The following is a 95046-nucleotide window of genomic DNA, read 5'->3' as shown; positions in this document are numbered from 1 at the left end:
ATCTACCGCCGATCACACCGGTGCTGACGCAGTATTTGCGCCTGCGCGGTGTCTGTAGTGGTTGCGGCCACAAACATCACGCGGCGTTGCCCACGGGTGTGCCCAACGGCCAACTCGGTACGCGCGCCCTGGCACGGGTGGGCACGCTGTCGGGCCAGTTTCACCTCACGCAAGGCAAGATCCAGCGCCTGCTGGAGCAGGTCATGGGACTGAAGTTCAGCATCGGCACGATCTCGATGGCGCACGGCCACGTCGCGCAGGCGCTGGCCGAGCCGGTGCAGCAGTTGCAGATGCACCTGAGTCAGGAGCCGGTACGCCATGCCGAGGAGACCAGCCACAAGAACCACAACCACATGATGTGGGCGTGGACGCAGGTCTGCGACTGGGGCGCGCATTGCGCCGAGCGGGTGTTGCGTGGCTTCGTGATCAAGCGCAAGCTCTCGTTCTTCACCCGCTCGGGACGGGGGCTGAGATTCCTGGAGCGGATTTTCTCGACGGTGCAGACCTGTGCACTGCAGGGAAGACAGACCTTTGGCTTCCTGCAGGCGGCCATCGACAGCTGGCTGGCCGGCAAGACCGCCCCGTCACTGGTGCCCGACCATGTCTTGGCTCGTCAGGCCTGCGCCTGACGGCTGTGTTCCCCTGTGGGGGGCTGAATGGTTACTGCAGATGTTCGTCCTGCGCCGCCTGGGCTGCCTGCTGGAGCCCGCGAAGAAAGCGGTGCTCGAAGAGGTGCGCTTGCAACGTGAAAACACGCAGCCATAGTTCCGCTATGGCGCGGATTTGCAACGACATCAGGGGCGAAAAGACGCGGTTTTATGTTCCATCAAGCGCGCAACACCACACTAGCGCTCTGCCAAATCAGCCATGGCGGCAATGGCCTCTTGCCGTTTCAGCCCGGCTCTTGCCGCCTGATCGGTGCCGACGAGGGCGTCTAACGCGGACTTTTTGGGCCCGCAATCGTTGCCGAGGGACGCGATCTGGTCCACCACAGCCAGCGCTTCCAGGTCGATCTGCCCGAATAGAGCAGGCAGCACCGGCGCATCGCCCACCGAGTTGGGAGTGACCTCGATGGCCCGGATATCCAGCGTCTGCGCGTCAATGCCCAGGTGCAACTCGCGCCACTGGCGCCGGTACTCGGCACCGTGCTGCTTGCGCTGCGCCAGACGATGAGAGCGCCTCGTGATTGCAGGGCTTGGTTGTAGCGCCTCTCAGTGGGTCGCCTTGTGCTTGGCGGGTTCTGGCCTGACTCTGTCGCTCATGCCGGCAGCTTACGGAGGTTGCGCCGACGAGCGCACGGGCGATATGCGCAACAAAAGCCTCTGCGGCAGATAAAAAAAGCCAGCGCGGGGCTGACTGCTTAAAACTGGTGGTGATAGGTGGACTTGAACCACCGACATCAGCATTATGAATGCTGCGCTCTAACCAACTGAGCTATATCACCAACGAAGGCATCATTATAGCCAAACTTCGGCCCGATCAGGCGTGCTTGAAGTTGGCCTTGCGCTTGTTGACAAAGGCGTCCATGCCTTCTTTCTGGTCTGCGGTGGCAAACAGGGCGTGGAACAGGCGGCGCTCGAACATGACGCCGTCCGACAGGTTGCCCTCAAAAGCACGGTTGACCGATTCTTTGGCCGCCATCACGCTGGGCAGCGAGTATTCGCAGATTGTCAGCGCCGCACCCAGCGCCTCGGTCATCAAGGAAGCCAGCGGTACCACGCGGCTGACCAGACCGGCGCGCTCGGCCTCGGCGGCGTCCATCAGGCGAGCGGTCAGCACCAGATCCATCGCCTTGGCCTTGCCGACCGCGCGCGGCAGGCGCTGCGTGCCGCCAGCGCCGGGAATGATGCCGAGTTTGATCTCGGGCTGGCCAAACTTGGCGTTGTCGGCGGCGATGATGAAGTCGCACATCATCGCCAGTTCGCAGCCGCCGCCCAGAGCAAAACCGCTGACGGCGGCGATGACGGGCTTGCGGATGCTGCGTAAGGCTTCCCAGTTGCGGGTGATGTAGTCGCCCTTGTAGACGTCGGAAAAACTGTAGCTCGCCATGGCGCCAATGTCGGCGCCGGCGGCAAAGGCTTTTTCGCTGCCGGTGACGATCATGCAGCCGATGGTGTCGTCGGCGTCGAAGGCTTTGAGCGCCGCACCCAGCTCGTTCATGAGCTGGTCGTTCAAGGCGTTGAGCTGTTTGGGCCGGTTCAGTGTGACGATGCCAACGCGCCCTTCGGTGCGCACGTTGATCAGTTCAGGGGCTGTGGTCTCGGTCATGGGAACTCCTGGGTTAAACCTCGATTGTCCATGAGACGGCCCGGATCGTGCCAGGCCTTAGCGCGAGCGGCGCACGCGCAGGATTTCGTCCAGGATCAGCGTGAACGCGCCGATGGTGATGCCGACGTCGGCAACGTTGAACGACGGGAAATGCCCGCCGTGGAAGATGCCGGCCAGAAAACGAAAGTGAAAGTCCAGAAAATCGACCACGTGGCCGTAGATCAGGCGGTCGAGCACATTGCCGATGGCGCCGCCCAAAATGCAGGCCAGGGCGAAGGAAAACAGCTTTTGTCCGGGGTGCGAACGCAGCATCCAGACGATGAAAACCGCCGCGCCGACGCCGATGGCGGTGAAAAACCAGCGCTGCCAGCCGCCCGCATCGGCCAGCAGCGAGAACGCCGCGCCATAGTTGTGCGCGCGCACGATGTTGAAAAAGCCGGTCACGGGCGTGCTGTCGCCCAGTTCATAAAAGCCCACAATCAGGGTTTTGGTGAACTGGTCGAGCAAGATGATGGCCAGCGCCAGACCGAGCCAGGGCCAGCAGGTGGGGGAGGTGCGGGTTTTTGCCATTTGGGTTTCGTTCGGGATTCAGGCGAAGCGGCGGCTCTCGCCGGCGCCAAACAGGTTGCTGGTGCAGCGCCCGCACAGCAAGGGGTGCGCCGGGTCGTGGCCAAGGTCGTCGCGGTAGTGCCAGCAGCGCTCGCACTTTTGCGCCGCACGGGGCTGCACCAGAACGCGCAGCTCGGGGCCGTCTTGCACGCGGGCGGCCGAGGTGATGGTGACGAACTTGAGCTCGTCGCCGAGCGAGCGCAACAGCGCCGCGTCGTCGCCGCCGGCCTCAAACACCACTTCGGCCTGGAGCGAAGAGCCGAGCTGGCCGCTGGCGCGAACGGTCTCGATTTCCTTGTTGGCCAGATCGCGCAGGGCACGCAGGCGCGCCCACTTGGCCAGCAGTGCGGCGTGCGGTGTGGGCAGCGGCACATAGGTCTCGAAGAAGATCGAGCCGCGATTGTTCGCCCCCGCCAGCAGCGGCCAGGCTTCTTCGGCGGTAAAACTCAGGAACGGCGCCATCCAGCGCAGCATGGCCTGGGTGATCTGGTGCAGCGCGGTCTGGGCGCTGCGGCGTGCCGGGCTGTTGGCCGCGCTGGTGTAGAGCCGGTCTTTCAGTATGTCGAGGTAAAAGCCGCCCAGGTCTTCCGAGCAATAGAGTTGCAGCTTGGCCACCACCGGGTGGAATTCGTAGACCTCAAAGTGCTGCAAAATTTCGGCTTGCAGTGCGCTGGCGCGCGCCAGCGCGTAGCGGTCTATCTCCAGCAACTTCTCGGGCGGCACGCTGTCGTGCGCGGGCTCGAAGTCGGACACGTTGGCGAGCAAAAAGCGCAGCGTGTTGCGGATGCGGCGGTAGGCGTCGACCACGCGAGCCAGAATTTTGTCGTCGATGTTGAGGTCGCCCGAGTAGTCGGTCGAAGCCACCCACAGGCGCACAATCTCGGCGCCGAGCTTGTCATTCAAGCTTTGCGGCTCAACTGTGTTGCCCAGGCTCTTGCTCATTTTGCGGCCCTGGCCGTCGGTGGCAAAACCGTGCGTCAGCAGGCCCTTGTAGGGCGCGCGGTCAAACAGCGCGCAGCCCAGCAGCAGCGAGCTGTGAAACCAGCCGCGGTGCTGGTCGTGGCCTTCCAGGTAGAGGTCGGCCTCGGGGCCTTGCGCGTGGCAGGCGCCGTTCGGGTAGGCTTGGGCGTGGCTGCCATGCTGGCGGTTGAGTACGTGCCAGAAGGTCGATCCGGAGTCGAACCAAACCTCCAGAATGTCGCTGCTCTTGCTGTAGTGTGCGGCGTCGGCCGCGCCGAGCATGTCCTGGGTTGTGACGCGGCTCCAGGCCTCGATGCCGCCTTGCTCGACGATGCGGGCCGCCTGATCGAGTATCTCCATCGTGCGCGGGTGCAGTTCGCCCGAGTCTTGGTGCAAAAAGAACGGCAGCGGCACGCCCCAACTGCGCTGACGGCTGATGCACCAGTCGGGCCGGTTGGCGATCATGTCGCGCAACCTGGACTTGCCGTTTTCCGGGTAGAACTGCGTGTGGTCGATCGCGTTCAGCGCCAGCTCACGCAGGGTTTTGGCGGCCTTGTCGGTGCTGAACACGCCCTCGCCCTGGTCCATGCGAATGAACCACTGCGCGGCGGCACGGTAGATCACCGGCGTTTTGTGGCGCCAACAGTGCGGGTAGCTGTGCGTGATCTTGGCTGTTGCCAGCAGGCGGCCGGCGTCGCGCAGCGCTTGCAAAATGACCGGCACCGCCGCCCAGATGTGCAGGCCACCAAACAGCGCAAAATCGGCCGCATAGCAGCCGTTGCCCTGTACCGGGTTCAGTATGTCGGCGTAGGCCATGCCGTGGGCCACGCAGGTGTTGAAGTCGTCCACGCCGTAGGCGGGCGCCGCGTGCACGATGCCCGTGCCGTCGGCGTCGCTCACGTAGTCGGCCAGGTAGAGCGGTGAGCGGCGCTGGTAGCCCGGGTGCACGTCGTGCAGCGGGTGGCGGAAATTCAGGCCGCCGAGTTGATTGCCGCAGGCGCTGGCCAGCACGTTGCCGCTCAGGCCAAAGCGCTCCAGGCAGGTGGCGACCAGGGTCTCGGCCAGCACCAGGCAGCCGATCGGCGTGTCCACCAGCGCGTAGCCCAGTGCCGGGTGGGCGTTGAGCGCTTGGTTGGCCGGAATGGTCCAGGCGGTGGTGGTCCAGATGACGACAAATGCGCGCTTGCCCGCTGGCAACTGGCCCAGGCCGAAAGCGGCGGCCAGTCGGGCCGGGTCGTCGGCTTCAAACGCCACGTCCAGCGTATCGCTTTGCTTGTCGGCGTATTCGATCTCGAACTCGGCCAGCGACGAAGCGCAGTCGAAGCACCAGTAGACCGGCTTCAAGCCGCGGTAGACGAAGCCGCGTTCGATCACGCGCTTGAAGGCGCGGATCTGGCTGGCCTCGTTGGACGGGTCCATGGTGCGGTAGGGGCGCTCCCAGTCGCCCAGCACGCCCAGGCGTTGGAAGTCTTGGCGCTGCTGCTCGATCTGTTCGCTGGCGTAGGCGCGGCTCCTGGCCTGCATCTCGTCACGGCCGAGTTTGCGGCCGTGCAGCTTTTCAATCGCGTTCTCGATCGGCAGGCCATGACAGTCCCAGCCGGGGATGTACTGGGCGTCAAAGCCGGCCAGTTGGCGGCTTTTGACAATCATGTCCTTGAGCACCTTGTTGAGCGCGTGGCCGATGTGCAGTTTGCCGTTGGCGTAGGGCGGGCCGTCGTGCAGCACGAACAGCGGCGCGCCCTGGCGGGCCGTGCGCAGGCGCTGGTAGAGTCCGTTGCCGTTCCAGTCGGCCACCCAGGCCGGTTCGCGTTTGGGCAGCTCGCCGCGCATCGGAAACGGCGTCTCGGGCATGTTCAGCGTGGCGCGGTAAGCGCCGCCCGAGCTGTCGTTTTTCGCGGCGGGCTTGGCAGCAAGGGCTGCGGAGGGTTTGTGGTCGGACATGGAGGTGGCGCGGTGGCGGCTTCGATCCTTCGACAGGCTCAGGATGCGCGGATTTCAGCCCGAACGGGGTGAGGGTGCGAGGGAGGGAAATCCGTTCGCCCTGAGCTTGTTGAAGGGTGACGACCCCGGTGAGGTCAGAAGGTCTCGGTTAAATGCGGTCGCGGGTGGTCTGACGTTGCGTCTGGGCCTGCAGCGACGCAAAGAAAGCACGCGCGGTGTCACAGTCTTGGGCAATGCCCCGCGTCAAGGCGTCCAGGCTGTCGTACTTCAGTTCGTCGTGCAGTTTGTGCAGCAGCTCCACGCGAATGATTTTACCGTAGGCCTCTGCGCCGGGCAGCGCGGCGGCCAGTGCGGCGGGCCAGTCCAGGCAATGGGTTTCCAGCAGCACGCGCCCGCCGTTGACATCATCTGGGTCGAGCGAAGGGCGCACGCCCAGGTTGGCCACGCCGCGCAGCGCTGCGGCGTCGGCGCTTGGCCCAAGCCCGTGCACGTGTACGGCAAAAATGCCGCTGGCAGCGGGTTTCCAGTGCGCAAAACGCAGGTTGAGGGTGCGAAAACCGTTGCCCAGGCCGGGCGCGCTGGCACCGAGTTCGCGCCCGAGCTTGCGCCCGTGCAGCACGTGGCCGCTGATGCTGTAGGGCCGGCCCAGCAGGGTCGCCACTTCTTCCATGCGGCCAGCGCTCAGGGCCTCGCGCACGGCGGTGCTGGAGACGCGCAGGCCGGGGCCATTGGCCTGCTCAATTTCGTAGCTCGGCATGCGCGCCAGCGCAAAGCCCTGGCTTTGGCTGGCGGCTTGCAGCAGCGCGTAGTCGCCCGCGCGCCGCCGGCCGAAGCGAAAATCATCGCCCACCAGCAAATACCGCACGCCCAGCGCGCGCACCAGCGTGTCGTCTATGAAGGACTGCGGCGACTGCGCCGCCAAGCGGGCGTTGAAGGGCAGAATGACACAGCGATCGACGCCGGCGCGCGCCAGTTGGTCTAGCTTATCGCGCAGCGTGGCGATGCGCGCTGGCGCCAGTTCGGGTTGCCGGTAGTGGGCGGCAAAGTAGTCGCGCGGGTGCGGCTCGAAGCTCAGCACGCAACTCGGCACGCCCAGCCGGCGCGCCTGCTCGATCAACAGCGCCAGCATGGCCTGGTGGCCACGGTGTACGCCGTCGAAGTTGCCGATGGTCAGAGCGCAGCCGGCCGCTGCTTGCTGTTGTAGCGCGTGGTGCAGATTCCACAGGCCGCGAATGATTTGCATGGGTATCAAGGCCAGGTCGCGCAGGCTGGCTCGGGTCGGCGGTATTCGTCACAGAAGCGCGGTATATTGACACACAACACGTTGGCCCGAACTCGGGTGGCTGGCGCTGCAGACGAATGTTCCGGTTGTGCTTGCGCATGGAGGTTGGTCTTGAAGGTCTTGAAGCTCTCCGCCCAGGGGCTGCCACAGTCGTGGATCAGCCTGGAAGAAGCGGTGCTGCATTACGCAGCGCAGGAGGTGCGCTGGGAGATAGGGGCCGAGGTGGCGGTGTTCCACGGGGGGCACAACGCGATCACCGGGCGCCAATCCGTCATCACCGTCAACTCCATCATCGGCACCCAGGGCGTGCCGCGCATCAACCCGTTCGAATTGCGGCCCACGCTCACCAACAGCAAGCTGTTTGCGCGCGATCGCTGCCTGTGCGGCTACTGCGGGCAGCGCTTTCACGAAGAAGCACTGACCCGCGAGCACATTGTGCCGCTGGCGCAAAACGGGCGCGATCTGTGGATGAACGTGGTCACCGCCTGCCGCTCGTGCAACCACCGCAAAGGCAACCGCACGCCCGAGCAGGCCCACATGCCGCTGATGTATGCGCCCTACGTGCCCAGCCTGTGGGAAGACTTCATTTTGCGCAACCGCCGCATCCTGGCCGACCAGATGGAGTTTTTGGTGGCGCACCTGCCCCGGTCGTCGCGGCTGCACGCCTGAGCTGTTCAGCCCTGTCCGGGCGGCGACAGGCCAAGCTGCTCGTGCAGGTGTTGCAACTGATCCTGCAGCCGCGCGACCTTGCTTTCCAGCTCGGCGACGCGGCGCGTGAGCGCCGTCGGCTCGTCTTCGCTCGCACCGGCTGCGCACGCGCTGTCGGCTCGGTCGCTCAGCAGGGCGGCGTCGAGCGGCCCGCACAGCAAATGCGCCCAGCGCTGCTCGCGCGCACCGGGCGCACGCGGCAGTTTGAGCGTCAAGGCGCCGCCCTTGTCGGCCGGGCGGTCTTGCAGTTCTTCCAGAAAAGCGTCGACCGAGGCAATGTCCAGAAACTTGTGCCAGCGCTCGCTGTTTAGGCGCAGCTCAGCCGCGGTCTGCGGGCCGCGCAGCATCAGCAGCCCCAGCAGCGCGGCCGATTGGGTCGGCACGCCGACCGTGCGCACAAAATTGTGCGTGTAGCGTGTGACGCGAGCACCGCTGGACTCGAGAACCAGGTGCAGCGCACGCAAACCCTCCAGTGCTTGCAGCACCTGCTCGTCGCTGAGCTGCAGCACCGGTTCGCGGCTGGATTTCTGGTTGCAGCCGGCCACCAGCGCGTTCAGCGTGAGCGGGTAGCTGTCGGGCACGGTGCGGGCCTTTTCCATCAAAGTGGCGAGCACGCGGGCCTCGGCAAACGAGAGCGGGCGCTGCTGGAAATCGTGCGGGTGGGTGGCGGGGCTGTGGTCTGGGGTCATTACACTTCTCTGCATGTCCGGCGTGAACAAAAACATCGTTATTCTCATCTCTGGCGGCGGCTCGAACATGGCTGCTCTTGTGAAAGCCGCGCAGCAAGGCCGTTGGAGCGAACGCTTCGGCGCGCGCGTGGCGTGCGTCATCAGCAACCGGGCCGAAGCGGCGGGCCTGTTGCTGGCGCGTCGGCAGGGCATAGACACTGCTGTGCTCGAACACAAGAACTTTGCCACGCGCGCGGCGTTTGACGCTGCCTTGATGAGCGAGATCGATCGCCACGCCCCGGTGCTGGTGCTGCTGGCCGGTTTTATGCGCATCCTCACGCCCGGCCTGGTCGCTCATTACGACGGCCGCTTGCTCAATATCCATCCCAGCTTGCTGCCCGCTTTTCCCGGCCTGCACACGCACCGGCGCGCCATCGACATGGGCTGCAAGTTCGCCGGTGCCAGCGTGCACCGCGTCACGGCTGAAGTGGATCAGGGCGAATTGCTGGATCAGGCGGTCGTGCCGGTGCTGCCCGACGACACGCCAGACGCACTGGCCGCGCGCGTGCTGACGCAGGAACACCTGATGTACCCGCGCGTGGTCGAAGGTTTGCTGGCCCGGATGGACTGAGAGCCGTGGCTTCGTACAGACTGAACGGTATTGGGCCTGGGCGCTTGCCTTACAAGCCCTGGTGAAACACCAGTCCGGCGTGTTCGCGCAGCGCATGGAACGTGATCCTGGGCCAGTTGGCTTGCACCGCGCGCAGCGTGGCGGCGTGGTCTACCAGCAGCGTCGGCGCGTCCACCGCGTCCAGCGCCACCCGGTGGCTGTTGGCGTCAATGAAGCGTTTGAGCTCCGCTTCGCCGCCGTCTTCGGGTGCGCACGTGACCCAGCGCGCCACCTGGTAGGGGCTGTTCACGATGCGCGCCTTGACACCGTATTCGTGCTCCAGCCGGTGCGCCACCACCTCGAACTGCAACTGGCCGACAGCGCCCAGCAGCAGCACCGAGCCCGCCACCGGACGAAAGACCTGAATCGCGCCTTCTTCTCCCAATTGCGTCAAACCGGCGCGCAATTGCTTGCTGCGCAGCGGATCGGCCACCTCCACGCTGCGGATGATTTCCGGCGCGAAGAAGGGCAAGCCGGTGAACTGCAGGCTCTCGCCTTCGGTCAGTGTGTCGCCCAGTTGCAACACGCCGTGGTTCGGAATGCCGATGATGTCGCCGGCAAAAGCCTCATCGAGCAGCTCGCGCCGCTGCGACAGAAAGCTCACCACCGTGTTGGGCCGCAGGTCTTTGCCGCTGCGTACCACACGCAGCTTCATGCCGCGCTCGAAGTGGCCGCTGGCCACGCGCACGAAGGCAATGCGGTCGCGGTGCGCCGGGTCCATATTGGCCTGGATCTTGAACACCACGCCGGTGAACTTGGTCTCTTGCGGGTGCACCACGCGCTGGATGGCTGGCCGGTCGCCCGGCGGTGGTGCCAGGTCCACCAGCGCGTCCAGCACCTCGCGCACGCCAAAGTTGTTGACCGCCGAGCCGAACAGCATGGGGGTCTGTTTGCCGGCCAGGAACAGCGCTTCGTCGAACGCGGGTGATGCGCCTTCAACCAGCTCCAGCTCGCCTTTGGCCTGCTCGAACTCGGCGCCAAAGCGCTGCAGGCTCTCGGGGTTGTCCAGTCCGGCCAGCACGGCTTCGTCGCCACCGCGGCGGTCTTCACCGGCGGCAAACACGCGCATCTGGTCGGTGCGGCGGTCGTAGACGCCGCGAAAGGTCTTGCCCATGCCCACCGGCCAGGTGAACGGCACCACCGTCATGCCGAGCTCGCGCTCGATCTCGTCCATCAGGTCCAGCGGGGCCTGCACCTCGCGGTCCATCTTGTTGACGAAGGTCAGGATGGGCGTGTTGCGCGCGCGGCAGACCTGCAGCAGGCGCCGCGTCTGCGGCTCCACACCGTTGCCGGCGTCGATCACCATCAGCGCGGCGTCCACGGCGGTGAGCACGCGGTAGGTGTCTTCGCTGAAGTCCTGGTGGCCGGGTGTGTCGAGCAAGTTGATCACGCAGTCGCGGTACTCCATCTGCATCACCGAGCTGGCGACGGAAATGCCGCGCTGCTTCTCGATCTCCATCCAGTCCGACGTGGCGTGGCGCGCCGCCTTGCGCGCCTTCACCGAACCGGCGATGTTGATGGCGCCCGAGAACAGCAGCAGCTTCTCGGTCAGGGTGGTTTTACCGGCGTCGGGGTGGGAAATGATGGCAAACGTGCGCCGCCTTTTGACCTCATTGACGATTTTATCGTTCGACATCAATCAGTAATCCCGTTATGTACACAGCTCGGTACGCATTTCTCATGGTGCCCACAGCGATGTGCATATCGGCCTTTGACCCTGGCGCCAGACTTGGTCGGGCGCCGCGCCATTTTATCTTGCGAGGGAGCCCCGGGCACTTCCCGGCGCGCACATGCTGTGCAAGCGCTTGGTCTGGGCCAAAGGCATAAAGGCATCGCCGCCGCAGGCGCACAGATGCAGGGGCGTGACAATACGGCCATGCACCCCAAAGCCTTGCTGGACGAATGTTCCCACCTGATCGAACAGGTTTTCAAATTTGACCACCCCGCCGACGCCGTGTTGGCGCGGCATTTTCGCGCCAAGCGCTCGCTGGGCCCGCGTGAGCGCGCCACGCTGTCCGACACGGTGTTTGCCGTGCTGCGCCAGCGGCTGCGGCTGGAATGGCTGGCGCGCTCGGGCAGCGGCTCCAAATGGCGCCGGCTGGCCATACTGGCGTTTGCGGGTCCGCGTGAATTTCTCTTGAGCGCACTCTGCGACACCGAAAAAATCTGGCTGGCCCACTGCGACGCCGTCAGCGACGCCGATGTGCTGGCCCCGCACCGGCATAACCTGCCGCAGTGGCTGGAGGCGGCGTTGCGCGAGCAGGTGGGCGACGCCTTCGACGCCCTCGCAGCCAGCCTGTTGCTGCCCGCGCCGCTTGATTTGCGCGTCAACTCGCTGAAGAAAAAGCGCGACGCTGTGCTGGCCGAACTGCGCCAGGCCGGACTGACTTGCGAGCCCACGCCCTACTCGCCGCTGGGCATTCGGCTGCAGGGCAAACCGGCGCTGCACAAACTGCCCGCCTTTGTGCAGGGCGAGGTGGAAGTACAGGACGAAGGCTCGCAACTGCTGGCACTGCTGCTGGACGCCAAGCGCGGCGAAATGGTGGTCGATTTCTGTGCCGGCGCCGGTGGCAAGACGCTGGCCATTGGCGCGGCCATGCGCAACAGCGGCCGCCTGTACGCCTTTGACACCTCGGCGCACCGGCTCGACGCGCTCAAGCCCCGGCTGGCGCGCAGCGGTCTGTCCAACGTACACCCGGTGGCGATTGCCCACGAGCGCGACGAGCGCATCAAACGGCTGGCCGGAAAAATCGACCGCGTGCTGGTCGACGCACCCTGTTCGGGGCTGGGCACGCTGCGCCGCAACCCCGACCTGAAGTGGCGCCAAACCCCATCAACCGTGGCCACGCAGGTGCAGGTGCAGGCGGCCATTTTGCACAGCGCGGCGCGCCTGCTCAAACCCGGTGGGCGGCTGGTGTACGCCACCTGCAGCCTGCTGAGAGAAGAGAACGAACAGCAGGTGCTGGCCTTTGGTGCTGCGCAGCCGGATTTTGAAGCGCTGTCGGTGTCTGAGCTGCTGGCGGCTGCATCCGTGTTGCAGGCCGATACGCTGTGCAGCGGCCCACAAGGCCAGTGGCTGCGTCTGTGGCCGCACCAGCACGCCACAGACGGTTTTTTTGCTGCCGTCTGGCACAAGCGGAGTTGAACCTAAATCCGGCTTTGACCGCTCATCTCCCGCTGGCGGATGAGGGCAGGGGTGAGGGATGCGGACCTGGCACATGGCCGTTTCATGCTCCGGGGCGGCCGGGCGCCATGTCCGTTCGCTGCAGAAGCGGCTGTGTTTGCGCCAACAAAAAAGCCGCCGTTTTCACGGCGGCTTTTTGGCTGGAGGAATCCGGCTGAATCACTTCAGCTTGATTTCCTTGTAGTCCACGTGTTTGCGCGCCTTCGGATCAAACTTTTTGATCAGCATCTTCTCTGGCGTGGTTTTTTTGTTCTTGGTCGTGGTGTAAAAATGACCGGTACCCGCGGTGGATTCCAGCTTGATTTTTTCGCGTCCGCCTTTGCTTGCCATGGTGCGTGCTCCTTAAGCTTGGCCGCGTGCGCGCAGGTCTGCGAGCACGGCGTCGATGCCGTTTTTGTCGATCAGGCGCAGGGCAGCGCCCGAGACGCGCAGGCGTATCCAGCGGTTTTCGCTCTCGACCCAGAAACGGCGGTATTGCAGGTTCGGCAGGAACCGGCGCTTGGTTTTGTTGTTGGCGTGGGAAACGTTGTTCCCGACCATGGGCTTTTTTCCCGTGACTTCGCAGACGCGTGCCATGTGGACACTCCGATCTCATCAAACAGCCGCCACCTGAGCGGTGGGGGCCTCACCTCGCCAGAAAAAAGGGTGGCGGTAACCCGAGATTTGCAGACCAGGTCTCAAGTGAAACCTGGCAACAAAGCCCGCGATTATAGCCAACCAGAAGTGTCTCGGTCGGTGTTAGGCGTTTTCCAGAAATCGCTGCGCGTCCAGCGCCGCCATGCAGCCGGTGCCGGCGCTGGTGATGGCTTGGCGGTAGACATGGTCTTGCACGTCGCCGGCGGCAAAAATGCCGGGCACGCTGGTCATGGTGGCCATGCCTTGGCGGCCCGATTGGGTCAGCAAGTAGCCGTCTTTCATCTCCAGTTGGCCCTTGAAGATGTCGGTGTTCGGACTGTGGCCGATGGCGATGAAACAACCCTGAACCGCCACGTCTTCGGTTGCGCCGGTTTGACCGTTTTTCAAGCGCACGCCGCTCACGCCGCTGGCGTCGCCCAGCACCTCCTCCAGCGTGCAGTGCAGTTTGAGCTCGATCTTGCCGCTGGCGACGCGCTCCATCAGCTTGTCAACCATGATCGGCTCGGCCTTGAAGCTGTCGCGCCGGTGAATCAGCGTGACTTTGCGGGCGATGTTGGAGAGGTAGAGTGCCTCTTCCACCGCGGTATTGCCGCCGCCGACCACGCCTACGTCTTGCCCGCGGTAGAAAAAACCGTCGCAGGTGGCGCAGCCGGAAACGCCTTTGCCCATGAAGGCTTGTTCAGACGGCAGGCCCAGGTATTTGGCCGAGGCGCCGGTGGCGATGATGAGCGCGTCGCAGCTGTATTCGTCACTGTCGCCCTTGAGAACAAAAGGGCGTTGGGAAAAATCGACCGCGTTGATGTGGTCGAACACGATCTCGGTCTTGAAACGTTCGGCGTGCGCCAGAAAGCGCTGCATCAGGTCTGGCCCCTGCACGCCATGCGCGTCGGCCGGCCAGTTGTCCACCTCGGTGGTGGTCATGAGTTGGCCGCCCTGGGCGATGCCTGTAATCAGCACCGGGTTGAGGTTGGCGCGTGCGGCGTACACGGCAGCGGTGTAGCCGGCGGGGCCGGAGCCCAAAATCAGAACTTTGGCGTGCTTCATGGTGCAAAATCCCAGCAAACTCTGGGCTGTGTGGTTCAACGGACGAAATCAGCGGGTTCGAGACGCAGCGCCGCAAGGCCGATTGGAACATTGCCAACGGTTGGCGGTCCAGCCATTATAGTCCATGGGGTATACGAACGGTGGCTGTGCGCGCGCCGGCCAAGCAAAGGAATTGACCCGTGACTCTGTTGCCCAGCCTCGATTGGATTCGCCGCGTGCCCTTGTTTGCGGCCTTGACCCAGGCTCAGGCCGAGGTGCTGGCCGCTGACTTGGCACAGGACGGCAGCATCGTCATCAAGGAACGCATCAATACCCTGAGCTGAACTTGGCCAGCCGAGCTCTTGTTGGTCGAGACATACAAACGTGCTGCTGCACGTACACATCGTCATGACTTATTCACTCAATACGCTCAATGCCGACCGCCTGTCGCCCCAAGCGCAGGGCGCAGCGCGCTTCACACGAGAAATCGGGCTGCTGTTGGGCGCGGTGGCGCTGCTGTTTTGGCTGCTGGCCATGCTGAGCCATTCGCTGGCCGATCCGGCCTGGAGCACCAGCGGCACCCAGCCTGTCGTTGGCAACTGGGGCGGCCAAATCGGCGCCGTGTTGGCCGATGCAAGCTATTTTCTGTTCGGTTTTTCGGTCTGGTGGATTTTCTTCGTCGGCCTGCGGCTGTGGCTGGCGACGCTGGCTCGCGGGCTGCGCGGCCAGCCGCAGCAGCCGCCACAGGGGTTGGCTGCGCCTGGCCGCTGGCAACGCTTTTGCGCCGGGCGCGCCTCCTTCTGGCTGGCGCTGGCATGGCTGCTGCTGGCCAGCGCAGCGCTCGAATGGAGTCGCCTGTATCGGTTTGAGCCGCTGCTGCCCGGTCATTCGGGTGGCGTGCCGGGCTATCTGCTGGGGCCGCTGGCGCTTCGCTGGCTGGGCAACACGGGTTCGGTCGTGATTTTGCTGGGGCTGCTGCTGGTCTGCCTGCCGCGGGTGTTTCATTTTTCCTGGGCGCACTGGGCCGAGGCGCTGGGCCGCACATTGGAGCGCTGGTTCCAGGCCCGGCGCGAGCAACGCGAGGCAGTGCAGGATCAGCGCATCGGCGCGCAAGCGGTGCGCGAGCGCGAGGAAGTGGTGGTCGAGCGCAGCGAGCCGGTCGAGCCGCTGCTCAAGCCGGTGCAGATCGTACCCACACCGGTCGAGCCGCCAAAAAGCGAGCGCATCGCCAAAGAGCGGCAAAAACCCCTGTTCACCGAACTGCCCGACAGCAAGCTGCCGCAGGTCGATCTGCTCGACGGTGCACCGGCGCAGCAAGCCGGCGTGGACAGCCAGACGCTGGAGATGACCAGCCGCCTGATCGAGAAAAAACTGAAAGACTTTGGCGTTGACGTGCGGGTGGTGGCCGCTGCGCCGGGGCCGGTGATTACGCGCTACGAGATCGAGCCGGCCACCGGCGTCAAGGGATCGCAGATCGTTGGCCTGGGGCGCGATCTGGCGCGTTCGCTCTCGCTGGTGTCGATCCGCGTCATCGAGACCATTCCGGGTAAGAACCTGATGGCGCTGGAGCTGCCCAACGCCAAGCGCCAAACCATCAAACTGAGTGAAATTCTGGGCTCGAAGGTCTACAACGACGCCAAGAGTCTGCTGACCATGGGGCTGGGCAAAGACATTGCCGGTCTGCCAGTGGTGGCCGATCTGGCCAAAATGCCGCACTGCCTGGTGGCCGGCACCACCGGTTCGGGCAAGTCGGTGGGCATCAACGCCATGATCTTGTCGCTGCTCTACAAAGCCGACGCGAAAGACGTGCGGCTGCTGCTGATAGATCCCAAAATGCTGGAGTTGAGCGTTTACGAAGGCATACCGCACCTGCTGGCGCCGGTGGTGACCGACATGAAGCACGCCGCCAACGGCCTGAACTGGTGCGTGGCCGAGATGGACAAGCGCTACCAGCTCATGAGCAAGCTCGGCGTGCGCAACCTGGCCGGCTACAACGTCAAGATCGACGAAGCCCATGCGCGCGGCGAGACCATAGGCAACCCGTTCAGCCTCACGCCCGAGCAGCCCGAACCGCTGGCGCGGCTGCCACACATCGTGGTGGTGATCGACGAGCTGGCCGACCTGATGATGGTGGTGGGCAAGAAAATCGAAGAACTGATCGCGCGCCTGGCGCAAAAGGCGCGCGCAGCCGGCATCCACCTCATCTTGGCCACGCAGCGCCCCAGCGTGGACGTGATCACCGGGCTCATCAAGGCCAATATTCCCACCCGCCTGAGTTTTCAGGTCAGCAGCAAGATCGACAGCCGCACCATTTTGGATCAGATGGGCGCAGAAAGCCTGCTCGGCATGGGCGACATGCTCTACTTGCCCTCGGGCACCGGTTTTCCGGTCCGGGTGCACGGCGCCTTTGTCAGCGACGACGAGGTGCACCGCGTGGTGGCCTACCTCAAAGCCCAGGGCGGCGAGCCCAACTACATCGAAGGCGTGCTCGAGAGCCCGGCGACCGACGGCGACGCGCTGGATCCGCTGGGCGAAGCAGGCGCTGAGGGCGGAGAAAAAGACGTTTTGTACGACCAAGCGGTCGAGATTGTGCTGAAAGACCGCAAGGCCAGCATCTCTTACGTGCAGCGCAAGCTCAAAATCGGCTACAACCGCGCCGCGCGCCTGCTCGAAGAGATGGAAAAAGCCGGTCTGGTCAGCGCACTCACCTCCAGCGGTCAGCGCGACATTTTGCTGCCGGCGCGCGGCGAATGAGGGCGGCATGCAACCTTGTGCGCGCCAACGGGTCAACCGCAGACGGGTTTCGTTTTTAGTCACAGACCAGCATGGGCCATGATCAAATTTCTTCTTGTTTGCGCCGCACTGGCGCTCAGCGCCGCTGCGGCGCGCGCCGACGGTCTGCAGGATTTGGAGCGCTTTTTGCGTGAGGTGCACAGCGGGCAGGCCAGCTTCACCCAGGTCGTGACCCTGCCGCGCCGCGCCGGCGACACTGCCGCGCGCAGCAGAACATCGAGCGGAAGCTTTGAATTCTTGCGCCCGAACCGGTTTCGCTTCGAATACAGCCGGCCGTTCGAGCAGATCATCGTGGCCGACGGGCAAACGCTGTGGTTGCACGACGTCGATCTGGATCAGGTGACGGCGCGCCGCCAGCAAGACGTGCTGGGCAGCACGCCGGCGGCGCTGATCGCCGCCGGCACCGATATACGCACTTTGTCTGATCTGTTTTACCTGCAGGCGGCACCGGCGCAAGACGGTCTGCAATGGCTGCTGGCGCGTCCCAAGCTGCAAGACGGACAGTTGCAAAGCGTGCGCATCGGTTTTCGTCAGGGCCAACTCGCCGTGCTGGAAATCGCCGACAGCCTGGGTCAGCGCTCGGTGCTGAGCTTTGGTCCCTGGCAGGAAACGACGGCACTCAAAGCCGAGCACTTTCGCTTTCAGCCACCGCCCGGCGTGAGCGTGATTCGCCCTTGAGTTCCGCCGTGCGCCAGGCCGCTGCCAGGCACGAGCCGCTGGCCGAGCGCCTGCGCCCGCACACGTTGGCCGAGGTGGTCGGCCAGCAGCAGGTGCTGGGCCCGGGCACGGCGCTGCGCCTGTCATTTGAATCGGGCCAGCCGCACAGTTGCATCCTCTGGGGCCCGCCCGGCGTGGGCAAAACCACCATCGCACGCCTGATGGCCCACGCCTTTGACGCCCAGTTCATCAGCATCAGCGCGGTGCTTGGCGGCATGAAAGACATTCGCGAGGCGGTCGAGCAGGCGCTGGCCGCGCGCGACGGCTTGCCGGCCCGGCGCACCCTGGTGTTCGTCGACGAGGTGCACCGCTTCAACAAAAGCCAGCAAGATGCGTTTTTGCCACACGTCGAATCCGGCCTGTTCACCTTCATCGGCGCCACGACCGAAAACCCGTCGTTCGAGGTCAATTCAGCCTTGCTCTCGCGCGCCACCGTCTACGTGCTGCTGCCTTTGTCTGAAGACGACCTGCGCCAGATCGTCGACAAAGCGCAGGCCCAGGCCGCCGTGCCGCACATCGAGCCCGAAGCGCTCGCGCTCTTGATCGCCCACGCCGACGGCGACGCGCGGCGGCTGCTCAACACACTGGAGACGCTGACGCTGGCCGCCCGCCAAGAGCAGCGCACCAGCGTCAGCGCAGCCTGGGTGCAGCAGGTATTGGGTGAGCGGATGCGGCGCTACGACAAGGGCGGCGATCAGTTCTACGACACCATCAGCGCGCTGCACAAAAGCCTGCGCGGCTCCGACCCGGACGCCGCGCTGTACTGGTTTGCGCGCATGTTGGACGGCGGGGCCGATCCGCGCTACCTGGCGCGGCGCCTGATCCGCACCGCCAGCGAAGACATTGGCCTGGCCGACCCGCGCGCGCTGCGCCTGGCGCTGGATGCGGCCGAGGTGTACGAACGCCTGGGCAGCCCCGAAGGCGAACTGGCGCTGGCCCAGTGTGTGCTGTACCTGGCTGTGGCGCCGAAGTCGAATGCGGCCTACCAGGCTTTCAATGAGGCGCGCGCCTGGGTCAAGAAAGACGGCACGCGAGCGGTTCCCAAGCACCTGCGCAACGCACCGACTGATCTCATGAAGGCGCTGGACTGCGGCAAAGGCTACCGCTACGCGCACGATGAGCAAGATGGCTTTGCCGCCGGTGAGCGCTATTTGCCCGTCGGCATGGCCGAGCCGGGTTTTTACCGTCCGGTCGAGCGCGGGCTGGAGATTCGTATTGCCGAGCGCCTGCGCGAGCTGAAAAGGCGCAACCAGCAGAAAAATTCAACCTGAACCCGGCCGTTGGACGCGACCCAGGGCGGCTCCAGCGGGAATTGCGCGGCCAAGTACCTGATTCAGGTTCACGAGCCCGCATCCAAAAACGCCTGTCGAGTTCCGTGTGATTATGTCCCGCGTCAATGATGGAGCTTTTCGGATTCAGCAAGGGTGAAAGCCGGTTTTGGGACGATAGCAATTCCCTGCAAACCGTTCGCCCTGCAAACCGTTCGCCCTGCAAACCGTTCGCCCTGAGCCTGTCGAAGGGCCTGTCCTGAGCTTGTCGAAGGAAGCCTGTCGAAGGGCCGCAACGCAGCACCGGCACCGACGTGCCGCCGATCCCCGTTCGCCCTGAGCTTGTCGAAGGGCTTCCTTCGACAAGCTCAGGCCAGTCGGAAATACAGGCTCAGCCCGAACGGGGGTCTGGGTGTTTCAACAATGCCCGCGGGCTTCATCATGCGATCGTTTTTCGACAGACTTCTGCGGGCCGGATCAATAGCTTTCAGCCGGATTCGATAGCCTGAACTGCCGGATTTAGGTTTAATCCACCCGAAGCGGCGCGCGCGCAACCGCCGCGCGCTTGTGAAAGCCGTCACATCAGGCGGCCCATGGCCTCGCCCATGCGCACGCTGCGACCTGCAGCCCAGTCGGGGTGCAAAGCCATACAGCCTTTGGGCCACAGCAGCACCACGGTCGAGCCGAGCAAAAAGCGCCCCATTTCCGCGCCTTGCTCCAGCGTGATCGCCGGTTCGTCGTAATGCCACTGGCGCAGGTGGCCCGGGCGCGGCGGGTTGACCACGCCGTGCCAGACGGTGGCCATGCTGCCGACCACCGTTGCGCCCACCAGCACCAGCGCAAAAGGGCGGGTCTGGCCGCCGGCTGGCAGCGGCAGATCGAACACGCAGACCACGCGCTCGTTGCGCGCAAACAGCCCCGGCACGCCGCGCGCCGTCGCCGGGTTGACAGAAAACAGCTCGCCCGGCACGTGCAGCATGCGCCGCAGCCGTGCGCGCGCCGGCATGTGGATGCGGTGGTAGTCGCGCGGGCTGAGGTAAATGGTGGCAAACACGCCGTCGTCGAACTGTGCTGCCAGCGCCGCGTCGCCGCCCAGCAGCGCTTGCGTGCTGTAGCGGTGGCCTTTGGCCTGGAAAATCTGGTCGCGCTCGATCGGGCCACATTGGCTGATGGCGCCGTCGACCGGGCAAACCCAGTCGGCCGGCGCCAGCGCCCGAGCGCCTGGGCGCAGCGCGCGGCTGAAAAAGTCGTTGAAACTGGCGTAGCTGCGCAAATCGGGATTGGCCGCTTCGCTCATGTTGACCTGGTAGCGGCGCACAAACCAGCGCAAGACAGCCTGCGTCAAGCGCCCGCCCTGGGCAGCGGCCAGGCGTCCGGCGAGTTCGGTCAGGGCGCGCTTGGGCAGCAGGTGCTGGAGGGCAAGGTGCAAAGTGCTGGACACGGCGGGCAATCCTGGGGCGAAAGGGCCTGATTATCCGCACTTTGCCGCCCACACCGCGCACGGCTCAGACGGCAGCCGCCGTCAGCGGCTGTCCAATCCCGTGCGCCGCCGTCAATCGGTCCAGGGGAACTCTTCGGATTCGGCATCGGCTTCATCGTCACCCGGCAAATACAGGGTCAGAGTGAAGCCGACCTGACCCATGTGGACGTCAACCCGGCTGCCGTGCCCGTCGCTAAGCTGCAAGACGCCTGCCACGGGGTAGAACGCGCCCATCTGCAAGGGTTGCGGGGTGTTCACGCCGTACCAACTGTCGTCGAGGGCGATGTGGCCGCTGAAGGTTGCGGTGCGGGGCGAAACATCATGCCGCATCACGGTGGGTGTAGTCGAGCGTCATGGTGCCGACCGCGGAGCTGACCAGCAGGCGATCGTAGTCAAGGGTAATGCTGCCGGTGTCGGCCACCATTCGGACTGAACCAGCCCCTACCTCGCCAGCGCTGCTGAAGTTGTCGAACGTCAACTTCAGCGTGACAGCGTCCCATTCGTCCAATCGATTTGCAACAAAGCTGATGTGTTCCAAATCAAAGCGCAGACGTCCGCTGACCGGCGCAAGGCCGGCTTCAAGCACACATGCCTCTGCATGCACGGTCATCGAGTCACCACTGGACGGTGCCTGGTTGTTGTCGGCGTCGTTAAGGGTGGTTTCTAATGTGCCGCTAATCGGACAATCAACCACCTCGGTGTAAATAGACATGGGCCGTTCCAGCGGCGTTTGCCGCTGCTTCAAACGGTCAATGGCAAAGCGGGCCATGTCCGCCACCCGACCCGTGGCCAGCGCGTGTACGCCGGATGGCGCAGGGCTGGCGGCGCTGCTGGCCGTCTGCAAGGGAATGAATGAATAAACGATGCCGCTGTGGATCAGCGGATTGACCACGTTGCGCGAGATGTCGCTGTAGTTGGCAGCCGTCAGAGGAGTTGACGCGGTGAGCGCTGCACCGCCAGTGCCACCGCCGCCGCCGCCACAGGCGACCAACAGCAAACTGGAGCCGAATGCGAGTGCGACAATGCAAGTCCTGATCATTTTTTCCTCCCGGGATGAGTGGTGTGTCAATTTACATCATTGTGCATCGTAACGCAAGCATAATCGCAGCCTTTAGCCGCACAATTCCCAGCCGTGACCAAAGCACTGTTCGACTGCCAGCACCTCGTCAAGCGCTACGGCGCTGCCACCGTGGTGGATGACCTGAGTTTTGTGATCGAGCCCGGCGAATGTCTGGGCGTCATTGGCCCCAACGGCGCGGGCAAGACCACCACCATTCGCCTGTGCCTGGGGCTGACCGTTCCCGACAGCGGACACATTTCGGCCTTTGGACTGCAGATGCCGCGCGATGCGCTGGCGATCAAGGCGCAACTGGGCGTGGTCAGCCAGCTCGACACCTTGGACCCGGATTTTTCCTGCGCTGAAAACCTGCTGGTCTACGGCCGTTATTTCGGGCTGACGGCAGCGCAGATGCGCCCGCGCATTGCCCCGTTGCTGGAGTTTGCCGCGCTGGCGCATCGTGCCGATGCCAAGCCAGGTGAGCTCTCGGGCGGCATGAAGCGGCGCTTGTCGCTGGCGCGCGCGCTGGTCAACGACCCGCGGCTGCTGTTGCTCGATGAGCCCACCACTGGGCTGGACCCGCAGGCGCGCCACCTGCTGTGGGAGCGGCTGCAGCGCTTGCTGCAACAGGGCAAGAGCATTTTGCTCACCACCCATTTCATGGACGAGGCCGAGCGCCTGTGTTCGCGCTTGCTGGTGCTGGACCACGGCCGCAAAATTGCCGAAGGCAGGCCGCGCGAGCTGATCGCCCAGCACCTGGAGCCCGACGTGGTCGAGGTCTACGGCGGCGGTGCGCTGACGCTGGCGCGCGCGCCGCAGCATGCCGCGTTGCGCGCTTTGGCCGCACGCGTCGAGGTCAGCGGTGAGACGGTGTTTTTTTACACCGCACAGGCGCGTCCGCTGCTGGCCGCGCTGGCAGAGCACGCGGCCTTGCGCACCTTGCACCGACCGGCCAACCTGGAAGACCTCTTTTTGAAACTGACCGGACGCCAGATACGGGTTGACTCATGACGCCTACCGCAACGCCACGCCAAGCTTCACCCTGGGCCGCGCCGCGCTTGTCGATGCGTTGGTGGCCGGTTTTCTTGCGCAACCTGCTGGTCTGGCGCAAGCTGGCCGTGCCCAGCTTGGTGGGCAATATTGCCGAGCCGCTGATGTGGTTGGTGGCGTTTGGTTACGGCATGGGCATGCTGGTCGGCCAGGTTGAGCTGAGCACGCCGCAGGGGCAGGTGCTGCTGCCCTATATTTTGTTTCTGGCCAGCGGCAGCATCTGCCTGAGCGCCATGAACGCGGCCAGCTTCGAGGCGCTGTATTCGGCTTTTTCACGCATGCACGTGCAAAAGACCTGGGACGGTATTTTGAACGCCCCGGTCAGCCTGGACGACGTGCTGCTGGCCGAGATGCTGTGGGCTGCCTTCAAAGCCTTGTTTGCAGTCAGCGCGATTTTGCTGGTGATGCTGGCGCTGGGCATCAGCCACGCCCCCAAGCTGTTGCTGGCTTTGCCGGTGCTGCTGGGCGTGGGCATTGTGTTTTCCTGTCTGGCCCTGGTATTCAATGCGCTGGCCAAGGGTTATGACTTTTTCACCTATTACTTCACGCTGTTTCTGACGCCGATGATGTTTTTGTCTGGGGTGTTTTTCCCGCGTGAGCAGTTGCCGGACTTGGTGCAAGACGTTTCAGACTGGCTGCCGCTGACGCACGCGGTTGAACTGGTGCGCCCGCTGTTTCTGAACCAGTGGCCAGCACAGGCCTGGCTGCATGGCGGGGCGCTGCTGGGCTACGGCGTGGCGGCGTTCTGGCTGGCGCTGGCGCTCACGCGCAAGCGCTTTGCGCGCTGAAGCAATATCCGCGCTGCGTCCTCAGTGCAAGGCTTGCAGCGCGGGCTGCGCCCGCAGATAAGGATTGCTGCCGCTGTCCATGAAGTCTTGGCTGTCCAGGGTGGCATCGAAAGCCTGTGCCACCCCGTGCGTCTTGGGAATCAGTGGCTTGTCGAGCGGGCGGCAGATGTGCTGGCGCAGGCTGTTCAGTTTGCTGCTGTTTTCGATCACCCGCAGCACGGCCTCGGGGTCAAGCATGAGAACAAAAGGGTTGACAGGGCTTGGGCTGTGTTTCATGGCGTGTTCCGGTTCGATGCAGGGCGGGCAAACAAGGCGTTTGTTCATGTCTGCAACTGTATTCAAGCGCAAGCAGATTGTTGAGTCGGCAGCCATCCATTCCACGTGTAGGAAATAGCCAGACAAACGCAGAAATGCCGGGTCTTGGCCGGCCAGTTCTGCGCTGCGCCGGCGCGGGTCCGTGCCGCAGCAGCCATCAGGCCGCAAAGCGCGGCCCGAGCGCTTGCAGATCGAAGGTTTGCAGCAACTGTTGCAAGCGTGTGCGTGCCTGCGCGCGCTGATCGGGCTGATCGGGTTGCACGCGGCGCGCCAGAATCAGCTCGTTTTTCATTGAATGCTCCCAACCCACCAGCTCGGTCACGGTGACGCTGTAGCCCTGCGCCTGCAACAGCAGGCAGCGCAACACATTGGTGATCTGGCTGCCCAACTCGCGCGTGTGCAAGGGGTGGCGCCAGAGTTCTGCCAGCGGCGTGCGGCGCAGATTCAAGGCCTTGTGTTGACGCAGCACGCCCGCCACCTCGGCCTGACAACAGGGCACCAGCACCATGAAGCGTGCCTGGCGCGCCAGCCCGAAAGCAATGGCGTCGTCGGTGGCAGTGTCGCAGGCGTGCAGGGCAGTCACCACGTCTATGCGCGCAGGCAGTTGCGGGTGCGTCAGCGCCTGTTGCACCGTGCCGGCCAGAAAACTCATGCGGGTAAACCCCAGACGCTGCGCCAGCGCACGGGAGTGTTGCACCAATTCGGCGCGCGACTCCACCCCCAGCACCGCGCCAGCCGGTTTGTCCTTGAAAAACAAGTCGTACAGCATGAAGCCCAGATAAGACTTGCCGGCGCCATGGTCGGCCAGCGTCACCTCAGCCTGAGCCGCCAGCACCTCGGCCAGCAGCGGCTCGATGAATTGCAGCAGGTGGTTGACTTGCTTGAGCTTGCGCCGCGAATCTTGGTTGATACGGCCGTCACGGGTCAGAATGTGCAGCTCTTTGAGCAACTCGACGGACTGCCCGGCGCGCAAGTCGGGCAGATGGTGTTGCAATGTGACTGCCGGGGCAGGGGGGGCGGATTTGGACATGCGCCGATGATAGGGGGCCCGGTCAGATGAATTCCCCCTTCGGCCGGCCCTTCAACCGGCTCAGGGCCGGCTTGGCGAAGGGCGGCGCGTTCGGGCTGGGCTTCGACAGGCTCAGCCCGAACGGCAGTGGAGATTCCATCGAGACGGCAGTGGAGATTTCATCGAGACGGCAGTGGAGATTCCATCGAGACGGCAGTGGAGATTACTGAAGTGTCAAGTGTTCACCCTGAGCCCCTGAACCGTTCGCCCTGAGCCTGTCGAAGGGCTTAAGAAGTGATCCGTAAAGAGAAAACCAGCGCCCTGAGCCGTACTTCATACGGTGTCCGGGCGTGCAGCGCTCGCACCAGCAAGGTGATCGACCTGAATGTCAAAAAACTTTTGCATATCAAACCCTTGTGCGCACAATCAAGCGCTCATCTGCCGGTGCCAGATTCAATAGCTGCGCCCGCCCTTGTAAGCCGCGTGGGTGCGCGCTTGCAAGTTGCCGACTTGGCCAATGGCTTGCAGCGTGCGGCTGACCTGGGCGTGCGTGATCGCCAGCCCGAGCGCATCGGCGGCGTCCGGGCCGGGTAGGCCGGGCAGCAGCAGAAGGCGTTTGACCATTTCCTGCACCTGGGGCTTGCTGGCCCGGCCGTAGCCGACCACCGCTTTCTTGAGTTGCAGCGCGGTGTATTCGGCCACGGGCAGTTGGTTGGCCACCAGCGCGGTCAGGCAGGCGCCGCGTGCCTGACCCAGCAGCAGCGTGGCTTGCGGGTTGATGTTGACAAACACGATCTCGCAGGCCGAGGCCTCGGGCTGGTAGCGTTGCACCACCTCGCCGATGCCGTCAAACAGCAGCTTCAGGCGCGCCGGCAGCAAGGCGCCGTCGCTTGGCCGCGTTCGGATGGTGCCGCTGGCGACGTAGCGCAGGCTGGCGCCGTCGGCGTCAATGACGCCAAATCCGGTGCACTGCAGGCCCGGGTCTATGCCGAGGATGCGCATGTGGGGGGATGTGGGGGGTTTTGGTCAGGGCAGGCTGACGTCGCCCATGCGCGCGACGATGGTGGCAGCGCGGCGCGCCAGAAAAGCCGAATTTTGGCGGGTTTCGAAAAACTTGGGCCGCGGCAGCATCACTGCCAGCCGCGCCGCTTCATGCGCGCTGAGTTGGTGCGCCGATTTTCTGAAATAACGCTGGGCGGCGGCTTCGGCGCCGAACACGCCTTCGCCCCATTCGACGCTGTTGAGGTAGAGCTCCAGAATCCGGTCTTTGCTGAGCAAGGTCTCCAGCGCCAGCGCCAGCACCAGCTCCTGGCCTTTGCGCAGCAGGGTGCGCTCGCCCGAGAGCAGCAGGTTTTTTGCCAGTTGCTGCGTGATGGTCGATCCGCCGATGATTCTGACCGGGCGCTGCGGCGCCGCGCTGGCGCTGGGGTTTCGGGCCTGCTGGCGCTGCAGCCGCTCGGCGCGTTGTTCGGCCAGTTGCTGGCGGTGTTCGTTTTTCTCCCAGGCCGCTTCGATGGCCTCCCAGTCGACGCCTGCGTGTTCGATGAAGCCGGCGTCTTCAGAGGCAATCACGGCTCGCTTGAGGTTGGGGCTGATTTGCTCGGCGTCTACCCACTGGTGCGACCAGCGCCAGTTTTCTGTACCAACCAGGCTTTGGCTGGCCAGCCGCCAGGCTTCCGATCGCATGAAAGCCGTGCTGTGCGGGTCCAGCACAAGCAGCAGCGCAATGCGCAGCACAAAAAAGAGTTGCAGCGCCACCCCGGCCAGCAACAGCCACATCAGCCAACGGCCAAGCGATTTCAGGCGGGGGCGGGTTTCGGTCATGGGTTGGAGAGTTGAGCTTGCAGGGTTTCGTCGCGCGTGAAGCGAAAGCGCGACACCACCACCAGTTGATCGGCCTGGCGGCGCATGGCTGGCGTGAACCGATCAAAGCGCAGGCTGTGCACGATTGCCTGCGCGCGCCGGTCCAGCAGGGGAATGTCCGACGCCTGCACCACTTCGGTGTGCAGCACCTCACCCGTGTGGTTGACCGTGATCAACATGGTGAGTTCACCGTGGAGTTTGCGTCCACCGGCGCTTGGAAAGTTGCGCGTGCCGTGGTCCTCGATACGGCGGCGCAGTTCGTCATGGTAGATGGCGTACACCGCCTCGCGTGTGGCCGGGCTGATGAAGCGTTTTCTGGGGCGCTGGTTTTCTTCCTGGATGCGCTGCTCGATCGCGGCCAGCATGTTCACCAGCGCCAAGCGCTGCTGTTCGCGCTCGCTGGCTTGCGGGTTTTGGCGCTCGGCGGGCAGCTCGGGCAGCGCCAGCATGGCCAGTTGTTGCCTGACCTGCACCAATAACTGGTGTTGCTGTTCTTTGAGCGCGTCTATGCGCTGCTGGTCTTCCTGCGCTGACTCACCCAGGCGTGCCTGCGCCGCCGGTGGCAGCGGTGAGCTGGCGCGGCCGCGGTCGGCCGCGCCGCCGCCGGCCAGCGCGACCTGGGCAATCGCCTGCGCCTGTTCGGGCGCTTGCTCGCTGGCGGCGTTGACCAAAATCACCTCCAGCGGCGTATCCTTGAACACGCGGTCAAAACTTTGCGGGTCGATAAAGCGCACCGTCAGCAGCGCAGCGTGCACCGCCAGCGACAGGCCCAGCGCCAGGTGCAGGGCACTGAGCTTGCCGAGTCCAGACAGCAGGGTTTTCACGCCAGCCTCAGGGTTCGGCCGTGGGGCTCAGGGCGGGCTGCTGGGTTGGGGCCGCCGCCGGGTCTTCGCCCTCGTTCTCGTTGACGTCGATGGCCAGCGCCAGCGGCGCCGCCAGCAAGGCATCGTCGCCGTCTTCGTCGGCCGCATCGCCGTTGTCGGGCAGCTCGGCCAGCGGCAGGTCTAGCCGCTCTTGCACGCTGGCGTTGAGCTCCAGCGTCATGAGGTCGATCTGGCCCAGCCGCACCCGCAGGTGCGCACCGCGCGGCAGGCCTTCTGCGCCCAGCACCGGCAGCACCAGCGGCAGCGTATCGGCGCGCACCAGATTGTCCTTGATCAAGGTGGCGCTCAGTTCGGTAATGCCGTTTTGCCGCAGGTACTGCAGCGTCCAGTAGCGCTCCATGCCGGACTGGAACGCGTGGTAAGCGGTGTAGGCGGCGTCAAATGCGCTGATGACCGCAAACAGGTTGACGTCTTTGGGTTTGAATGGTGCGGCCAACGCAGCCGCTTTGCCGTGGCGTGCGCAGGCAATGATTTGCCACTGGTTGACCAGATCGACGTAGCGGCGCAGCGGCGAGCTGCTCCAGGCGTAGCTTTTGACGCCCAGGCCGGCGTGCGGCAGCGCTTTGCTGCCCATGCGCACCTTGACGCCGGGCGCCAGACTGGCCTGGCTGCGGTAGATGCCGGGCACGCCGCACTCGGCCAGCCACTGGCCCCAGTGGCTGTTGGCCAGAATCATGGTCTCGGCCACCATCAAGTCCAGCGGCGCGCCGCGCTGGCGGGTGCTGATGACGACGGTTTCGTCTCCGGTGGGTGCGTGGCCACTGAGGCCTTCAAGGCGGAAGTTGTAGTCCGGGCGGGTAAAGGTTTCGGGTTTGCCGCGCTGCAGCTCGCGCTCGGCTTTGAGTTGCAGCGCCAGCCGGTGGATGAAGGCCAGCGTGGGTTGCAGCGTGGCAACATCAGGCGCTGCCGTGCTGGCGCTGACTTGGCCGAGCAGCCAGTCTGGGGTGATGACGGTGTCGAGTTGGTCGTGGCGCAGGTTGTGTGCTATCGGCACCCGCTCGACGGCGGTGCGGCTATCTTGCAGCGCCAGCGTGCCCTCGTCAAACGTCAGGTAGAGTGAGACGGCCGGGCAATCGCGTCCGGCCTCCAGTGTGTAGGCTTGCACCACGGCGTCGGGCAGCATGGTGATTTTGTGGCCTGGCATGTAGACCGTGGACAGGCGCGCGCGCGCTATCTGGTCGAGCGCGCCGTTCGGGCTGATGCCCAAAGCGGGGGCGGCAATGTGTATGCCCAGCGTCACCGTGCCCGTGCCCAGGCCTTGCAGCGAGAGCGCGTCGTCGATCTCGGTGGTGTGCGAGTCGTCGATGGAAAACGCCTGCACCGCTGCCAGCGGCAGCTCCTCGCCGTTGCCTGGCAGCGGCACTGGAACGGACGCAAAACCCGCTCCCTTGGGAAACTGCTCGTGCAGAAAACGCTGCCAGTGGAACTGGTAGGCGCTTTCAATCGCGCCGGCGTTTTGCAGCAGGGCCAGCGGCGCGCTGTGGCTGTGGCGCGCGGCATGCACCACGGCCTTGTACGCGGGTGCGTTTTTGTCCGGCTGGAACAGGATTTTGTAGAGCTGATCGCGCACCGGCGCCGGACACTGCCCGCTGAGCAACTCGGCGGCCCAGGCGTCGATTTGCTCTTGCAGGACGCGCTTTTTCTCTATGGCCGCCAGCGCCTGCGCCAGAATGTCGGCCGGCGCCTTCTTGAAGCGGCCTTTGCCGGCGCGGCGAAAGTAGTGCGGCGCACCGTGCATGCACAGCAGCGCGGCCACCTGGTGTTCGGCGTCGGCCGGGCGGCTGAAGTATTCATGCGCCAGATCGACAAAACCAAACTCGTCTGGCGGCGCAAACTCGTACGCCAGCTCCAGCTCCATGGCTGCCGCCAGCGCGCTCGCGGCAGCCATGAGCTGGGCCGGCGCGGGTTTATCGAAACGCAGCAAGGCGTTGGTGGTTTTTACTTTCAAGCGCTTGCCCGAGTCCAATTCCACCTGGAGTGAATGGTCTGTTTCGGACAGCAAGCGTCCGGTCAGCAGTTTGCCGGCTTCGTCGAACAAGATGTGCATGGGCGGAATTGTCCCATGCATGCGCCCCGCCGGCGCGCCCGCCAGTAGCACAGGCGGGCAATCCGGGACAATCTCGGATAATCCATGACCGTGCCCCTCGTCCTCAACAAGCTCCCCTTGCGCCAGCGTATCGCCCCGGTTTTCCGGGGTTTTGACGCGCCGCTGCTGCTGGCCATGGCACTGCTGGCCGGCCTGGGTTTGCTGACCATGTATTCGGTGGGTTTTGACCACGGCGCGCGTTTTTCCCAGCACGGCCGCAACATGCTGATTGCGCTGCTGGTGCTGCTGCTGGTGGCGCAGATCCCGCCGCAGCGGCTGATGGCGCTGGCGCTGCCCATCTACGTCGCCGGGGTATTGCTGCTGCTCGGGGTCGAGCTGTTTGGCATCGAGCGCAAGGGCTCGCAGCGCTGGATCGATCTGGGCGTCGTCATTCAGCCCAGCGAGCTGCTGAAAATCGCCATGCCGCTGATGCTGGCCTGGTGGTTTCACCGCCGCGAAGGGCGTTTGATGCCGCTTGACTTCGTCGTCGCGCTGCTGGTGCTGGCGCTGCCGACCGCACTCATCATCAACCAGCCCGATCTGGGCACCGCCTTGCTGGTGCTGGCGACTGGCTTGTTTGTAATTTTCTTCGCCGGCCTGAGCTGGAAATTCATCCTGCCACCGTTGCTGCTGGCGGCGCTTGGCGTGGTTGCGCTGATCGTGATGGAGCCGCAGTGGTGCGCGCCCGGGGTTGACTGGCAGGTGCTGCACGAATACCAGCGCCGCCGGGTCTGTACCTTGCTCGACCCGCTGGAAGACCCGCTCGGCCAGGGTTTTCACGTCATCCAGAGCACGATCGCCATCGGCTCGGGCGGCATCTGGGGCAAGGGTTTCATGCAGGGCACCCAGACCCACCTGGAATTCATTCCCGAGCGCACCACCGACTTTGTCTACGCCGCCTTTGCCGAAGAATTCGGTCTTGTCGGCGTGTTGATTCTGTTCGGTGGTTTCCTTTTTCTCATCGTGCGCGGCTTGCAAATCGCGCTGGAGGCGCCGACGCTGTTTGCCCGCTTGCTCGCCGCAGCCTTGTCGCTGAGTATTTTCGTGCATGTGTTCGTCAATATCGGCATGGTCAGTGGCATCTTGCCGGTGGTGGGTCTGCCGCTGCCCTTTATCAGCTACGGCGGCACCGCCATGGTCACACTGGGCGTGGGGCTGGGCATGTTGCTGTCGATTGCCAGAGCCCGGCGGCTGATGCCGTCCTGAGCGCGCGGCCAGCGGCCAGCGCCCGGTCTGCCTACAATGTGCGGCATGATTGCACGCGAACCCACCTTGGCCCGACTGGCCAGCGCCCAGAGCCTGCTGCTCGAACCCTATGGCCTGAACATCGCCAAGCTGCGCCGCGCGCTGAGCGAGATCATGGCGCACGGCGCGCACGACGCCGACCTGTATTTCCAGTCCACCCGCAGCGAAGGCTGGAGCCTGGAAGAGGGCATCGTCAAGACCGGCAGCTTCAGCATCGATCAAGGCGTGGGGGTGCGCGCCGTCAGCGGTGAGAAAACCGCTTTTGCCTACTCGGACGACTTGTCCTGGAGTGCGCTGCTCGACGCCGCCCACACCGTGCGCTCGATCAGCGCGCAGGGGCAGTCGGGCCAGGTGCGACTGCCGCGCAGCAAAGTGGCCCGGTCGCGCTCGCTCTACCCCGGCCTGGACCCGATCGGCACGCTAGACAGCAGCGCCAAGGTGGCACTGCTCGAACAAGTCGAGCGGCTGGCCAAGGCCAAAGACCCGCGCGTGGTGCAGGTCATGGCCGGCTTGGCCAGTGAGCACGACGTGGTGCTGGTGGCGCGCGCCGACGGCACCCTGGCGGCCGACGTGCGGCCGCTGGTTCGCTTGTCGGTCAGCGTGATTGCCGAGTACAACGGCCGCCGCGAAGTGGGCAGCTCGGGCGGCGGCGGCCGCTTTGGTCTGGCGTACTTTGACGCCGCCATGCTGCAGTCCTATGTCGACGAGGCGGTATCTGCGGCGCTGACCAATCTGGATGCCCGGCCCGCGCCGGCCGGTGAAATGGTGGTGGTGCTGGGGCCAGGTTGGCCCGGTGTGCTGCTGCACGAAGCGGTGGGGCACGGACTCGAGGGCGATTTCAACCGCAAGGGATCGAGCGCCTTTGCCGGGCGCATCGGCCAGCGCGTGGCGGCCAAGGGCGTGACCGTTCTCGACGACGGCACCTTGCCCGATCGGCGCGGCTCGCTCAACATCGACGACGAAGGTTGTCCGACGCAAAAAAACGTGCTGATCGAAGACGGTATTTTGCGCGGCTATTTGCAAGACGCACAAAATGCGCGCCTGCTCGGCGTCTCGCCGACCGGCAACGCGCGGCGCGAGAGCTACGCGCACGTGCCGATGCCGCGCATGACCAACACCTATATGCTGAGCGGCGACCGGGCACCGGAGGAAATCATCGCCAGCATCGAGCGCGGCTTGTACGCCACCCACTTCGGTGGCGGTCAAGTCGACATCACCAGCGGCAAATTCGTCTTCTCTGCCAGCCTGGCGTACTGGGTTGAAAACGGTCGCATTCAGTACCCGGTCAAGGGGGCCACCCTGGTCGGCAGCGGCCCGGACACACTGACCCGCGTCTGTATGATAGGCAACGACATGCGGCTCGACAGCGGCGTGGGCGTTTGCGGAAAAGAAGGCCAGAGTGTTCCGGTCGGCGTGGGCCAGCCGACGCTGCGCATCGACGGCCTGACGGTCGGCGGCACCGCCTGAGCGCCAGACCCTTGGGTTGCGCCTGGGCGCGCCAGCGCAACCGGCGCAGCGTCCACTCGATACCTGCTGGCGCTGTGCTGTTCAATGCCGGTTTCAGCGCATGGGCCAAGTTTGCGCTGTCCCGAGGCAGCCACCCGGGCGGCGCCGGCTTGATAGCCCTTATTGCGCAGCGGCACCTGCGCCGGGGTAGACCGTCAGGCGCTGGCCTGGGCACTGGCCTCTCGTACCCGTGCTTGCAGGTGGGAAATTCCACGCCGGATGAGTTCGACCTGCAACGCAATCGGCGCTGCAAGCGGCAACGCCCCCGTCAGCACGATTCGGATGTCATCTGCGGTGCGCGCGGCATCGACCGTTCTGGGCAGCGCAGGCAGATCGGACAAGGGGCCGCTTTGTGCCGCCTGGGTGGCAATTCGTTGTCCGCCACGAAACAGCTCCATCTGCGGTATGCGGCGCGCATCGGCCACCGGTTCGCCCTCTGTGCCGCGCAGCAGCATGGCGTTTGCACCCATCAGCGCGAAAGTCGCGGCCATGGAGACCGCGTATTCGGGGTGGGTGTAACTGCCGACAAGGAAGGCGCGTCCGGCACAAGGGCGTCTGCTCAGGTGATGGTGGCCTCGTCGGTGCGGGTTGCACCGCGGTTGTCGACCCAGCGGATGCTGACCTTGTCACCCCTGGCCGCACCGCGAAATTTGAACAAGATGAACGGGTTTTGCGATACCGCGGTGCTGAATGCCGCCCTGAGCACCGTGCGGCCGTTGTGCGTGGCCTGCACATCCCTGATGTAGTGGGCCGGCACGAGGGCCCCGGCCGCGTCTCTGCGAAGCCCGGTCTCCATGGGGTGGGACATCAACACGCGCACGGTGGTTTCCTCACCGGCAAGGGCGGCGCGAATGCGCATCGGATCAGCCATGAGGGACTCCTGAAAAGTTCAATGAAGGTGTGCTTGCCGTAAGGTCTGAGATTTGCAGCCGCACTCAGCCACCGCAGCCGCCCAGCGTCACCCGGGTTGCCTTGACGGCTGAAAACAGCCGCCCACCTGCACGCACCACCACCACCACGTTGCTGCTCTCGCTCATTTTCAGTCGCGTTTGAACGTCGGCTGCGGTGCCGGCAGGTAAGAAGAAGGCGGCCGCCAGCGGCAGCGGATTCTTCTCGACCAGAAAATAAATCTCTGTGGTGTTGAGCAGCCTGCTGATCGCGCTCACCGGTACCACGGCACCGTTTTCCGCAACGTCGGGCGAGACGACGCTGACCTGATCGCTGGTGGCGGGGGTGCTTCCCAGGGCACGCAGGGCATCGCTGAGGGTTTTTGCTTGAAAACCGGCGCGGTTCATGGCGCTCTGGGCCTGACTTGGGGTGGCGATGCCCAACGAAACCAGCACAGCAAAGGCCCCGCTGGCTTTGAGTGCAACGCGGCGTGATGGGTTCATATCGTGTTCCGGCAATGAGAAGAGACTGGACGTAGTTTATAGATTCGTTGCAGCGGCATTAATTCAATTGTCCGGCAAGCCCGGATCGGTGGCGCGGCGTTTGACGGGTGCTGCCATGGTCGCGCTGGAATGTGTAAACTGACCCGCACCGGGATTCGAGGAGGCCTGCTGGCTTGAGTCAGACCGTGCTGGTCTGACGGTCAAGTTGGCTGTTTGTGTCTTTGGATTTTCTGTCATTGAGCCCCAGCAGGGGCCGCATCAGTGAGCTTGTCCAGTAAACCCGGTTCGCATCGGCCGCTCGGCCTCGATGCGACTTTGAACAACTACATGTTTACGTACAACCACCACATCCCGCAGCGCTCGCTTGGACATCTTTCACCGGTCGATGCCCTCAAGTCCTGGCGCGAGAAAAAACCGGAACTCTTCATCCAGCGCGTCTATAAACAGGCGGAACTTGACAAATAGGCAATGTTCAAGGTCAACCCAGAGAATCGGCCCAGATGTTGCGCGCCCAACCGATGGCGTAGAAGGCTTCGAGTTCATTGGCGGCGCTTGAGACGCCGCCTGAGCCCGGCACGGTGAGCATGGTTCTTTGTGCGGCGTCAAAACGGTGCACGCTGGCGACGTGAATCGCCTCCTCGGCCGTCACAAAGCTGTAGCAGGTGTTGGCGTAAAGCGGCAGACTCGGGGGCTCTTTGCCTTGCAACAAGGACAGCACCGCCGCCGCGCAGACCTTGGCGTGCTGGTTCGCCATGTGGCCCGATTTGGGCATGCCTGGTGCGATCTGAATCGCGTCGCCCAGCACGTGGATATGCTTCGCAGCCTTGGATTCGAAGCTCAGGAAATCGACCTCGCACCAGCGCTGGTTGGCGGTGGCCAGTCCGGACTGGACGGCGATGGCGCCAGCGCGCTGGCTGGGAACCACATTGGCCACGCTGGCGGTGAAGGGGTCATTGAATTCGAACTGCAGCGTGTTGGTGGCGGCATCGACGTCGATGACGCGGTGCTTGGGCCGGTATTCGATGATGTCTTTGTAGTGATCGGCCCAGGCCCTGAGGAACAGACCGCGTTTGGAGGTGACGTCGTCGTTGGCGTCGAAAATGATGACCTTGCTGCGGGGTTTGGCTTGCTTGAAATAGCTGGCCACCATACAGGCGCGCTCGTAAGGGCCGGGCGGGCAGCGATACGGAACCATGGGAATCGAAAGGGCGTAGACGCCGCCATCCGGCATGGCTTGCAGTTGTTGGCGCAGCGCCGCCGTTTGCGGGCCGGCCTTCCAGGCGTGCAACACCTTGTCTTTGGCAGCCTGGCTGGCCATGCCGGGCAGGGTTTCCCACATGAAGTCGATGCCAGGAGAGAGAATCAGGCGGTCGTAAGGCAGTTCGCCACCGCCAGCCAGGCGGACGCGGCGCTGCTCGGCGTCGATCCGGGTCACGCTATCGCGCACCAACTTGACGCCGTGGCGGCGTTGCAGGTTCTCGTAGGAGTGGGTGATGAAAGCCATGTTTTTGTGGCCACCCAGCACCAGATTGGAGATCGGGCAAGAAATGAAGCTGGCGTTGGGTTCGACCAGGGTCACGTCTATGCCCTGGTTGGAAAACAAGCGCAGGTATTTGGCCGCCGTGGCACCACCATAGCCGGCACCGACCACGACCACTTTGGGCGCACCGGGCCCAGGGGTGGCGCAACCGCCGAGCAAGCCCAGACCGGCAATGGCAGAAGTCGCTGTAGCGGCATGTACAAATTGACGTCTTTTCATGGCGGCTTTCTTATTTCGGTTGGGCGGCAAAATAAGCCGAGATCTGCTGGATCTGTTCGTCCGAAAAACCCTTGGCGAGTTGGTGCATGACGGTGGCGGGTTTGCGGTCGGCTTTGAAGTCCATCATCAGACGGGTCAGCTCTGCCGCACTTCTGCCGGCCAGCGATGCCATGCCAGGCTGGGCGCGGCCTGCCGTGCCATGACAGGCTGCACAAGACGCCGCCCAGACCCGCACTTGCAGCGGGTCTATCGGGGTGCTCTGGGCGTGCGCCCCAGCGGCTGCGACACACAACGCGGCTGCCATCAGCCGCTTGGTCGATTTCACCATCGTCACCTCCAAAAATGTGATTGAACAGGAATCAGAAAACGGTACGCCTGGCACATTATTCAAGCCGGCTGCAGAAAAACGCGCGCCTTTTTCGGTGCCAGCACCACGGTGTCGCCGTCCTTGAGGGCGAGCGCTCGAAAGTGTTCGGCTGAAATCTGCGCCTCGATCAGCGCGTCGGCGCCGGCGCGGCCCTGCGCGTCGACTGGCAGCAACTCCAGCCGCGCCAGCGGCCCGACTACGATGGCGCGCTCGAGCGTGGCGACGATGCCGACCAAGCCGGCGCGGTAGTGCTGCACGTCCAGGTCGTGCGGCCGCACGTAGGCAAAGGCTTTGGCGTCTTGTGCCTGGGCGTGCTCGGGCGATTCTATCGAGACGCCGTCCAGGTGCAGCAAGCCTTCGTGCGCGCGGCCATGAAACAGGTTCACGTCGCCCAGAAAACCATACACAAAGGGGTTGGCCGGGTGCTCCCACACCTCTTGTGGCGTTCCGACCTGCTCGATCTGGCCCTTGTTCATCAGCACCACGCGGTCGGCCACTTCCAGCGCCTCCTCCTGGTCGTGGGTGACGAAGATGCTGGTCACGTGCAGTTCGTCGTGCAGACGGCGCAGCCAACGCCGCAGTTCCTTGCGCACTTTGGCGTCGAGCGCGCCAAAGGGCTCGTCCAGCAGCAGCACCTTGGGCTCGACCGCCAGCGCGCGCGCCAGCGCGATGCGCTGACGCTGCCCGCCCGAGAGCTGCGCCGGGAAGCGGTCGGCCAGCCAGTCGAGCTGCACCAGTGCCAGCAGGTCGTGCACTTTTTTCTTGATCTGTGCCTCGCTCGGGCGCAGTGCGCGCGGCTTGACGCGCAGACCAAAGGCCACGTTCTCGAACACCGTCATGTGGCGAAACAGCGCGTAGTGCTGAAAGACAAAACCCACGTTGCGATCGCGCACGTGCTTGTCGGTTGCGTCTTCACCGGCAAACAAAATGCTGCCCCGATCGGCCGTTTCCAGTCCGGCAATAATGCGCAGCAGCGTGGTCTTGCCGCAACCCGACGGTCCGAGCAAAGCCAGCAGCTCGCCCGAAGCAATGTCCAGGTTGACCTGTTTGAGGGCTTGAAAGTCGCCGAATTGCTTGTCGACTTTGCGAATTTCTATGCTCATGTGCTTGCTTTCATAATCACGGGTGCGCGCTCGGGCGCCAGCTCGACGCTGGCCCTGAGTTCGTTTTCGTGCCGCCATTCGACCACCGATTTGATCACCAGCGTGACGATCGCCAGCAGCGCCAACAGCGAGGCCACCGCAAACGCCGCCACCGCCTGGTATTCGTTGTAGAGCACCTCGACGTGCAGCGGCATGGTGTTGGTCTGGCCGCGAATGTGGCCCGAAACCACCGAGACGGCGCCGAACTCGCCCATGGCGCGTGCGTTGCACAGAATCACGCCGTAGATCAGCCCCCATTTGATGTTGGGCACGGTGACGCGCCAAAAGGTCTGCCAGCCGCTGGCACCCAGCACCAGTGCGGCCTGTTCTTCTTCGTTGCCCTGCGCTTGCATGAGCGGAATCAGTTCGCGGGCGATGAAAGGAAAAGTGACGAACAGCGTGACCAAAATGATTCCGGGCACGGCGAAGATGATCTGGATGTCATGCTCCAGCAGCCAAGGCCCCAGCCATCCGTGGGCGCCAAATACCAGCACGTAAATCAGGCCGGCGACCACCGGTGAGACCGAAAACGGCAGGTCGATCAGCGTGGTCAGGAACGACTTGCCCCAGAACTCGTGCTTGGCCACCGCCCAGGCGGCCGCCACGCCAAACAGCAGGTTCAGCGGCACGGCCACGGCGGCGGTCAGCAGTGTCAGGCGAATCGCGGCCTGCGCGTCGGGCTCTTGAATCGCGCTCAGGTAGGCAAACCAACCCAGTCGCAGGGCTTCGGTAAAGACAGCCGCCAGCGGCAGCACCAGGAACAAAAACATAAAGCCCAGCGCCACCCCGATCAGGGTGCGGCGCACCCATGCCGACTCCGTCGTGCGCGGCAGCCTCAACTGAGCCACACTTTGCTGGCTGCGGCTCATATGCTGCCTCCCGAACGCTTGCGCTGCCAGCTCTGCAGGCCATTGATGAGCAGCAGCAGCAGGAATGAGGCGAGCAGCATGACCGATGCGACGGCGGTGGCGCCGGCGTAATCAAACTGCTCCAGGCGGCTGATGATGATCAGCGGCGTAATCTCCGACACCAGCGGAATATTGCCCGCAATGAATATCACCGAGCCGTATTCGCCCACGGCGCGCGCAAAAGCCATGGCAAAACCGGTCAGCAAGGCCGGGCCAATGGCGGGAAAAATGATGCGGGCAAAAGTCTGCCAGCGCGTTGCACCCAGGCACATCGCGGCCTCTTCCAGCTCCTTTTCCAAGTCTTGCAGCACCGGCTGCACCGTGCGCACGACGAAGGGCAGTCCAATGAAGATCAGCGCCACCACCACCCCGGCCGGGGTAAAGGCAATCTGAATCCCGTGCGGCTCCAGAAAGCGGCCGATCCAGCCATTGCCAGCCAACAACGCCGCCAGCGAAATACCGGCCACCGCGGTGGGCAAGGCAAACGGCAGATCAACCAGGGCATCGACGATTTTCTTGCCTGGAAATCGGTAGCGCACCAGCACCCAGGCCACCAACAAGCCAAAGAACGCATTCACCAGTGCGGCCAGCAAAGACGCGCCAAAGGTCAGGCGGTACGAGGCGAGCGCGCGCGGCGTCGTCACGGCGTCCCAAAATTCGGCCCAACTCAGGGTGAACGTTTTGAGCACCAGCGCCGACAGCGGAATCAGCACGATCAGGCTGAGGTAAAAAACGGTGAAACCCAAGGTCAGGTTCAGCCCCGGCAGCACGCGCCGATTGGGGCGCCGTTTGCCGGCGGCAGGCAGCAGGTCTGGCCGCGCTGCTGCCAAAGTGGCAGACGAACTCATTTAGCGCCCCTGGGTAAAAATCTGGTCGAAGGTGCCACCGTCGTTGAAATGCACCCGCTGCGCCTGTGCGGGCGAGCCAAAGTACTCGGAAATGGTGAATAGCCTGATCGGCCTAAAGGTATTGGCGTGCCGCTGCAGCACCGCCTGCGAGCGCGGGCGCAGACCGTGGCGGGCGGCGATTTCCTGCGCTGGCTCGCTGTAGAGAAAGTCCAGGTAGGCGCGGGCCAGCGCCTGCGTGCCCTTGCGCTCTATGGTGCGCTGCACCAGCGCCACCGGGTTTTCCGCTTTGATGCTGACCGACGGGTGCACCACATCGACCCGGCCCAGGCCGAATTCACGCTCGACCAGCACCACCTCGGATTCAAAAGTAAGCAGCACGTCGCCTATGTTGCGCTGCAAAAAGGCCCCGGTGGCGTCGCGTCCGGCACGTGCCAGCAAGGGCACGTTGCGGTAGAGCTGGCGCACAAACTCTGCCGCCTGCGCGTCGCTGCCGCCTTGGCTGCGCACAAAGCCCCAGGCTGCCAGATAAGCCATGCGGCCGTTGCCGCTGGTTTTCGGATTCGCCACCACCACCTGCACGCCGGGACGAATCAGGTCGTTCCAGTCTTTGATGCCTTTGGGGTTGCCGTTGCGCACCAGAAACAAGATGGTCGAAGTGGTGGGTGCGGCGTTGTGTGGAAATTGGCGCGCCCAGTCGGCGGCAATCACGCCGCGGCCGGCCAGAAATTCCAAGTCGGTAACGGTGTTCATGGTCACCACGTCGGCCGCCAAGCCGTCGGAGACGGCGCGCGCCTGCGCGCTGGAGCCACCGTGCGACTGGTTGATGGTGATGGTCTGGCCGCTGCTGGCCAGTTGCTGGGCAATGAAAGCGGCGTTGATGTCGCGGAAGTATTCGCGCGACAGGTCGTAAGAGACATTTAGCAGCGTGGTCTGGGCTCCCGCCAGGGCCGAAGCGCTCAAAGTGAGTGCGACAAGCGCAGCGCGCAGAAAATGTTTCATCAAAACTCCAAAACAAACAGGGGAATGGCGTCGATTCTGAGTGGATGATTTTGAATCGCAAACGACTTTATTTTTGTTTCTTTATAACTTTCGGTGATAAACGCCTGGAGAAAAAGTGTCGCAAGCGGTTTTTCTCATGAAAAAACCCGCTTTGAGCGGGTTTTTTCATGAGTGGCCAGAAAACCGGCCGACGGAGCTGGCAGCGCTGCTGCGCTGTCGATCAGATGCGAAATTCATCCAGCGACCGGCCGGCCGCCAGCGCATCGCGCACCCATTCGGGTTTGCGGCCCGGGCCACCGGCCCAAAGTTCGCCGCTCGGGCCACGGAATTTCGCTGGCAGAACTGCTTTTGACTTGGCACCTTTGCGCACTCCTGCGCTTGCATTGGCACTGCCTAGGTCGGCGACCTTGATGCCGTACTCTTTCATTTTGGCTTTGATGTCTGCAATGACGGCGGAGAGTTCATCTTTGCGCGCCTGTTCGGCTTGGGCAATAAGTGCCTGCGCCTGTGCCATGAGTTCGGAATAAGTGGACATTTTATGAATCCTGGAGGGGTCGGTAGGTTGTGATGCGGATGACGTGGGCAGCACAAGTCTGCTGCGCGGCATTGTAACTCGCTAGGCCACGGTTTGCAGCCAGATATGCAAAGCGGCAGGCAATTCGGAATGTAACTCGAGGGCATCAGCCGTGATGGGGTGCGTCAGCCGCAGCCGCCAGGCATGCAGGAACATGCGTTTGCAGCCGCACTGGCTCCATTGGCGGTTGAATTCGAAATCGCCGTATTTGTCGTCGCCCGCTATTGGGTGGCCAGCACTCGCCAGATGCACCCGAATCTGATGTGTGCGTCCGGTTTTGATGTTGACTTCGAGCAAACTCAAGCCAATCGTCGGCGCCGCCGCCAGTCCCGCCGCTGCCGTCAGGCGCTTGAGCACCCGAACCTGGGTCAGCGCGTATTGACCGTCGGGGTCGGCGGCGGTGGTGACTTTGACCCGCCGTTCGCCGTCGGCCAGCACATATTTGTGCAGCGGTTGATCCAGTTGTTTCAGTTGTGCAGGCCAATGGCCTTTGACCAGCGCCAAATAGGTTTTGCCAGTGGCACGGGAACGAAACTGGTCTTGCAAGGATTTGAGCGCGTTTTTTTTCTTGGCAATCAAGAGCAGACCGCTGGTATCACGGTCGAGTCTGTGCACCAGTTCGAGCATCGGCGCCTGCGGTCGGGCTTGGCGCATTTGCTCGATCACGCCAAAACTGACGCCACTGCCACCGTGCACGGCGACCCCAGCCGGCTTGTCAATGGCCAAAAAGAAATCGTCCTCGTACAGCACGGGGAAGTCTCGCGCGGGTGCGGGATGGTCAATTTTCTCTTGGGCGCGCTCGGACACGCGCAAGGGTGGAATGCGCAGCGCGTCACCGGCGGCGACGCGCTCGTCGGCGCGCACGCGGCCCTTGTTGCGGCGCACCTCGCCGGAGCGGATGATGCGGTAGATGTGCGACTTGGGAACGCCCTTGAGCTCGCGCAGCAAAAAATTGTCCAGCCGCTGGCCGTCCGATTCGACATCGACCGTGAGGTGCCGCACGGCAACAGGGGAGGGGGCGTGGGACATGGGCAGAGGGCGGCAATCGTTGAGCAAAAGCAGGACTATAATGCGTCACGCCAGTCATACGCCGTAAGTGTTTGATTCGCCAGAAGTTTAAGGTTAGCCCTGGAGTCTGGCAAGGGACCGCACGTGACTGGTTGAAGTTGCCACCCGCGCCAGCGGGGCTCTGCGTCCGTTTCCTGCTGCATTCCGAGGTGAATCCAGGTGTGGCGCCAGCCCTGGTTTAGGCGGCGGGCGAACCCGCCAAGAAAACTGCGAACCTGAATACGGAATACCCCAATCGGCCAGCCGGCGCAAAACGGCTGTCCGAGGACAAAGTGAAACCAGAGACACTGCGAGCCGGTTCATGTCACTGACAAGCCACTGGCCAATTCCCTGCTCACCCGACTCCACGCGCCTACGCCCTGACCCGGTGGTTCGACGCGGCATGCTTGGCGCTTCCATGCGCTGGCCGCCGCCCCGAATCGCGGGTCATCGGCTCTCCGGCAATTCCTCCCCCCGTTCGTGCTTTTCCGCTGGTTCATGGCCGGTCGACGCCTGGGTTCTTCCCGGTGTCTTGTTTGAGTTTGAACGAAGGAAAACGTCTCATGAAACGCATGTTGATCAACGCCACGCAGGCCGAAGAGCGCCGCCTGGCGATTGTGGACGGGCAAAAACTGCTCGACTACGAAATCGAAATCGAGGGACGCGAGCAGCGCAAGGGAAATATCTACAAGGCCATCGTCACGCGCGTCGAGCCCGCGCTGGAAGCGTGTTTCGTCGATTACGGTGAAGACCGGCACGGTTTCTTGCCGTTCAAAGAAATTTCACGCCAGTACTTCCAGGGCAATGCGGCGCCGGCGCAGGCACGCATCAACGACGTCATCCGCGAAGGTCAGGGTCTGCTGATTCAGGTTGAAAAGGAAGAGCGCGGCAGCAAGGGCGCAGCCCTGACTACGTTCATCAGCCTGGCCGGGCGCTACGTGGTGCTGATGCCCAACAACCCGCGCGGTGGCGGCGTCTCGCGGCGCATTGAAGGCGAGGACCGGCAAGATCTCAAGGCTGCGCTCGACCAACTGGAGTACCCCGGCGGCATGAGCATCATCGCGCGCACCGCCGGCATTGGCCGCGACGCACCCGAGTTGCAATGGGATCTGAATTACCTGCTCAAATTGTGGAGCGCGATCGACGGCGCAGCGCAAAGCGGCAAGGGCGCGTTTTTGATCTACCAGGAGTCAAGCCTGGTGATTCGAGCCATTCGCGACTATTTCAACAGCGACATTGGTGAGATTTTGATCGACACCGATGACATATTTGAGCAGGCGCACCAGTTCATGAGCCACGTGATGCCCGAGCAGAGGCATCGCGTCAAGCGCTACCGCGACGACGCGCCGCTGTTTTCGCGTTTTCAGATCGAACACCAGATCGAGACCGCCTACAGCCGAACGGTCAACCTGCCTTCGGGTGGCGCCATCGTGATCGACCAGACCGAAGCGCTGGTGGCGGTGGATGTCAACTCGGCGCGCGCCATCAAAGGCTCGGACATCGAGGAGACCGCCACCCGCACCAATCTGGAAGCGGCCGACGAAGTGGCGCGCCAGGCCCGTCTGCGCGACCTCGGCGGCCTGATCGTGATCGACTTCATCGACATGGATGAGAGCAAGAACCGCCGCGAGGTGGAAAACCGCCTGCGCGACGCGCTGCGCCAGGATCGCGCGCGCGTCCAGTTCAGCGCCATCAGCAAGTTCGGTCTGCTCGAGATGAGCCGCCAGCGCCTGAAGCCCGCGCTCAACGAAGGCGCGTCCATACCCTGCCCGCGCTGCGGGGGCTCGGGCCATATCCGCGATACCGAAAGTTCGGCGCTGCAAATCCTGCGCATCATCCAGGAAGAGTCGCTCAAAGACAGCACGGCGGCGGTGCTGGTGCAGGTGCCGGTCGAAGTGGCCAGTTTCTTGCTCAATGAAAAGCGCACCGAAATCACCAAGATCGAACTCAAGCAGCGCATCAACGTGCTGTTGGTGCCGAACAAGTCGTTCGAGACGCCAAACTACAAGCTCGAACGCCTCAAACACGACGACCTGCGCCTGGAGAGCCTGGACGCCAGCTACAAGCTGGCCGAGGAAGTCGACGCCATCGCCACCTTCACGCGCCGCAGTCAAGAACGCAGCAACAAGCAAGAGCCGGTCATCAAGGGTGTGCTGCCCGATGGACCGGCCCCGCTGTCCGCCGCGCGCACCACACCCCCCCCTGAGGCGCTGGCCCAGCCAGCAGCTACAGCAGTGGCCCAGCCCACGGTGACATCCGAAAAAGGCTTTTTCGGCTGGATCAAAAGCCTGTTCGGCGGCGGTGGCGCGTCAGTGCCCGCTCCAGCGGCGGCACCGACAGCAGCCGCAAGCCCGCGCGCTACCCTGGCGCCCGTGCGGCGCGAGGGCAGCGGCCACACGACGGCCGAGGCGCGAGAGCCACGCGCGGCGCGGCCCGAGAGCCGCAACGGCCGCGGCGAACGGCGCGAGGGCGACAGCCGCCCGCCCATCCGCAATGAACCCAGGCGTGGCGAGGCGCGCACAGAAGCCCGGGATGCAGGTCGCCCCGAAGCGCGCAGCAGCGGTCGGCGCGAACAGCGGCGCGACACCCCAATCGCCCCCGAAGCCTTGGGCGCAGACCAGGCTGCACCGGCCAGCAGCGCCCCGTTGGCCGCACCAGCCGACGCTGGCGCCCCTGTGCGCCGCGAGCGCGCGCCGCGCAATGACAGCCGAAGACGCCAGCCCGAGGCAGATAGCCCGCAGGCAGAGCTTGCGCCGCTGCAAGATGCCGCCACAACCCGTTCAGTTGCCGTGCAGCCTGACGCTGCAGCAGCCAGCGAGGCGCCGCGTGAGCCACGCGAGCGCCGCAGCCGCGACCGCTACGGACGCGAGCGGCGTGAACGCACCGCCGGCGATGCCACTGCTGTGACCGCTCCAACTGACAGCACGGCGGCTGCCGCCGAGTCCAAGCCGACCGGAAACGTTGTCCCGCTCGAGGCGCCGCTGCGCAGCTACTTCAACCAGTCGCAGAGCAGCGCACCCGTCCATGCGGCCCATGCTGCGCTGCAGGACGAGCCGCTGGCGCCGCCGCCACCCACCCTTGTGGCGCCGCCGCTGCCTGCTGCTGCACCTGTGGCCGCTGCGCCCCTGGCCGCCAGCAGCCGCAGCTTGCCCCAGGTGCAGCCATTTGCCTTGGCACTCGATGAACTCAAACAAGTGGCGCAAGCCGGCGGGTTGGAATGGGTGAATTCAGACGCCGGCAAAGTGGCGCAGGCACAAGCCAGCATCGCCGCCGAACTGCCGTCGATCCACACGCCGCGCCAGCCCCGGCAGGTCGCCGTGGTCGACGACGCTGCGCTGGTGTTGGTAGAAACCCGCAAAGACCTGAGCAAGCTGACGCTCCCGTTTGAGACGCGCTGAACGCTGGCGCAGGCGGGTCGGGCAGAACGTGCCGGCCTGCCTTGGCCGGGCGGGATCGAGACCGGCTTGACGTGCCCAGGGGCGTTTGGACCTGAGGCTGAGCCGCTTCTTGCGGCGAGGCTGCGTCCTTCATCGCTGCACTCGCGCAGAAGCGGGTGGCGCGAGCAGGAAAAAAAACCGGACTCAGACACGTCACAACACTTGACGGTAGCACGGCGCACCACTAGACTGACATGTCAGTTCAGCGGGTGTTCGTCTTGGAGCCCGGCTGCCTGTTCCATCTAAATCACAGGAGAAGCTCTTGCTGCCCAAAGCCACAGGTGAAGACCGCCGCGAACAACTGCTGCGCTGCGCCAAGATGGTGTTCGCGCAGCGCGGCTACCACGCCGCCAGCGTGGCCGACATCATCGACGCCGCCGACGTGGCACGCGGCACTTTCTACCTGTACTTCGACGGCAAGCGCCAGATCTTCGACGTCATTCTGGACGATCTGCTGGCCAGCATCGGCCAGCAGATCGAGGTGATCGAAATCAGCCCGCTCATGCCGGCGCCGCTGGAGCAATTGCGCGCCAACCTGGAACGGGTGCTGGCCCTGGTTTTGAGCGACCGCGACCTGGTGGTGATTCTGTTGCACCAGGCGCAGGGACTCGATGGCGATTGCCAGGACAAGCTTGAACAGTTCTATCAGAGCATTCTGGTTTTGATCGAGTCGGCGCTGCGCATGGGCATGAGCATGGGTCTGGTGCGCACTTGCGATCCACGGCTGGCTGCCGCCGCCATTTTGGGCGCAGGCCAGGGCATTGTGGCGCTGGCTACGCGCATGCAACCCACGCCGGCGGTCAAGTCCATCGCCGACCAGATGCTCGACATTGCCCTGTACGGCTTGCTCAAGCCCTTGCCGCGTTCATAGACCTTTCTAAACCTTTCGAAGGATTCCAGCATGCAAACCATTCAGCCCGGCAGCGGCGCCGAAATCGGGCAAGCAATCGTCATCGGCATCGACGTCGGCTCGACCACCGTGAAGGCGACCGTGGTGGATGCACACAGCAAGGCGATCTTGTGGTCCGACTACCGGCGCCACCAGACCCGCCAGCCTGAGCTGGTGCTGGAGTTTCTGGGCGAAATCGAAGCCGCTTTTTCCACGGTCGCGCGGCAAGACATGCGCATTTTCATCACCGGCTCGGGCGGCTCGCCGCTGGCGCCGCAACTCGGCGCCAAGTTCGTACAAGAGGTCAACGCCGTCACGCTGGCGGTCGAGACGCTGCACCCGGATGTCGGTTCGGTGGTCGAACTCGGTGGGCAGGACGCCAAGATCATCATCTTCAAAGAAACCGAAAACGGCGGCCGTTCGGTGTTCACCTCGATGAACGACAAGTGCGCCTCCGGCACCGGCGCCACCATCGACAAATGCCTGATCAAGGTCGGGCTGTCGCAAGAGCAGGTCGCCAGCATCGCCTGGGACGACAGCCGCCTGCACCACGTGGCCGCCAAATGCGGTGTGTTTGCCGAGACCGACATCGTCAACCTGGTGAAAACCGGTGTGCCGGCAACCGAGATCATCTGCTCGCTGGCCGACGCCATCGTGCTGCAAAACCTCTCGGTTCTCACGCGCGGCAACACGCTGCGCGCCAAGGTGCTGTTGCTCGGCGGCCCCAACACCTACCTGCCGTTTCTCAAAGCCTGCTGGCGCCAGCGCATCGTCGCCACCTGGCAAGAGCGCGGTTACGACTACGCGCGCGAGCTGCCGGTCGAAGAGCTGATCATCACCCCCGACAACGCCCAGTATTACGCCGCCTTTGGCGCGGCGCTGTACGCGGCGCATGAGGCGGCCGAAGTCGGGCGCTACCTGGGCACGTCCGCACTGCTGGAGTACATCACCCACGGCCGCAAGGCGCGGCTGGGTGCGCAGGCCGGTCCGCCGCTGGTGGCTTCGACGACCGAACTCGATATTTTCCGCGAACGTTACGCCATTGCGCCCTGGAAACCGCCGCTGATCGCTTGCGGCTCGGTGGTAGAGGCCGTGATTGGCGTCGATGGCGGTTCGACCTCGTCGAAAGCGGTGCTGGTGGACATGCAGGGGCGGCTGCTGCGCAAGGAATACCAGCTCTCCGGCGGCAACCCGATCCAGGACACCAAGGAGCTGCTGGCCAAGCTCAAGCGCTACGTGCATGAAGACTGCGGCGCCACGCTGTCGGTGCGCGGTTTTGGCGCCACCGGTTATGCCGCCGACGTGCTCGAGCAGTGCGTGCGCGCCGACGTCAACGTGGTCGAGACGGTGGCGCACATGCTCTCGGCGGTGCATTTCTTCGGCGACATCGACGTCATCTGCGACATCGGCGGCCAAGACATCAAGGTCTTGTTCATCAAAAACGGCGACATCAACAACTTTCGCCTCTCCAATCAGTGCTCGGCCGGCAACGGCATGCTGTTGCAGGCCATGGCCGCTCAGTTCGGCCTGAAAGTCACCGAATACGCCGACAGCGCCTTCCAGGCCGCGCTGGCACCCAAGTTCAGCTACGGCTGCGCGGTGTTCCTCGACTCTGACCGCGTCAACTTCCAAAAAGAGGGCTACTCCAAGGACGAGATGCTGGCCGGTCTGGCGCAGGTGCTGCCGAAAAACGTCTGGCAGTACGTGGTGCAAATTCCGCGCATGGCGGCGCTCGGGCGCAAGTTCGTGCTGCAAGGCGGCACCCAGTACAACCTGGCGGCGGTCAAGGCGCAGGTGGACTACATCAAAGAGCGCGTGCCCGACGCCGAGGTCTACGTGCATCCCCATGCGGGCGAAGCCGGCGCCATTGGCGCGGCCATGGAGACGCTGCGCGTGGTCAAGCGCAACGGCTCCCGGTTCATCGGGCTGGACGCGGCGATCAACCTGCAATACACGACGCGCAACGACGACAGCACGGTCTGCCGCTCGTGCGCCAACGAGTGCTCGCGCACCTTCATCGACGCGAGCACGCCGGACGGTTTCACCGCGCGCTACATCGCGGGTTTTTCCTGCGAGCAGGGAACGGTCGAATCGAAGGAGGCTTTGAAGCAGTTGACGCGCCGGCGCAAGGAGCTGATGAAGCAGTACCCGAACCTGGTGCACTACGAGGCCGAACACGTGTTTCGCCACGGCTACGACGAAGCGCCGCTGCCGGGCGCCGACAGCCCGGTGCAGGACATCGCGGTGAGGAAAACCTGGAGCGGCAAGATCGAGCGCAAGCCGGTGCTGCGGCCGTTTCGGCGCTCGCCCGAGGCGGCGGCCCAGCGGCGTGAAAAGCTGCGCATCGGCATTCCGCGCGTGCTCAGCCTGTGGACGGTGGCGCCGTTCGTTCGAACTTATTTCGAGACCCTGGGCCTGCTGCGGCAAAACGTGGTGTTTTCCGATGAAACCACCGAGCCCATGTGGGTCGAGGGCGGGAAATACGGCTCGGTCGATCCCTGCTTTCCGGCCAAAGTGGTGCAAGCGCACGTGCACAACTTGCTGTTTCACCACCACAGCGAGAAAAAACCGCTCGATTACGTGTTCTTCCCCTGCATCACCAGCATCGGCTCGCCGCTCAAGCACGTGATGGGAAACACCTCGTGCCCCATCATCGCCGGTGCGCCGCTGGTGATCCGGGCTGCCTTTACCAAGGAATCTGACTTTTTCGCCAGCCGCGGTATCAGCTACCTGGCGCCGTCGCTGCCCTTTACCGAGCCAGCGCTGCTGAAAAAACGCCTGTTCGAGTGCTTTGCCGAGCTGCTGGGCGTGACCGAGGACGAGTCCGACTTCGCCTGCGAGCAAGGCGCGCTGGCGCTGGAGCAATTCGACGCCGATCTCGAACAGCGCGGACGCGCCATTCTGGAGGAGGTCGAAGCCAAGAACAGCATCGCATTGTTGCTGCTGGCGCGCCCCTACCACACCGACCCCGGGCTCAATCACGGCGTACTGGAAGAGTTCCAGGCGCTGGGCTACCCGATTTTGTCGATCCGCTCTATCCCCAAGGACGAAGCCTGGCTGGCGCGTTTCTTTGAAGCCGACCTGAGCAAGGGGAGCATCGCTTCGCCGCTGGACATTCGCGACGTCTGGCCAGAGAACTACTCGGCCAACTCGGCGCTCAAGGTGTGGGCCGCCAAATTTGCCGCGCGCCACCCGAACGTGGTGGTGCTCGATCTGTCGTCGTTCAAGTGCGGTCACGACGCGCCCACCTACGGCCTGATCGACAGCGTGATCGGCGCCTCCGCCACGCCTTATTCGGCCTTGCACGACATCGACGCCAACAAGCCCGGTGGCTCGATCAAGATTCGCGTCAAGACCTACGAGCACGCGCTCAAGCTGCACCAGGAGCGCTTGCAGGACGTGGCACGCAAGAAGCAGGAGCTGGTGCAGCGCATCGATGAGAAGCGGCTCGAGCTGCTGCAACTCAAGAGCGCGCAGTTGGCCGCGCGCCATCAGGCCGACTTGGGTCTGGTGCAGGAAATCGCCACCCTGCGCGAACGCGTGCGCCACTACCAGTCACCGCCAAGCCCGCAGCCCAGCGCCACGTCGGCGCGGCGGGTGATTCCGATCGCCGCCATGCACTAACCCCCAGGAGAGTTACTATGCACATGCCTGCCGCAAACCACAAAGTGATCCCGATCACGCCGCTGACCTCGTTCGCCCCGTCCGGCGGCGGCGGCGCCAGCGACATAGACGCTGAGCTCGAGCGTTTCGAGGCCGATGAACGGCTGCGACTCGGTTTGAAAACCGAGCCCAAGCAGTGGCACGACCCACTGCCGAAAAATTTCAGCGCCTCGCAGCGCGCCCACACCACCATTTTGTGTGGCGGACTGACCGCCGCGCACGACCGCCTGATCGGCGCTGCCCTGTGCGGTCTGGGCTATCGCGTGCTGCCGCTCGATCAGCCCGACAACGCCGCGCTGACCCTGGGCAAAGAATTTGGCAACCGCGGCCAGTGCAACCCGACTTATTTCACCGTCGGCAACCTGGTCAAGCACCTGGTGGCACTGCGTGACGAGCAGGGTCTGTCAACGCGCGAGATCATAGAAAACCACCTGTTCGTCACCGCCGGTGCCTGCGGGCCGTGCCGCTTCGGCATGTACTCCACCGAATATCGAAAAGCCTTGCGCGACGCGGGCTTCGACGGTTTTCGCGTGCTGCTGTTCCAGCAAACCGGCGGTCTCAAGCAAGCCACCGGTGACGAGCAGGGGCTGGCCCTCAATGCCAGCTTCTTCTTCAAACTGCTGCAAGCCTTCATGCTGGGCGATGCGATCAACCTGCTGGGCTACCGCCTGCGGCCTTATGAGGTGGTGCCGGGTGCGACCGACGCGGCGCTCGAACGCGCGCGCACCCGCATCGACGCGGCCTTGTGCACGCGGCGCGGCCTGGGCGCCGCGCTGCGCGCGAGTCGGCGCGAACTCGACGCGATCGAGCTCGACCGCTCGCGCGTCAAACCGAAAGTGGCGCTGATTGGCGAATTCTGGGCCATGACCACCGAGGGCGACGGCAACTACGGCTTGCAGCGCTTTTTGGAGCGCGAAGGGGCCGAGGTCGATATTCAGCCGGTCAGCAACTGGCTGCTGTACCTGATCTGGACCGCACGCTTTCAAACCGGCGAGCGCCAGCTCTTGCGTGGCGCAGCCAGCGCCCCGCCCAGCAGCAACACCAGCACGCGCAAGCTGTTGGCCATTCTGTGGCTGGCGCGGCACGCTACCCACCTGTTGTTCCACTGGTACGCACGCCGCCTGGGCCTGCGCGGCTATCACTTGGCCGACATGAAGGCGATTGCCGAGGCGGCGCGCTCGCACTACCACCTCGACGTGCTGGGCGGCGAAGGTCATATGGAAGTGGGCAAACTGATTCTGAGCGCGGTCAAACGCAAGGCAGCGCTGGTGTTGTCGGTCAAGCCCTTTGGCTGCATGCCGTCCTCCGGGGTTTCCGACGGCGTGCAATCCTTTGTCAGCGAGCGTTACCCACAAGCCCTGTTTCTGCCTATCGAGACCAGCGGCGACGGCGCCGTCAACGTCTACTCGCGAGTGCAGATGGCCTTGTTCAAGGCACGTGCGGCCGCGCAGCAGGAAGTGGCCCAAGCCGAGGCTGACACCGGTTTGACGACCGCACACGCCAACAGCGCATGGCTGCCCTGGACCCGGGGCGCGCTCAGCGCCCCGGCGCACTCGTACCGTGCCAGCACCACGGCCGCCAACTGGCTGTACGCACTGGCTCGCTGGCGCAAACGCTTGTGGTTGCGCTCGCCGACGGCCCCTGCCAGCGCACAGCAATCGGGTTGAGCCCGGGGAGCCGCTGAGCCTCTTCGCTCTCAGGGCAGCAGGGCGGCTTTTTTCCAGGCCGCCTGCGCCGCCGGCTGGTCAGCGCGTTCTTCGGCCAGCAGCGCAAGCGCGCACCAGGTGCGGCGCAGCAAATCGGGTTCGCGCAGGCTCTGGCTGGCCAGCCCGAGCAGTTGCGCCGCCTTGCCCCAGAGCTGACGCTGCAAAAAAGCCTGACCGGCCAGATAGTGCAAAAACGGGTTGCTGGGCCGCTGGCGCTGCGCCTGTTCCAGCCGTTCCAGCCAGGTGGCGTCCAGGTCGCCCAGGCCAGGCTCGAAGGCCAGCACCAGCAGCCGTTGCTGCGCTGCGTCTAGCGCATCGAAGTCGCTCCAGAGTGAATCGAGCCAGTCGCGCACCAGGGTTGCGGCTCTGGCACGCTCGGCCGCTGTGGCCGAGCCGGCGCACAACTGGTTGGCGCGCTGTGCTGCCGCCAGAGCCAGATCGGGCCACTGGCGTTCGCTGATGTCCAGGCTGCTCCAGAGCTGTTCGAGTTGATCCAGATCGTGCGTCTGGCGCAGCGCTTCGAGCGCCAGACCACGCACCATGCTGCGTGCCGCGCTGGGCGTAAACGCCCGGTGCTTGGCCAGCAGACGGGCGGTTTCCAGCGCCTCTGTGCTCTGGCCCATGAGTTGCGCCAGGCGCAGGCGCAGGCGCAGCGCCTGTGTGCGGCGCGCCAGGCCAGGCGGCAGTTCTGCCAAGCGGATGCGCGCTGTCTCGGCGTCCCGGTCTTGCAGCGCCCAGCGCAGCGCGCGCAACTGTGCGCCTTCGTGCGCCTGTGCGGCGTGGCGCGCCAGCGCCGGCGCCAGTGCCGCTTGCAGGTGCTGATCGCGCCGCAGCCGGTCTTGCAGCGCGTGCGCGCTCTCGGCAAACAGCAAATGGGCCAGCAGTTCGATCTGCTCGCGGCGCGGCAACAGATCAGGCGTGAGCGATTTCAACTGCGCCAGCGCCTGTTGCGCGGCGGCCTGGGAACGCACGAAACGGCCAGCCAACTGGTTGGACAGCGCGTCCAGCAGCGCGCCCACGGCGGCGCGCTCGGCCTGCTGGTTGCGCCAGCGCCGGGCCTGGGCGGGCAAGGCGCGCAGCGCTGAAAAAGCGCGCAGCGCCAGATGCAGTAACACAAAAGTGCAGACCAGCGCAAACAGCGCGAGATTAAAGGAGATGTCAAAGCGGTACGGCGGCCAAAACAGCGTCAGCACGGCCGCGTTGCGCCCCACCAGCAAGGCCAGTGCCACCGCCAGCGCCGCCAGTCCGAGCCACCAGAACAGCTTGCGCAAAACCCCATCTGCTTTGACCGCCATCAGCGTCCTCCTGCGGCCGCAGCCAATGCAGCCAGGGTGGCATCAGGGCGCGGCACCTGATGCGCCAGCAGGTCTTTGTGTACTGCGCTCAAAATGCTTTTTGCTTCTTGCACCTGCGGCGACAGCGGGTCGAAGTAGCGCGTCAAGGCAGCGTGCACCGTCAGCACGTCGGACTGGCTGCTAAGCAGGTGGCGCCCCAGCAAGCCAAGCCGGGCGTTGAGCAAGGTGAAGCGCAGATTTTCGCGCAGGAAAACCGCTTGTTCGGGCGCCAGCAAAAGGGCCTCGGGCTGCTCGATGCGGCGCACGCGCACCAGATCGCGCGCCGCGAGCGTGAAGTCGGCCCAGACGCGCTCCCATGTGCTGCGCCAAGCCGGCGCCAGGCGGTCCAAGGTCTGCGCCAGCACACCCGGTGCGGCTGGCGCAGCTTCGACCGCCACCGCATCGGCTGCCACCGCATCGGCTGCCACAGCAGCCGGTGCGGGCGGGGTCGGCGCGGGCGCCGCACGCTGGGGCCCGACCGCGTTCAGCAGTGGCCAGTGATCGACTTGACGGCCGAGCTGGTCCAGCCGCAGCACCAGCGTTGCAATATCGGCCAGCGTGGCTGAGTGAATGATCTCGATGTCGCGCGCGATGGCGCGCTGCACCGGATTCAGGCGCGGCTGCGCAGCGCGCGCGATGCGCTGGTCGGCCGCTTGCAGGGCGGCAATCAGGGGTCTGGCGCTGCCGGTGAGTTCGGTTTGTTGCTGCGCCAGCCGCAGGCTGGATTCGAGTTCTTGCACCAGGGCGTCATCGCGCGAGCGCGACAGCGTCAGCACCAGCTCTTCGAGCTGGGTGCGCTGCAGACTGACTTCAGACAGGCGCAGCTCCGCTGCCGCCAGCTGGGTCGCCAGCGCTTGGGTCTGTGCCTGCGTCTGGGCCGCCAGGGTGCTGGCTTGCGCCGCCAGCGCCGCACTGTCCTGACTGCGCCGCGCCAATTCCTGCTGCGTGAAAGCCAGTCGCTGCCAGGTCAGTCCGCTGAGCAGCAGTGCCAGCGCGGCCAGCAGCAGCGCCAGCCGCAGCGGCCAGCGGCCGCCCCCCGGCACCGGCGCAGCGGGCGCTGCCGTTGCGGCGTCGGCCACAGGCCAAGCGAGCGGCGGCGCGGCGGTGCCGGGGGGCGGTGAATCGGGTGTGTTCATGGGCGGCTCCAGTCTGATTCTAGAGCGCGCAACAGATCGGGCAGCGTCGGTCTGATTTCCCATGTCTGGCCGAAACCGGCGGCGCGGGCGGCAGCGGCGATGCGTGGATGCGTGCACAGCGCGCCGGCCCGTATCTCGGCCGACGGCACCGCCCGGTCCGCCAGGGACGCCACCGCTTCGGAGCTGCTGAACAACCAGGCGCTGCCTGCTTCAAGCGCGCCAGCAGCCAGGGCGCGCTGCGTTGGGCTCCAGATCGGTGCGCGGCGCTCGTAGGCGACGCAGCTTTCAACCCGGGCGCCGACAGCCTGGCATTGTCGGATCAGCCAGTCGCGCCCGCTGTCGGCCAGTGCTGCGTCGCTGGGCTCGCTGGTGTCGGCGCAGGTATGGCCGCGCACGATCAAAATGCGGTCGCCGCTGCGCAGTCTGGCTGCCACCAGCGGCCACAGGGCTTGCGAGTCGAACTGGGCGGCGCTGGCGGGCGGCGCATCAATGCGATCGGCGCTGATGCCAAAGTGCGCCAGCGCCAGGCCAAGGGCGCGGGCAGTGCCGGGGCCGGGTGCCCAGAAACGGGTGCGAACCAGACTGCCAGGAGGTGGCGGCGCAAACGCCGCCGGGTCGGAAAAAAAATACCGCACCGCCGCCGTGCTGACGAACATGATGGCATCGGTGGCAAGCCAGTGCGAACGCCACCGCTGCAGCGCTTGGTGTGCCAGCGGGTCTTGCGCTGCGGCGATCTCGAGCAGCGGCAAGGCCTGGGCCGGCCAGCCGTGGGCACGCAAGTCGTGCGCCCAGGCGCTGGCCTCGGGTTCGGGCCGGGTGACGAGCAGGCGCTGCAAGCGGCTGCGTTCGGGCGCAAAGGCCAACGCGGGCATGACCGTATCAGCCGGTAACAGCGGCCGGCTGGGCGCCAGCGGCGCGCAGCGCAGCAGCGGCGCGCTGGCCCAGCAACTCAGCCTGCGCCAGCGTGCTCACCTGCGCGTGCTCAACGACGCGCAGCAGTGGCCCGCGGCCGTCCGGGTCGCCCCAGGCGGCATCGAGCTGCAAGCAGTCTGGCGCCGTCCAGTGGGCATAAGCGGCCAGCGGCACCGAGCAACTGCCGCCCAGTTCGCGCGACACCGTGCGCTCGGCCGCCACGCACAGCCAGGTCGGCTGGTGCACCAGCGGGGCCAGCGCTTCGATCAGGTCGCTGCGCCCGGCGCACAGTTCTATGCCCAGCGCACCCTGCCCAGCGGCGGGCAGCGCGTCGCTAGGCTCGAAAATGTGGCGGATGCGCGACGCCAAGCCCAGCCGTTTGAGGCCGGCCGCCGCCAGCACGATGGCGTGGTACTGACCTTGGTCCAACTTGCGCAGGCGAGTGTCCAGGTTGCCGCGCAGCGGCTCGATGCGCACGTCGTCGCGCCCGAGCGCGTGCAGCGCGGCACGCAACAGCACCAGGCGGCGCAGGCTGGAGGTGCCGACCACGGCCTGCGCAGGCAAATCGGCCAGACCGGCGCAAGTCGGCGAGACCCATGCGTCGCGTGGGTCTTCGCGCTCCAGCACGCAGCCCAGCAGCAGGCCATCAGGCAGCGTCATCGGTACGTCTTTGAGGGAATGCACCGCGATGTCGGCCCGGCCTTCTTGCAGCGCCAGTTCCAACTCCTTGACGAACAAGCCCTTGCCGCCCACTTGGGACAGGCTGCGATCCAGAATCTGATCGCCCAAGGTGGTCATGCCGAGCAGGTTGACGCGATGGCCGCCCTGCTCGAGCCGGGCTTTGACGTGTTCAGCCTGCCACAGCGCCAGGCGGCTCTCGCGGGTGGCAATGGTGATGGACAAGGCGGGGCAGGCGTTTGAATCGGGCACGGTGGGTCGAAAAAAAAATGTTCACGGCCAAGGCGGTGTGGTTACGCCGCAGCTTGCCGTTGAGGCGGCTTTGGATGCTAGCATGGGCCCTGTCAAAACATTTTCGCGCTCCCGCTGCGCAAGTCCCGCATGAGTCTGAGCACCGCCCAGCCCGCTGCCGCCCTCGCCGACTGGATCGAGCCTGTGGCCAGGCCCCAGGCCCGCAACGGCAAGGATCAACCCTTGATCGACGACATCCGTCTGCTCGGGCGTTTGCTGGGTGACGTGATTCGCGAGCAAGAAGGGCAGGCGGTGTTCGATCTGATCGAGCAAATCCGCCAGCTCTCGGTCTCGTTTCGTCGCCACGCCGACCCGGCGGCCGATCTGGCGCTGAAAAGCCTGCTCGAAGGCTTGCCCAGCGAGCAGGCGGTGAGCGTAATCCGCGCCTTCACTTTCTTTAGCCACCTGGCCAATCTGGCCGAAGACCGCCACCACGTGCGCCGCCGCGCGGTGCACGAGCGCGCCGGCAAGTTGCAGCAAGGCAGTCTGGCGCTGACGCTGCAACGCCTGCAAGACGCCGGTATCACGTCCGACCAGGTGCGGCGCGCGCTGGCGAAGTGCCACATTTCGCCGGTGCTGACTGCGCATCCGACCGAAGTGCAGCGCAAAAGCATTCTGGACGCCGAACGCGCGCTGGCGCGCTTGCTGAGCCAGCGCGAGCACCGCGACCAGTTGCCCCCGCGCGAGCAGGCCGACATCGAGGCGCAGATGCGCGCGCGCGTGACGCAGTTGTGGCAGACCCGGCTGCTGCGCTTTACCAAGCTGAGTGTGTCCGACGAAATTGAAAACGCGCTGGGCTATTACGAAAGCACCTTCCTGCCGCAACTGCCGCAGCTTTATCGCGAGTTGGAGCAAGGGCTGTCGGCGCCGGGCGCGCCGCCGGCGCCGGTTGCCAGTTTTTTGCGCATGGGCCAGTGGATTGGCGGCGACCGCGACGGCAACCCGAACGTGACGGCGCAGACGCTGGAGCTGGCGCTGCAACGCCAGGCCGAGCTGGTGTTGCGCCAGCACCTGACGCAGGTGCATCTGCTGGGTGGCGAGCTATCGATGTCGGCCGTGCTGGTTCCGGTCAGTGCGGCCATGCAAGCGCTGGCCGAGCGCTCGCCCGACCGCAACGCGCACCGTCAGGACGAGCCGTACCGGCGTGCGCTGACCGGCATTTATGCGCGCCTGGCCGCCACGCTGAAAAAGCTCAGCGGCACCGATGCGATGCGCCACGCGCTGGCGCCGCAAGACCCCTACGCCAGCGCAAGCGAATTTTTGGCCGATTTGCGCACCATAGAAGACTCTTTGCTGGCCCACCACGGCGCGGCGCTGGTGCGCGTGCGGCTGCAAGCGCTGCTGCGGTCGGTCGATGTGTTTGGCTTTCATCTGGCCACGCTGGACCTGCGCCAGAGTTCCGAGCAGCACGAGGCAGTGGTGGCCGAATTGCTGGCTGCGGCGCGCGTCGAGCCCGCTTACAGCGCGCAGGGCGAGGCCGGCAAGCGCGCCGTGCTGCTGCGCCAGTTGAACGACGTGCGGCCGCTGCGCGTGCCGGGCGCGGCCTATTCGGCCCACACGCACAGCGAGTTGGCGATCTTCGAGGCGGCACGCCAGGGGCGCGAGCGCCTGGGCGCAGCGGCGATTCGCCACGCCATCATCAGCCATACCGAAGCGGTCAGCGATTTGCTCGAAGTGCTGTTGCTGCAAAAAGAAACCGGTCTGCTGCGCGGCCTGCTGAGTGCCGGCCCGCCCAACGCCGTCTGCGAGCTGATCGTGGTGCCCTTGTTCGAGACCATCGAAGACCTGGCGCAGTCGGCCACCATCATGCGCGATTATTTTGCCCTGCCCGGCGTGCGCGAGCTGGTGCAGCGCGGCGCCGCCGACGGCTACGGTGAGCAAGAAATCATGCTCGGCTACTCCGACAGCAACAAGGACGGCGGCATTTTTACCAGCAACTGGGCCTTGTATCAGGCTGAAATCGCGCTGGTGGCGGTGTTTGACGAAATCAACCAAGCCCAGGCCAGACCGATTCAACTGCGGCTGTTCCACGGCCGCGGCGGCACCGTCGGGCGCGGCGGCGGGCCGAGCTACCAGGCGATTCTGGCCCAGCCGCCGGGCACGGTGCGCGGCCAGATTCGCCTGACCGAGCAGGGCGAGGTGATCGGCTCCAAATACGCCAACCCCGAGATCGGGCAGCGCAACCTGGAAACCCTGGTCGCCGCCACGCTGGAGGCCACGCTGCTGCAAACCACGCGCAGTGCGCCGCCTGAGTTCGTGGCGGCGGCGGCCGAGCTCTCGCGCCGCAGCATGGCGGCCTACCGCGCGCTGGTGTACGAGACACCTGGTTTTGCCGACTACTTTTTTGCCGCCACGCCGATCCGTGAGATCGCCGAGCTCAACATCGGCTCGCGCCCGGCCTCGCGCAGGGCAACGCAGAGAATCGAAGACCTGCGCGCCATTCCCTGGGGTTTCAGTTGGGGCCAGTGCCGCCTGACGTTGCCGGGCTGGTACGGCTTTGGTTCTGCGGTGCAGGCGTTTGTGCAGCAGCACGGCCCCGGCGGCGCAGCGCAGCAACACGCGCTGTTGCAGGCGATGCTGCAGCAATGGCCGTTTTTCAGCACCCTGCTGTCCAACATCGACATGGTGCTGGCCAAGAGCGACCTGGCGCTGGCCTCGCGCTACGCCGAGCTGGTGCCCGACCTGGCGCTGCGCCAGCGCGTGTTTGGCGCCATCGAAGCCGAATGGCAGCGCAGCGCCGACGCGCTCACGCTGATCACCGGCCAGGCGCAGCGGCTGGCCAACAACGCCGCGCTGCAACGCTCGATGCAGCACCGCTTCCCCTACATCGATCCGCTGCACCACCTGCAAGTCGAGCTGGTGCGGCGTTTTCGCGCCGGTCTGCACCCGAGTGACCGCGACGACAAGGTCAAGCGCGGCATCCATCTCTCGATCAACGGCATCGCGGCTGGTCTGCGCAACACCGGTTGAGGCCAGCACATGAAACGGCGCGTCGCTGCAACCGATTGGCTGCTCGCCACGCTGGGGCGCGGCCTGCTGTTGGCCGCCCTGTGGTGGACCCTGACCGATGGCCGCACCTATGCCTGGGGCGTGGGCGCGGCCAGCGTGGCCTTGGCGCTGCTGGCCAGTCTGCACCTGTTGCCGCCCGCTTCGAAGCCGCTCTCGTTGCTCGGTTGCCTGGCTTTTGCCGGCTTCTTTCTGCGCCACTCGATCCAGGGCGGTCTGCAGGTCGCTGCGCTGGCGCTGCGCCCGCGCCTGGACATCGAGCCGGCCCTGCTCGATCTGCCCCTGACGCTCGCGCCCGGCGCCGCGCGCGTGCTGCTGCTTTGCACCCTGAGCCTGCTGCCCGGCACCCTGAGCGTGCGCGTCCTGGGCGACACGCTGCGCTTGCACGCGCTCGATCGGCGTCTGGCCGTCCGCGAAGAGATGCGCGCCGCCGAGGCGGCGGTCGCGCGCATTTGGAGATCATCGACATGAACCACCTGGAAGGCGCGCTGGCGCTGTTTTTGCTGTGCAATCTGTTGCTGGCCCTGGTGCGCGCGGCACGCGGACCCACCGCCGCCGACCGCATGTTGGCCGCCTTGCTGTTTGGCAGCACCGGCGTCGGTGCGCTGCTGCTGCTGGCGCACGCCGACGGCGCCGCAGCGGTGCGGGCGGCGCTGCTGGACGTGGCGCTGCTGCTGGCCTTGCTGGCCGCCATTGCCGGTCTGGCCTTCGCCCTGCGCGCCTGGGGCCGGGAGAGCCGCAATGACCGAGCCTGAAGCCGACCTGCGCAGCGGCCAGGGGCCAACCCCGCCGTGGCTGCGCCGTGCCGTCATCGCCGCTTTGCTGGCCGGCCTGTTGCTGGTCGGCTTCGTCGTCATGCAGCCATTCCTGGTCGCGCTGGCCTGGGCCGCGATCCTGAGCTTTGTCACCTGGCCGCTGCTGCTGCGGGTGCAGGCGCGGCTGGGCGGCCACCGGGCCTGGGCGGCATTCGTCATGACGCTGCTGCTGACCCTGCTGCTCAGCGGCATCTTGCTGTGGATGGTGTTGCTGCTGCGCGGCGAGCTGACGCTGGCGCTGACCGAGTTGGCCGCGCTGCTCGAAGGCGGCGTGCAACTGCCCGAGGCTGTTTTGCGCCTGCCCTGGCTGGGCCCCTGGCTGCAGGAGTTGGTGCTCGAAATCGGCGCCGATCAGGCCGCCTGGGGCCGTTACGCCAGCACGCTGGCCCAACAATGGGCCGGTTCGGCGCTGCGCGTCGCTGGCGACCTGGGCGTCAACCTGATGCTGTTCGTGGTCTCGCTGCTGACCTGCTTCTTTCTCTTTCGCGATGGCGACCGCCTGCTCGAGCAGTTGCGCAACATCCTGCGCGGCCTGCTCGGCGAGCGCGTGCAGAGCTATTTTGCCGCTGTGGGAGACACCACGCGGGCGGTGGTCTATGGCATTTTGCTGGCGGCCATCACCCAAGGCGTGATGGCCGGTCTGGGTTATTGGGCCGCCGGGGTGACGGCGCCGGCGTTCTGGGGTGCGACCACCGCGCTGGTGGCGCTGATTCCGTTTGGTGCGCCGCTGATCTGGGGTCCGATCGGCATCTGGCTGCTGCTGCAAGGCCAGATCGGCGCCGGCATCGGCCTGCTGCTGTGGGGCATGCTGGCGGTGAGCTGGATCGACAACCTGGTGCGCCCGCTGGTCATCAGCGGCGTGGCCAACATCCCGTTTCTGCTGGTGTTGTTTGGCGTGCTCGGTGGCTTGGCCGCCTTCGGCCTGGTCGGCCTGTTCGTCGGGCCGGTGATTCTGGCCGTGCTGCTGGCGCTGTGGCGCGAATGGGCCGCCGCCCATGCTGACCCCGGTGTGCGGAGCGAGCCATGAGCGAGCTGCTGACCTGGTTGAGTCACGCCTTGCTGCTGCTGGGTGCAGGCTTTTATTTCGCCGGCACCGTCGGCCTGCTGCGCTTTCCGGACGTCTACGCCCGCTTGCACGCGCTGACCAAGGCCGACAACCTGGGGCTGGGCTGCATCGTGCTCGGGCTGGCCTTGCAGGCCGAGCACCTGAGTCTGGTGCTCAAGCTGTTGCTGATCTGGGCGCTGGTGCTGCTGGCCAGCACCATGCTGGGCTACGCCATTGCCGGGCGTGCCGACGCGTTGGGCATCAAACCCGCCCAGCAAGGGTCTGCGCGCTCATGACGGCGGCCTGGCTCGACTGGTTGGCGCTGCACGCAGCCTGGGCGCTGGCGTTCTCGGTGCTGGGACTGGTGGCGGCGCTGGCGCTGCTGCCGCTGGTGCTCTCGCGCCTGCCGGTCGATTATTTCTGTGCGCGCCGACGCCGTGCCGTGCCCCAGCGCCACCCCGTGCTGGCGCTGGCGCTGGCGCTGCTGCGAAACCTGATCGGCGGCTTGCTGGTGCTGGTCGGGCTGATCACGCTCTTTACCCCTGGTCAGGGGCTGGTGACGCTGCTGGCCGGGCTGATGATCGCCAACTACCCGGGCAAATACGCCCTGGAGCGCTGGCTGATCAAACGCCCGCGCGCGCTCTCGGGCGTGAACTGGATGCGCGCACGTTCGGGCCAGCCGCCGCTGCTGCACCCGGACGAATGCGGCGACGACGAGACCGACCCAGCCCAGCCAGCGGCAGGCAACGGAGCACCCCATGACCCTTACAGCCACTGAGTCCGGCACCGAGCTCTATTGGCTAGACGCCTGGTGGCGCGCGGCCAACTACATCTCGGTCGGACAGATTTACCTGCTCGAGAACCCGCTGCTGCGCGAGCCACTGAGTGCCGCACACGTCAAGCCGCGGCTGCTTGGCCACTGGGGTACAACGCCGGGGCTGAACTTCATCTACGCGCACCTCAACCGCGTCATCAACAGGTTCGACCTTGACGTGCTCTACATTGCCGGCCCCGGCCACGGTGGCCCGGCGCTGTTTGCCAACACCTGGCTCGAAGGCAGTTGCGGCGAGATCTATCCCCACCTGAGGCGCGACGCCGAGGGCATGCGCGAGTTGCTGCGGCAGTTCTCTTTTCCCGGCGGAGTGGGCAGCCACGTCGGCGCCGAAACGCCGGGCTCGATCCACGAGGGCGGTGAACTCGGTTATGCGCTCTCGCATGCCTTCGGTGCGGCGTTCGACAACCCGGAGTTGATCGTTGCTTGCGTCATTGGCGACGGCGAGGCCGAGACCGGGCCGCTGGCTGCTGCCTGGCACTCGAATAAATTCCTCAACCCCGCCAGCGACGGCGCGGTGTTGCCTATCCTGCACCTCAACGGCTACAAAATCGCCAACCCGGCGTTGCTGGCGCGCATCCCGCACGCCGAGCTGCTGGCGCTGTTGCAGGGTTATGGCTACCAGCCGTATTTCGTCGAAGGTTCAGAGCCGGCGGCGATGCACGCGCAGATGGCGGCCACGCTCGACGCGGTGCTGGCCGAGATTCGTGCCATTCAGCGCGCCGCACGCGCTGGCGCCCGCAGCACGCCGCTGCAGCGGCCGCGCTGGCCGATGATCGTGCTGCGCAGCCCCAAGGGCTGGACCGGCCCCAAGCACGTCGACGGCAAGCCGAGCGAGGGCAGTTGGCGTTCGCACCAGGTGCCGCTGGCCAACACCGCGCACGATCCGGTCCAGTTGCAGCAGTTGCAAGACTGGCTGCTGAGCTACCGGCCGCAGGAATTGTTTGATGCACAGGGCGCGCCGCGGGCTGAAATAGCCGCCCTGGCGCCCCAAGGGACGCGCCGCATGGGAAGCAACCCGCACGCCAACGGCGGCCTGCTGCTGCGCGCGCTGCGGCTGCCGGATTTTCGCGCCTCGGCCGTGGCCGTACCGCAGCCCGGCGCGTGCGATGCACAGGCCACGCGCGTGCTGGGTGGCTATTTGCGCGAGGTGATGCGGTGCAACCTGGCGGCGCGTAATTTTCGCGTCGTCGGCCCGGACGAAACCGCCTCCAACCGGCTGGATGCTTTGTTCGAGGTGACGGGGCGCACCTGGCTGGGTGAGTACCAACCCGACGACGAGGGCTTGTCGGCCGATGGCCGCGTGATGGAAATCCTCTCCGAGCACACCTGCCAGGGCTGGCTGGAAGGCTATTTGCTGACCGGGCGGCACGGTTTTTTTTCTTGCTACGAGGCCTTCATCCACCTGGTCAGTTCGATGTTCAACCAGCACGCCAAATGGCTCAAGGTGTGCAGAGAGGTCCCCTGGCGCCGCCCGATCGCCTCGCTCAACTATCTGCTGACATCGCACGTCTGGCGCCAAGATCACAACGGCTTCTCGCACCAGGACCCCGGCTTCATCGACCACGTGGTGAACAAGAAAGCCGACGTCATCCGGGTCTATCTGCCGCCGGACGCGAACACGCTGCTGTGCGTGACCGACCGCTGCCTGCGCTCGCGCAACCTGGTCAACGTCATCGTGGCCGGCAAGCAAGCGGCGCCGCAGTGGCTGGATATGGATGCCGCGATCAAGCACTGCGCGGTCGGCATCGGCATTTTCGAATGGGCCAGCAACGACGTGGATGGCGAGCCCGACGTGGTGCTGGCCTGCGCTGGCGACGTGCCGACGCTGGAGACGCTGGCCGCCGTCGATCTGCTGCGCCAGCACCTGCCCGCGCTCAAGGTGCGCGTCGTCAACGTGGTCGATCTGATGAGCTTGCAGCCGCGCGAAGAACACCCGCACGGCCTGTCGGAGCGCGACTTCGACACCTTGTTCACCACTAAACAGCCCATCATCTTCGCCTACCACGGCTACCCCTGGCTGATCCACCGCCTGAGCTACCGGCGGCGCAACCACGGCAACCTGCACGTGCGCGGCTACAAGGAGGAGGGCGGCACCACGACGCCGTTCGACATGGCGGTGCGCAACGACCTGGACCGCTACCACCTGGTGTGCGACGTGATAGACCGCGTGCCCACGCTGGGCTACAAGGCCGCGCGCATCCGGCAATTGATGCGCGACAAACTGATCGAGCACCGCGAGTACATCGAACGCCACGGAGAAGATTTGCCGCAGATTCGGGATTGGCGTTGGCCCGCCGCCATCGCCGGCGGCTGAGGCCATGAGCCTGGCGTTCGATACCCTGCTGGTCGCCGCGCTGCTGTGGAGCGCCTGGCGCGCGCTGGCAGCGCCCGAGCTGGTGCGCGCGGTGGTGCTGTTCATCGTCTTTGGCCTGCTGATGACGCTGGCCTGGGTGCGGCTGGACGCGCCCGACCTGGCGCTGGCCGAGGCTGCCATCGGCGCCGGCCTGACCGGCGCCCTGCTGCTCGACGCCTTGGGCGTGCCAGCGACCACCCCGTTGCCGCAGCGGCGTGCCGTGCGCTGGCTGCTGCTGACTGGCCTTGCAGCGCTGGGCGCCGGGCTGCTGCTGGCGGTGTTGCAGGCGCCGCTGGCCAGCCAGCGCGTGGCCCCGCTGCTGGAGGCGCAGATGGCCAGCAGCGGCGTGACGCACCCGGTGACGGCGGTGCTGCTGAACTTTCGGGCTTACGACACCTTGCTCGAAGTGGCGGTGTTGCTGGTGGCCTTGCTCGGCCTGCTGGCGCTGGGCCGGCACCCGCAGGCGCTGCCCGCACCGGCCAGCGCCGATCCCCTGCTGCAAACGCTGGCGCGGCTGCTGACCCCGCTCATGATTCTGGTGGCCGGCTACATGCTGTGGGCCGGCGCACACCAGCCCGGCGGCGCTTTTCAGGCCGCTGCCGTGCTGGGTGCGGCCGCTGTGCTGCTGCATCTGGCCGGGCTGCTGCCAGCCTGGGGTGAGCCCAGCCGCCTGCTGCGCCTGGGTCTGGCGGCGGGTTTTGGGTTGTTTTTGCTGCTGGCCGCGCTCTTGCTGAGCCAAGGCGCGCTGTTGCTTTACCCGCCGGCCTGGGCCGGTGCGCTGATCCTGCTGATCGAGGCCGGTCTGACGCTCTCGCTCGGCTTGCTGCTGGCCGGCTTGTACCTGCTGCTGGCGCAGCAGCGCGGCCTGCCATGAGCACGGGGTTGCTCTACGCCCTGGCCGGGGTCGCGCTGTTCGTGCTCGGCCTGGGCGCCATGCTGCTGCTGGCGCAGCCGCTGCGCAAAATTCTGGCCTTCAACATCATGGGCAGCGGAGCTTTTTTGGTGTTTGTCGGGCTGGCGCAACGCGCTGGCGGGGCCGACCCGCTGCCGCAGGCCATGGTGTTGACCGGCATCGTGGTGACGGTGGCGGCCACCGCGCTGGCGCTGGCGCTGCTGCGCCGTCTGCAGGAGGCTGCGGCGGCGCCGGCCGAACGCGCGCCCGAGCAGCAGCATGACTGCACTTGATTCCTTGCTCGATCCGCTGCCCTGGCTGATCGTGCTGCCGCTGGCCTGGGCCACGCTGGCCTTCGTGCTCGGCCCGGGGCGTGGCGCGCGGCTGGCGATCGCCTGCCTGGGCGTGCAACTGGCGCTGGCGCTGCTGCTGGCCGCACAACTGCTGACTGAGGGGCCGCGCACGCACGCCGTCGGCGGCTGGGGCGCGCCGCTGGGCATAGACCTGCTGGCCGACGGCCTGAGCGTGCTCATGCTGCTGCTGACGCAGGCCGTCGCCTGGCCGCTGGCGCTGTACGCGCGCGCCTATTTCCGTCTGCCGGGGCAGGGCGCGGCAGCGGCCTGGTTCTGGCCGCTGAGCGGTTTTTTGCTCGCCGGCATGAACAGCCTGCTGCTGTCGGCCGATTTGTTCAATATCTACGTCACGCTCGAACTCTTGAGCCTGGCGGCCGTGGCGCTGGTGGCCGCCGGCGGCGGCGCAGCGCGGCTGCAAGCGGCGCTGCGTTACCTGCTGGTCAGTCTGGCCGCCTCGGGCTGTTATTTGCTCGGCGTGGCCTTGCTCTACGGCGTCTACGGCAGCGTAGACATCGCCTCCCTGACGCCCTTGCTGCGCGCGCACGTGCCGCTGGCGGCGTGGGCGGCGGCGGCGTTGATGTTGCTGGCACTGCTGGCCAAGACCGCGCTGTTGCCGTTTCATTTCTGGCTCCCCGCAGCGCACGCCAGCGCCGCCGCACCGGTGTCGGCGCTGCTGTCGGCGCTGGTGGTTAAAGCCGGTTTTTACCTCGTGCTGCGGCTCGCGCTGGGCGTGTTCGCGCCGCTGGCCGAGGTGGCCGCGCTGGCGCTCGGGCTGTTGGGCGCGGCTGCCGTGCTCTGGGGTGGCTGGCAGGCGCTGCGCGCGCCTGAACTCAAGCTGCTGGTGGCGTATTCCACTGTGGCGCAACTGGGCTATTTGTTTTTGATCTTCCCCTTGCTGGCCGCCGACGGCGTGGCCGTGCAGGCCGGCGTGTTGCAAGCGCTGGCGCACGGTTTGGCCAAGGCCGCCATGTTCGCCGCCGCCGGCGTGCTGCTGCTGGCGACCGGACAGCCCCTGGTGGCGGGTTTGCGTGGCACGGCGCAGACGCAGCCGCTGACGCTGTTTGCCTTTGCACTGGCGGGCCTGACGCTGTGCGGCCTGCCCCCTTCGGGCGGCTTTCTCGCCAAGTGGCTGCTGATCGACGCCGCGCTGACCCAGGGCCAGTGGGGCTGGGTGCCGCTGCTGCTTGGCGCGAGCTTGCTGACGGCGGCTTATGTGTATCGGGTGCTGCGTCCGGCTTTTCAACTGGCGCCGCAACCGATTCGGCGCCACGCCGTGCCGCGCAGCCTGGAATGGGTCGCCTTCGGGCTGGCCGCCGCCAGCGTGCTGCTGGGTTTTTTTGGCGTTGCGCTGGGGCGCCTGCTGTCGCTGGGGCTGGCATGAGCCTGAACGAAGCGCTGCCGCTGGCCTTGCTGGCTTCTTCGCTGCTGCCGGGGCTGCTGATTTTTCTATTGCCCGAACACAGCGTCAAACTGCGCAGCGCGCTCAACCTGTTCGGCGCCCTGGCCAAGCTGGTGCTGGTGGGCGTGCTGCTGCGCGGCGTGCAGGCCGGGCAGAGCTACGAATTCAGCTTTGCGATGCTGCCCGGCATCGAACTGGTGTTCAATGCCGACCCGCTGGCGCTGCTGTTCGTCACCCTGTCGGCGCTGCTGTGGCTGTGCACCACGCTGTACGCCATCGGTTACTTGGAAACCTCGCCGCAGCGCAGCCGTTTTTTTGGGTTTTTCAGCCTGTGCGTGACCGCCACGGTCGGTATTGCCATGGCCGGCAATTTGTTCACCTTTTTCATTTTCTACGAGCTGCTGACGCTCGCTACGCTGCCGCTGGTGTTGCACCGCGGCAGTCCGGCAGCGCTGCGCGGTGGCAGCATTTACCTGGCCTACACGCTGGCCGGCGGCGCGCTGTTGCTGGGCGGCATCGTCTGGCTGCACAGCCTGGTCGGCCAGCCCGAGTTCAGCGCCGGTGGCGTGCTGGCGCCACTGGCGCCGCAGCACACGCTTGAATTGCAAATCATTTTCGTGCTGTTGATTGCCGGGGTCGGCGTGAAGGCGGCGCTGGTGCCGCTGCACGGCTGGTTGCCGCAAGCCATGGTGGCGCCGGCGCCGGTGTCGGCGCTGCTGCACGCGGTGGCGGTGGTCAAGGCCGGCGCCTTCGGCATCGTGCGCATCGTCTATGAGGTCTACGGCGTCGAGTTCGCGCATGCGCTTGGCCTGCTGCTGCCGCTGGTTTTGCTGGCCTGCGCCACCATCGTCTGGGGCTCGCTGCGCGCGCTGCAGCAAGACGATCTGAAAAAGCGCCTGGCTTATTCGACCGTTAGCCAGGTGTCGTACATCGCGCTCGGCACCGCGCTGCTGGGCCCGCTGGGCACCATCGGCGCCCTGGTGCACCTGGTGCATCAGGGCGTCATGAAAATCACGCTCTTTTTTTGCGCGGGCAACTACGCCGAGACGCTCGGACTGCATCGGGTCAGCGAACTCGACGGCGTTGGCCGCCGCATGCCCTGGACCAGCGCGGCCTTCAGCGTGGCGGCCTTCGGCATGATCGCCGTCGCGCCGACGGCCGGCTTCATCAGCAAGTGGTACCTGGGCCAGGGCGCACTGGCAGCCGGCATGCCCTGGGTGCTGGCGGTGTTGGTGCTCTCCAGCTTGCTCAACGCTGCTTACTTTTTGCCCATTTTGCAGCGCATCTGGTTCAACCCGCCGGCCGGGCCCTGGCGGCACGAGAACCTGGCGCGGCGCGGCGCCTGGGAGACTTCCGGCTTGTTGCTGCTGCCACCGCTGTTTACCGCCGCCGCCGTGTTGGCGCTCGGGCTGCTGGCGGGCAGCAGCGTCAGCCCGCTCGAGTGGGCGCGTTCGATCGCCGCGCGCGCTTATTTGCCATGAATGCACTGGCGCCCTGGTTGCTGCCGCTGGCGCTGCTGGCGCCGCTGCTGCTGCTGCCACTGCTGGGCTGGCGCGCGGGTCGTCCGCTGATCGAGCGGCTGGCTTTGCTGGCGCCGCTGCCGGCGCTGCTGTTGGTCCTGGGCGCCCCTGTGGGTCTGACGCTGGATTTGCCCTGGCTGCTGCTGGGTGCGCGCTTGCAACTCGACGCCACCGGACGGCTGTTCCTGGGGTTTTCCGCGCTGGTCTGGCTGCTGGCGGGCTGCTATGCCCGGGCTTATCTGCGCGCTGACGCGCGCCGGCATCGCTTCTGGTTTTTTTTCCTGGCCACCCAGGGCGCCAACCTGGGGCTTTGCCTGGCTGCCGACCTGGCCAGTTTTTACCTGTTGTTCGCGCTCATGACGTTTGCCGCCTACGGGCTGGTGGTACACAGCGGCAGCGCCGAGGCCCGGCGCGCCGGGCGGGTGTACATCGTCATGGCACTGCTGGCCGAAGGCGCGCTGGTGGCCGGCATGTGGCTGACTGCATACGCCGCCGATTCCTTGCTGCTGGCCGATCTGACTCAGGTTGCTGCGCCCACGGCGGTAGTGCTGTTGTTGCTTGGCTTTGGGGTCAAGGTCGGTCTGCCGCTGCTGCACATGTGGCTGCCGCTGGCGCATCCGGTGGCGCCGCTGCCGGCCTCGGCGCTGCTCTCGGGCGTCATCCTCAAGGCCGGCTTGCTGGGTTGGCTGCGCTTTTTGCCGCTGGGCAACGTGGCCTTGCCCGAAATCGGCACGGCCTTGCTATCGGCTGGTGTGCTGGCGCTGTTTTTCGGCGTCGCCGCCGGCTTGATGCAGCGCGAGCCCAAGGTGCTGCTGGCTTACTCCAGCATCAGCCAGATGGGCTTCATGGCGCTGGCGGTGGGCGCCGGGCTGCATACGCCGACCTTGTGGCCGCTGTTGTTGCCGGCGCTTTGTTTTTACGCCCTGCACCATGCGTTGGCCAAGAGCGCCTTGTTTCTTGGCCTGGGCGTGGCGCAGGCACATGGCGCGCGTGCCTGGGTGCTGGCTGGGCTGGCGCTGCCGGCGCTGGCGCTGGCTGGTGCACCGCTGACCAGCGGCTTGCTGGCCAAGGCGCAACTCAAAGACGCGCTGCTGCCCTGGGAGGGCGGTATGGCGGCCTGGTGGCCACTGCTGCTGGCGCTGGCCGCCGTCGGCACCGGGGTGTTGATGCTGCGCCTGTTGTGGCTGGTCGCGGCCCGGCCAGCCGCAGCGGCCCCACCCGGTCTGGCGCTCCCGTGGGGGTTGCTGCTGCTGGCTGGTTGGGCGGCTCCGTGGGGGGTGGCGCCCGTCCTCAGCGCGGCGCATCACCTGGAGCTGGGCACGCTGGCGCTGGCGTTGGGGCCAATCGGGCTGGCGGTTTTGCTGCTGCTGCTGGCGCGGCGCCTGCGCTGGCGCGCACCCGCGCTGCCACCGGGCGATCTGGTGTGCGCGCTGGAACGGGTCGCCGCTGCCCTGGGCAGCAGAATGCTTGCCCGCGCAAGGAAGTCCGCGTCCTGAGAGCCGGCCAGCCAGCGCTGCGTCATCCGTGGTCTTGGTGCTGCAGTCGTTTTATGATGCGCGCATGAGCAAGGCCTTTACGCGCGAGTCTGAGGCGGACGATGCCGACGAGCAGCCGCCCGAACTGAACATCCCGGGCGGCAAGAATTACATCAGCCGGGCCGGCTACGAGCGTCTGCGCGCTGAGTTGTTCGCCCTGCTCGACGTCGAACGGCCAAAAATCGTCGAGATCGTCCACTGGGCCGCCGGCAACGGCGACCGCTCTGAAAATGGCGACTACTTGTACGGCAAGAAGCGTCTGCGTGAAATCGACCGACGCATTCGCTACCTGAGCCAGCGGCTCGAAATCGCCGAGGTGGTCGACGCTTGCAGGCACCACGGCAGCGATCAGGTGTTTTTTGGCGCCTGCGTGACCTATGCCGATGCGGCGGGCCGGCAGACCACGATCCACATTTTGGGCGTGGACGAAGCCGACAGCGCGCAGGGTCAGATCAGTTGGGTTGCACCGGTGGCGCGCGCGCTGCTCAAGGCGCGGGCGGGTGACGTGGTGCGTCTGCTGCTGCCGGACGGCGCGCAGGAGCTCGAACTGCTGGCGGTGCGTTACCCGCAGCCCTAGCCTGATCAGGTCTTGACACTTTTGACGCGCTGCGCCTTGAGCACCGGCGCACACCGTTTGAGGCTGCGCAACACCTCGGCCAGGTGTTTTCGGTCGCGCACCGCGATCGAAAAGCGAATGTCGTCCGCGCTCAGATCGGGCTCGTCGCCCATGTACACGTGGGTGATGTCGGACTCGGCGGCGGCAATCGCGGCCGCCACTTTGGCCAGCACGCCCTTGCCGTTGGCTACCGTGACGGCGATGGTGGACTCGAAGGCCCGGCTCGGTTCATCTGACCATTCCACCTCCAGGAAGCGCTCGCTGTCGCGCCGCAGCAGCCGCTTGCCGACCGGGCATTCGTCGGTGTGTACTGCCAGACCCTCGCCACGGCCGATGTGGCCGACGATGCGGTCACCTGGAATCGGCTTGCAGCAGGCAGCGTATTCCACCGACAGACCTTCGCTGCCGTCGAGCGAGACCACGCCTTGCGCGCTGGAACCGTCAGCGCCGCTGGCGTAGCGTTCGGTGCTGATGAGCAAGGCGTCTGGCCTGTGCCCGGCCTCGGTCAGCAGCACAGCGAGTTTTTTGCCGACCATGTTGGCGATGCGCTTGCCGGTGCCGATGTCGGTCAGGAGTTCGGCGCGCGATTTGTTGCCGGTAAAGCGCAGCAGCTTGTCCCACAGGGCTTTGTGCTCACCGTTGGCGGCCGGCAGAGCGGCCATGCCTTCGGAGCGCAGCGCCTGACTGAGCATGCGCTCACCCAGTTCGATCGATTTTTCTTGCGTCGCGGTCTTCAGATGGTGGCGTATCTTGGAGCGCGCGCGTCCGGTCTTGACGAACGAGAGCCAGGCCGGGTTGGGTTCGGCGTTCTCGCCCGTGATGATCTCCACCACGTCACCGTTGTTCAGTTCGGTGCGCAGCGACTGTTGCTCGCCGTTGATGCGCGCAGCCACCGTGCGGTTGCCCACGCCGCTGTGGATGGCGTAGGCAAAGTCCACCACAGTCGCGCCGCGCGGCAGCGACATGATCTTGCCCTTGGGCGTGAACACGTAGACCGCGTCGGGAAACAGGTCGACTTTGATGTGATCCCAGAATTCTGCCGCGTCGTGGGTTTCTTGCTGGATGTCGAGCAACGACTGCAGCCACTGTGCGCCCAGGCGCTGCGAGGTGTCGCTGCCGGGCTCGTTGGCTTTATAGAGCCAGTGCGCCGCCACGCCCGATTCGGCCACCACATCCATCGAATGGGTGCGCAACTGGAATTCGATGTTGGTGCCAAACGGGCCCACCAGTGTGGTGTGCAGCGACTGGTAGCCGTTGAGCTTGGGGATGGCCACGTAGTCGTGGAACTTGCTCGGCAAGGGCTTGTAGAGCTGATGCAGCAGCCCCAGGCCGCAGTAGCAGTCATTGATTTCGGGCACGACGATGCGAAAGCCGTAAATGTCAGTCACCTGTGAAAATGACAGGCGCTTGAACTTCATTTTCTGATAGACCGAGTGCAGCGTTTTCTCACGCCCGACGATGCGCGCGGCCGTGCCGTGCGCGGCAAAGACGTTTTCCACCTCGCGCTGCACGCGCGCGATCAGGTCTTTGCGGCGCGTGCGCGCCTTGTTCAGCGCCTTGTTCAGCACCGCGTAGCGCCAGGGGTGCAGGAAACGAAAAGACAGGTCTTGCAATTCGCGGTACGCGAAGTTCAAGCCCAGCCGGTGCGCAATCGGGGCGTAAATCTCCAGCGTTTCGCTGCTGATGCGCTGCCACTTGCTGCGTGGCATGTCGTCCATGGTGCGCATGTTGTGCATGCGGTCGGCCAGCTTGATGAGGATGACGCGCACGTCGCGCGCCATGGCCAGCAGCATTTTGCGAAACGACTCGGCCTGGTTTTGCTCACGGGTGTCGAATTCGAGTTTTTCCAGCTTGGTCAGGCCGTCCACCAATTCGGCCACCGGCGCGCCAAAGCGCTCGGTCAGCTCGGGTTTGCTGACGCTGCAATCTTCCATCGCGTCGTGCATCAGGGCGGCCATCAGCGCTTGTGCGTCGAGCTTCCATTCGGCGCACTGGGCGGCGACCGCGATCGGATGCGTGATGTAGGGGTCGCCATTGCGGCGCAGTTGCCCCAGATGGGCTTCGTCGGCAAAGCGGTAGGCGCGGCGGACGTGCTCGATTTCGCCCGCGCCCAGATAGTCGAGCCGGCTCAACAAGGCGGCGAAGCTGGCCGCGGCCGCACTGGTGGTGGGGCCGGATGCGGCGGCGCCGGGTGGGCGCACAGCGGAATCGACTGCGGTGCTCATCTTGCTACTTTAGCGCCTTCTGAGCGGCATCGCTCAAGCCAAAAAAAACACCGCACGGGGCGGTGCGGTGTTCTGGGCTGAGGCGCTTTAAAGAGGCACTTTTTTCAGCATTTCGAGGCCGATTTTGCCTTCGGCAATCTCGCGCAGCGCGGTCACCCCGGGCTTGTTCTTGCTCTCGATCTTGGCCGCATGACCCTGGCTGAGCATGCGGGCGCGGTAGGTGGCGGCCAGCACGAGCTGAAAGCGATTCGGGATTTTTTCCAGACAATCTTCGACGGTGATGCGTGCCATGGGCAGACTCTTAAAAAAAGGGTAGTCAAAGGAGGCGCAGCGAACGGAAGGTGTCGCTGCGGGTGGCACGCTGGGCGTAAAACCGAAGCCGCTGGGCGTGGACGATGGTCTTGAGATCAAACAAGGCCCGCTCGAACAGGTCGTTGATTATAACGAAGTCGAATTCCTGCGCGTGCGCCATCTCGGTGGCGGCGTTTTGCAGTCGCAGCTCGATCACGGCGGCGCTGTCTTCGGCGCGGCGTTCGAGGCGCGCGCGCAGCTCTTCCCAGCTGGGCGGCAGAATGAAAACCAGCACCGCTGCGGGGAAGATGCGCTTGACCTGGATGGCGCCTTGGTAGTCGATTTCCAGCACCACGTCGGCGCCCTGTGCCAGCCGCTGCTCAACTGCGGCTTTGCTGGTGCCGTAGCGGTTGCCATGCACCTGGGCCCATTCCAGAAACGCGTCCTGAGCCACCATCTGGTCGAAACGGTCGTTGCCAACAAAGTAGTACTCGCGCCCGTGCAGTTCTTGCCCACGCGGTGACCGGGTGGTGTGTGAGATCGAGGGCGCAACGCGCGCGTCCAGCTCCATCAGCGCCTTGACCAGACTGGACTTGCCGGCCCCGCTGGGGGCGGCGACGACATACAGGTTGGCGCAGTGTGGCATGGGCTGGCAGGGTGAGGTGACGGCGGGCAAGCGGCATTGTCCTTCAATTGCCCGGCGGGCAGGAGAGCGAAACACGCTCGGCCTCTCAGTGGCTAGCGCTCTGGGCTGCGGCCGGGCTGCGCCGTGCCGTCAGGTCAAAGCGGAACAAGCGGCATTCAATCGGGCCGTTCCACAGCGGCACCCGGCGCGTTTCTTTCAGTCGCATTTTGCCTGGCAGCTTGAGGTCTGGCGTCAGCACCCAGGCGGTCCAGCCGGCGTAGTGGCTTTTCCAGTGCGCGGCCAACTGCTCGAAGAATGCGTCGGCGTCACCGCCGTCGGCCATTTGTGCGCTCTCGCGTGCGCTGGTCTGGGCGCGTTCGTGCGCGCGCTGGCCGGCCACGCCGGCGGCGGCTAGGCGCTGCCCATAAGGCGGGTTGAGCAGCAGCAGCCCGGCGCGCGGGCAAGGCGGCAGGCGTTGCAGCGCGTCGCCGCCGCGCAGCAGGATTGCTTGCGCCACGCCGGCGCGTTCGGCGTTGCGCTGGGCAAAATCGACCATGCGGTGCGAGACGTCGCTGCCAAAGACGATCGGGCCGTGGCCGGCTGGCCAGGCGCGTTGTTGGCGGATCGCTTCGTCCTGGAGCGCGTTCCAGACGTGGGGCTGGAACGGCAGCAGTTGTTCAAAAGCAAAGCGGCGTTGCAGCCCGGGCGCTATTCGCAGCGCGATCTGTGCCGCCTCGATCAGCAGCGTGCCGCTGCCGCAGCAGGGGTCGACCAGCGGTTCGATCTGCTCCAGCGTCTGCGCCTGCGCGCCATTCCATCCGCAAGCGGCAATCAGCGCTGCGGCCAGGGTTTCTTTCAGCGGCGCGTCGCCCGTGTCTTGCCGCCAGCCGCGCTTGAACAGCGGCTCGCCTGAGGTGTCGATGTAGAGCGTGAGTTGGTCGGTGCCCAGGTGGGCATGAATGCGCACGTCGGGCCAGGTGGTGTTGACACTCGGGCGTGCGCCGCAGGTGGTGCGAAAGCGGTCGCACAGCGCGTCTTTGATCTTGAGCGCGGCAAAGTTCAGACTGGTCAGCGGGCTGTGCTGGGCGGTGATTTCGACCTTGATGGTCTGCGCCGGGGTGAACCAGGCCTCCCACGCCACCGCGCTGGCCGCTTGGTACAGGTCTTGTTCGTTGCGGTAGCCACCGTGCCACAGCTGCACCAATACCCGTTGAGAGAGTCGGCTGTGCAGGTTCAGCCGCATGGCTTCGCGCCAGGACGCCTGTACGCCGACGCCGCCGCGCGTCTTGAACGCCAGCGGTTGCGCCGTGATGCGCTGCACCTCGTCGGCCAGATAATCCTCCACGCCAGCGGCGCAGGGCAAGAACAGGTTCAATGGGTTCATGGGTGTAGGGTGGGCCCGGGTGCGCCGCAGTGGGAGGGCGTTAACGTGAGAGTCGGGCCGCGACTCACTTCGCTCCCCTCTCCCGCGTGCGGGAGAGGGGTTGGGGGTGAGGGAGAACGGGCATGACTTTCATTTTTTGGGGTGGCTTTCAAAGTCATGCCCGTTAGCGCTGCTTAGCGTTTGCGCAGGCTGGCGGGCGCGATGCGCAGGGCTTCACGGTATTTGGCCACGGTGCGGCGCGCGCATTCGATGCCTTGTTCGCGCAGCAGCTCGCAGAGCTGTTGGTCCGACAGCGGCTGCGATGCGGGCTCGGCGGCAACGAACTGCCTGATCAGTGCGCGCACGGCGGTGCTCGAGGCGTTGCCGCCGGTCTCGGTGGCCAGTGCGGAGCCAAAAAAATACTTCAGTTCGAAAGTGCCAAACGGTGTTGCCATGTACTTGGCGCTGGTGACGCGGCTGATGGTCGACTCGTGCAGGCTGAGTTCGTCGGCGATTTCACGCAGCACCAGTGGACGCATGGCGAGCTCGCCATGCATGAAGAAGCTGCGCTGGCGCTCGACGATGGCGCTGGAGACGCGCAAGATGGTGTCGAAACGCTGCTGGATGTTCTTGATGAACCAGCGCGCCTCCTGCAGCCGTTGCTGCAGGCCGGCGTGGGCGGCGTTGCTGCTGGAGCTGCGCTGTTGCCGCAGGGCGTTGGCGTAGACGTCGTGTACGCGCAGGCGCGGCATCACTTGTGGGTTGAGCTGCACTTTGAAGCCGCGTCCGGCGCGCGTGACGATGACGTCGGGCAGCACCACGTTGCGCTCGACATCGGCAAAGCGGCGCCCGGGCTTGGGCTCCAGGCGCGCGATCAGCGCCAGTGCGGCGCGGGCGCAGGCTTCATCGATGCCGCACAGCAGGCACAGGCGCTTGCAGTCGCGTTTGGCGATGAGTTCCAGCGCTTGCTCGCAGATCGCCAGCGCCGCGCGCGCCTGCGGGCTGTTGCGTTGCTCCAGAATTTGCAGCCGCAGGCATTCGGCCAGGTCGCGCGCGCCGACTCCGATGGGATCCATCTGCTGCAACAGGTGCAAGGCCCGCGCCAGGCGCTGCTCCAGGGCCAGGCGCTCGGACGCGTCGGCGGCGTCTGGCCCCGTTGCCGGGTTCGACAGGCGCAGCCAGGCAGCAGCCAGTTCGTCCAGGCTTTCTTCCAGATAGCCGTCGTCGTTGATCGATTCGATCAGCAGGTGCAGCGCGGCGCGGTCGGGTTCGTCCAGGCGCAGACAGCGCGCTTGCTCGTGCAAGTGGTCTTGCAGCGTGATCGGCGCGCGCGCTAGATCGCTCGCGCTGGCGTTTTCGTCGTCGATCGACTCAGACTGGCGGGCTGCGGCTTCGCCGCCCCATTCGCCGTCGTCGCCGCTTTGTTCCAGGCTGCCGTCGCCGTCCCAGCTCTGCTCCAGCGCAGGCGCCGCGTCGAGGGGGCTCTGCAGCGGCTCATCAGGCGCAGCCGCGTCTTGGCCGCGTTCGGGCGGCGCGCTGGCGGCATCAGCGCTGGGTTCGCCCGCACCCCCGGGCGCATCGGCCGGCTGCGGTTCAAAGTATTCGCCTTCGGCGGCTTCTTGCTCGCGCTCCAGAAATGGGTTGTCGTCCAGCATCTGCTCGACTTCCTGTGCCATCTCCAGCGTCGAGAGTTGCAGCAGGCGGATCGATTGCTGCAACTGTGGTGTCAGCGCCAGGTGTTGCGAGACGCGCAGCGACAGGCCCTGTTTCATGTTCAGGCGCGCCTCACATCTTGAAGTGTTCGCCGAGATAGACCCGGCGCACCTCGGCGTTGGCGACGATCTCGGCCGGCGTGCCGCTGGCGAGTACCTGGCCGTCGTTGATGATGTAGGCGCGGTCGCAGATGCCCAGTGTTTCGCGCACGTTGTGGTCGGTGATCAGCACGCCGATACCGCGTGACTTTAGAAAACCGATGATGCGCTGGATCTCTATCACCGCGATCGGGTCGATGCCGGCAAACGGCTCGTCGAGCAAGATAAAGCGCGGGCTGGTGGCCAGCGCGCGCGCAATTTCGACCCGGCGCCGCTCGCCCCCCGAGAGGGCGGGTGCTGGTGCGTTGCGCAGATGCTCGACGTGCAGGTCTTGCAGCAGGGCGTCGAGGCGCTGTTCCATGGCGGCTTGGCCCAGCGGCCGACCGTTGGCGCCGGTTTGCAGTTCGAGCACCGCACGCACGTTCTCGGCCACGGTCAGTTTGCGGAAAATGGAGGCTTCCTGCGGCAAATACCCCAGGCCGAGGCGCGCGCGCCGGTGCATGGGCGCGCGCTCGATGGGCTGACCGTCGAGCACGATCTGTCCGCCGTCGGCGCGCAGCAGACCGACCAGCATGTAAAAGGTGGTGGTCTTGCCGGCGCCGTTGGGCCCGAGCAGGCCAACCACCTCACCTTGGCTGACCGTCAGCGATACGCTTTTGATCACCTGGCGGCTGCCGTAGGACTTTTTCAGTCCGTGCGCCTCCAATCGGTGGCAGGCGGGGGCGCTGGGGCTGCCGGTGGCGGCCGCCGTCACGGGCGCGCCCCGCCGAGTTCGCCGCTGGGACGCAAGGGCAGCGGGGCAGGCGCTGGCGCGGTGGGCGCGGCGGCGCGCGGCGTCGGAGTGATCATGGCGCGCACGCGCCCGAGCGGGTTGGCCGGGGTGCGGCTGGCAGCGCCGCCTTCGACCGTGAACATGCCGTCGCGGTTGTTGTAGGTGATCAGGTGGCCCGAGGTTTCATCGTTGAGCCGCGCGTCCAGAAACCGGCGCAGCACGGCGTTGCCGATCAGGCGCACTGCGTCGGCCTGGCCGTCGTGCTCGATGCGCAGCGCCTGGCCTTCAATGAATTCGTTCAGACCGCTGCGCTGCTGGCGAAAAAACGCCGGATTGCCGGTAATGATGCCTCGTTGCTGGCCCTGGGCGTTGCGGCTGATTTCCACCTCGGCGCCGCGTATTTGCAGGCTGCCCTGGGTGATGACGACGTTGCCGGTGAACACGCTGATCTGACGCGCGTCATCGTGGCGCAGCGCGTCGGCTTCGATGAGCATCGGTTGCTCGCGATCTGGCCGCTGCGTTTGCGTGGCAGCCCAAGCAGGCAGCGCCAGCGCCAGCGCGACAGCCAGCGAGCAAAATAGGCGGGTGAGGGGCAAAGGGGGCATGGCGGAAATTGGGCACGGAACTTGCGTCTATTGTACCCAGCTCGCTGGCGCGTGTCTGGCCGCTCGGCAAGTCGGCCTGCCAAAGACCCGCGCGCAGCGGGTTTTTGATCGGGCGCTCAGGCGCTGCGCAGACCGGCGATCAGCGCTTGCGCCACCTGCAGGGTGCGCGCGCCTTGGCCCGGCACGTAAAAGCGCCCCGCCACACCGAGCGAGGGCGTGCCCTCGACCAGGTAGGCCTCTTGCAGTTGGGTGGCACGCCGCACCCGGCCGGCGACCGCGAAAGAGTTGTAAAAGCCGCTGAATTTTTCCCGATCGACGCCTTGTCTGACGACCCAGTCGGTGATGGCTTCTGGGGTTCCCAGGCGCTGCCGGTCGACATGAATGGCGCGAAACACGCGCGCATGCAGTGCGTCGATTTGGCTCATGGCTTCAAGCGCGTAGTACAGGCGCTGGTAGGGCACGAAGGCGTCGCTGAAGGCCACCGGCGTGCGGCGCACTACCACGTCGGCTGCCTGGGTGCGCATCCAGGCGCTCAGCAGCGGCTCAAAGTTGAAGCAGTGGACGCAGGTGTAGGCAAAAAACTCCAGCACCTCAATCTTGCCGGGCGGGCTGTCCACCGGGGCGGGGCGCGCCAGGCGAAGAAAATCGCGGCCTTCCCTGGGGGCGGCGGTTTGCGCGTGCGCGGGCCGCTGGCTCAGCAGGCCCGCCAGGCCGACGCTGGCAGCGGCGCCGCTGAGCAAAGCGGCGCGTGAGAACTCTCGTCTTTGCATGGGTCAAGCTCCTTGATGGCGTTCTTGGGAGTCGAGGCCGGGTTGCCAAGTTCCCGTCAGCTCGGGTTTCAGCGCTGCACGTGCACCAGCGTCGCGTCCAGACCCTGGGCCTGCAACTGGTCGCGCACGGCTTCGGCTGCAGCTTGTTGATCAAACGGCCCCAGCCGCACCCGGTGCACCGTGCGGCCGGCTTGTTCGCGTTCGCTGATGCTGGCGTTCTGGCCCATCAGCACCAGTTTGGCGCGCTGGGTCTGGGCTTCTTCAGGGTTGGCAAATGCGCCGGCTTGCACGTAGAAAATGACCGGCCGCGCGGTGGTCGCGGCGCGCTCCGGCGCGTCGCTGGCTGCGTTGGCTGCGTTGGCTGCGTTGGCTGCGTTGGCGCGGGCCTGGTCCAACTGGGCCCGCGCCAGATCGCCCAGCGGATCGGCTGCTGCGGTCGGCGCAGCAGGTGCGGGTGTTGCCAACGGCGCGGGCGGCGTCGCCGGGGCGGCGCTTGCGGGCACTGTGGATATGGGTGCGACCGGCGCTCCGGTGCCCAGAGCGGCGTTCGGGTTCCAGCCGATGTTGCGTTCGGTTTCTCTAACGTCCTCGGCCGGGTCGCGCGTGACATCGCGCGCGACAAACGGTGCTTGCACGCGCGTGACGTACAGCGCCACCAGCAAGGACAGCGCCAGACCGAGCAGCAGGCCCACGCAAAAGCCCAGCAGCGTGCCGCCGCGTTGCAGGCGGCTCAGTGGGTGGTCGCCAGGGCTGTGCTGGCCGATCGCGAACGATGGATGTTTCATGAGGCCCGATTATCAATCAGCCGCCGTCGCCGGGTGCGGTGCGCGCCACGGCAGGGCAAGCAAGCTGACTGGGCGGGGTCGCCCCGTGGCCGTTTCACATTTTTTGCGGCGCGCTCACGCCCAGCAGCGCCAGGCCGTTGCGCAACACCTGTGCGGTGGCTGCCACCAGCGCCAGTCGCGCGCGCTTGACCTCGGGCTCGTCGACCAAAATGCGTTCGGCGTCGTAGTAGCTGTGATAGCAGGCCGCCAGTTCGCGCAAGTAAAAACTGAGGTCGTGCGGCGCAAAGTCGCGCGCGGCATCGCTGAGCATGGCGGGGTATTTGGCCAGCAGCAGCATCAGCGCCTGCGCCGGTGGGCTGTTGAGCGCGCTCAGGTCGGCATCACACAGCGTGGCCGGGTCGCCGCTTTCTTTTTCTTGCCAGGCTGCCAGCACCGAGCAGATGCGTGCGTGCGCGTACTGCACGTAGTAAACCGGGTTGTCGTTGTTTTGTTGCACCGCCAGGTCGACGTCGAAGGTGTATTCGGTGTCGGGTTTGCGGCTGAGCAGAAAGAAGCGCACCGCGTCTCTCGAGGTCCACTCGATTAGGTCGCGCAGCGTCACGTAGCTGCCGGCGCGTTTGCTGATTTTGACCTCTTGGCCGGCGCGCAGCACGCGCACCATGGTGTGCAGCACGTAGTCGGGGTAGCCCGCAGGGATGCCGATGTTCAAGGCCTGCAGGCCGGCACGCACGCGCGCGATGGTGCCGTGGTGGTCGCTGCCCTGGATGTTGACGACGCGGGTAAAGCCACGCTCCCACTTGCTGACGTGGTAGGCCACGTCGGGCACGAAGTAGGTGTAGCTGCCGTCACCCTTGCGCATCACGCGGTCTTTGTCGTCGCCGTAGTCGGTCGAGCGCAGCCACAGCGCGCCGTCGTGTTCGTAGGTTTTGCCGGCCGCGCGCAGTTGCTGCACGGTGGCGTCGACCTCGCCGCTGGTGTAGAGGCTGGATTCGAGGTGGTAGTGGTCGAAGCGGACGCCAAAGGCCTGCAGGTCTAGGTCTTGTTCGTGCCGCAGGTAGGCCACGGCAAACAGGCGGATGTCGTCCAGCGCCAGCGGGTCCCCGCTGGCGGTGTAGGCGCGGTCGTCGGCGTACACGGTTTTTTTGGCCAGGTAGTCGGCGGCGATGTCGGCGACGTAGTCGCCGTTGTAGGCCGTCTCGGGCCATGTCGGGTCGCCCGGCTGGTAGCCCTGGGCGCGCAACTGGGTGCTGCGCGCCAGGGTGTTGATTTGCACGCCGGCGTCGTTGTAGTAAAACTCGCGCTGTACCTGCCAGCCTTGGCTGGCGAGCAGGTTGCAGATCGCGTCGCCCAGGGCGGCTTGGCGGCCGTGGCCGACGTGCAGCGGACCGGTCGGGTTGGCCGAGACGAATTCGACCAGCACCCGCTGACCCTTGCCGGGCGCCGCGCCAAAGAGCGCGCCTTCTTGCAGCACCTCGCGCACGATTTGCTGCTTGGCTTGCGTTTTCAAGCGGATGTTGAGAAAACCCGGGCCGGCGATGTCGATGTCGCACACCCAGCGCTGGTAGACCGCTTGCGCCAGCAGCGCATGGCGCAGCGACTCGCCCAGTTGGCGCGGGTTGAGCTTGAGCGGCTTGGCCAACTGCATGGCGGCGGTGATGGCGAAGTCACCGTGCGCGGCCAGCTTGGGTGATTCAAAGGCGGCCTTGGCGCCGGCACCAGGCGCAAGGGCGTCGAGCGCGCTGGCCAGACCGGCGAGCAATTCTTGTTTGATCTTGAGCATGGGGCGATTTTAGAAGCCTGTCGGGCTTTGCTCGTCGAGCGCATTCTCGAAGAGCGAAGGCGTGTCTTGATCGCTGGTTGTCGGCTGCTGCCGTGCGCCCGATGCGGCTGCAGTTCGAGGGGCTGAGGATGGTGAGTGCGCACCACCACACCAGTGTTTGTACCGGCAGCGCAGTACGTGTAAGATCAAACCGACTTGTCATCCTTGCTTTTGCGCCTGTCGTCGGCGCTGATCCTGTTGGGTTCTTTTACAACCCGGAGACTGCCGTGTCGCTTCGAACCCTGATGGTCATTTCACTGTGGACGCTGGCCAGCGCCGCAGCGGCCCAGACAGCGACCTTTGCCAGCCGGTCCTTGACCCCTGAGCTGGCCTTGCAGGCTGCGCAGGCGGCGCTGGAGCGTTGCCGCGCGCAGGGTTTTCAGGTGGCGGTGGCGGTGGTCGATCGATCGGGAACGAAGCAAGTCTTTTTGCGCGACCGCTTTGCCGGCCCGCACACGGTGGAAGTGGCGTCCGACAAGGCCTGGAGCGCGCTCAGCTTTCGCACCTCGACCCTGGAGCTGGCTGGCCTGACGCAGCCGGGCCAGCCCATGAGCGGCCTGCTGGGCGTCTCGCGCATGTTGGCGGTAGGCGGGGGCTTGATGATCGAGGGCGGCGGTTCGATTTTTGGCGGCATCGGTGTCTCGGGTGGGCCTTCTGGCGAGGCTGACGACGGCTGCGCGCAGGCCGGTCTGCACGCCATTGCTGAGGAGATTCAGTTTTGACCCGCAGCAGCAAAAAAGCGGTCGCATGACCGTTCAGACCGACGATTTTTCGCCTGTACCGCGTTTGGTGTCGGCCGTGCCCGCTTCGCCCAAGGAAGAAGCGATCGAGCGGGCGCTGCGGCCCAAGTTGCTGGACGAATACGTCGGTCAGAAAAAAGTGCGCGAGCAGCTCGAAATTTTCATCGGTGCGGCAAAAAAGCGCGGCGAGGCGCTCGACCACGTGTTGCTGTTTGGCCCGCCCGGGCTGGGCAAGACCACGCTGTCGCACATCGTCGCGCAAGAGCTGGGCGTCAAGCTTCGTCAGACCAGTGGGCCGGTGCTGGAAAAGCCGAAAGACCTGGCCGCGCTGCTGACCAATCTGGAGCCCAACGACGTGCTGTTCATCGACGAGATTCACCGTCTGAGCCCGGTGGTCGAGGAGATTTTGTACCCGGCGCTGGAGGACTACCAGATCGACATCATGATCGGCGAGGGCCCGGCGGCGCGCAGCATCAAGCTCGATTTGCAGCCCTTCACCCTGGTGGGCGCGACCACGCGCGCGGGCATGCTGACCAACCCGCTGCGCGATCGCTTTGGCATCATTGCCCGGCTGGAGTTTTACACGCCGCAAGAACTCGAGCTGATCGTCACGCGCAGCGCGCGCCTGTTGCAAGTGGAGATCGACGCCCAGGGCGCGGCCGAACTGGCGCGGCGCTCGCGTGGCACGCCACGCATTGCCAACCGGCTGCTGCGCCGGGTGCGCGACTACGCCGACGTCAAGGGCAGCGGCCGCATCACGCACGAGCTGGCGCAGCGCGCGCTGGCCATGCTCGACGTCGATCCGCAGGGCTTTGACCTGATGGACCGCAAACTGCTCGAAGCCGTGATTCAACGCTTCGATGGCGGCCCGGTCGGGCTGGACAACATCGCCGCCTGTATCGGCGAAGAGCGCGATACCATCGAGGACGTGATCGAGCCCTACCTGATCCAGCAGGGCTTTTTACAGCGTACGCCGCGCGGGCGCATCGCCACCCAGTCGGCCTACCGGCACCTGGGGCTGGCACCGTCGGCCGTTGCGGCAGATTTGTGGACGACCGGCACGCATCTTCCCTTTCCTCAGACCTGAGCACAGCATGAGCAAGCACGATTTTGACCTCTTTGTGATAGGCGGCGGCAGCGGTGGCGTGCGCGCCGCGCGCCTGGCGGCCCAGTTGGGCGCGCGCGTGGCGCTGGCCGAAACCCTGGGCCCCGAGGGCCTGGGCGGCACCTGCGTCAATCTGGGCTGCATTCCAAAAAAACTCTACCGCTACGCGGCCGACTTTTCCCATGCCTTCGATGACGCGCGCGGTTTTGGCTGGCAGGGCGACAAGCCCAGCCTGAACTGGGCGGCGCTCAAAGCCAACCGGGCGCAAGAGATCAACCGCCTGAACGCGGTGTACGCCGACTTGCTGCGCGCCGCAGGCGTCACGCTGTTCGACGGTTTTGCCCGTCTGCAGGGCGAGCGCGGCGTCGCTCTGGCCACGCTCAACGCCGACGGCAGCGCGGGGCATCGGAACTTCAGCGCCGAGCACATCCTGATTGCCACCGGCGGCACGCCGCACGTGCCGCACTTTCAGGGGCGCGAACACGCCATCACCTCAAACGAGATTTTCGATCTGGAGCCTTTTCCGCAGCGGCTGGTGGTGGTCGGCGGCGGCTACATTGCCTGCGAATTTGCCTCCATCTTCACCGGCCTGGGTGCGCGGGTGACGCAGATCTACCGCGGCGAGCAGGTTTTGCGCGGTTTTGACGACGAGCTGCGGCATTTTGCCGCTGCCGAGTGGGTCAAGGCGGGCCTGGACTTGCGGCTCAACAGCGGCGTGGTCGATATTCGCCGCAGCGCCGACGGTTTGCAGGTCGATCTGGAGGGCGGCGGCGTGCTGCAGGCCGACGCCGTGCTCTACGCCACCGGCCGTCGGGCCAACGTGCAGGGTCTGGGGCTGGAGTTGGTGGGCGTGGCGCAGGGCGCGCAAGGCGAGGTCTTGGTCGACGCGCATTACCAGACCAATGTGCCCGGCATCCACGCCGTGGGTGACGTCACCCAGCGCGTGCAGCTCACGCCGGTGGCGCTGGCCGAAGCCATGCAGGTGGTGCAGCGCTTGTTTGGCAGCGCGCCCCAGGCAAGCGCGCAGGCGGTTGGCGCAATGGACTACGAGGGCATACCGAGTGCCGTCTTCACCCATCCGGCGCTGGCCTGCGTCGGTCTGACCGAGGCCGCTGCGCGCGAGCGCCTGGGCCAGATCAAGGTGTTTCGCAGCGAGTTCAAAGCGCTCAAGCACACCTTGTCGGGTCGCAGCGAGCGCACGCTCATGAAGCTGGTGGTCGACGGCGCCAGCGATCGCGTGGTCGGTCTGCACATGGTGGGTGCCGACGCGGCTGAGATCGTGCAGGGTTTTGCGGTTGCCATGAAAGCCGGCGCGACCAAGGCGATGTTCGACGCCACCATCGGCATTCATCCCAGCGCAGCAGAAGAATTCGTCACCATGCGCGCAGCGCTGCTGCGCTAAAACACAGCAGCGCCCAGTCCACATGCCAGAGTCACCGCCCTATATCGCGCCCGCTTTTTTCAGCGACGCTGCGGCCGCCTTGGCCCAGGTGCAGCAGATTTATCGCTTGGGTGTGGCGTTTTTGCAGCGCTCGCTGCGCGAGTTCGTCGACGACGCACAGCAGGGCCGGCGGCGCGTGCGCGCCTGCTACCCCTGCGTGCGCTTGCACGCTGGCAGCCAGACCGGGCATGGCGCGCGTGCGCTGCAAGGCCTGAGCTACGGCTTCGTGGCCGGGCCGGGCCGCTTCGAGGCCACCCTGACCCGGCCCGACCTGTTTGCCGATTACTACCTGGAGCAGTTCGAGCTGCTGCTGGCCAACCACGGCGGCCCGCTCGAAGTGGGCACCAGCACGCAGCCGATACCGGTTCATTTCGTGTTCTCCGAGCACGAGCACTTGCAAGGCCAGCTCAGCGCCGAGCGGCGCTTGCAAATGCGCGAGTGCTTTGATTACCCCGATCTCGCTGCGATGGACGACGGCATTGCCAACGGCACGCACCAGCCCCGCGCGGGCCAGCCGCAGCCGCTGGCGTTGTTCACCGCGCCCCGGGTCGACTATTCGTTGCAGCGGCTGCGCCACTACTGCGGCAGCTCGGCCGACTGGTTTCAGAACTTCGTGCTGTTTACCAACTACCAGTTTTACATCGACGAATTCATCTTGCTCGGCCAGCAAGAGATGGCCAACCCGCACAGTCCGTACCAGGCCTTGGTCGAGCCGGGCAACCGGGTCACGCGCCGGGTGGGCTGTGCGGCGCAGGCGGCTGATGCGCTCGGGCAGGAGCCGTCGCGCCTGCCGCAAATGCCGGCCTACCACCTGTGGCGCGAGGGTCGCAGTGGCATCACGCTGGTCAACATCGGCGTCGGGCCGGCCAACGCCAAGACCATCACCGACCACATTGCCGTGTTGCGCCCGCACGCCTGGCTGATGATTGGCCACTGCGCCGGTTTGCGCAGCACCCAGCAACTGGGTGACTATGTGCTGGCGCACGCCTACGTGCGCGAAGACCACGTGCTGGACGAAGACCTGCCGCTGTGGGTGCCCATTCCGGCGCTGGCCGAGATTCAAGTGGCCCTGGAGGCTGCCGTGGCCGACGTGACCGGCCTGGCGCCGCATGAGCTCAAGCGCATCATGCGCACCGGCACCGTCGCCAGCACCGACAACCGCAACTGGGAGCTGCTGCCGGACCAGCAGCCGCAGCGCCGTTTTTCACAGTCGCGCGCGGTGGCGCTCGACATGGAGTCGGCCACCATCGCGGCGAACGGTTTTCGTTTGCGCGTGCCCTATGGCACTTTGCTGTGCGTGAGCGACAAGCCGCTGCACGGCGAGCTCAAGCTGCCCGGCATGGCCAACCAGTTCTACCGCGAGCGGGTCGACCAGCACCTGCGCATTGGCGTGCGCGCGCTCGAACGCCTGCGCCAGGATGGCGTGGGCCCCTTGCACAGCCGCAAGCTGCGCAGCTTTGCCGAGGTGGCGTTTCGCTAGCTAGACTCGGCCCGCGGCGCAGTCTTGCGTTTCGTTCGGGTTGAGCCCTTCGACAAGCTTCCTTCGACAAGCTCAGGGCGAACGGTTGGGCAGAGCAATTCTTGTTCCCGTTCGGACTGAGCCTGTCGAAGTCCAGATCGCACGCGCCTTCCTTCGACTGGCTCAGGGCGAACGGTTGTTGCTCACTGGGTTGAAGGCGCGCTTTCATGCAAGCGAACGCGCTGCAGCGCAGCACGGGTGGGGCGGCAGGTGGCTGCCCGAGCCGGCCAAGGCTCAAGTCTCTTTCGAGATTTTTATGCTCGGAAACTTGGAAGAAAAATCCTTTGCCCGGGCGGCGATTTTGATCGCCACCTGACGCGCCACCGCTTTGTAAATGGCGCTGATCTCGCCATCGGGATCGGCCACCACGGTGGGCGTGCCGCTGTCGGCTTGTATGCGAATTTGCATGTTCAGCGGCAAGGCGCCCAGATAGTCCATGCTGTACTCGGCCGCCATGCGTTTGCCGCCTTCGGCGCCGAAGATATGCTCGGTGTGACCGCAGTTGGGGCAGCAATAGACCGCCATGTTCTCCACAATGCCCAGAATCGGCACGCCGACTTTTTCGAACATTTTGATGCCTTTGCGCGCGTCGAGCAGGGCAATGTCTTGCGGCGTGGTAACGATCACCGCGCCGGTCAGCGGCACGCGCTGGGACAAGGTGAGCTGGATGTCGCCGGTGCCGGGCGGCAGGTCGACAATCAAATAATCCAGCGCGCCCCAGTTGGTCTGGCGCAGCAGTTGCTCCAGCGCTTGGGTCGCCATCGGGCCGCGCCAGATCATGGCTTCGTCGCGGTCGATCAAAAACCCGATCGAGATCACCTGCACGCCGTAATTCTCCATCGGCTCCATGGTCTTGCCGTCGGCGCTTTCGGGGCGGCCGCTCAAGCCCATCATCATGGGTTGGCTCGGGCCGTAGATGTCGGCGTCCAGTATGCCCACGCGCGCGCCTTCGGCGGCCAGCGCCAGTGCCAGGTTGGCGGCGGTGGTGCTCTTGCCCACGCCGCCCTTGCCAGAGGCCACGGCAATGATGTTCTTCACGTTCGGCAGCAGTTGCACGCCGCGCTGCACGGCATGGGCCACAATGTGGCTGCTCAGGTTGATCGAAACGTTTTCCACGCCGGGGACGGTTTTGGCCGCTTGGATCAGCGCCCGGCGCAGCGCCGGGAGCTGGCTTTTGGCCGGGTAGCCCAGCTCGACGTCAAACGCCACGTCGCGCCCTTGGATTTGGAGGTTTTTCAGCGCTCGGCTGGAGACGAAGTCGACGCCCGTGTTCGGGTCGGTCACGGTTTTCAGGGCGCTCAGCAGCGTGGCTTGGTCAATGGTCATGCGAGAAGGTCTCCTGGCGGGTTGTTCGAAGGGTGCAAGCGCCTGCAGTCTACCGTTGCCGGTGGCAGCACAAGATAGACGGCCGCCGGCAAAGGGTATCGCGCGCGGGCGGCCTAAAATCGACGCTTCCCGGATCGAAAGCATTCCCCCATGAGTCAGCGACACCCGCGCCGCCTGTTCGTCACCACCGCACTGCCTTACGCCAACGGGCATTTCCACATCGGCCACATCATGGAGTACATCCAGGCCGACATCTGGGTGCGCTACCAGCGCATGCAGGGCCACCAAGTGCACTTCGTTTGCGCCGACGACGCGCATGGCGCACCGATCATGATTGCGGCCGAAAAGGCCGGCCTGAGTCCGCAGCAGTTCGTCGCCGCCATTGCGGCTGGCCGCAAAGCCTATCTGGACGGGTTTCACATTGCTTTTGACCACTGGCACAGCACCGACGCGGTGGAAAACCACCAGCTCGCGCAAGACGTGTACCGCGCGCTAAAAGCGAACGGTCTGATCGAGACGCGCTGCATCGAGCAGTTCTTCGACCCCGAGAAGGGCATGTTTTTGTCAGACCGCTACGTGCTGGGGGGGTGCCCGAAGTGCGGCGCCCAAGACCAGTACGGCGACAACTGCGAGGTCTGTGGTGCGGTCTATGCGCCGACCGAGTTGACAAGCCCGCGCTCGGCGCTCTCGGGTGCGGTGCCGGTGCTGAAGTCTTCCGAGCATTTTTTCTTCCGACTCTCAGACCCGCGTTGTCTGGCCTTGCTCGACCAGTGGACGCAAAGCGGCGCGGTGCAGCCCGAGGTGCTCAACAAGATCAGCGAGTGGATAGAGCCCGGCGCAGACGGCAAGCCAAAAATGGGCGACTGGGACATCAGCCGCGACGCACCCTATTTCGGTATTGAAATTCCTGATGCGCCGGGCAAGTATTTCTACGTCTGGCTGGACGCTCCCATCGGCTACCTGGCGGCGCTGAAAAGTTATTTCGACCAGGGCGGCGCCCAGGCGGCATGCGGCGAGACGCAGTCGTTCGAGGCCTTCATGGCCGACCCCGAGACCGAGCAGTTCCACTTCATTGGCAAGGACATCATCACCTTTCACACCTTGTTTTGGCCTGCCATGCTGCATTTTTCCGGTCGCAAGCTGCCCAATGCGGTGTTCGTGCACGGCTTCCTGACCCTCAACGAAGGCGAGAAAATGAGCAAGAGCCGGGGCACCGGTCTCGATCCGCTCAAGTACCTCTTGCTGGGCATGAACCCGCAGTGGCTGCGCTACTACCTCGCGGCCAAGCTCAGCGGCAGGAGCGAAGATGTCGACTTCAATCCGCAAGACTTCATGGCCCGGGTCAATAGCGATTTGGTGGGCAAGTACATCAATATCGCGTCGCGCGCGGCCGGCTTCATTGCCAAGCGTTTCGACGCCCGCCTGGGCGAAGTCTCCAGCGACGGCGAGACCGTGCTCGATCAGTTGCAGATGGCCGCGCCGCTGCTGGCCCAGCTCTATGCCGAGCGTGAAACCGGCAAGGCGATGCGCGAGATCATGCAACTGGCCGACCGCGTCAACAGCTACGTGGACCAGAACAAACCCTGGGAGCTGGCCAAACAAGACGCGCTGGCAGGACGGCTGCACGACGTTTGCAGCACCTGCATCGAGGCCTTTCGCCTGCTCACGCTTTACTTGAAGCCGGTGCTGCCGGCGCTGGCGGCCGAGGTGGAGGCGTTTTTGTGCATAGAACCGATGCAGTTTGCCGACGCGCAGCGCCTGCTGGGTGCGGGTCACCGCATCCAGCCCTATCGGCACTTGCTGCAGCGCGTCGATGCCCAGCAGCTCGAAGCGCTGTTCGAGCCTTCGACCGCCACAGCCGAACCCAAACCCGCGCCCAAACCCGCTCTGCCCGGCGGGCAAGCGCTGGCGCCGACCATTGCCATCGACGACTTTGCCAAGATCGACCTGCGGATCGCGCGCATCCTGGCCTGCGAAGCCGTGCCCGGATCGACCAAGCTGCTGCGTCTGACGCTGGATGTGGGGGAGGGCGTTGACGCGCAAGGCCAGCCGCTCACGCGCTCGGTGTTGGCCGGTATTGCCAGCGCCTATCAAAGCGCTGACTTGGTCGGCCAGCTCACCGTGGTGCTGGCCAATTTGGCGCCGCGCAAAATGAAGTTCGGTCTGAGCGAAGGCATGGTGCTGGCCGCCAGTGACGCCGATGAGCAAGCCAACCCAGGTATCTACCTCCTTGCGCCGTGGCCGGGTGCACAGCCGGGTATGCGGCTGCGCTGAGGCCGGCTCAGTTGCGCTCGAGCGCCGGGTCGCGCACCGAGTGGGTCGAGGCCACGCGCAAGTCGTGGTCGAACACCACCGTGAACACTCGGGAGTCGCTCTCGTTTGGGCCGTCGCGGTAGCGCCAGTCGTAGTGCAGCTCGCGCTTGAGATCGAAACGCAAGATCGCCTTTGGCTTGCCCAGCATGCGGCGCACCTCTTCCATGCTCATGCCGGGCTTGATGCGCGCAAAGTTGTGCGCTGTCAGCACCTGGTGTCGTGCGCTCATGCTGCCGTCGGCAGCGATGGTAATCATGTAATTCTGGTAGCCGCCGGGTTGGTGGTTGTATTCGAAGATTTGCGCCCCGTCCGGGCCGTCCCAAATGGCCTCGGGTGCCCCAAAGCGTTCGCGCACATCGGCTTCGGTGGATACGCCTGGTTCGAGTTTGCCGATGTGTCGGGGGTCGCAGGCGCTCAGCAGCAGGGCAAGGCCCAGCACGGCGGACCAGGTCGACCAAGGTCTGGCTTGCGTTCGAAAAAACGTGTGCATGGCAGCTCCGGCTTGAGCCCCGATTGTCAGGCCTGAGCAGGCCGTTCTGCTGCAACTGGAGTGGGCAAAAAAAAAGCGGATTCAAACCCGAAGTGCAACACCCTGGGGTTCAACCTAAATCCGGCAGTTGACCGCGCAGTTTGCGCTGGAAACGCCCAGGAACACACACTCATTTGACCACGAAGGCACTCACCTGCTGGGTGCGAGCGCTACGCACCCGATTGAGCCGCCCTGGGGCGCGTCCAACTGCCGGATTTAGGATCAATAGGTCAAGGCGCGCGCCTTGCCCCAGAACGTTTTGTACATGAAGATGGTGTAGCCGATGATGAGCGGCACCATGATCGCCACGCCGATGAAGGTCACGGTCAGCGACTGGGTGATGGCCGCAGCTTCATGAATGGTCATCTGGCCGATCACGACATAGGGGTAAAGGCTGTAGGCCAGGCCAAAGAAGGCCAGCACGAAGATCAGTACCGTATTGGCAAAGATCAGCCAGCCGTAGCCGGCATTTACCAAGGCCGGACGTGCGCTCACCCAATGGATAGCCACCAGGGCCAGGACACTCATCAAAGGCACGGGCAAGAGCATCAAAAACTCCGGTACCGCAAACCACTTGTCCCAGACCTGTTCACTGACCAGTGGGGTGGCCACCGATATGGCTATCAACGAAAACGCCATAGGCCACAACGCCCTGTGCGCCCAGCGCACCGCCTTGTCTTGGAGCTCGCCTTCGGTTTTCATGATCAACCAGCCGGATCCCAGCAATACGTAGGCCGCCGGCAACGTGATGGCGATCGCCAGACTGAATGTCCAGCCCAGCAGACTGTTGTCGAATCCGGTGATGTAGCTGCCCAGCATCCAGCCTTGCGCCGCGCTGGCGATCAGCGAACCCGCAAAGAACGCCCGGTTCCAGAAGGGTTTGTAGGGCAGCGGCGCCTTGGATCGGAAGTCGAAGGCCACGCCACGCAAAATCAGGCCGATCAGCATGACGGCGACTGGCAGGTACAGTGCCTGCAGTACCACACCATGCGCCTTGGGGAAGGCCACCAGCAGCACACCAACGCCGAGCACGAGCCAGGTTTCGTTGGCATCCCAGAAGGGGCCTATGCTGGCAATCATGGTGTCTTTTTGGGTGTCGCTGCCCAAGGGTAGAAGCAACCCAACGCCCAAATCGAAGCCGTCCAGAATCACATAGGCCAGCAAGGATAAGCCCATCACGACCATGAAAAACAAGGGTAGGAATTCAGCAAATGTCATGTCAGGCTCCTGTCTTTCCCAGGCTGGCGTCGGCAGGCGGGGTGATGCCCACCGGCTTGGGGTTTTCCGCCATGTGCTTCAGCACCCCGATGTACCCAATCAGCAACAGCGTGTAGACCACCACATAGACGATCAGCGTTGCCCACACAGAGCCGGGGGGAACTATTTGCGTCACCACCTCATCGGTTCGCAGCAGTCCGTACACCACATAGGGCTGACGGCCGATTTCCGTCACGTACCAACCCGCCAGTGTGGCGACCCAACCCGAGAAGGTCATGCCCGCCAGCGTCCACAACAAGGGCCGCGACAACTGGGTGCTTGCTGCCCGGCGCTGTGGCCAGAGCTTCCAGGCCGACCAGAAGGCCACGATCAGCATCAACATCCCGACACCCACCATCAGGCGGAAGGCAAAGAACACAGGCGCCACGGGGGGGTGCGAACCCTCGAATTCATTCAGGCCTTTCAGTTCGCCATACCACTCGTGGGTCAGAATCAGGCTGGCCAGGTTGGGTATTTGCACGGCAAAGTGGGTTGTCTGGGCTTCTTCGTCGGGAATCCCAAAAAGCACCAGAGGTGCGCCACGCTGGGTCTCCCAGATGGCTTCAATGGCGGCCACCTTGGCCGGTTGATACTTCAGGGTGTTGAGGCCATGCAGATCGCCAACAAAAATCTGTATCGGCATGACCACCACCGCAACCAGCACGGATGCACGCAAGGCCTTGTGGGTGCCGCGGGTTGCGCTGCCTTTGATCAACTGCCAGGCACATAGGCCGGCTATCAGAAAGGAGGCCGTGAGGGCCGATGCAAGCAGCTTGTGCGACAGCCGGTACGGGAATGACGGGTTGAAGATGATGGACAGCCAGTCCACCGGTATGAATTCGCCGTTGACAATTTCGTAACCCGCTGGGGTCTGCATCCACGAGTTCAAGCTCAGAATCCAGAAGGCCGACAGGGTGGTGGCACAAGCGACCAGCAAGGTGGCCGTCATATGCACCCGCTCGCTCACACGGCCTCGGCCAAACAGCATGATGCCCAGAAAGCTAGCCTCCAAGAAGAAAGCGGTCAACACCTCGAAGCCCAGCAACGGCCCCGAAATATTGCCGGTTCGCTCCATAAAGCCCGGCCAGTTGGTGCCAAACTGGAAGCTCATCACAATGCCTGAGACCACGCCCAGGGAAAAGGTCAGGGCAAATATCTTGGTCCAGAAATAATACGCCTCTTCATAAGCGACATCGCGGGTCCGAATGAAGCGGATCCGAAAGTACACCAGATACCAAGCCAACGCGATGGTGATGGTCGGGAAGAGGATGTGAAAGCTTATATTGACCGCAAACTGAATGCGAGACAGCAACAAGGTATCGAATTCCATGTAGGGCTCCGTTGCGAGGTTCAGGCAGCGTTGCTGCTGGGATCTTCTTTTCTGCGGCTGGATTTGCCAGTCAGACGGTCTTTGAGCTCCAAGACTTTGGAGACCTTGGTTCCCATGTTCAGCAGTTGTTTCGCAGTTTCTGGCGACAGCTTTTGGACTTCGTCAAACCAGTCCATGAGCTGCTCGATCAAATCGTGCATCTCGCGCATTCGCTCCTGGGCGTAGACTTCGTCTTGGTTGCTGGGGGTTTGCAGCAAGGCCACGCGCAACATGCTCTGTGTGGGCTCGACCTCACGCCGTCGCCGCTGGTCGGCTAGGGTGTGGAAGATTTTCCACACGTCTTCGGGTGCCTCGAAGAACTCGCGGCGATCGCCCGGAAAGTGGCGCAGCTTCACCAGCTGCCAAGACTGGAGTTCCTTGAGCCCCATGCTGACATTGGATCGAGAAAATTGCAGCGCTTGCGCAATGTCATCCGCACACAGCGGCTCGCGCGAGACGAACAGCAGGGCATAAATCTGACCGACCGTGCGGTTGATGCCCCAGCGGCTGCCCATTTCACCAAAATGGTGAATAAACGAAAGGGTGAGCGGTGTGGTTTCCATGACTTTTCTAGTTTTCTGAGATTTCTGAGATTTCTGAGATTTCAGAAAATTGTGAAATTCTAGGGAGTCATTGAAGTCCTTTGGGCTCCCTGGGTTATTGCAAGACGGCCCGAGCTCAAAGTCCAACTGCAACACATTCTTCTGGAGAGTCTGTTGCTTGCCCAAGACCTACACCCCAGTCGTTGGGCTGGAAGTCCCCTGCTGAGCTGCTTCTTCTTCAGGGCTCGTTTGACTTTCAGGCCTACTGGTCCACTATCATCAAACCTGTTGCACTTGGGACTTGAATGTGCCGGCGCTTCAAAACCGTTTCAGATCAAGAACATGAATGACATTTCCAGCCAGGTCCGCCTCATCGACGTTGGCCCGCGCGACGGTCTGCAGAACGAAAAGCAGCCGGTGCCGGCCGCGGTGAAGATCGAGCTGGTGCAGCGCCTGCAGGCGGCCGGCCTGAGGGAAATCGAGGTCACGTCGTACGTGAGCCCGAAGTGGGTGCCGCAGATGGCCGACAAGCACGAAGTCATGCGTGGCATCAGGCGCCAGGCCGGCGTGCGCTACTCTGTGCTCACACCCAACCTCAAGGGTTTCGAGGCCGCCCTGCTCGACCAGCCACACGAGATCGTGGTGTTCGGCGCCGCCAGCGAGGCTTTCAGCCAGAAGAACATCAACTGCTCGATCGCGCAGAGCATCGAGCGCTTCGCCCCGGTGGTCGAAGCCGCGAAGGCGGCGGGCATTGCGGTGCGTGGCGCCATGAGCTGCGCCGTGGGCTGTCCGTACGAGGGTGAGATAGCCCCCGAGCGGGTGGATTATCTGGCGGGCCTGATGAAAGGCATCGGCGTGCAGCGCGTGGACGTGGCCGACACCATTGGCGTGGGCACGCCCAAGCGCGTGCAGGCCGCCATCGAGGCGGCGCTGAAGCACTTCCCCATCGACCACGTCAGCGGCCACTTCCACGACACCTACGGCCAGGCGCTGTCCAACACGCTGGCCGCGCTGCACATGGGCGTGTGGAACTTCCAGTCGTCCGTGGCCGGGCTGGGCGGCTGCCCCTACGCCAGAGGCGCCAATGGCAACGTGGCCACCGAAGACCTGGTGTACCTGCTGCACGGCATGGGCATTGAAACCGGCATCGACCTGGCTGCGCTGGTGGACGCCGGCCAGTTCATCAGCGCACACCTGGGTCGCCCGAGCGGCTCGCGCGTGGCGCGCGCGCTGCTGAGTCGGCGATAAACTGCGGGGATGCTCATGAACCAAGCGTTGATCAACCTGCACGATGCGCGCGCGCAGCACGTCGGCCCGGGCGTGCCCTCGCCCTGCGTGTCGGTGTGCGAACTGGACGAGGCCCTGGGTCGCTGCAAGGGCTGCTGGCGCACGCTGCAAGAAATTGGCCAGTGGACGCAGTTAAGCGATGCCGAGCGGCTTGAGGTCTGGGCACAGATCGAAGCGCGCCAGCTTGGCAGCGTCTGAGGACGGGATCGATATGGAAGACATCACTTTTTTCTACGACCCGCTCTCGCCCTATGCCTATCTGGCATTCGAGTGTCTGCCGCAGGCGCTGCAAGGCCACAGCCTGCGGCTGCGCTACCAGCCGGTGTTGCTGGGGGCGCTGCTCAAGGCACACGGACTGCGCGGGCCGGCAGAAATACCGGCCAAGCGCCAATGGATGCTGCGTCAGGTGAACTGGCTGGCACGGCAGCACGGTGTACCGTTGGACTGGCCGGCCGAACATCCGTTTTCGTCGCTGGCGCTGCTGCGTCTGGGGTTGGCCTGCGCCAGTGAAGACGCGCCCACGCAGACCAACCGCTACGTCACCGAGCAGTTGTTTCATTTCGTATGGCGCGGCGGCCACAGCGCGAGCGACCCGACCCGTCTGGCCCAATTGCAGGATCGCTTGCAAACGCACATGGCGCAGCGCGAAAAACCCTGGCTGGCGCCGGACAGTGAGGCGGTCAAGCAGCGCCTGCGCGCCAATACCGACGCCGCCCTGGCCCTGGGTGCCTTTGGCGTGCCGACCTGCTTGCTGCGCGGCGAGTTGTTCTGGGGTCTGGATGCCCTGCCCATGTTGCGCGAGCGCTTGGCTCAGGGCGGCGCTGAGGCAGCAGAGGCCGGCTTGTAGGTCGCTGGCCAGCCCGATCAAACCGGTTTCTTCTGAGTCCATCGAAGGACTCTGGGCTGGCCCGGCCTGCGTCTGACTCAAATCGCTTTTTGCACCAACCAGCCCTGGAACAGATAGGGCAGTCGCGGTCCCTGTTTCCGGGCGAACGGGTATTTCCAGAAGTGCCCAGATACGTTGCTCGCCGTAAGCTCGCCGCTCATCGTCCCAGGCGAGCACCAGACCATCGAATATCGCCTCGCAGCCCA

85 protein-coding genes, 1 tRNA gene and 2 pseudogenes are annotated in these 95046 nt (G+C 65.0%); 38 read left to right on the top strand and 50 right to left on the bottom strand.

Features of this window, described 5'->3' with window-relative positions:
- The coding region (locus EST26_RS08130) for a transposase (RefSeq protein WP_291066873.1) at positions 1-629 on the top strand (629 nt) is incomplete at its 5' end.
- A 357-nt stretch (positions 630-986) separates the two neighbouring features.
- Here the strand turns inward: EST26_RS08130 and EST26_RS08125 are convergent.
- The 6 genes and pseudogenes from EST26_RS08125 to EST26_RS08100 form a co-directional block, all read right to left on the bottom strand.
- A pseudogene (locus tag EST26_RS08125) lies at positions 987-1187 on the bottom strand (transposase); the annotation flags it as partial.
- Positions 1188-1367: 180 nt separating this feature from the next.
- A tRNA-Met gene (locus EST26_RS08120) sits at positions 1368-1444 on the bottom strand.
- Positions 1445-1479: 35 nt separating this feature from the next.
- Complete coding sequence (locus tag EST26_RS08115; RefSeq protein ID WP_291066871.1) at positions 1480-2268, bottom strand: enoyl-CoA hydratase; 789 nt, start codon at positions 2266-2268, stop codon at positions 1480-1482.
- Between the two features lie 57 nt (positions 2269-2325).
- Positions 2326-2838 carry a signal peptidase II gene (gene lspA, locus EST26_RS08110; protein ID WP_291066869.1) on the bottom strand — a complete coding sequence of 171 codons (513 nt, stop codon included), beginning with the start codon at positions 2836-2838 and terminating at the stop codon, positions 2326-2328.
- A gap of 18 nt (positions 2839-2856) precedes the next feature.
- Positions 2857-5688, bottom strand: coding sequence for an isoleucine--tRNA ligase (gene ileS, locus EST26_RS08105; RefSeq protein WP_291066884.1), 2832 nt, complete (start codon positions 5686-5688; stop codon positions 2857-2859).
- Between the two features lie 238 nt (positions 5689-5926).
- Positions 5927-7021, bottom strand: coding sequence for a bifunctional riboflavin kinase/FAD synthetase (locus tag EST26_RS08100; RefSeq protein ID WP_291066868.1), 1095 nt, complete (start codon positions 7019-7021; stop codon positions 5927-5929).
- Positions 7022-7171: 150 nt separating this feature from the next.
- On the opposite strand from EST26_RS08100, the gene EST26_RS08095 reads away from it, so the two are divergent.
- Complete coding sequence (locus tag EST26_RS08095; RefSeq protein ID WP_291066866.1) at positions 7172-7729, top strand: HNH endonuclease; 558 nt, start codon at positions 7172-7174, stop codon at positions 7727-7729.
- Between the two features lie 5 nt (positions 7730-7734).
- On the opposite strand, the gene EST26_RS08090 is transcribed toward EST26_RS08095, so the two are convergent.
- Complete coding sequence (locus EST26_RS08090) at positions 7735-8457, bottom strand: YceH family protein (protein WP_291066865.1); 723 nt, start codon at positions 8455-8457, stop codon at positions 7735-7737.
- Positions 8458-8470: 13 nt separating this feature from the next.
- Between EST26_RS08090 and purN the strand changes: the two genes are divergently transcribed.
- Positions 8471-9067, top strand: a complete 597-nt coding sequence (purN, locus tag EST26_RS08085; RefSeq protein ID WP_291066863.1) for a phosphoribosylglycinamide formyltransferase — start codon at positions 8471-8473, stop codon at positions 9065-9067.
- Positions 9068-9116: 49 nt separating this feature from the next.
- On the opposite strand, the gene EST26_RS08080 is transcribed toward purN, so the two are convergent.
- Entirely contained in the window at positions 9117-10742 is a 1626-nt protein-coding gene (locus EST26_RS08080; RefSeq protein ID WP_291066861.1) for a peptide chain release factor 3, read from the bottom strand.
- A gap of 240 nt (positions 10743-10982) precedes the next feature.
- On the opposite strand from EST26_RS08080, the gene EST26_RS08075 reads away from it, so the two are divergent.
- Entirely contained in the window at positions 10983-12251 is a 1269-nt protein-coding gene (locus tag EST26_RS08075; protein WP_291066860.1) for an RsmB/NOP family class I SAM-dependent RNA methyltransferase, read from the top strand.
- A gap of 198 nt (positions 12252-12449) precedes the next feature.
- Here EST26_RS08075 and rpmG read toward each other — a convergent pair whose 3' ends face one another.
- The 3 genes from rpmG to trxB all read right to left on the bottom strand — a co-directional run bounded on the left by rpmG (position 12450) and on the right by trxB (position 13970).
- Positions 12450-12620 carry a 50S ribosomal protein L33 gene (gene rpmG / locus EST26_RS08070; RefSeq protein WP_291066858.1) on the bottom strand — a complete coding sequence of 57 codons (171 nt, stop codon included), beginning with the start codon at positions 12618-12620 and terminating at the stop codon, positions 12450-12452.
- Positions 12621-12632: 12 nt separating this feature from the next.
- Positions 12633-12866: a 50S ribosomal protein L28 gene (gene rpmB, locus EST26_RS08065; RefSeq protein ID WP_291066856.1), complete on the bottom strand. Its 234-nt coding sequence runs from the start codon at positions 12864-12866 to the stop codon at positions 12633-12635.
- A 162-nt stretch (positions 12867-13028) separates the two neighbouring features.
- Positions 13029-13970 carry a thioredoxin-disulfide reductase gene (gene trxB, locus EST26_RS08060; protein WP_291066854.1) on the bottom strand — a complete coding sequence of 314 codons (942 nt, stop codon included), beginning with the start codon at positions 13968-13970 and terminating at the stop codon, positions 13029-13031.
- 179 nt (positions 13971-14149) lie between these two features.
- On the opposite strand from trxB, the gene EST26_RS08055 reads away from it, so the two are divergent.
- The 4 genes from EST26_RS08055 (at position 14150) to EST26_RS08040 (ending at position 18730) form a co-directional block, all read left to right on the top strand.
- The gene (locus EST26_RS08055; protein ID WP_291066853.1) at positions 14150-14293 is read left to right on the top strand and encodes a hypothetical protein; all 144 of its coding nucleotides are present in this window, start codon (positions 14150-14152) and stop codon (positions 14291-14293) included.
- A gap of 64 nt (positions 14294-14357) precedes the next feature.
- On the top strand, positions 14358-16703 hold the full coding sequence (locus EST26_RS08050) for a DNA translocase FtsK (protein WP_291066882.1): 2346 nt from the start codon (positions 14358-14360) through the stop codon (positions 16701-16703).
- A gap of 78 nt (positions 16704-16781) precedes the next feature.
- On the top strand, positions 16782-17420 hold the full coding sequence (gene lolA / locus EST26_RS08045; RefSeq protein WP_291066852.1) for an outer membrane lipoprotein chaperone LolA: 639 nt from the start codon (positions 16782-16784) through the stop codon (positions 17418-17420).
- Positions 17417-18730 carry a replication-associated recombination protein A gene (locus EST26_RS08040; protein ID WP_291066850.1) on the top strand — a complete coding sequence of 438 codons (1314 nt, stop codon included), beginning with the start codon at positions 17417-17419 and terminating at the stop codon, positions 18728-18730. The genes lolA and EST26_RS08040 overlap by 4 nt, the downstream gene beginning before the upstream one ends.
- 574 nt (positions 18731-19304) lie before the next feature.
- Here the strand turns inward: EST26_RS08040 and asd are convergent.
- From asd to EST26_RS08025, 3 genes are all read right to left on the bottom strand, one after another.
- The gene (asd, locus tag EST26_RS08035) at positions 19305-20168 is read right to left on the bottom strand and encodes an archaetidylserine decarboxylase (RefSeq protein WP_291066848.1); all 864 of its coding nucleotides are present in this window, start codon (positions 20166-20168) and stop codon (positions 19305-19307) included.
- Between the two features lie 111 nt (positions 20169-20279).
- Complete coding sequence (locus EST26_RS08030; RefSeq protein ID WP_291066846.1) at positions 20280-20537, bottom strand: hypothetical protein; 258 nt, start codon at positions 20535-20537, stop codon at positions 20280-20282.
- Positions 20527-21246: a hypothetical protein gene (locus EST26_RS08025; RefSeq protein ID WP_291066844.1), complete on the bottom strand. Its 720-nt coding sequence runs from the start codon at positions 21244-21246 to the stop codon at positions 20527-20529. Before EST26_RS08025 ends, EST26_RS08030 begins: the two co-directional genes overlap by 11 nt.
- 93 nt (positions 21247-21339) lie before the next feature.
- Here EST26_RS08025 and EST26_RS08020 point away from each other — a divergent pair, with 93 nt between their 5' ends.
- On the top strand, positions 21340-22275 hold the full coding sequence (locus tag EST26_RS08020) for an ATP-binding cassette domain-containing protein (RefSeq protein ID WP_291066843.1): 936 nt from the start codon (positions 21340-21342) through the stop codon (positions 22273-22275).
- Positions 22272-23102: an ABC transporter permease gene (locus EST26_RS08015; RefSeq protein WP_291066841.1), complete on the top strand. Its 831-nt coding sequence runs from the start codon at positions 22272-22274 to the stop codon at positions 23100-23102. Before EST26_RS08020 ends, EST26_RS08015 begins: the two co-directional genes overlap by 4 nt.
- A 21-nt stretch (positions 23103-23123) precedes the next feature.
- Here the strand turns inward: EST26_RS08015 and EST26_RS08010 are convergent, their stop codons facing one another.
- The 6 genes from EST26_RS08010 to EST26_RS07985 all read right to left on the bottom strand — a co-directional run bounded on the left by EST26_RS08010 (position 23124) and on the right by EST26_RS07985 (position 29220).
- Positions 23124-23378, bottom strand: a complete 255-nt coding sequence (locus EST26_RS08010; protein WP_291066839.1) for a hypothetical protein — start codon at positions 23376-23378, stop codon at positions 23124-23126.
- A gap of 196 nt (positions 23379-23574) precedes the next feature.
- On the bottom strand, positions 23575-24447 hold the full coding sequence (locus EST26_RS08005; protein ID WP_291066838.1) for an SAM-dependent methyltransferase: 873 nt from the start codon (positions 24445-24447) through the stop codon (positions 23575-23577).
- A 432-nt stretch (positions 24448-24879) separates the two neighbouring features.
- A complete protein-coding gene (gene ruvC / locus EST26_RS08000; protein ID WP_291066836.1) occupies positions 24880-25428 on the bottom strand; it encodes a crossover junction endodeoxyribonuclease RuvC in 549 nt (182 codons plus the stop codon).
- Positions 25429-25452: 24 nt separating this feature from the next.
- Positions 25453-26229 (bottom strand): transglycosylase domain-containing protein, encoded by a 777-nt coding sequence (locus tag EST26_RS07995; RefSeq protein ID WP_291066881.1) that lies wholly within the window; start codon positions 26227-26229, stop codon positions 25453-25455.
- A 17-nt stretch (positions 26230-26246) separates the two neighbouring features.
- Positions 26247-27104: an energy transducer TonB gene (locus tag EST26_RS07990; protein ID WP_291066879.1), complete on the bottom strand. Its 858-nt coding sequence runs from the start codon at positions 27102-27104 to the stop codon at positions 26247-26249.
- A gap of 16 nt (positions 27105-27120) precedes the next feature.
- Positions 27121-29220, bottom strand: a complete 2100-nt coding sequence (locus tag EST26_RS07985) for a ribonuclease catalytic domain-containing protein (protein WP_291066834.1) — start codon at positions 29218-29220, stop codon at positions 27121-27123.
- A gap of 90 nt (positions 29221-29310) precedes the next feature.
- Between EST26_RS07985 and rodA the strand changes: the two genes are divergently transcribed.
- Positions 29311-30465, top strand: coding sequence for a rod shape-determining protein RodA (rodA, locus tag EST26_RS07980; RefSeq protein ID WP_291066877.1), 1155 nt, complete (start codon positions 29311-29313; stop codon positions 30463-30465).
- A gap of 45 nt (positions 30466-30510) precedes the next feature.
- Positions 30511-31971: a metalloprotease TldD gene (gene tldD / locus EST26_RS07975; RefSeq protein ID WP_291066832.1), complete on the top strand. Its 1461-nt coding sequence runs from the start codon at positions 30511-30513 to the stop codon at positions 31969-31971.
- Positions 31972-32165: 194 nt separating this feature from the next.
- Here the strand turns inward: tldD and EST26_RS07970 are convergent, their stop codons facing one another.
- The 3 genes from EST26_RS07970 to soxY all read right to left on the bottom strand — a co-directional run bounded on the left by EST26_RS07970 (position 32166) and on the right by soxY (position 33401).
- The gene (locus EST26_RS07970; RefSeq protein WP_291066831.1) at positions 32166-32501 is read right to left on the bottom strand and encodes a hypothetical protein; all 336 of its coding nucleotides are present in this window, start codon (positions 32499-32501) and stop codon (positions 32166-32168) included.
- 68 nt (positions 32502-32569) lie between these two features.
- Positions 32570-32881, bottom strand: a complete 312-nt coding sequence (gene soxZ, locus EST26_RS07965; RefSeq protein ID WP_291066829.1) for a thiosulfate oxidation carrier complex protein SoxZ — start codon at positions 32879-32881, stop codon at positions 32570-32572.
- Between the two features lie 64 nt (positions 32882-32945).
- Positions 32946-33401, bottom strand: coding sequence for a thiosulfate oxidation carrier protein SoxY (gene soxY / locus EST26_RS07960; protein ID WP_291066827.1), 456 nt, complete (start codon positions 33399-33401; stop codon positions 32946-32948).
- Positions 33402-33652: 251 nt separating this feature from the next.
- Between soxY and EST26_RS07955 the strand changes: the two are divergent.
- A pseudogene (locus tag EST26_RS07955) lies at positions 33653-33866 on the top strand (IS3 family transposase); the annotation flags it as partial.
- Positions 33867-33879: 13 nt separating this feature from the next.
- Here the strand turns inward: EST26_RS07955 and EST26_RS07950 are convergent.
- The 8 genes from EST26_RS07950 to EST26_RS07915 all read right to left on the bottom strand — a co-directional run bounded on the left by EST26_RS07950 (position 33880) and on the right by EST26_RS07915 (position 41027).
- Positions 33880-35160, bottom strand: coding sequence for an NAD(P)/FAD-dependent oxidoreductase (locus EST26_RS07950; RefSeq protein ID WP_291066825.1), 1281 nt, complete (start codon positions 35158-35160; stop codon positions 33880-33882).
- A 10-nt stretch (positions 35161-35170) separates the two neighbouring features.
- A complete protein-coding gene (locus EST26_RS07945) occupies positions 35171-35488 on the bottom strand; it encodes a c-type cytochrome (protein WP_291066823.1) in 318 nt (105 codons plus the stop codon).
- A gap of 59 nt (positions 35489-35547) precedes the next feature.
- Positions 35548-36630: a sulfate ABC transporter ATP-binding protein gene (locus EST26_RS07940; protein ID WP_291066821.1), complete on the bottom strand. Its 1083-nt coding sequence runs from the start codon at positions 36628-36630 to the stop codon at positions 35548-35550.
- Entirely contained in the window at positions 36627-37538 is a 912-nt protein-coding gene (cysW, locus tag EST26_RS07935; protein WP_291066819.1) for a sulfate ABC transporter permease subunit CysW, read from the bottom strand. The genes EST26_RS07940 and cysW overlap by 4 nt, the downstream gene beginning before the upstream one ends.
- The gene (gene cysT, locus EST26_RS07930) at positions 37535-38425 is read right to left on the bottom strand and encodes a sulfate ABC transporter permease subunit CysT (RefSeq protein WP_291066817.1); all 891 of its coding nucleotides are present in this window, start codon (positions 38423-38425) and stop codon (positions 37535-37537) included. Before cysT ends, cysW begins: the two co-directional genes overlap by 4 nt.
- The gene (locus EST26_RS07925) at positions 38426-39424 is read right to left on the bottom strand and encodes a sulfate ABC transporter substrate-binding protein (protein ID WP_291066816.1); all 999 of its coding nucleotides are present in this window, start codon (positions 39422-39424) and stop codon (positions 38426-38428) included.
- Between the two features lie 220 nt (positions 39425-39644).
- Positions 39645-39938, bottom strand: coding sequence for an H-NS histone family protein (locus tag EST26_RS07920; RefSeq protein ID WP_291066814.1), 294 nt, complete (start codon positions 39936-39938; stop codon positions 39645-39647).
- 102 nt (positions 39939-40040) lie between these two features.
- Positions 40041-41027 carry an RluA family pseudouridine synthase gene (locus EST26_RS07915; RefSeq protein ID WP_291066812.1) on the bottom strand — a complete coding sequence of 329 codons (987 nt, stop codon included), beginning with the start codon at positions 41025-41027 and terminating at the stop codon, positions 40041-40043.
- 581 nt (positions 41028-41608) lie between these two features.
- On the opposite strand from EST26_RS07915, the gene EST26_RS07910 reads away from it, so the two are divergent.
- The 4 genes from EST26_RS07910 to EST26_RS07895 all read left to right on the top strand — a co-directional run bounded on the left by EST26_RS07910 (position 41609) and on the right by EST26_RS07895 (position 50701).
- Positions 41609-44443, top strand: a complete 2835-nt coding sequence (locus EST26_RS07910) for an Rne/Rng family ribonuclease (RefSeq protein ID WP_291066811.1) — start codon at positions 41609-41611, stop codon at positions 44441-44443.
- A gap of 301 nt (positions 44444-44744) precedes the next feature.
- Positions 44745-45353, top strand: a complete 609-nt coding sequence (locus EST26_RS07905; protein ID WP_291066810.1) for a TetR/AcrR family transcriptional regulator — start codon at positions 44745-44747, stop codon at positions 45351-45353.
- A 30-nt stretch (positions 45354-45383) separates the two neighbouring features.
- Positions 45384-48995 (top strand): BadF/BadG/BcrA/BcrD ATPase family protein, encoded by a 3612-nt coding sequence (locus EST26_RS07900; protein WP_291066808.1) that lies wholly within the window; start codon positions 45384-45386, stop codon positions 48993-48995.
- Positions 48996-49012: 17 nt separating this feature from the next.
- Positions 49013-50701, top strand: coding sequence for a hypothetical protein (locus tag EST26_RS07895; RefSeq protein WP_291066807.1), 1689 nt, complete (start codon positions 49013-49015; stop codon positions 50699-50701).
- Positions 50702-50730: 29 nt separating this feature from the next.
- On the opposite strand, the gene EST26_RS07890 is transcribed toward EST26_RS07895, so the two are convergent.
- Genes EST26_RS07890 through hemC form a run of 4 tightly spaced genes read right to left on the bottom strand, consistent with a single transcriptional unit; the run spans position 50731 to position 55052 of the window.
- Positions 50731-52035 (bottom strand): heme biosynthesis HemY N-terminal domain-containing protein, encoded by a 1305-nt coding sequence (locus EST26_RS07890; RefSeq protein WP_291066805.1) that lies wholly within the window; start codon positions 52033-52035, stop codon positions 50731-50733.
- A complete protein-coding gene (locus EST26_RS07885; RefSeq protein WP_291066804.1) occupies positions 52035-53210 on the bottom strand; it encodes a uroporphyrinogen-III C-methyltransferase in 1176 nt (391 codons plus the stop codon). Before EST26_RS07885 ends, EST26_RS07890 begins: the two co-directional genes overlap by 1 nt.
- Positions 53207-54082, bottom strand: coding sequence for a uroporphyrinogen-III synthase (locus tag EST26_RS07880; protein WP_291066802.1), 876 nt, complete (start codon positions 54080-54082; stop codon positions 53207-53209). Before EST26_RS07880 ends, EST26_RS07885 begins: the two co-directional genes overlap by 4 nt.
- Positions 54083-54089: 7 nt before the next feature.
- Complete coding sequence (gene hemC, locus EST26_RS07875; protein ID WP_291066800.1) at positions 54090-55052, bottom strand: hydroxymethylbilane synthase; 963 nt, start codon at positions 55050-55052, stop codon at positions 54090-54092.
- Positions 55053-55181: 129 nt separating this feature from the next.
- Between hemC and ppc the strand changes: the two genes are divergently transcribed.
- From ppc to greB, 13 genes are all read left to right on the top strand, one after another.
- Positions 55182-58061, top strand: a complete 2880-nt coding sequence (gene ppc, locus EST26_RS07870; RefSeq protein WP_291066798.1) for a phosphoenolpyruvate carboxylase — start codon at positions 55182-55184, stop codon at positions 58059-58061.
- Positions 58062-58070: 9 nt separating this feature from the next.
- Entirely contained in the window at positions 58071-58568 is a 498-nt protein-coding gene (locus tag EST26_RS07865; RefSeq protein WP_291066796.1) for a Na+/H+ antiporter subunit E, read from the top strand.
- Entirely contained in the window at positions 58565-58852 is a 288-nt protein-coding gene (locus EST26_RS07860) for a cation:proton antiporter (protein WP_291066794.1), read from the top strand. The genes EST26_RS07865 and EST26_RS07860 overlap by 4 nt, the downstream gene beginning before the upstream one ends.
- The gene (locus EST26_RS07855) at positions 58839-59939 is read left to right on the top strand and encodes an AI-2E family transporter (RefSeq protein ID WP_291066792.1); all 1101 of its coding nucleotides are present in this window, start codon (positions 58839-58841) and stop codon (positions 59937-59939) included. Before EST26_RS07860 ends, EST26_RS07855 begins: the two co-directional genes overlap by 14 nt.
- Positions 59936-60253 (top strand): monovalent cation/H(+) antiporter subunit G, encoded by a 318-nt coding sequence (mnhG, locus tag EST26_RS07850; protein WP_291066791.1) that lies wholly within the window; start codon positions 59936-59938, stop codon positions 60251-60253. The genes EST26_RS07855 and mnhG overlap by 4 nt, the downstream gene beginning before the upstream one ends.
- Positions 60250-60735: a PGPGW domain-containing protein gene (locus tag EST26_RS07845; RefSeq protein ID WP_291066789.1), complete on the top strand. Its 486-nt coding sequence runs from the start codon at positions 60250-60252 to the stop codon at positions 60733-60735. The genes mnhG and EST26_RS07845 overlap by 4 nt, the downstream gene beginning before the upstream one ends.
- The gene (locus EST26_RS07840; protein WP_291066787.1) at positions 60716-63106 is read left to right on the top strand and encodes a phosphoketolase family protein; all 2391 of its coding nucleotides are present in this window, start codon (positions 60716-60718) and stop codon (positions 63104-63106) included. The genes EST26_RS07845 and EST26_RS07840 overlap by 20 nt, the downstream gene beginning before the upstream one ends.
- A gap of 4 nt (positions 63107-63110) precedes the next feature.
- On the top strand, positions 63111-64019 hold the full coding sequence (locus EST26_RS07835) for a hydrogenase subunit MbhD domain-containing protein (protein WP_291066785.1): 909 nt from the start codon (positions 63111-63113) through the stop codon (positions 64017-64019).
- Complete coding sequence (locus tag EST26_RS07830; protein ID WP_291066783.1) at positions 64016-64330, top strand: NADH-quinone oxidoreductase subunit K; 315 nt, start codon at positions 64016-64018, stop codon at positions 64328-64330. The genes EST26_RS07835 and EST26_RS07830 overlap by 4 nt, the downstream gene beginning before the upstream one ends.
- Complete coding sequence (locus tag EST26_RS07825; RefSeq protein WP_291066781.1) at positions 64317-65771, top strand: proton-conducting transporter membrane subunit; 1455 nt, start codon at positions 64317-64319, stop codon at positions 65769-65771. Before EST26_RS07830 ends, EST26_RS07825 begins: the two co-directional genes overlap by 14 nt.
- A complete protein-coding gene (locus EST26_RS07820) occupies positions 65768-67270 on the top strand; it encodes a proton-conducting transporter membrane subunit (RefSeq protein WP_291066779.1) in 1503 nt (500 codons plus the stop codon). The genes EST26_RS07825 and EST26_RS07820 overlap by 4 nt, the downstream gene beginning before the upstream one ends.
- Positions 67267-68805, top strand: a complete 1539-nt coding sequence (locus tag EST26_RS07815) for a complex I subunit 5 family protein (protein ID WP_291066777.1) — start codon at positions 67267-67269, stop codon at positions 68803-68805. Before EST26_RS07820 ends, EST26_RS07815 begins: the two co-directional genes overlap by 4 nt.
- A 64-nt stretch (positions 68806-68869) precedes the next feature.
- Positions 68870-69421, top strand: coding sequence for a transcription elongation factor GreB (greB, locus tag EST26_RS07810; RefSeq protein WP_291066776.1), 552 nt, complete (start codon positions 68870-68872; stop codon positions 69419-69421).
- Between the two features lie 5 nt (positions 69422-69426).
- Here the strand turns inward: greB and EST26_RS07805 are convergent, their stop codons facing one another.
- The 10 genes from EST26_RS07805 to argS all read right to left on the bottom strand — a co-directional run bounded on the left by EST26_RS07805 (position 69427) and on the right by argS (position 80487).
- Positions 69427-71685, bottom strand: a complete 2259-nt coding sequence (locus tag EST26_RS07805) for a bifunctional (p)ppGpp synthetase/guanosine-3',5'-bis(diphosphate) 3'-pyrophosphohydrolase (RefSeq protein WP_291066775.1) — start codon at positions 71683-71685, stop codon at positions 69427-69429.
- Between the two features lie 87 nt (positions 71686-71772).
- On the bottom strand, positions 71773-71976 hold the full coding sequence (gene rpoZ / locus EST26_RS07800; protein ID WP_291066773.1) for a DNA-directed RNA polymerase subunit omega: 204 nt from the start codon (positions 71974-71976) through the stop codon (positions 71773-71775).
- A gap of 25 nt (positions 71977-72001) precedes the next feature.
- Complete coding sequence (gene gmk / locus EST26_RS07795; RefSeq protein WP_291066770.1) at positions 72002-72622, bottom strand: guanylate kinase; 621 nt, start codon at positions 72620-72622, stop codon at positions 72002-72004.
- Positions 72623-72707: 85 nt separating this feature from the next.
- A complete protein-coding gene (locus EST26_RS07790; protein ID WP_291066768.1) occupies positions 72708-73985 on the bottom strand; it encodes a THUMP domain-containing protein in 1278 nt (425 codons plus the stop codon).
- A gap of 173 nt (positions 73986-74158) precedes the next feature.
- A complete protein-coding gene (gene rpoN / locus EST26_RS07785) occupies positions 74159-75736 on the bottom strand; it encodes an RNA polymerase factor sigma-54 (RefSeq protein ID WP_291066767.1) in 1578 nt (525 codons plus the stop codon).
- 13 nt (positions 75737-75749) lie between these two features.
- Positions 75750-76529 (bottom strand): LPS export ABC transporter ATP-binding protein, encoded by a 780-nt coding sequence (lptB, locus tag EST26_RS07780; RefSeq protein ID WP_291066765.1) that lies wholly within the window; start codon positions 76527-76529, stop codon positions 75750-75752.
- Positions 76526-77152, bottom strand: coding sequence for a lipopolysaccharide transport periplasmic protein LptA (gene lptA, locus EST26_RS07775; RefSeq protein ID WP_291066764.1), 627 nt, complete (start codon positions 77150-77152; stop codon positions 76526-76528). Before lptA ends, lptB begins: the two co-directional genes overlap by 4 nt.
- 116 nt (positions 77153-77268) lie before the next feature.
- On the bottom strand, positions 77269-77922 hold the full coding sequence (locus EST26_RS07770; protein WP_291066762.1) for a thiol:disulfide interchange protein DsbA/DsbL: 654 nt from the start codon (positions 77920-77922) through the stop codon (positions 77269-77271).
- A gap of 68 nt (positions 77923-77990) precedes the next feature.
- Positions 77991-78707: an SPOR domain-containing protein gene (locus EST26_RS07765; protein ID WP_291066761.1), complete on the bottom strand. Its 717-nt coding sequence runs from the start codon at positions 78705-78707 to the stop codon at positions 77991-77993.
- A 94-nt stretch (positions 78708-78801) separates the two neighbouring features.
- The gene (gene argS, locus EST26_RS07760; protein WP_291066759.1) at positions 78802-80487 is read right to left on the bottom strand and encodes an arginine--tRNA ligase; all 1686 of its coding nucleotides are present in this window, start codon (positions 80485-80487) and stop codon (positions 78802-78804) included.
- Positions 80488-80753: 266 nt separating this feature from the next.
- Between argS and EST26_RS07755 the strand changes: the two genes are divergently transcribed.
- The 4 genes from EST26_RS07755 to EST26_RS07740 are packed head-to-tail and all read left to right on the top strand — an operon-like array spanning position 80754 to position 85292.
- On the top strand, positions 80754-81248 hold the full coding sequence (locus EST26_RS07755) for a heme-binding protein (RefSeq protein WP_291066757.1): 495 nt from the start codon (positions 80754-80756) through the stop codon (positions 81246-81248).
- A gap of 25 nt (positions 81249-81273) precedes the next feature.
- Positions 81274-82353 carry a Holliday junction branch migration DNA helicase RuvB gene (gene ruvB / locus EST26_RS07750; RefSeq protein ID WP_291066755.1) on the top strand — a complete coding sequence of 360 codons (1080 nt, stop codon included), beginning with the start codon at positions 81274-81276 and terminating at the stop codon, positions 82351-82353.
- Between the two features lie 7 nt (positions 82354-82360).
- Positions 82361-83773, top strand: a complete 1413-nt coding sequence (gene gorA / locus EST26_RS07745; RefSeq protein WP_291066753.1) for a glutathione-disulfide reductase — start codon at positions 82361-82363, stop codon at positions 83771-83773.
- A 22-nt stretch (positions 83774-83795) separates the two neighbouring features.
- Positions 83796-85292, top strand: a complete 1497-nt coding sequence (locus tag EST26_RS07740; RefSeq protein WP_291066752.1) for an AMP nucleosidase — start codon at positions 83796-83798, stop codon at positions 85290-85292.
- Between the two features lie 273 nt (positions 85293-85565).
- Here EST26_RS07740 and apbC read toward each other — a convergent pair whose 3' ends face one another.
- Positions 85566-86657: an iron-sulfur cluster carrier protein ApbC gene (gene apbC, locus EST26_RS07735; RefSeq protein ID WP_291066750.1), complete on the bottom strand. Its 1092-nt coding sequence runs from the start codon at positions 86655-86657 to the stop codon at positions 85566-85568.
- Between the two features lie 150 nt (positions 86658-86807).
- On the opposite strand from apbC, the gene metG reads away from it, so the two are divergent.
- Positions 86808-88931, top strand: a complete 2124-nt coding sequence (gene metG / locus EST26_RS07730; protein WP_291066749.1) for a methionine--tRNA ligase — start codon at positions 86808-86810, stop codon at positions 88929-88931.
- A gap of 7 nt (positions 88932-88938) precedes the next feature.
- Here the strand turns inward: metG and bamE are convergent, their stop codons facing one another.
- From bamE to EST26_RS07710, 4 genes are all read right to left on the bottom strand, one after another.
- Positions 88939-89460: an outer membrane protein assembly factor BamE gene (gene bamE / locus EST26_RS07725; protein WP_291066746.1), complete on the bottom strand. Its 522-nt coding sequence runs from the start codon at positions 89458-89460 to the stop codon at positions 88939-88941.
- 261 nt (positions 89461-89721) lie between these two features.
- The gene (locus EST26_RS07720; protein ID WP_291066745.1) at positions 89722-90717 is read right to left on the bottom strand and encodes a cytochrome d ubiquinol oxidase subunit II; all 996 of its coding nucleotides are present in this window, start codon (positions 90715-90717) and stop codon (positions 89722-89724) included.
- A gap of 1 nt (position 90718) precedes the next feature.
- Positions 90719-92086 (bottom strand): cytochrome ubiquinol oxidase subunit I, encoded by a 1368-nt coding sequence (locus EST26_RS07715; RefSeq protein WP_291066743.1) that lies wholly within the window; start codon positions 92084-92086, stop codon positions 90719-90721.
- Between the two features lie 20 nt (positions 92087-92106).
- Positions 92107-92688 carry a GbsR/MarR family transcriptional regulator gene (locus EST26_RS07710; RefSeq protein WP_291066875.1) on the bottom strand — a complete coding sequence of 194 codons (582 nt, stop codon included), beginning with the start codon at positions 92686-92688 and terminating at the stop codon, positions 92107-92109.
- Positions 92689-93009: 321 nt separating this feature from the next.
- On the opposite strand from EST26_RS07710, the gene EST26_RS07705 reads away from it, so the two are divergent.
- From EST26_RS07705 to EST26_RS07695, 3 genes are read left to right on the top strand one after another with little or no spacing between them, the layout of a single operon-like run.
- A complete protein-coding gene (locus tag EST26_RS07705) occupies positions 93010-93915 on the top strand; it encodes a hydroxymethylglutaryl-CoA lyase (RefSeq protein WP_291066742.1) in 906 nt (301 codons plus the stop codon).
- Between the two features lie 15 nt (positions 93916-93930).
- On the top strand, positions 93931-94152 hold the full coding sequence (locus tag EST26_RS07700) for a DUF1289 domain-containing protein (RefSeq protein ID WP_291066740.1): 222 nt from the start codon (positions 93931-93933) through the stop codon (positions 94150-94152).
- Positions 94153-94165: 13 nt separating this feature from the next.
- A complete protein-coding gene (locus EST26_RS07695; RefSeq protein WP_291066739.1) occupies positions 94166-94801 on the top strand; it encodes a 2-hydroxychromene-2-carboxylate isomerase in 636 nt (211 codons plus the stop codon).
- Positions 94802-95046: the final 245 nt, after the last annotated feature.

The sequence above is a fragment of the Hydrogenophaga sp. genome, assembly GCF_014773545.1.
Lineage (GTDB): Bacteria > Pseudomonadota > Gammaproteobacteria > Burkholderiales > Burkholderiaceae_C > Hydrogenophaga.
The sequence above is the reverse complement of the archived record's forward strand: the minus strand, read 5'-3'. Positions and strand labels throughout refer to the sequence as shown.

Excerpts from the sequence above, each read along its gene's own strand:
- apbC (WP_291066750.1), bottom strand. The coding sequence starts at position 86,657 with ATGACCATTGACCAAGCCACGCTGCTGAGCGCCCTGAAAACCGTGACC.
- EST26_RS08080 (WP_291066861.1), bottom strand. The coding sequence starts at position 10,742 with ATGTCGAACGATAAAATCGTCAATGAGGTCAAAAGGCGGCGCACGTTT.
- EST26_RS07925 (WP_291066816.1), bottom strand. The coding sequence starts at position 39,424 with ATGAAACATTTTCTGCGCGCTGCGCTTGTCGCACTCACTTTGAGCGCT.
- EST26_RS07790 (WP_291066768.1), bottom strand. The coding sequence starts at position 73,985 with ATGAACCCATTGAACCTGTTCTTGCCCTGCGCCGCTGGCGTGGAGGAT.
- EST26_RS07895 (WP_291066807.1), top strand. The coding sequence starts at position 49,013 with ATGCACATGCCTGCCGCAAACCACAAAGTGATCCCGATCACGCCGCTG.
- greB (WP_291066776.1), top strand. The coding sequence starts at position 68,870 with ATGAGCAAGGCCTTTACGCGCGAGTCTGAGGCGGACGATGCCGACGAG.
- EST26_RS08015 (WP_291066841.1), top strand. The coding sequence starts at position 22,272 with ATGACGCCTACCGCAACGCCACGCCAAGCTTCACCCTGGGCCGCGCCG.
- EST26_RS07830 (WP_291066783.1), top strand. The coding sequence starts at position 64,016 with ATGAGCACGGGGTTGCTCTACGCCCTGGCCGGGGTCGCGCTGTTCGTG.
- EST26_RS07820 (WP_291066779.1), top strand. The coding sequence starts at position 65,768 with ATGAGCCTGAACGAAGCGCTGCCGCTGGCCTTGCTGGCTTCTTCGCTG.
- EST26_RS07915 (WP_291066812.1), bottom strand. The coding sequence starts at position 41,027 with ATGTCCCACGCCCCCTCCCCTGTTGCCGTGCGGCACCTCACGGTCGAT.
- EST26_RS07890 (WP_291066805.1), bottom strand. The coding sequence starts at position 52,035 with ATGGCGGTCAAAGCAGATGGGGTTTTGCGCAAGCTGTTCTGGTGGCTC.
- ruvC (WP_291066836.1), bottom strand. The coding sequence starts at position 25,428 with ATGCGCATCCTCGGCATAGACCCGGGCCTGCAGTGCACCGGATTTGGC.
- EST26_RS08075 (WP_291066860.1), top strand. The coding sequence starts at position 10,983 with ATGCACCCCAAAGCCTTGCTGGACGAATGTTCCCACCTGATCGAACAG.
- bamE (WP_291066746.1), bottom strand. The coding sequence starts at position 89,460 with ATGCACACGTTTTTTCGAACGCAAGCCAGACCTTGGTCGACCTGGTCC.
- EST26_RS07885 (WP_291066804.1), bottom strand. The coding sequence starts at position 53,210 with ATGAACACACCCGATTCACCGCCCCCCGGCACCGCCGCGCCGCCGCTC.
- lolA (WP_291066852.1), top strand. The coding sequence starts at position 16,782 with ATGATCAAATTTCTTCTTGTTTGCGCCGCACTGGCGCTCAGCGCCGCT.
- soxZ (WP_291066829.1), bottom strand. The coding sequence starts at position 32,881 with ATGGCTGATCCGATGCGCATTCGCGCCGCCCTTGCCGGTGAGGAAACC.
- EST26_RS08005 (WP_291066838.1), bottom strand. The coding sequence starts at position 24,447 with ATGTCCAAATCCGCCCCCCCTGCCCCGGCAGTCACATTGCAACACCAT.
- EST26_RS07700 (WP_291066740.1), top strand. The coding sequence starts at position 93,931 with ATGAACCAAGCGTTGATCAACCTGCACGATGCGCGCGCGCAGCACGTC.
- EST26_RS07855 (WP_291066792.1), top strand. The coding sequence starts at position 58,839 with ATGACCGAGCCTGAAGCCGACCTGCGCAGCGGCCAGGGGCCAACCCCG.
- mnhG (WP_291066791.1), top strand. The coding sequence starts at position 59,936 with ATGAGCGAGCTGCTGACCTGGTTGAGTCACGCCTTGCTGCTGCTGGGT.
- ppc (WP_291066798.1), top strand. The coding sequence starts at position 55,182 with ATGAGTCTGAGCACCGCCCAGCCCGCTGCCGCCCTCGCCGACTGGATC.
- gmk (WP_291066770.1), bottom strand. The coding sequence starts at position 72,622 with ATGCCACACTGCGCCAACCTGTATGTCGTCGCCGCCCCCAGCGGGGCC.
- EST26_RS07880 (WP_291066802.1), bottom strand. The coding sequence starts at position 54,082 with ATGCCCGCGTTGGCCTTTGCGCCCGAACGCAGCCGCTTGCAGCGCCTG.
- EST26_RS07950 (WP_291066825.1), bottom strand. The coding sequence starts at position 35,160 with ATGAAAAGACGTCAATTTGTACATGCCGCTACAGCGACTTCTGCCATT.
- lspA (WP_291066869.1), bottom strand. The coding sequence starts at position 2,838 with ATGGCAAAAACCCGCACCTCCCCCACCTGCTGGCCCTGGCTCGGTCTG.
- EST26_RS07715 (WP_291066743.1), bottom strand. The coding sequence starts at position 92,086 with ATGGAATTCGATACCTTGTTGCTGTCTCGCATTCAGTTTGCGGTCAAT.
- EST26_RS08010 (WP_291066839.1), bottom strand. The coding sequence starts at position 23,378 with ATGAAACACAGCCCAAGCCCTGTCAACCCTTTTGTTCTCATGCTTGAC.
- EST26_RS07845 (WP_291066789.1), top strand. The coding sequence starts at position 60,250 with ATGACGGCGGCCTGGCTCGACTGGTTGGCGCTGCACGCAGCCTGGGCG.
- cysW (WP_291066819.1), bottom strand. The coding sequence starts at position 37,538 with ATGAGCCGCAGCCAGCAAAGTGTGGCTCAGTTGAGGCTGCCGCGCACG.
- EST26_RS08050 (WP_291066882.1), top strand. The coding sequence starts at position 14,358 with ATGACTTATTCACTCAATACGCTCAATGCCGACCGCCTGTCGCCCCAA.
- EST26_RS07940 (WP_291066821.1), bottom strand. The coding sequence starts at position 36,630 with ATGAGCATAGAAATTCGCAAAGTCGACAAGCAATTCGGCGACTTTCAA.
- EST26_RS07920 (WP_291066814.1), bottom strand. The coding sequence starts at position 39,938 with ATGGCACAGGCGCAGGCACTTATTGCCCAAGCCGAACAGGCGCGCAAA.
- trxB (WP_291066854.1), bottom strand. The coding sequence starts at position 13,970 with ATGAAGCACGCCAAAGTTCTGATTTTGGGCTCCGGCCCCGCCGGCTAC.
- argS (WP_291066759.1), bottom strand. The coding sequence starts at position 80,487 with ATGCTCAAGATCAAACAAGAATTGCTCGCCGGTCTGGCCAGCGCGCTC.
- EST26_RS07720 (WP_291066745.1), bottom strand. The coding sequence starts at position 90,717 with ATGACATTTGCTGAATTCCTACCCTTGTTTTTCATGGTCGTGATGGGC.
- EST26_RS07765 (WP_291066761.1), bottom strand. The coding sequence starts at position 78,707 with ATGAAACATCCATCGTTCGCGATCGGCCAGCACAGCCCTGGCGACCAC.
- EST26_RS08100 (WP_291066868.1), bottom strand. The coding sequence starts at position 7,021 with ATGCAAATCATTCGCGGCCTGTGGAATCTGCACCACGCGCTACAACAG.
- EST26_RS07815 (WP_291066777.1), top strand. The coding sequence starts at position 67,267 with ATGAATGCACTGGCGCCCTGGTTGCTGCCGCTGGCGCTGCTGGCGCCG.
- EST26_RS08030 (WP_291066846.1), bottom strand. The coding sequence starts at position 20,537 with ATGCGGCATGATGTTTCGCCCCGCACCGCAACCTTCAGCGGCCACATC.
- EST26_RS07910 (WP_291066811.1), top strand. The coding sequence starts at position 41,609 with ATGAAACGCATGTTGATCAACGCCACGCAGGCCGAAGAGCGCCGCCTG.
- EST26_RS07710 (WP_291066875.1), bottom strand. The coding sequence starts at position 92,688 with ATGGAAACCACACCGCTCACCCTTTCGTTTATTCACCATTTTGGTGAA.
- EST26_RS08115 (WP_291066871.1), bottom strand. The coding sequence starts at position 2,268 with ATGACCGAGACCACAGCCCCTGAACTGATCAACGTGCGCACCGAAGGG.
- soxY (WP_291066827.1), bottom strand. The coding sequence starts at position 33,401 with ATGAACCCATCACGCCGCGTTGCACTCAAAGCCAGCGGGGCCTTTGCT.
- lptA (WP_291066764.1), bottom strand. The coding sequence starts at position 77,152 with ATGCCCCCTTTGCCCCTCACCCGCCTATTTTGCTCGCTGGCTGTCGCG.
- purN (WP_291066863.1), top strand. The coding sequence starts at position 8,471 with ATGTCCGGCGTGAACAAAAACATCGTTATTCTCATCTCTGGCGGCGGC.
- rpoZ (WP_291066773.1), bottom strand. The coding sequence starts at position 71,976 with ATGGCACGCATCACCGTCGAAGATTGTCTGGAAAAAATCCCGAATCGC.
- EST26_RS07695 (WP_291066739.1), top strand. The coding sequence starts at position 94,166 with ATGGAAGACATCACTTTTTTCTACGACCCGCTCTCGCCCTATGCCTAT.
- EST26_RS07900 (WP_291066808.1), top strand. The coding sequence starts at position 45,384 with ATGCAAACCATTCAGCCCGGCAGCGGCGCCGAAATCGGGCAAGCAATC.
- tldD (WP_291066832.1), top strand. The coding sequence starts at position 30,511 with ATGATTGCACGCGAACCCACCTTGGCCCGACTGGCCAGCGCCCAGAGC.
- ruvB (WP_291066755.1), top strand. The coding sequence starts at position 81,274 with ATGACCGTTCAGACCGACGATTTTTCGCCTGTACCGCGTTTGGTGTCG.
- EST26_RS08090 (WP_291066865.1), bottom strand. The coding sequence starts at position 8,457 with ATGACCCCAGACCACAGCCCCGCCACCCACCCGCACGATTTCCAGCAG.
- rpoN (WP_291066767.1), bottom strand. The coding sequence starts at position 75,736 with ATGAAACAGGGCCTGTCGCTGCGCGTCTCGCAACACCTGGCGCTGACA.
- gorA (WP_291066753.1), top strand. The coding sequence starts at position 82,361 with ATGAGCAAGCACGATTTTGACCTCTTTGTGATAGGCGGCGGCAGCGGT.
- EST26_RS07970 (WP_291066831.1), bottom strand. The coding sequence starts at position 32,501 with ATGGCCGCGACTTTCGCGCTGATGGGTGCAAACGCCATGCTGCTGCGC.
- EST26_RS07840 (WP_291066787.1), top strand. The coding sequence starts at position 60,716 with ATGACCCTTACAGCCACTGAGTCCGGCACCGAGCTCTATTGGCTAGAC.
- EST26_RS07835 (WP_291066785.1), top strand. The coding sequence starts at position 63,111 with ATGAGCCTGGCGTTCGATACCCTGCTGGTCGCCGCGCTGCTGTGGAGC.
- EST26_RS07865 (WP_291066796.1), top strand. The coding sequence starts at position 58,071 with ATGAAACGGCGCGTCGCTGCAACCGATTGGCTGCTCGCCACGCTGGGG.
- EST26_RS07860 (WP_291066794.1), top strand. The coding sequence starts at position 58,565 with ATGAACCACCTGGAAGGCGCGCTGGCGCTGTTTTTGCTGTGCAATCTG.
- metG (WP_291066749.1), top strand. The coding sequence starts at position 86,808 with ATGAGTCAGCGACACCCGCGCCGCCTGTTCGTCACCACCGCACTGCCT.
- ileS (WP_291066884.1), bottom strand. The coding sequence starts at position 5,688 with ATGCCCGAGACGCCGTTTCCGATGCGCGGCGAGCTGCCCAAACGCGAA.
- EST26_RS07945 (WP_291066823.1), bottom strand. The coding sequence starts at position 35,488 with ATGGTGAAATCGACCAAGCGGCTGATGGCAGCCGCGTTGTGTGTCGCA.
- EST26_RS07740 (WP_291066752.1), top strand. The coding sequence starts at position 83,796 with ATGCCAGAGTCACCGCCCTATATCGCGCCCGCTTTTTTCAGCGACGCT.
- rpmG (WP_291066858.1), bottom strand. The coding sequence starts at position 12,620 with ATGGCAAGCAAAGGCGGACGCGAAAAAATCAAGCTGGAATCCACCGCG.
- EST26_RS07825 (WP_291066781.1), top strand. The coding sequence starts at position 64,317 with ATGACTGCACTTGATTCCTTGCTCGATCCGCTGCCCTGGCTGATCGTG.
- EST26_RS07770 (WP_291066762.1), bottom strand. The coding sequence starts at position 77,922 with ATGCAAAGACGAGAGTTCTCACGCGCCGCTTTGCTCAGCGGCGCCGCT.
- rpmB (WP_291066856.1), bottom strand. The coding sequence starts at position 12,866 with ATGGCACGCGTCTGCGAAGTCACGGGAAAAAAGCCCATGGTCGGGAAC.
- EST26_RS08025 (WP_291066844.1), bottom strand. The coding sequence starts at position 21,246 with ATGATCAGGACTTGCATTGTCGCACTCGCATTCGGCTCCAGTTTGCTG.
- EST26_RS07805 (WP_291066775.1), bottom strand. The coding sequence starts at position 71,685 with ATGAGCACCGCAGTCGATTCCGCTGTGCGCCCACCCGGCGCCGCCGCA.
- EST26_RS07985 (WP_291066834.1), bottom strand. The coding sequence starts at position 29,220 with ATGCACATCTTGTTCGACGAAGCCGGCAAACTGCTGACCGGACGCTTG.
- EST26_RS07705 (WP_291066742.1), top strand. The coding sequence starts at position 93,010 with ATGAATGACATTTCCAGCCAGGTCCGCCTCATCGACGTTGGCCCGCGC.
- cysT (WP_291066817.1), bottom strand. The coding sequence starts at position 38,425 with ATGAGTTCGTCTGCCACTTTGGCAGCAGCGCGGCCAGACCTGCTGCCT.